The organism is Prolixibacter sp. NT017 (genome assembly GCF_009617875.1).
In the GTDB taxonomy this organism is placed as follows: domain Bacteria; phylum Bacteroidota; class Bacteroidia; order Bacteroidales; family Prolixibacteraceae; genus Prolixibacter.
In genome coordinates this window covers 3,402,623-3,517,965 of the sequence record NZ_BLAV01000001.1, presented here as the reverse complement: position 1 = coordinate 3,517,965, position 115,343 = coordinate 3,402,623, and the positions used below count along the sequence as shown (strand labels likewise).

110 protein-coding genes and 1 pseudogene (2 of these 111 running past the window's edge) are annotated in these 115,343 nt (G+C 44.8%); 73 read left to right on the top strand and 38 right to left on the bottom strand.

Features of this window, described 5'->3' with window-relative positions; genetic code table 11:
• The 37 genes and pseudogenes from GJU87_RS14680 to GJU87_RS14500 form a co-directional block, all read left to right on the top strand.
• On the top strand, positions 1-2,112 hold the 3' portion of the coding sequence (locus GJU87_RS14680) for a peptidase domain-containing ABC transporter (protein ID WP_153640182.1). The gene continues 78 nt to the left of window position 1, outside the view; only the last 2,112 of its 2,190 coding nucleotides appear in the window; the start codon falls outside the window, past its left edge; its stop codon occupies positions 2,110-2,112.
• A 61-nt stretch (positions 2,113-2,173) separates the two neighbouring features.
• Positions 2,174-3,460 carry an HlyD family secretion protein gene (locus GJU87_RS14675; RefSeq protein ID WP_194831543.1) on the top strand — a complete coding sequence of 429 codons (1,287 nt, stop codon included), beginning with the start codon at positions 2,174-2,176 and terminating at the stop codon, positions 3,458-3,460.
• Between the two features lie 226 nt (positions 3,461-3,686).
• A complete protein-coding gene (gene rpsL, locus GJU87_RS14670) occupies positions 3,687-4,061 on the top strand; it encodes a 30S ribosomal protein S12 (RefSeq protein ID WP_106540266.1) in 375 nt (124 codons plus the stop codon).
• Between the two features lie 142 nt (positions 4,062-4,203).
• Positions 4,204-4,680, top strand: a complete 477-nt coding sequence (gene rpsG / locus GJU87_RS14665; protein ID WP_106540265.1) for a 30S ribosomal protein S7 — start codon at positions 4,204-4,206, stop codon at positions 4,678-4,680.
• 59 nt (positions 4,681-4,739) lie between these two features.
• Complete coding sequence (gene fusA, locus GJU87_RS14660) at positions 4,740-6,845, top strand: elongation factor G (RefSeq protein ID WP_153640180.1); 2,106 nt, start codon at positions 4,740-4,742, stop codon at positions 6,843-6,845.
• A 26-nt stretch (positions 6,846-6,871) separates the two neighbouring features.
• A complete protein-coding gene (gene rpsJ / locus GJU87_RS14655) occupies positions 6,872-7,177 on the top strand; it encodes a 30S ribosomal protein S10 (RefSeq protein WP_025863432.1) in 306 nt (101 codons plus the stop codon).
• Positions 7,178-7,200: 23 nt separating this feature from the next.
• Positions 7,201-7,818, top strand: coding sequence for a 50S ribosomal protein L3 (gene rplC / locus GJU87_RS14650; protein WP_153640179.1), 618 nt, complete (start codon positions 7,201-7,203; stop codon positions 7,816-7,818).
• Positions 7,818-8,447: a 50S ribosomal protein L4 gene (rplD, locus tag GJU87_RS14645; protein ID WP_106540262.1), complete on the top strand. Its 630-nt coding sequence runs from the start codon at positions 7,818-7,820 to the stop codon at positions 8,445-8,447. The genes rplC and rplD overlap by 1 nt, the downstream gene beginning before the upstream one ends.
• 8 nt (positions 8,448-8,455) lie before the next feature.
• Positions 8,456-8,752, top strand: a complete 297-nt coding sequence (gene rplW, locus GJU87_RS14640) for a 50S ribosomal protein L23 (protein ID WP_373921479.1) — start codon at positions 8,456-8,458, stop codon at positions 8,750-8,752.
• Between the two features lie 8 nt (positions 8,753-8,760).
• Positions 8,761-9,585 carry a 50S ribosomal protein L2 gene (rplB, locus tag GJU87_RS14635; protein WP_153640178.1) on the top strand — a complete coding sequence of 275 codons (825 nt, stop codon included), beginning with the start codon at positions 8,761-8,763 and terminating at the stop codon, positions 9,583-9,585.
• Positions 9,586-9,594: 9 nt separating this feature from the next.
• A complete protein-coding gene (gene rpsS / locus GJU87_RS14630; protein ID WP_106540260.1) occupies positions 9,595-9,864 on the top strand; it encodes a 30S ribosomal protein S19 in 270 nt (89 codons plus the stop codon).
• A 44-nt stretch (positions 9,865-9,908) separates the two neighbouring features.
• Entirely contained in the window at positions 9,909-10,325 is a 417-nt protein-coding gene (rplV, locus tag GJU87_RS14625) for a 50S ribosomal protein L22 (protein WP_153640177.1), read from the top strand.
• A gap of 6 nt (positions 10,326-10,331) precedes the next feature.
• Positions 10,332-11,045 carry a 30S ribosomal protein S3 gene (rpsC, locus tag GJU87_RS14620; protein WP_153640176.1) on the top strand — a complete coding sequence of 238 codons (714 nt, stop codon included), beginning with the start codon at positions 10,332-10,334 and terminating at the stop codon, positions 11,043-11,045.
• Positions 11,046-11,079: 34 nt separating this feature from the next.
• Complete coding sequence (rplP, locus tag GJU87_RS14615) at positions 11,080-11,514, top strand: 50S ribosomal protein L16 (protein ID WP_106540257.1); 435 nt, start codon at positions 11,080-11,082, stop codon at positions 11,512-11,514.
• Positions 11,514-11,711 carry a 50S ribosomal protein L29 gene (gene rpmC, locus GJU87_RS14610; RefSeq protein WP_025863441.1) on the top strand — a complete coding sequence of 66 codons (198 nt, stop codon included), beginning with the start codon at positions 11,514-11,516 and terminating at the stop codon, positions 11,709-11,711. The genes rplP and rpmC overlap by 1 nt, the downstream gene beginning before the upstream one ends.
• Before the next feature lie 8 nt (positions 11,712-11,719).
• The gene (rpsQ, locus tag GJU87_RS14605) at positions 11,720-11,977 is read left to right on the top strand and encodes a 30S ribosomal protein S17 (RefSeq protein WP_027585463.1); all 258 of its coding nucleotides are present in this window, start codon (positions 11,720-11,722) and stop codon (positions 11,975-11,977) included.
• 2 nt (positions 11,978-11,979) lie between these two features.
• On the top strand, positions 11,980-12,345 hold the full coding sequence (gene rplN, locus GJU87_RS14600) for a 50S ribosomal protein L14 (protein WP_025863443.1): 366 nt from the start codon (positions 11,980-11,982) through the stop codon (positions 12,343-12,345).
• 14 nt (positions 12,346-12,359) lie between these two features.
• Positions 12,360-12,683: a 50S ribosomal protein L24 gene (gene rplX, locus GJU87_RS14595; protein ID WP_106540255.1), complete on the top strand. Its 324-nt coding sequence runs from the start codon at positions 12,360-12,362 to the stop codon at positions 12,681-12,683.
• Complete coding sequence (gene rplE / locus GJU87_RS14590; protein ID WP_153640175.1) at positions 12,683-13,240, top strand: 50S ribosomal protein L5; 558 nt, start codon at positions 12,683-12,685, stop codon at positions 13,238-13,240. Before rplX ends, rplE begins: the two co-directional genes overlap by 1 nt.
• 5 nt (positions 13,241-13,245) lie before the next feature.
• A complete protein-coding gene (gene rpsN / locus GJU87_RS14585) occupies positions 13,246-13,515 on the top strand; it encodes a 30S ribosomal protein S14 (protein ID WP_106540253.1) in 270 nt (89 codons plus the stop codon).
• Positions 13,516-13,535: 20 nt separating this feature from the next.
• On the top strand, positions 13,536-13,934 hold the full coding sequence (gene rpsH, locus GJU87_RS14580; RefSeq protein WP_106540252.1) for a 30S ribosomal protein S8: 399 nt from the start codon (positions 13,536-13,538) through the stop codon (positions 13,932-13,934).
• Positions 13,935-13,950: 16 nt separating this feature from the next.
• Positions 13,951-14,508, top strand: coding sequence for a 50S ribosomal protein L6 (rplF, locus tag GJU87_RS14575; protein WP_153640174.1), 558 nt, complete (start codon positions 13,951-13,953; stop codon positions 14,506-14,508).
• A gap of 15 nt (positions 14,509-14,523) precedes the next feature.
• Entirely contained in the window at positions 14,524-14,880 is a 357-nt protein-coding gene (gene rplR / locus GJU87_RS14570) for a 50S ribosomal protein L18 (RefSeq protein ID WP_153640173.1), read from the top strand.
• Positions 14,881-14,885: 5 nt separating this feature from the next.
• On the top strand, positions 14,886-15,401 hold the full coding sequence (gene rpsE / locus GJU87_RS14565; RefSeq protein WP_106540249.1) for a 30S ribosomal protein S5: 516 nt from the start codon (positions 14,886-14,888) through the stop codon (positions 15,399-15,401).
• Positions 15,402-15,418: 17 nt separating this feature from the next.
• Positions 15,419-15,598: a 50S ribosomal protein L30 gene (rpmD, locus tag GJU87_RS14560; protein ID WP_106540248.1), complete on the top strand. Its 180-nt coding sequence runs from the start codon at positions 15,419-15,421 to the stop codon at positions 15,596-15,598.
• A gap of 23 nt (positions 15,599-15,621) precedes the next feature.
• Positions 15,622-16,068 carry a 50S ribosomal protein L15 gene (gene rplO, locus GJU87_RS14555; protein WP_106540247.1) on the top strand — a complete coding sequence of 149 codons (447 nt, stop codon included), beginning with the start codon at positions 15,622-15,624 and terminating at the stop codon, positions 16,066-16,068.
• Between the two features lie 5 nt (positions 16,069-16,073).
• Entirely contained in the window at positions 16,074-17,417 is a 1,344-nt protein-coding gene (gene secY / locus GJU87_RS14550; RefSeq protein WP_106540246.1) for a preprotein translocase subunit SecY, read from the top strand.
• A gap of 11 nt (positions 17,418-17,428) precedes the next feature.
• A complete protein-coding gene (map, locus tag GJU87_RS14545; protein ID WP_153640172.1) occupies positions 17,429-18,232 on the top strand; it encodes a type I methionyl aminopeptidase in 804 nt (267 codons plus the stop codon).
• Complete coding sequence (infA, locus tag GJU87_RS14540; protein WP_027585466.1) at positions 18,211-18,432, top strand: translation initiation factor IF-1; 222 nt, start codon at positions 18,211-18,213, stop codon at positions 18,430-18,432. Before map ends, infA begins: the two co-directional genes overlap by 22 nt.
• 11 nt (positions 18,433-18,443) lie before the next feature.
• Positions 18,444-18,560 carry a type B 50S ribosomal protein L36 gene (gene ykgO, locus GJU87_RS14535; protein WP_081782363.1) on the top strand — a complete coding sequence of 39 codons (117 nt, stop codon included), beginning with the start codon at positions 18,444-18,446 and terminating at the stop codon, positions 18,558-18,560.
• 39 nt (positions 18,561-18,599) lie between these two features.
• Positions 18,600-18,977: a 30S ribosomal protein S13 gene (gene rpsM, locus GJU87_RS14530; RefSeq protein WP_106540244.1), complete on the top strand. Its 378-nt coding sequence runs from the start codon at positions 18,600-18,602 to the stop codon at positions 18,975-18,977.
• Between the two features lie 12 nt (positions 18,978-18,989).
• Positions 18,990-19,379, top strand: a complete 390-nt coding sequence (gene rpsK / locus GJU87_RS14525; RefSeq protein ID WP_106540243.1) for a 30S ribosomal protein S11 — start codon at positions 18,990-18,992, stop codon at positions 19,377-19,379.
• Positions 19,380-19,406: 27 nt separating this feature from the next.
• On the top strand, positions 19,407-20,015 hold the full coding sequence (gene rpsD, locus GJU87_RS14520; protein WP_153640171.1) for a 30S ribosomal protein S4: 609 nt from the start codon (positions 19,407-19,409) through the stop codon (positions 20,013-20,015).
• Between the two features lie 17 nt (positions 20,016-20,032).
• Complete coding sequence (locus tag GJU87_RS14515) at positions 20,033-21,025, top strand: DNA-directed RNA polymerase subunit alpha (RefSeq protein ID WP_153640170.1); 993 nt, start codon at positions 20,033-20,035, stop codon at positions 21,023-21,025.
• Positions 21,026-21,031: 6 nt separating this feature from the next.
• A pseudogene (rplQ, locus tag GJU87_RS21495) lies at positions 21,032-21,382 on the top strand (50S ribosomal protein L17); the annotation flags it as partial.
• Between the two features lie 472 nt (positions 21,383-21,854).
• A complete protein-coding gene (locus GJU87_RS14505; RefSeq protein WP_153640168.1) occupies positions 21,855-23,168 on the top strand; it encodes a citrate (Si)-synthase in 1,314 nt (437 codons plus the stop codon).
• Between the two features lie 73 nt (positions 23,169-23,241).
• Positions 23,242-25,167 (top strand): menaquinone biosynthesis decarboxylase, encoded by a 1,926-nt coding sequence (locus GJU87_RS14500; RefSeq protein WP_153640167.1) that lies wholly within the window; start codon positions 23,242-23,244, stop codon positions 25,165-25,167.
• Positions 25,168-25,182: 15 nt separating this feature from the next.
• On the opposite strand, the gene mnmA is transcribed toward GJU87_RS14500, so the two are convergent.
• Together mnmA and amrS are read right to left on the bottom strand one after the other, a co-directional pair.
• Entirely contained in the window at positions 25,183-26,364 is a 1,182-nt protein-coding gene (gene mnmA, locus GJU87_RS14495; protein WP_153640166.1) for a tRNA 2-thiouridine(34) synthase MnmA, read from the bottom strand.
• A gap of 80 nt (positions 26,365-26,444) precedes the next feature.
• The gene (gene amrS / locus GJU87_RS14490; protein ID WP_194831542.1) at positions 26,445-27,452 is read right to left on the bottom strand and encodes an AmmeMemoRadiSam system radical SAM enzyme; all 1,008 of its coding nucleotides are present in this window, start codon (positions 27,450-27,452) and stop codon (positions 26,445-26,447) included.
• A gap of 167 nt (positions 27,453-27,619) precedes the next feature.
• Here amrS and hydE point away from each other — a divergent pair, with 167 nt between their 5' ends.
• The 3 genes from hydE to GJU87_RS14475 all read left to right on the top strand — a co-directional run bounded on the left by hydE (position 27,620) and on the right by GJU87_RS14475 (position 30,689).
• Entirely contained in the window at positions 27,620-28,714 is a 1,095-nt protein-coding gene (gene hydE, locus GJU87_RS14485) for a [FeFe] hydrogenase H-cluster radical SAM maturase HydE (RefSeq protein ID WP_153640164.1), read from the top strand.
• Positions 28,715-28,999: 285 nt separating this feature from the next.
• Positions 29,000-29,869 (top strand): hypothetical protein, encoded by an 870-nt coding sequence (locus GJU87_RS14480; RefSeq protein WP_153640163.1) that lies wholly within the window; start codon positions 29,000-29,002, stop codon positions 29,867-29,869.
• 181 nt (positions 29,870-30,050) lie between these two features.
• Positions 30,051-30,689 (top strand): class I SAM-dependent methyltransferase, encoded by a 639-nt coding sequence (locus GJU87_RS14475; protein ID WP_153640162.1) that lies wholly within the window; start codon positions 30,051-30,053, stop codon positions 30,687-30,689.
• 60 nt (positions 30,690-30,749) lie between these two features.
• Here GJU87_RS14475 and GJU87_RS14470 read toward each other — a convergent pair whose 3' ends face one another.
• Positions 30,750-31,829: a 3-oxoacyl-ACP synthase III family protein gene (locus tag GJU87_RS14470; RefSeq protein ID WP_153640161.1), complete on the bottom strand. Its 1,080-nt coding sequence runs from the start codon at positions 31,827-31,829 to the stop codon at positions 30,750-30,752.
• 251 nt (positions 31,830-32,080) lie between these two features.
• Here GJU87_RS14470 and GJU87_RS14465 point away from each other — a divergent pair, with 251 nt between their 5' ends.
• From GJU87_RS14465 to GJU87_RS14445, 5 genes are all read left to right on the top strand, one after another.
• Positions 32,081-33,085, top strand: a complete 1,005-nt coding sequence (locus GJU87_RS14465; protein ID WP_153640160.1) for a ketopantoate reductase family protein — start codon at positions 32,081-32,083, stop codon at positions 33,083-33,085.
• Positions 33,086-33,226: 141 nt separating this feature from the next.
• Positions 33,227-34,468: an aminotransferase class I/II-fold pyridoxal phosphate-dependent enzyme gene (locus tag GJU87_RS14460; RefSeq protein WP_153640159.1), complete on the top strand. Its 1,242-nt coding sequence runs from the start codon at positions 33,227-33,229 to the stop codon at positions 34,466-34,468.
• A gap of 110 nt (positions 34,469-34,578) precedes the next feature.
• Entirely contained in the window at positions 34,579-34,926 is a 348-nt protein-coding gene (locus tag GJU87_RS14455; protein WP_153640158.1) for a hypothetical protein, read from the top strand.
• 99 nt (positions 34,927-35,025) lie between these two features.
• Positions 35,026-35,121 (top strand): LPXTG cell wall anchor domain-containing protein, encoded by a 96-nt coding sequence (locus tag GJU87_RS14450; RefSeq protein ID WP_153640157.1) that lies wholly within the window; start codon positions 35,026-35,028, stop codon positions 35,119-35,121.
• A 242-nt stretch (positions 35,122-35,363) separates the two neighbouring features.
• Complete coding sequence (locus GJU87_RS14445; protein WP_153640156.1) at positions 35,364-38,570, top strand: glycoside hydrolase family 2 TIM barrel-domain containing protein; 3,207 nt, start codon at positions 35,364-35,366, stop codon at positions 38,568-38,570.
• 234 nt (positions 38,571-38,804) lie between these two features.
• Here GJU87_RS14445 and GJU87_RS14440 read toward each other — a convergent pair whose 3' ends face one another.
• The 21 genes from GJU87_RS14440 to GJU87_RS14340 form a co-directional block, all read right to left on the bottom strand.
• Complete coding sequence (locus tag GJU87_RS14440) at positions 38,805-40,436, bottom strand: amidase (RefSeq protein ID WP_153640155.1); 1,632 nt, start codon at positions 40,434-40,436, stop codon at positions 38,805-38,807.
• 118 nt (positions 40,437-40,554) lie between these two features.
• Positions 40,555-41,262 (bottom strand): Crp/Fnr family transcriptional regulator, encoded by a 708-nt coding sequence (locus tag GJU87_RS14435; RefSeq protein ID WP_153640154.1) that lies wholly within the window; start codon positions 41,260-41,262, stop codon positions 40,555-40,557.
• Between the two features lie 609 nt (positions 41,263-41,871).
• Complete coding sequence (locus tag GJU87_RS14430) at positions 41,872-42,063, bottom strand: cold-shock protein (protein WP_106540221.1); 192 nt, start codon at positions 42,061-42,063, stop codon at positions 41,872-41,874.
• A gap of 252 nt (positions 42,064-42,315) precedes the next feature.
• A complete protein-coding gene (gene hydG / locus GJU87_RS14425; RefSeq protein WP_153640153.1) occupies positions 42,316-43,824 on the bottom strand; it encodes a [FeFe] hydrogenase H-cluster radical SAM maturase HydG in 1,509 nt (502 codons plus the stop codon).
• Between the two features lie 190 nt (positions 43,825-44,014).
• Positions 44,015-45,805 carry an NADH-dependent [FeFe] hydrogenase, group A6 gene (locus GJU87_RS14420; RefSeq protein WP_153640152.1) on the bottom strand — a complete coding sequence of 597 codons (1,791 nt, stop codon included), beginning with the start codon at positions 45,803-45,805 and terminating at the stop codon, positions 44,015-44,017.
• 25 nt (positions 45,806-45,830) lie between these two features.
• Positions 45,831-47,018, bottom strand: coding sequence for an NADH-ubiquinone oxidoreductase-F iron-sulfur binding region domain-containing protein (locus tag GJU87_RS14415; protein ID WP_153640151.1), 1,188 nt, complete (start codon positions 47,016-47,018; stop codon positions 45,831-45,833).
• A gap of 32 nt (positions 47,019-47,050) precedes the next feature.
• A complete protein-coding gene (locus GJU87_RS14410; protein WP_106540217.1) occupies positions 47,051-47,515 on the bottom strand; it encodes an NAD(P)H-dependent oxidoreductase subunit E in 465 nt (154 codons plus the stop codon).
• Between the two features lie 275 nt (positions 47,516-47,790).
• Complete coding sequence (gene nuoE / locus GJU87_RS14405) at positions 47,791-48,321, bottom strand: NADH-quinone oxidoreductase subunit NuoE (protein WP_153640150.1); 531 nt, start codon at positions 48,319-48,321, stop codon at positions 47,791-47,793.
• Between the two features lie 6 nt (positions 48,322-48,327).
• Complete coding sequence (locus tag GJU87_RS14400) at positions 48,328-50,127, bottom strand: NADH-dependent [FeFe] hydrogenase, group A6 (RefSeq protein ID WP_153640149.1); 1,800 nt, start codon at positions 50,125-50,127, stop codon at positions 48,328-48,330.
• A 27-nt stretch (positions 50,128-50,154) separates the two neighbouring features.
• On the bottom strand, positions 50,155-51,948 hold the full coding sequence (locus GJU87_RS14395) for an NADH-quinone oxidoreductase subunit NuoF (RefSeq protein WP_153640148.1): 1,794 nt from the start codon (positions 51,946-51,948) through the stop codon (positions 50,155-50,157).
• Between the two features lie 30 nt (positions 51,949-51,978).
• The gene (locus GJU87_RS14390; RefSeq protein WP_106540213.1) at positions 51,979-52,368 is read right to left on the bottom strand and encodes a ferredoxin; all 390 of its coding nucleotides are present in this window, start codon (positions 52,366-52,368) and stop codon (positions 51,979-51,981) included.
• Between the two features lie 7 nt (positions 52,369-52,375).
• Positions 52,376-52,927: an ATP-binding protein gene (locus GJU87_RS14385; protein WP_153640147.1), complete on the bottom strand. Its 552-nt coding sequence runs from the start codon at positions 52,925-52,927 to the stop codon at positions 52,376-52,378.
• A gap of 2 nt (positions 52,928-52,929) precedes the next feature.
• Entirely contained in the window at positions 52,930-53,655 is a 726-nt protein-coding gene (locus GJU87_RS14380; RefSeq protein ID WP_153640146.1) for a PHP domain-containing protein, read from the bottom strand.
• 3 nt (positions 53,656-53,658) lie between these two features.
• A complete protein-coding gene (locus GJU87_RS14375; RefSeq protein WP_153640145.1) occupies positions 53,659-53,994 on the bottom strand; it encodes a DRTGG domain-containing protein in 336 nt (111 codons plus the stop codon).
• 82 nt (positions 53,995-54,076) lie between these two features.
• A complete protein-coding gene (locus GJU87_RS14370; RefSeq protein WP_153640144.1) occupies positions 54,077-55,489 on the bottom strand; it encodes a [Fe-Fe] hydrogenase large subunit C-terminal domain-containing protein in 1,413 nt (470 codons plus the stop codon).
• A complete protein-coding gene (locus GJU87_RS14365) occupies positions 55,486-55,905 on the bottom strand; it encodes an ATP-binding protein (RefSeq protein ID WP_153640143.1) in 420 nt (139 codons plus the stop codon). The genes GJU87_RS14370 and GJU87_RS14365 overlap by 4 nt, the downstream gene beginning before the upstream one ends.
• Positions 55,905-56,249 carry a DRTGG domain-containing protein gene (locus GJU87_RS14360; RefSeq protein ID WP_153640142.1) on the bottom strand — a complete coding sequence of 115 codons (345 nt, stop codon included), beginning with the start codon at positions 56,247-56,249 and terminating at the stop codon, positions 55,905-55,907. The genes GJU87_RS14365 and GJU87_RS14360 overlap by 1 nt, the downstream gene beginning before the upstream one ends.
• A 205-nt stretch (positions 56,250-56,454) precedes the next feature.
• Complete coding sequence (locus tag GJU87_RS14355; protein ID WP_153640141.1) at positions 56,455-57,468, bottom strand: dihydroorotate dehydrogenase-like protein; 1,014 nt, start codon at positions 57,466-57,468, stop codon at positions 56,455-56,457.
• A gap of 218 nt (positions 57,469-57,686) precedes the next feature.
• Positions 57,687-59,966, bottom strand: coding sequence for a sodium-translocating pyrophosphatase (locus GJU87_RS14350; RefSeq protein WP_153640140.1), 2,280 nt, complete (start codon positions 59,964-59,966; stop codon positions 57,687-57,689).
• 178 nt (positions 59,967-60,144) lie between these two features.
• Positions 60,145-61,557, bottom strand: a complete 1,413-nt coding sequence (locus GJU87_RS14345) for an MATE family efflux transporter (RefSeq protein WP_153640139.1) — start codon at positions 61,555-61,557, stop codon at positions 60,145-60,147.
• A gap of 92 nt (positions 61,558-61,649) precedes the next feature.
• Positions 61,650-62,138, bottom strand: a complete 489-nt coding sequence (locus GJU87_RS14340) for an outer membrane protein (protein ID WP_153640138.1) — start codon at positions 62,136-62,138, stop codon at positions 61,650-61,652.
• Between the two features lie 122 nt (positions 62,139-62,260).
• On the opposite strand from GJU87_RS14340, the gene GJU87_RS14335 reads away from it, so the two are divergent.
• The 11 genes from GJU87_RS14335 to GJU87_RS14285 all read left to right on the top strand — a co-directional run bounded on the left by GJU87_RS14335 (position 62,261) and on the right by GJU87_RS14285 (position 74,455).
• Entirely contained in the window at positions 62,261-62,737 is a 477-nt protein-coding gene (locus tag GJU87_RS14335) for a low molecular weight protein-tyrosine-phosphatase (protein WP_153640137.1), read from the top strand.
• On the top strand, positions 62,727-63,593 hold the full coding sequence (locus tag GJU87_RS14330; RefSeq protein WP_153640136.1) for a fructosamine kinase family protein: 867 nt from the start codon (positions 62,727-62,729) through the stop codon (positions 63,591-63,593). Before GJU87_RS14335 ends, GJU87_RS14330 begins: the two co-directional genes overlap by 11 nt.
• Before the next feature lie 157 nt (positions 63,594-63,750).
• Positions 63,751-64,668 carry a DMT family transporter gene (locus GJU87_RS14325; protein WP_153640135.1) on the top strand — a complete coding sequence of 306 codons (918 nt, stop codon included), beginning with the start codon at positions 63,751-63,753 and terminating at the stop codon, positions 64,666-64,668.
• 119 nt (positions 64,669-64,787) lie between these two features.
• Positions 64,788-65,393, top strand: coding sequence for a TetR/AcrR family transcriptional regulator (locus tag GJU87_RS14320; protein ID WP_153640134.1), 606 nt, complete (start codon positions 64,788-64,790; stop codon positions 65,391-65,393).
• Positions 65,394-65,952: 559 nt separating this feature from the next.
• Entirely contained in the window at positions 65,953-67,218 is a 1,266-nt protein-coding gene (locus GJU87_RS14315; protein ID WP_153640133.1) for a TolC family protein, read from the top strand.
• Positions 67,219-67,225: 7 nt separating this feature from the next.
• Complete coding sequence (locus GJU87_RS14310) at positions 67,226-68,131, top strand: HlyD family secretion protein (RefSeq protein WP_153640132.1); 906 nt, start codon at positions 67,226-67,228, stop codon at positions 68,129-68,131.
• 163 nt (positions 68,132-68,294) lie between these two features.
• Positions 68,295-69,209 (top strand): ABC transporter ATP-binding protein, encoded by a 915-nt coding sequence (locus tag GJU87_RS14305; RefSeq protein WP_194831541.1) that lies wholly within the window; start codon positions 68,295-68,297, stop codon positions 69,207-69,209.
• 1 nt (position 69,210) lies between these two features.
• A complete protein-coding gene (locus GJU87_RS14300) occupies positions 69,211-69,948 on the top strand; it encodes an ABC transporter ATP-binding protein (RefSeq protein WP_153640130.1) in 738 nt (245 codons plus the stop codon).
• Between the two features lie 36 nt (positions 69,949-69,984).
• A complete protein-coding gene (locus GJU87_RS14295; protein ID WP_153640129.1) occupies positions 69,985-71,091 on the top strand; it encodes an ABC transporter permease in 1,107 nt (368 codons plus the stop codon).
• 26 nt (positions 71,092-71,117) lie between these two features.
• Positions 71,118-72,236 (top strand): ABC transporter permease, encoded by a 1,119-nt coding sequence (locus GJU87_RS14290; protein WP_153640128.1) that lies wholly within the window; start codon positions 71,118-71,120, stop codon positions 72,234-72,236.
• A gap of 248 nt (positions 72,237-72,484) precedes the next feature.
• Entirely contained in the window at positions 72,485-74,455 is a 1,971-nt protein-coding gene (locus GJU87_RS14285) for a DUF3078 domain-containing protein (protein WP_153640127.1), read from the top strand.
• Between the two features lie 112 nt (positions 74,456-74,567).
• Here the strand turns inward: GJU87_RS14285 and GJU87_RS14280 are convergent, their stop codons facing one another.
• From GJU87_RS14280 to GJU87_RS14270, 3 genes are all read right to left on the bottom strand, one after another.
• Positions 74,568-75,989, bottom strand: a complete 1,422-nt coding sequence (locus GJU87_RS14280; protein WP_228492003.1) for a sugar porter family MFS transporter — start codon at positions 75,987-75,989, stop codon at positions 74,568-74,570.
• Positions 75,990-76,021: 32 nt separating this feature from the next.
• Entirely contained in the window at positions 76,022-77,110 is a 1,089-nt protein-coding gene (locus tag GJU87_RS14275) for a DUF4434 domain-containing protein (protein WP_153640126.1), read from the bottom strand.
• A gap of 61 nt (positions 77,111-77,171) precedes the next feature.
• Positions 77,172-78,392: an AGE family epimerase/isomerase gene (locus GJU87_RS14270; protein WP_153640125.1), complete on the bottom strand. Its 1,221-nt coding sequence runs from the start codon at positions 78,390-78,392 to the stop codon at positions 77,172-77,174.
• 391 nt (positions 78,393-78,783) lie between these two features.
• Between GJU87_RS14270 and GJU87_RS14265 the strand changes: the two genes are divergently transcribed.
• From GJU87_RS14265 to GJU87_RS14205, 13 genes are all read left to right on the top strand, one after another.
• On the top strand, positions 78,784-79,992 hold the full coding sequence (locus tag GJU87_RS14265) for an ROK family transcriptional regulator (protein WP_153640124.1): 1,209 nt from the start codon (positions 78,784-78,786) through the stop codon (positions 79,990-79,992).
• A 560-nt stretch (positions 79,993-80,552) separates the two neighbouring features.
• Positions 80,553-83,711 (top strand): TonB-dependent receptor, encoded by a 3,159-nt coding sequence (locus tag GJU87_RS14260; protein WP_153640123.1) that lies wholly within the window; start codon positions 80,553-80,555, stop codon positions 83,709-83,711.
• A gap of 12 nt (positions 83,712-83,723) precedes the next feature.
• Positions 83,724-85,403: a RagB/SusD family nutrient uptake outer membrane protein gene (locus GJU87_RS14255; protein WP_153640122.1), complete on the top strand. Its 1,680-nt coding sequence runs from the start codon at positions 83,724-83,726 to the stop codon at positions 85,401-85,403.
• A gap of 239 nt (positions 85,404-85,642) precedes the next feature.
• A complete protein-coding gene (locus GJU87_RS14250) occupies positions 85,643-86,899 on the top strand; it encodes a DUF1080 domain-containing protein (protein WP_228492002.1) in 1,257 nt (418 codons plus the stop codon).
• 26 nt (positions 86,900-86,925) lie between these two features.
• Complete coding sequence (locus GJU87_RS14245; protein WP_153640120.1) at positions 86,926-88,446, top strand: Gfo/Idh/MocA family protein; 1,521 nt, start codon at positions 86,926-86,928, stop codon at positions 88,444-88,446.
• Between the two features lie 68 nt (positions 88,447-88,514).
• A complete protein-coding gene (locus tag GJU87_RS14240; RefSeq protein ID WP_153640119.1) occupies positions 88,515-89,372 on the top strand; it encodes a sugar phosphate isomerase/epimerase in 858 nt (285 codons plus the stop codon).
• Positions 89,373-89,518: 146 nt separating this feature from the next.
• Positions 89,519-90,784: a DUF4434 domain-containing protein gene (locus GJU87_RS14235; protein WP_228492001.1), complete on the top strand. Its 1,266-nt coding sequence runs from the start codon at positions 89,519-89,521 to the stop codon at positions 90,782-90,784.
• A 69-nt stretch (positions 90,785-90,853) separates the two neighbouring features.
• Complete coding sequence (locus GJU87_RS14230) at positions 90,854-91,915, top strand: DUF4434 domain-containing protein (RefSeq protein ID WP_228492000.1); 1,062 nt, start codon at positions 90,854-90,856, stop codon at positions 91,913-91,915.
• A gap of 10 nt (positions 91,916-91,925) precedes the next feature.
• Positions 91,926-92,906 carry a two-component regulator propeller domain-containing protein gene (locus GJU87_RS14225; RefSeq protein WP_153640117.1) on the top strand — a complete coding sequence of 327 codons (981 nt, stop codon included), beginning with the start codon at positions 91,926-91,928 and terminating at the stop codon, positions 92,904-92,906.
• Positions 92,907-93,076: 170 nt separating this feature from the next.
• Positions 93,077-95,044, top strand: coding sequence for an NPCBM/NEW2 domain-containing protein (locus GJU87_RS14220; RefSeq protein WP_153640116.1), 1,968 nt, complete (start codon positions 93,077-93,079; stop codon positions 95,042-95,044).
• A 14-nt stretch (positions 95,045-95,058) separates the two neighbouring features.
• Entirely contained in the window at positions 95,059-96,036 is a 978-nt protein-coding gene (locus tag GJU87_RS14215; protein ID WP_153640115.1) for a metallophosphoesterase family protein, read from the top strand.
• A gap of 81 nt (positions 96,037-96,117) precedes the next feature.
• Positions 96,118-97,179, top strand: coding sequence for a glycerophosphodiester phosphodiesterase family protein (locus GJU87_RS14210; RefSeq protein WP_153640114.1), 1,062 nt, complete (start codon positions 96,118-96,120; stop codon positions 97,177-97,179).
• A gap of 125 nt (positions 97,180-97,304) precedes the next feature.
• A complete protein-coding gene (locus GJU87_RS14205; protein ID WP_153640113.1) occupies positions 97,305-98,855 on the top strand; it encodes an ADP-ribosylglycohydrolase family protein in 1,551 nt (516 codons plus the stop codon).
• 273 nt (positions 98,856-99,128) lie between these two features.
• Here GJU87_RS14205 and GJU87_RS14200 read toward each other — a convergent pair whose 3' ends face one another.
• The gene (locus tag GJU87_RS14200) at positions 99,129-99,989 is read right to left on the bottom strand and encodes a UbiA-like polyprenyltransferase (RefSeq protein WP_153640112.1); all 861 of its coding nucleotides are present in this window, start codon (positions 99,987-99,989) and stop codon (positions 99,129-99,131) included.
• Between the two features lie 131 nt (positions 99,990-100,120).
• On the opposite strand from GJU87_RS14200, the gene GJU87_RS14195 reads away from it, so the two are divergent.
• Positions 100,121-100,495, top strand: coding sequence for an SRPBCC domain-containing protein (locus GJU87_RS14195; protein WP_153640111.1), 375 nt, complete (start codon positions 100,121-100,123; stop codon positions 100,493-100,495).
• Between the two features lie 15 nt (positions 100,496-100,510).
• Here the strand turns inward: GJU87_RS14195 and GJU87_RS14190 are convergent, their stop codons facing one another.
• From GJU87_RS14190 to pheT, 5 genes are all read right to left on the bottom strand, one after another.
• On the bottom strand, positions 100,511-101,011 hold the full coding sequence (locus tag GJU87_RS14190; protein WP_153640110.1) for a GNAT family N-acetyltransferase: 501 nt from the start codon (positions 101,009-101,011) through the stop codon (positions 100,511-100,513).
• Between the two features lie 42 nt (positions 101,012-101,053).
• Positions 101,054-101,557 carry an O-acetyl-ADP-ribose deacetylase gene (locus tag GJU87_RS14185; RefSeq protein WP_153640109.1) on the bottom strand — a complete coding sequence of 168 codons (504 nt, stop codon included), beginning with the start codon at positions 101,555-101,557 and terminating at the stop codon, positions 101,054-101,056.
• Positions 101,558-101,621: 64 nt separating this feature from the next.
• Positions 101,622-102,668: a phosphotriesterase gene (locus tag GJU87_RS14180; protein WP_153640108.1), complete on the bottom strand. Its 1,047-nt coding sequence runs from the start codon at positions 102,666-102,668 to the stop codon at positions 101,622-101,624.
• Between the two features lie 66 nt (positions 102,669-102,734).
• The gene (locus GJU87_RS14175) at positions 102,735-103,643 is read right to left on the bottom strand and encodes a DMT family transporter (RefSeq protein ID WP_153640107.1); all 909 of its coding nucleotides are present in this window, start codon (positions 103,641-103,643) and stop codon (positions 102,735-102,737) included.
• A gap of 70 nt (positions 103,644-103,713) precedes the next feature.
• Positions 103,714-106,170 (bottom strand): phenylalanine--tRNA ligase subunit beta, encoded by a 2,457-nt coding sequence (gene pheT, locus GJU87_RS14170; RefSeq protein ID WP_153640106.1) that lies wholly within the window; start codon positions 106,168-106,170, stop codon positions 103,714-103,716.
• 332 nt (positions 106,171-106,502) lie between these two features.
• Here pheT and GJU87_RS14165 point away from each other — a divergent pair, with 332 nt between their 5' ends.
• Positions 106,503-106,865 (top strand): hypothetical protein, encoded by a 363-nt coding sequence (locus GJU87_RS14165; RefSeq protein WP_153640105.1) that lies wholly within the window; start codon positions 106,503-106,505, stop codon positions 106,863-106,865.
• 106 nt (positions 106,866-106,971) lie between these two features.
• Here GJU87_RS14165 and GJU87_RS14160 read toward each other — a convergent pair whose 3' ends face one another.
• The 5 genes from GJU87_RS14160 to GJU87_RS14140 all read right to left on the bottom strand — a co-directional run bounded on the left by GJU87_RS14160 (position 106,972) and on the right by GJU87_RS14140 (position 111,731).
• On the bottom strand, positions 106,972-107,427 hold the full coding sequence (locus GJU87_RS14160) for an NUDIX domain-containing protein (RefSeq protein WP_153640104.1): 456 nt from the start codon (positions 107,425-107,427) through the stop codon (positions 106,972-106,974).
• Positions 107,424-108,341, bottom strand: coding sequence for a tRNA (adenosine(37)-N6)-dimethylallyltransferase MiaA (gene miaA / locus GJU87_RS14155; RefSeq protein ID WP_153640103.1), 918 nt, complete (start codon positions 108,339-108,341; stop codon positions 107,424-107,426). The genes GJU87_RS14160 and miaA overlap by 4 nt, the downstream gene beginning before the upstream one ends.
• Positions 108,342-108,415: 74 nt before the next feature.
• Positions 108,416-108,607 (bottom strand): hypothetical protein, encoded by a 192-nt coding sequence (locus GJU87_RS14150; RefSeq protein ID WP_106540182.1) that lies wholly within the window; start codon positions 108,605-108,607, stop codon positions 108,416-108,418.
• A 341-nt stretch (positions 108,608-108,948) separates the two neighbouring features.
• Positions 108,949-109,326 carry a CCC motif membrane protein gene (locus tag GJU87_RS14145; protein ID WP_153640102.1) on the bottom strand — a complete coding sequence of 126 codons (378 nt, stop codon included), beginning with the start codon at positions 109,324-109,326 and terminating at the stop codon, positions 108,949-108,951.
• Positions 109,327-109,469: 143 nt separating this feature from the next.
• Positions 109,470-111,731: an aconitate hydratase gene (locus tag GJU87_RS14140; RefSeq protein ID WP_153640101.1), complete on the bottom strand. Its 2,262-nt coding sequence runs from the start codon at positions 111,729-111,731 to the stop codon at positions 109,470-109,472.
• 117 nt (positions 111,732-111,848) lie between these two features.
• Between GJU87_RS14140 and GJU87_RS14135 the strand changes: the two genes are divergently transcribed.
• Both GJU87_RS14135 and GJU87_RS14130 read left to right on the top strand, forming a co-directional pair.
• Positions 111,849-113,120, top strand: coding sequence for an ABC transporter permease (locus tag GJU87_RS14135; protein ID WP_228491999.1), 1,272 nt, complete (start codon positions 111,849-111,851; stop codon positions 113,118-113,120).
• A gap of 137 nt (positions 113,121-113,257) precedes the next feature.
• Positions 113,258-115,343, top strand: partial view of a TonB-dependent receptor gene (locus tag GJU87_RS14130; RefSeq protein WP_153640100.1) — the 5' portion only. 44 nt of this gene lie beyond the right edge of the window; only the first 2,086 of its 2,130 coding nucleotides appear in the window; it begins with the start codon at positions 113,258-113,260; its stop codon lies beyond the right edge, outside the window.

Genomic DNA, 115,343 nt, shown 5'->3' with positions numbered 1-115,343 from the left:
TACGGGAAAAATTTTTCACTTCAAACCCTGAGGGACCGAAGTTACCTGACTCGCGAAGGCGTATCCATGCTGGGAATATCGGATGCGGCCGAATCGATTGGTATGCGTTCTATCGGGGCGCGAGTCTCCTTTGAGCAGTTGACGGAGCAGGTTCCGTTGCCTTGTATTGTTCATTGGAAGCAGGAGCATTTCGTCGTTGTATATAAAATCAAAAAAGGAAAGATTTACGTAGCCGATCCGGCGTATGGTTTGCTGAAATATTCGGTAAACGAATTTATGAAAGGATGGACCGGCTCGACAGATACAGAGAATGCCAAAGGGCTTTGTTTGCTCCTGGAACCGACTCCCGATTTTTATAATATCGAAGATGAGAAGACGGATAAATCTTCGTTCCGGTTCCTGTTTGCCTATCTGAAGCCGTATAAGAAATACCTGGTACAGCTGGCGCTGGGGTTATTCCTGGGAAGTGTCTTCCAGTTGATTTTCCCGTTCCTGACCCAATCGATGGTCGACGTGGGTATCAATAACCGGAACATGGGATTTGTTACCCTGGTTCTGGTTGCCCAGCTCGTATTGTTTATATCGCAAACTACCGTAGAATTTATCCGCAACTGGATATTATTGCACCTCACGACACGTATCAATATTTCACTGATATCGGACTTTCTGGTGAAGCTGATGCGGTTGCCTATCGGCTTTTTCGATACGAAAATGATAGGAGATATGATGCAGCGTATCGGCGATCATGTCAGGATAGAACAATTTCTGACCAACCAGTCGCTGAACGTGCTTTTCTCCATGTTCAACCTGGTGGTTTTCTCCATCGTGCTGGCCATTTATAGCTGGCAGATTCTCGCTATTTTCCTTATCGGAAGTATCCTATACGTAGTCTGGATTCTCTTTTTCATGAAAAAGCGCCGGGAGCTCGATTTTCGTCGTTTTTCGCAGTTGGCCGACAACCAGAGCAAGTTGATTGAGTTGATAACCGGAATGCAGGAAATCAAACTCAATAATAGCGAAAAGCAGAAGCGCTGGGAGTGGGAGCGCATTCAGGCCCGGTTGTTTCGGGTGAATGTACAGCGGTTATCGCTTACGCAGACGCAGACGATCGGTTCTGGCTTTGTCAACCAGTTGAAGAATATTCTGGTTTCGTTCTTTTCAGCAAAGTTGGTTATTGATGGTCAGATGACGCTTGGTGCGATGGTTGCTGTTTCGTATATCATCGGTCAGATGAATGCCCCGATTGAAGGATTGATGAACTTCTTCCAGACAGCGCAGGATGCGAAGATTTCGCTGGAGCGGTTGGGTGAAATTCACGAAAAGGAAGATGAGGAAAAAGCTGAAGACCCCAAGATTACGGTTTTCCCGGAAAACAAAGAGATAACCATCGATGGTGTTCACTTCCAGTACGAAGGGCCACATTCACCCATGGTGCTTAAGGATATTAGTTTGCATGTGCCAGCCGAAAAAACGACAGCAATCGTGGGGATGAGCGGAAGTGGAAAAACGACGCTTATCAAGTTAATGTTGGGTTTTTATCAGCCGGTAAAAGGCGACATTCATTTAGGCGATATTCAGCTGCGAAACTTTTCCAGCCGCTTGTGGCGCGACAAGTGCGGAGTGGTCATGCAGGACGGATTTATTTTTTCGGATACCATTATTAATAATATAGCCGTTGGCCAGGATATTATCGACAGGGAGCGAATGCTGCACGCTGTCAGGATGGCCAATATTCAGGACTACATCGAATCACTGCCTCTTGGTTACAATACTAAAATTGGACAGGAAGGTGTAGGATTGTCGCAGGGACAGAAGCAACGTATTTTGCTGGCCCGTGCCATTTACAAAGACCCCGATTTTATTTTCCTCGATGAGGCAACCAATGCGTTGGATGCCAACAACGAAAAAATCATCATGGAAAACATGGAGGAGTTCTATAAAGGAAGAACAGTGGTTGTCGTGGCTCACCGGTTAAGCACGGTGAAGAACGCCGATCAGATTGTCGTGCTTGAAAAAGGGGCGATTGTAGAGCGGGGAACGCACAATGAATTGATTGCTAAAAAAGGACAATATTTCCATCTGGTGAAAAACCAGTTGGAGTTGGGAGCCTGATTTTTCGGGATACCATATATAATAAGTAACCGCTACCGGTTTTATGGAAAAAAAGAGACACTTGGAAATCAGAAGCGAGGAAGTTCAGGATATTCTTGGACGGATGCCTGCGTGGATTACGCGAAACGGCACAACGCTGGTTTTTGTGGTGGTTGTGTTGCTTTTTGTAGGTAGCTGGTTCTTCAAATATCCCGATATTATTACCTCTCCCATTGTGGTTACCACCGAAAATCCGCCGGCTAATATAGTGGCTCGTGTCGATGGGAAAATCACGCAGTTGTACGTAAAAGATAAGGAGCATGTTGAAAAAGGGCAGCGGATTGCGTTGTTGGAAAATCCGGCCAATTTCGACGATGTGCTGGATTTGGAAAAGCACTTGCGTTGGTTGTCGCCATTCTTCATTGACTTCGATTTGAAGAAGCAAACCGTTTTCAAGGATAGTTATACGCTTGGTACCATTCAACCGAAGTATACGGCCTTTCTGAAGTTATACAATGATTACCTCCATTTCTCCGAGCGTAATTATTATCCCGAAAAAATTAATGCACTGCAGGACCAGGTAGGAGTTTACCGGATGTACTACGACCGGCAGTGGAGCCGCCGGAAAGTGGTTGCGGAAGATTTGGGACTGGCGGAACAGAAGTTTAAGCGCGATTCACTGCTATATAATAAAGGTGTGTTATCGCTGGCTGAATATCAAACCTCCAAGCAGACGTTGCTGAATAAGCAATACGATTTTGAAGGTGTCCGGACAACGCTGGCCGAAACCCAGATGAAAATTCTGGATTTGCAACAGTCGGTCATCGACATGCAGAACAAATACGACCAGGAGAAAAAAGGGTTACAGCTTTCGCTGGAAGAAGCCTACAATAACCTCCGGGGCGAAATTGGTGTATGGGAGTTGAATTACTTAATGAAAGCGCCCATTGATGGCAACGCCACCTTCACTAAGTTTTGGAGTGTGAACCAGAATGTGACGAAGGGCGAGAATGTGTTTACGATTGTTCCCGATAAACCCAGTCGCATTATTGGTAAAGTGAAATTGCAGATACAGGGATCGGGAAAAGTGAAGGTAGGACAGAAAGTCAACATTAAATTTGCCAATTATCCGTACATGGAATATGGTATGGTTGAAGGTCGTGTCGATAAAATCTCGGAAGTCCCGAATGATAACTACTATTCATGTGAGGTTAATTTGCCCAACGGCCTGGTGACTAACTATGGAACGAAGCTCGATTTTAATCACGAGATTTCCGGCACAGCCGAGATTATTACCGAAGATCGTCGTTTGATACAACGACTCTTCGATCCTATCAAATCCATCTTCCGCGAACGCGTGGCACGCTAGTGAAAAATCCTTCCAGAAACTCAAAAATCCTCAAAATCGAGGAGATAGCACTATTTTTTTTATTGATAATGAGGTTTTGTCTTGAAAATGTGTAATTTTGCAAACCGATTTTAGGCAGGATCTGCCGCTGTTGAGTAATAAACAGTGCTGATTCTCCGAAAAATAATGTACCTTTGCGAACCATTTTGTGTGCGTAAATATATTAATGTTCAAATTTTAAACTTTTATGCCTACTATTCAACAGTTAGTACGTAAAGGGAGAAAGCAGATTAACGAGAAGAGTAAGTCTCCCGCGCTGGACGCTTGTCCGCAACGTCGTGGCGTTTGTGTGCGTGTGTACACGACTACGCCGAAGAAGCCGAACTCAGCAATGCGTAAAGTTGCCAGGGTAAGGTTAACCAATGGTAAAGAAGTAAACGCTTACATTCCGGGTGAAGGACACAACCTGCAGGAGCACTCTATCGTGCTGGTGCGTGGTGGTCGTGTAAAAGACCTTCCTGGTGTACGTTACCACTTGATTCGTGGTGCGCTCGATACAGCCGGAGTAGAAGGTCGTACGCAGCGTCGTTCGAAATACGGTGCTAAACGTCCGAAGAAATAAGCGATTTATTGCAGTTAATGAAATTAGTACAATTTAGTTATTTGTGTAGTGGTTTAGTTGAGTAAGGGTCTGTGCATGCAGGCTATCAAACTGAAGACTGAACAACAGCTGATTCGAATAACACTTAACAAGAGTAACTAAAATGAGGAAGTCAAAACCAAAGAAGAGGATTCTGTTGCCAGATCCGAAATTCAATGACACACTGGTAACCCGGTTTGTAAATGACTTGATGCGTGATGGTAAGAAAACCACTGCATTCAAAATTTTCTACGATGCCCTGGCGATAGTAGATGAGCGGATGAAAGACAACGAACTTTCGTCTCTCGATATTTTCAAAAAAGCCCTTCAGAACATTACACCTCAGGTAGAGGTAAAAAGTAGGCGAGTAGGAGGGGCAACCTTCCAGGTGCCGATGGAAATCCGTGGCGAACGTAAGACCGCGATTTCAATCCGTAACCTGATTCTTTTCGCACGCAAACGCTCAGGTAAATCGATGGCAGAGAAATTATCTGCTGAAATCATGGCAGCATTTAACGAAGAAGGTGGAGCTTTCAAAAGGAAAGAAGATACCCACCGTATGGCAGAAGCGAACCGTGCATTTGCACACTTCCGTTTCTAATCGTATCGTGTTGTTAGGTTATTAGTAAAAGGATTCACGAATAGAGTATAATTATTCACATGGCAAGGGATTTAAAAAATACAAGAAATATAGGCATCATGGCCCACATTGATGCCGGCAAAACCACTGCCACCGAAAGGATTTTGTTCTATACCGGTCGTACCCACCGAATTGGTGAGGTTCACGACGGTGCAGCTACAATGGACTGGATGGAGCAGGAACAGGAGCGTGGTATTACCATTACTTCGGCTGCAACATTTACCGAGTGGAAGTATAACGATATTGTTCATCAGATTAACATTATCGATACTCCCGGACACGTTGACTTCACTGTAGAGGTTGAGCGTTCGCTGCGTGTACTCGATGGTGCTATTGCAACTTTCTGCGCCGTTGGCGGTGTAGAAGCCCAGTCGGAAACTGTATGGCGTCAGGCTGTAAAATATGGTGTTCCGCGTATGGGATTTGTTAACAAGATGGACCGTTCGGGAGCCGACTTCTTCAAGGTTGTTGGTGAGGTGAAAGAAAAACTGGGTGCAAATCCGGTTCCGCTTCAGATTCCGATTGGTTCCGAAGAAACATTCAAAGGTGTTGTTGACCTGATTTCGATGAAAGCCATTGTATGGCATGACGAAACCATGGGCGCGGCATACGATATTGAAGAAATTCCGGCTGACCTGGTTGACCAGGCAAACGAATATCGTGAGAAGCTGGTTGAAGCAGTCGCCGAACAGGACGAGGAGCTGATGGAGAAATTCTTCGAAGATCCGGACAGTATTTCTGTTGAGGAGATGAAGGGGGTTATCCGTAAAGCGACTATTGCTGGCGATATCGTTCCGATGCTTTGCGGTTCAGCTTTCAAAAATAAAGGTATTCAGACACTACTGAACGCTGTTTGTGCTTACCTGCCCAGTCCAATCGATGTTGGTGCAGTAAAAGGTTACAAGCCGGGTACTGAAGAAGTGATTATGCGTGAGCCGAAAGCTGATGAGCCGCTGACCGCACTTGCATTTAAAATCGCTACCGACCCGTACGTAGGTCGTCTTTGCTTTATCCGTGTATATTCAGGAACGCTGGATGCCGGTTCGTATGTAATGAACACCCGTACCGGTAAAAAAGAGCGTATTTCTCGTCTGTACCAGATGCACTCCAACAAGCAGCAACCGCGTGACGCTGTTGAGGCCGGAGATATTTGTGCAGCCGTTGGTTTCAAAGACATCCGCACCGGAGATACCCTGTGTGCTGTTGATAAACCTATTCAGCTTGAGTCTATCACCTTCCCGGAACCGGTTATTGGTGTGGCTGTTGAGCCGAAGACTCAGAAGGACTTGGACAAACTGTCTAACGGTTTGGCTAAGCTGGCTGAAGAAGACCCGACTTTCGTTGTACAAACTGACGAAGACAGCGGACAGACAGTTATTCGTGGTATGGGTGAGCTTCACCTGGAAATTATCGTCGATCGTCTGAAACGCGAATTCAAGGTTGAGTGTAACCAGGGAGCACCTCAGGTTGCCTACAAGGAAGCGATTACCGAAACTGTTGAGTTGCGTGAGACCTACAAGAAGCAGACTGGTGGTCGTGGTAAATTTGCGGACGTTATTGTTAAAGTTGGCCCGGTTGATGAAGGTCACTCAGGTCTGCAGTTCGAGAACGCAGTAAAAGGTGGAAACATTCCGAAGGAATTTATCCCGTCTGTTGAGAAGGGTTTCAAAGATGCTATGGTGAACGGTCCGTTGGCTGGTTTCCCGGTAGAGAATTTGAAAGTTACCTTGCTCGACGGTTCGTTCCACCCGGTTGACTCCGACCAGTTGTCGTTTGAGGTTGCCGGTCGCCAGGCATTCAAAAATGCTGCTTCGAAAGCGAAACCAGTATTGCTTGAGCCGATTATGAAGGTAGAGGTTGTTACACCGGACGAATATATGGGTGACATTGTTTCCGATATGAACCGTCGTCGTGGTCAAGTTGAGAGCATGGACTCTAAACTGGGTGCCCGCGTGGTGAAAGCATCTGTTCCGCTTTCAGAACAATTCGGATACGTTACTGTACTCCGTACTTTGTCTTCTGGTCGCGCAACTTCTTCGATGGAATTCTCGCATTACGCTGAGGTTCCGAAGAACATCGCACTTGAGGTTCTGGAAAATGTTAAAGGAAGAACTGATCTGTTATAATATAATTGCTGTAATACGTTCTTATCATGAGTCAAAAAATTCGGATAAAGCTGAAATCTTACGATCATAACTTGGTCGACAAATCAGCAGAAAAGATCGTAAAAACAGTGAAGACTACCGGTGCAGTAGTGAGCGGTCCTATACCGCTTCCTACTCATCGTCGCGTTTTTACTGTATTGCGGTCAACCTTCGTAAATAAAAAATCGAGGGAGCAGTTTGAATTGTCGTCGTACAAGCGATTGATCGACATTTACAGTTCAACTGCGAAAACAATCGATGCCCTGATGAAGCTCGAGCTTCCCAGCGGTGTTGAGGTTGAAATTAAAGTTTGATAAACTGCTTAAAGTAAGTAGAAATGCCAGGATTAATTGGAAAGAAAATCGGAATGACTTCCGTATTCAGTGTTGAGGGGAAAAACATCCCATGCACTGTGATTGAGGCTGGTCCCTGTGTTGTTACCCAGGTTAAAACCATCGATACTGATGGTTACGAAGCAATTCAGCTGGGTTTTCAGGACAAAAAGGAAAAGCACAGCACAAAAGCTGAACTTGGCCATTATAAAAAGGCCGGTACCAGTCCTAAACGCAAAGTAGTCGAATTCAATGGATTCGATGAAGAGCTCAAGCTTGGCGATACCGTAACTGTTGACATTATCCAGGAAGAAAGCTGGGTCGATATTCAGGGTATCTCAAAAGGTAAAGGTTTTCAAGGGGTAGTTAAGCGTCATGGTTTTGGCGGTGTTGGACAATCCACACATGGTCAGCATAACCGTCTGCGTGCACCGGGTTCTATCGGAGCTGCTTCTTATCCTGCTCGTGTATTTAAAGGTCTGCGTATGGCCGGACGCGATGGAGGTAAGACAGTAACAGTAGAGAACCTGAAAGTGCTGAAGGTTATCCCAGAGAAAAATCTCTTGATTGTTAAAGGTTCCGTACCCGGAGCCAAAGGTTCATACTTAATCATTGCACAGTAATGGAAATTGCAATCTTAAATACAGCAGGAAAAGAAACCGGAAGAAGCATAGAGTTGGTTGATTCTATCTATGCTGTTGAACCTAGCGATCACGCCATTTACCTTGATGTAAAACAGTACCTGGCCAATCAGCGTCAGGGTACCCACAAGTCGAAGGAACGTGGTGAGATTACCGGTTCGACCCGTAAGCTAAAGCGTCAGAAAGGTACAGGTACAGCCCGTGCGGGTAGTATCAAGTCGCCTATTTTCCGTGGCGGAGGTCGTGCATTTGGACCACAGCCGCGCAACTATGGTTTCAAGCTGAACAAAAAGCTGAAAGCATTGGCCCGTAAATCGGCTCTGACCTATAAAGCAAAAAGCAACGATATCGTGGTAATGGAAGACTTCAATTTCGAAGCGCCAAAAACCAAGGAGTTTGTTGCTATTCAGAACAATCTGGCGGTGGCTGATAAAAAGTCGCTGATTGTTTTATCTGAAGCAAATAAAAACATATATTTGTCATCCAGAAATTTACAGAACGCCGAAGTTGTAACTGCTTCTGAATTAAGCACATATAAAATTATGCATGCTAAAAAAGTGGTTTTAGTGGAGAGTTCTGTGAAGGCAATGGAGGAAATGTTTAAGATTTAACGCTAAAAATGATGGTTGATATTCTGATTCGCCCCATTGTAACCGAAAAAATGACTGACCAGGCGGAAACGTTTAACCGCTTCGGTTTTGTTGTTGATCGCAGGGCAAATAAACAGCAGATTAAAAAGGCTGTAGAAGATCTCTATGGCGTTAAGGTTGCCTCCGTAAATACCATGGTCTATCCGGGCAAAACCAAATCACGCTATACAAAAAGCGGTGTTCTGACTGGTAAGACCAACTCGTATAAAAAGGCAGTCGTTACTTTGGTAGAAGGTGACACTATTGATTTTTACAGCAATATCTAAATTAAGAGATGGCAGTTAGAAAATTAAAACCTGTAACACCGGGTCAAAGGCACAAAATCATTGGTGCCTTTGATACCGTTACGACAGACACACCTGAGAAATCATTGTTAAAGCCCATTAAAAAAACCGGTGGGCGTAATAACACCGGTAAGATGACAATGAGGTATATAGGTGGCGGGCATAAGCGGAAGTACCGTGTTATCGACTTTAAGCGCGATAAGGATGGTATTCCCGCTAAAGTGCATTCTGTACAGTACGATCCGAATCGTACCGCACGTATTGCTCTTTTAGTTTACGCTGATGGAGAAAAACGTTACATCCTCGCCCCGAACGGTCTTCGTGAAGGCCAAACCGTTATTTCGGGAGAAAGCGTTGCTCCGGAAGTTGGAAACTCCCTTCCGTTAGCCAATATACCTTTGGGTACCATCGTTCACAACATTGAGTTGCATCCCGGACAAGGCGGCGTCATGGCTCGTTCGGCTGGTTCGTATGCGCAGCTTACTTCTCGTGAAGGAAGGTACGTGATTGTCAAATTACCTTCAGGCGAATCCCGTATGGTTCTTACTGCTTGCCGTGCAACGGTAGGTACAGTTGGAAACACCGATCATGCGCTTGAAAGATCAGGTAAAGCCGGTCGAAGCCGCTGGCTTGGTCGTCGTCCGCGAGTTCGCGGAGTAGCTATGAACCCAGTCGATCACCCAATGGGTGGTGGAGAAGGACGCTCTTCGGGTGGACACCCAAGATCGCGTAAAGGCGTTCTGGCTAAGGGTTATAAAACCCGCGCTAAGAAGAAGGCTTCGAATAAGTACATTGTTGAACGTAGGAAAAAGTAATCATCGATTATGAGCCGTTCGCTTAAAAAAGGCCCTTTTATCGACTTTAAATTGGAAAAAAAGGTTCTCACCATGAATGAAGGTGGGAAGAAGTCGGTAATCAAAACGTGGGCCAGACATTCCATGATTTCACCTGATTTTGTAGGCCATACCATCGCTGTTCACAACGGAAACAAGTTTATCCCTGTTTATGTAACTGAGAACATGGTTGGTCACAAATTGGGAGAATTTGCACCTACACGTACCTTCCGGGGTCATGGTGGAAACAAAAAGAAATAAGCCATACCCACGGTAATGTTAAAAAGTAGTAAAAAGTACTAACGATGGGTTCAAGAAAAAGAAAGAGCGCTGAATTGCTCAAAGAAGCAAAAAAACAACAATATCAGGCCGTTCTGCGCAATTGTCCCACTTCGCCGCGTAAAATGCGTCTTGTCGCTGATATGATCCGCGGCATGGAGGTGAATCAAGCTCTGGACGTCCTGAAGTTCTCGTCAAAGGAAGCCTCTCGCGCAGTTGAAAAGCTTTTGCTTTCAGCTATTGCGAACTGGCAATCTAAAAACGAAGGCGTAAGGATTGAGGAAAGTAATCTTTACGTGTCAGAGGTGTTCGTTGATTCGGCACGTATTCTGAAGCGTCTGCGCCCGGCACCCCAGGGTCGTGCGCACCGTATTCGGAAACGTTCGAACCATGTAACTATCCGTCTGGACAGTAAGAATGTTGTTGAAGAAATTTCTAAATAATAATACATGGGACAAAAAGTAAATCCGATATCTAATAGGCTTGGAATCATCAAAGGATGGGATTCCAACTGGTTCGGAGGTGACAATTATGGTGATAAACTGGTCGAAGACCACAAGCTGCGGGAATATCTTTCTGCACGTTTGGCTAAAGCAAGCATCTCGAAGATCATCATCGAGCGTACGCTGAAGCTTATCACTATCACCATCCATACCTCAAGGCCCGGTATTATTATTGGTAAAGGTGGTCAGGAAGTTGACAAGTTGAAAGAGGAGTTGAAGAAGATCACCAAGAAAGAAGTTCAGATCAACATCTTCGAGATTAAACGTCCTGAACTCGACGCTCGCATCGTCGCTAATAATATCGCACGCCAGGTAGAAGGCAAGATTGCCTACCGCCGCGCCGTTAAAATGGCCATTGCTTCCGCTATGCGAATGGGAGCAGAGGGTATTAAAGTACAGGTTTCCGGTCGTTTGAACGGAGCTGAAATGGCTCGTTCAGAAATGTATAAAGATGGCCGTACTCCGTTGCACACCCTTCGTGCCGACATTGACTACGCCCTTGGAGAGGCCCTGACCAAAACCGGTTTAATCGGTGTAAAGGTCTGGATCTGCAAAGGAGAAATCTATGGTAAACGCGACCTGTCACCAAACGTAGGAACACAAAAAGGACCTGGACGTGGAGGCAAACAAGGTGGCGGTGCCAAGAAGCGTAGGAAATAATTTAGTCTGTTAACCATCGAGAAAGTTAGAAAAGATGTTACAGCCAAAAAAAGTAAAGTTCAGAAGAGTACAAAAGGGACGGATGAAGGGGAATGCCCAACGGGGCAATCAACTGGCATTCGGAACCTTTGGTATTAAATCCCTGGAAACAACATGGATTACCGGCCGCCAGATTGAGGCAGCCAGGGTAGCGGTAACCCGCCACATGCAACGTCAGGGACAGATTTGGATCCGAATATTTCCAGATAAACCGATTACCAAGAAGCCTGCAGAGGTACGTATGGGTAAAGGTAAAGGAGCTCCTGAAGCATTTGTCGCACCCGTTACTCCAGGAAGAATCCTGATTGAAGTTGACGGCGTTCCGTTCGAACTGGCGAAGGAGGCATTACGTTTGGCAGCGCAGAAGTTGCCCGTAACAACCAAATTTGTTGTTCGACGCGATTTTGTAGAATCTTCAATTAATGAGTAATGAAAACTTCTGAAATCAGAGAGTTAACCACAGCGGAAATCGTTGAGAAGATCGATAACGCGAATGAAGAGCTGGTTCGGATGAAAATGAATCATGCCGTGAGCCCGCTTGATAATCCGTTGAGAATTCGCCATACCCGCAGAGATATTGCTCGTTTGCAAACGGAACTGCGGAAACGTCAACTTGAAGAAAAATAATTAAGACAATGGAAACAAGAAATCTTCGGAAAGAGCGTATCGGCGTTGTCGTTAGCAATAAGATGGATAAAACCATTGTCGTTGCAGAAAAGCGTAAGGTTAAACATCCTATGTACGGGAAGTTTGTGAATAAAACCAGCAAATTTTATGCACACGACGAAGCTAATACCTGCAACATTGGCGATACCGTAAAAATTATGGAAACCCGTCCTCTGTCGAAAAACAAGGGATGGAGACTAGTTGAAATTTTAGAAAGAGCTAAGTAACCATGATACAGCAAGAAACACGTTGTACAGTTGCCGATAACAGCGGAGCAAAGGAAGCTTTGGTCATTCGCGTTTTAGGCGGTACCCGCAAGCGTTATGCCTCTTTGGGTGACAAAGTGGTGGTAACGGTTAAGAACGCTCTTCCTGGCAGCGACTTGAAAAAAGGGACTGTTTCGAAGGCTGTTGTTGTTCGTACGCGGAAAGAAGTGCGCCGTCAGGATGGTTCATACATTCGCTTCGACGACAATGCAGTTGTGTTGCTCAGTGCAACCGGCGAAATGCGCGGAACCCGTATTTTCGGTCCCGTCGCCCGTGAACTGCGTGACAGCCATATGAAAATTGTCTCTTTGGCACCTGAAGTACTTTAAAAAGATTCAGAACAATGCAGAAAAAGTTACATATCAAAAAAGGGGATAGCGTAGTGGTTATATCCGGCAACTCAAAAGGGCAGCAAGGAAAAGTGCTCGAGGTAATCCGGGAGAAAGACCGCGCCATCGTCGAGGGAGTCAATCTGGTGTCAAAGCACACCAAACCCAATGCAGAAAATCCACAGGGAGGCATCTTGAAACAAGAAGCTCCGGTGCACATTTCCAACTTAATGTTGGTTGATCCTGCAAGCGGTAAGCGGACTCGCATTGGCCGTCGCCTGAACGACAAAGGAAAATTAGTACGTTATTCGAAAAAATCAGGAGAGGAGATTAAGTAATGGATTACGTACCTACACTAAAGAACAAGTACCGAGAAGAAATCGTTCCTGCTTTGCAGAAAGAGTTCAGTTATAGCTCAGTTATGCAGGTTCCGAAACTCGAGAAAATCATTATCAACCAGGGAGTTGGTGCCGCTATCGCCGATAAGAAGCTTATCGAGATTGCAGTTGAAGAATTGACTGCAATTACAGGTCAGAAAGCTGTAACCACCAATTCACGGAAAGATATCTCGAACTTCAAATTGCGTAAAAAAATGCCGATTGGAGTTCGCGTAACACTTCGTCGTGAAAGAATGTACGAATTTCTCGATCGTTTGATTAGTGTTGCTCTGCCGCGTATTCGCGACTTCAAAGGAGTAAACGACAAATTCGACGGACGTGGAAACTATACACTGGGTGTTACCGAACAGATTATTTTCCCCGAAATCGTTCTCGATAAAGTGACGAAAATTAATGGGTATAATATTACGTTCGTAACCTCGGCTGACACCGATGAAGAGGGATATGCACTGCTTCGCGCATTTGGTATTCCGTTTAAAAACGCTAAAAAGAATTAAAGGATATGGCTAAGGAATCAATGAAAGCACGCGAAGTAAAACGTGCGAAACTCGTTGAAAGATATGCCGAAAAAAGGGCACGCCTGAAAGAAGAAGGTGATTATATTGCACTGAGCAAACTGCCGCGTAACTCATCACGCGTACGTATGCACAACCGTTGCAAACTCACTGGTCGTCCGAAAGGGTACATGCGTCAGTTCGGCATCTCCAGGATTCAGTTCCGTGAAATGGCTTCGGCCGGCCTGATTCCCGGAGTAAAAAAAGCAAGTTGGTAATCATTTAAATTATTGCAAAGATGACTGATCCGATTGCAGATTATCTGACTCGACTGAGAAATGCCCTTAAGGCAAAACATAAAGTAGTAGAGATTCCTGCATCAAACCTGAAAATCGAAATGACCAAAATCCTGAAGGAGAAAGGTTACATTTTGAATTACAAAATTGATGAAGAGAAAAACTACCAGGGAAGCATTAAAATCGCTCTCAAGTACCATCCGGTAGACGGTACACCAGCGATCAAAACGCTGAAACGTATCTCCAAACCCGGACTTCGCCGTTACTGTAACACCGATTCAATTCCGCGTGTACTGAACGGTCTGGGTGTAGCCATTCTTTCCACATCGAAAGGGGTTATCACCGATAAAGAAGCAACGGACCTGAAAGTAGGTGGAGAGATTTTGTGCTACGTTTATTAATAAAGGAGGAATTACAATGTCAAGGATAGGAAAACTGCCCATTGAAGTCCCTGCCGGAGTGACCGTAAACGTAAGCGACGAAAATATCGTTACCGTAAAAGGTCCCCAGGGAGAACTCTCCCAAAAGGTCGATCCCGAAATGGAGGTTTCTGTAGAAGGAAACACCATTGAGGTGAAGCGTCCTACTGAGCAGAAGCGTCATAAAGCGATGCACGGTCTGTACCGTTCGTTGATTAACAACATGGTTGAAGGCGTTTCAAAGGGTTATGAAATTAAATTGGAATTGGTTGGTGTTGGTTATCGTGCCGAGAACAAAGGACAGATTCTTGATCTGGTTCTGGGATATTCTCACCATACCTACATTCAGCTTCCTAACGAAGTGAAGGTAGAAGCCGTGACCGACAAGCGAAGCAATCCAATCGTAACACTTAAGAGTGCTGACAAACAGCTCATCGGCCAGGTTGCTGCTAAAATTCGTTCCTTCCGTATGCCTGAACCTTACAAAGGAAAAGGTATCAAGTTTGTTGGAGAGCAGCTGCGTCGTAAAGCTGGTAAATCGGCCAATGTTAAATAATTTGACTTTTGAGTTATGGCTCTTACAAAGCAAGAAAGAAGAGATAGAATTCGTAAAAGAATCAGGACTAAAATTTCTGGTTCTGCCGAGGCTCCTCGCATGAATATATATCGCAGCAATAAGCAGATTTACGTGCAGCTGATCGATGATGTAGCGGGTAATACCTTGGTTGCCGTATCTTCACTGAATAAAGAAATCGCCTCTGAAAAGGGTACGAAAATCGAGATTGCAGCAAAAGTTGGGAAACTGGCTGCTGAGAAAGCAGTAGCTGCAGGTATCAGTACCGTTAAATTCGATAGAGGGGGATATTTGTATCACGGACGTGTAAAAGCAGTTGCAGAAGCTGCTCGCGAAGGAGGTCTTAAATTCTAAGCATTATGGCAAAGAACATTAAAAAAGTAAAAACCAGCGATCTCGACCTTAAAGACCGGTTAGTAGCAATTAACCGTGTCACCAAAGTCACCAAAGGTGGTAGAACATTCAGCTTTTCAGCTATCGTCGTTGTTGGCAACGAAGACGGAATTGTAGGCTGGGGTCTTGGTAAAGCCAGTGAAGTAACCACCGCCATCGCGAAAGGTGTTGATGCAGCAAAGAAAAATCTCGTTAAGGTTCCGGTTATCAACGGAACCATTCCACACGAGCAAATCGCCAAGTATGGTGGTGCACGAATTTTCCTGAAACCGGCATCTTCGGGTACCGGGGTAAAAGCAGGGGGTGCTATGCGCGCCGTACTGGAGAGTGTTGGAGTACACGACATCCTGGCTAAGTCCAAAGGATCGTCTAACCCGCACAATCTGGTGAAAGCAACGTTCAATGCATTGCTCGAAATGCGCGATGCTTACACAGTTGCTGAACATCGTGGCGTAACCCTCGATAAAGTGTTTAACGGTTAAGAAAGACACCTAGAGAAATGGCAAAAATTCGAATTACACAGGTGAAAAGCGGAATCGGTGCTTCAAAGGTTCAGAAGAAAACCCTGGTGGCCCTGGGACTGAGAAAACTCAACCAGACCATCGAGCATGAGGCTACCCCGCAAATTCAGGGAATGGTTAACAAACTGAAACACCTTGTTAAGGTTGAAGAAGTTTAACGACAAAAAACTTTTTTTCAGATATGGAATTGCATAACATACAGCCTGCAAAAGGTTCCACCAAAAGCGAAAAGCGGATTGGCCGTGGTCAGGGCTCCGGTAAAGGAGGTACATCAACCCGTGGTCACAAAGGTGCCAAATCCCGTTCCGGTTACTCACGTAAAATCGGATTCCAGGGTGGACAGATGCCTTTGCAGCGCCTTGTGCCTAAGTTCGGTTTCAAAAATGTGAACCGGGTTGAATACAAAGCTATCAACCTGAGTGTTTTGCAGAAATTAGCCGACGATAAAGGCCTGGAAGCAATCGACGTTGACACGCTCATCGCCGCAGGATTTATCTCTAAAAACGATAAGGTGAAAATTCTCGGAAACGGTGAATTGAGTAAAAAACTCAACGTAAAAGCCCATGCTTTCTCAAAGAGCGCTAAAGAGGCAATCGAAAAATTAGAAGGAACTACTGAAATACTCTGAACCTAATGAAAAAGTTATTCGAGACCCTTAAGAACATCTACAAAATTGAGGATCTAAGATCCCGGTTGACTGTTACCTTTCTGTTTCTGTTGGTTTACCGACTCGGTTCATACGTCTCGTTGCCGGGGATTGACCCCGCGCAGCTCGGTGCACTGAAGGCGCAATCATCAGAAGGACTGTTAGGATTGTTGAACATGTTTTCCGGGGGGGCATTCTCCAATGCATCGGTATTCGCATTGGGAATTATGCCTTACATTAGTGCTTCAATTGTAGTGCAGCTTTTGGGTATCGCAGTTCCTTATTTTCAGAAGTTGCAGAAGGAAGGAGAATCCGGACGTAATAAAATTAATCAGATTACCCGCTATTTGACAGTGGGTATTCTGTTGTTTCAGGCTCCGGCTTACCTGACTAACCTGCACTACCAGCTTCCCGAGACAGCTTTCGCTATCAAAGGGGCTGCATTTACCGTTGCCTCGACGGTGATTCTGACGGCCGGTTCCATGTTTATCATGTGGCTGGGTGAACGAATTACCGATAAGGGAATTGGTAATGGTATTTCGCTGATTATCATGATTGGTATTATTGCCCGTCTGCCTTTCGCACTCTTCGCCGAGTTTGTTAGCCGGTTAGAAGAGCAGGGAGGAGGACTGGTGATGTTCCTGGTCGAGTTTGTATTGTTGTTCCTGGTATTTATGGTGACTATCCTGTTGGTACAGGGTACCCGGAAAGTACCGGTGCAGTATGCAAAGCGGATTGTAGGTAACCGTCAGTACGGCGGTGTTCGTCAGTACATTCCCCTGAAGGTGAATGCTGCTGGTGTAATGCCTATCATCTTTGCCCAGGCGATCATGTTCGTACCGATGAGTATTGCCGGATTTTCCGGTTCGGAATCAATGAGTGGCTTCGTGTCTGCATTCTCGAACTATACCGGATTCTGGTATAATTTTACCCAGTTCATGCTGGTAATCATATTCACCTATTTCTACACCGCTATTACCATTAATCCGGTCCAAATGGCTGAGGACATGAAAAAGAATGGCGGGTTTATTCCGGGAGTAAAACCGGGTAAACGAACGGCTGAATATTTGGATACCATCATGTCAAGAATTACACTGCCGGGTTCCATCTTTTTGGGACTGGTAACGATTCTGCCTGCATTTGCAATGATGATGGGAGTGAACTCTCAGTTTGCGCACTTCTATGGCGGTACATCACTGTTGATTCTTGTAGGAGTTATTCTGGATACCTTGCAGCAGATTGAAAGTCACCTGCTCATGCGTCACTACGATGGCCTGTTGAAAGGTGGTCGTATCAAGGGACGTACCGGTGGCGGTCCTTCTGTAATATAAGGCGGAGGGGAATGATTTACTTCAAAACCAATGAAGAAATCGACCTCATTCGTGAAAGCTGCTTACTTGTAAGTCGCACATTAGCTGAAATAGCACTATATATTCAACCCGGTATCACAACGAATGAGTTGGACCGGATAGCTGAAACGTTCATTCGAAATAATAACGGAAAGCCTGGTTTTCTGGGGTATCAGGGATATCCCAATACCCTTTGCACTTCTGTGAACAACACGGTAGTGCACGGTATTCCGTCCGGATATAAAATAAAGGACGGCGATATTGTTTCCATAGATTGTGGTGTACTCTTAAACGGCTGGTACGGTGATTCATGTTATACCTTTATGGTCGGAAATGTTCCGGAACGTGAAACAACCTTATGCCGGGCAACTTATCGTTCGCTCGAGGACGCCATAACCGCGGCAATTGAAGGAAACCGGCTCGGAGATATAGGACATGCTGTCCAGCGTCATGCCGAACTACATGACTTTACGATAGTGAAAGATTTGGTTGGGCATGGCATTGGGCGGAATCTTCACGAGGAACCAGCGGTTGCCAATTACGGCAAACAGGGGCGTGGAGTGAAGCTCAGGCGTGGGATAGTGTTGGCTATCGAACCGATGCTGAATTCGGGTAAGCCCGGAGTCGTAACCGAAGACGATGGTTGGACCGTTAAAACAGTAGATGGAGAATCGTCAGCTCACTATGAACATACCATTGTGGTACGGGATGGGAAAGCTGAAAAACTTTCAACTTTTAACTTTATAGAAGAAGCAATTAAAAAAAACAACTTTTTATGGCAAAACAGCCTTCTATAGAACAAGATGGAACCATTATCGAAGCATTGTCAAACGCGATGTTTAGGGTAGAATTACAAAATGGTCACGTAATCACAGCTCACATTTCGGGCAAGATGCGGATGCACTATATAAAGATTTTACCTGGTGACAAAGTAAAAGTTGAGATGTCTCCATACGACCTTACTAAGGGAAGGATCACTTTCAGATATAAAAATTAAAGCGCAGAAAAATGAAAGTAAGAGTATCTATCAAAAAACGTAGTGCCGATTGCAAAATCGTTCGGCGTAAAGGTCGTCTCTACGTTATTAACAAAAAAAACCCGAAGTTCAAGCAACGTCAGGGATAATGTATTAATTTTGTAAGGATTTTTTAATTCGTTAATAATATGGCTCGTATAGTTGGTGTAGATATACCGAACAATAAAAGAGGTGAAATTGCCCTGACCTATATCTTTGGTATCGGTCGCAGCCGTGCACAGCAGATTCTCGAGCAGGCTGGAGTTGACAAAGAGGTCAAGGTAAAGGACTGGGACGATAGCCAGTTCGCTGCTATTCGCAAAGTGATCAATGAAAAATACAAAGTTGAAGGTGAACTGCGCTCCGAATATCAGCTGAACATTAAACGACTGATGGATATCGGTTGCTATCGTGGCATTCGCCACCGTATTGGCCTTCCGGTACGTGGTCAGAGCACCAAAAACAACGCCAGAACCCGTAAAGGAAAAAGAAAAACGGTTGCTAACAAGAAGAAAGCTACTAAATAATTTTAAGTAGATATGGCAAAGAAGTCTGGAAGTTCGAAAAAAAGAGTAGTAAACGTAGAGGCTGTGGGACAGGCTCACGTACACTCTTCTTTCAATAACATCATTATTTCGATGACCAACAATAACGGAGAGGTTATTAGCTGGTCTTCGGCTGGAAAAAAAGGATTCCGCGGATCAAAGAAAAATACACCTTATGCAGCACAGACTGCATCGGAAGAGTGCGCAAAAACTGCTTATGATCTTGGATTACGGAAGGTAAAGGTATACGTTAAGGGACCGGGTAACGGACGCGAATCAGCTATTCGTGCTATCGCGAACGTAGGTATCCAGGTTACCGAGATTGTTGACGTTACTCCGCTGCCACACAATGGTTGCCGCCCTCCGAAACGTCGTCGTGTCTAATTTTTGAAGATTTAAAAGAAGAAAATAATGGCAAGATATACAGGACCACAAACTAAGATCGCACGAAAATTTGGCGAACCCATTTTCGGGCCCGATAAAGCATTTGAGCACAAGAATTACCCTCCGGGAATGCACGGAAACAACCGTCGCCGCCGGAAGGTGTCCGAATACGGAACCCAGCTTAAAGAAAAACAAAAAGTTAAGTATACTTACGGTGTCCTTGAGAAACAGTTCCGCAACCTTTTCAAGAAGGCGGCGTCACATAAAGGAGTTACCGGTACCGTATTACTTCAGCTTCTCGAGAGTCGTCTCGATAACGTAGTATTCCGTTTAGGAATTGCTCCCACTCGTGCAGCTGCGCGTCAGTTGGTAGGCCACAAACACATCGTGGTGAACAACAATGTGGTAAATATCCCGTCGTACAGTGTACGTCCGGGTGATGTTATCGGTGTTCGCGAAAAATCGAAATCGCTTGAAGTAGTTACCGATTCATTGTCTTCGCAACGTCATAACAAATATCCCTGGATTGAGTGGGATGGGGAAGCTAAGACTGGTAAGTTCCTGAATGTTCCCGAACGGGAAGAGATTCCTGAAAATATCAAGGAGCAGCTTATCGTAGAGTTGTATTCGAAATAAAAATTAATTTAAGGTTTATGGCAATTTTAGCTTTCCAGAAGCCCGATAAAGTGATAATGGTTGAATCCGATGACAAATTCGGCAAGTTCGAATTTCGTCCGCTGGAACCTGGTTATGGTATTACCATCGGTAACGCATTGCGGAGGATTCTGTTATCATCTTTGGAAGGATACGCTATTACCACAATCAAAATCGAAGGGGTAGAGCACGAATTTTCTACCATTCCCGGAGTCATCGAAGATGTTACTGAGATGATCCTGAACCTGAAGCAGATTCGGTTCAAAAAGGAAGTGGAAGACTTCGAAACGGAGAAGGTAACGGTTACCTTATTCGGCCAGGAGCAATTCAAGGCAGGTGATATCAACAACTTTATCACCGGTTTCCGCGTGCTGAATCCCGAGTTGGTTATTTGCAATATGGAGCCCGAAGTGAAGCTTCAGATTGAACTGACCATCGAAAAGGGACGCGGATATGTTCCGAGTGTTGAGAACAAACCCGTTGAAGAAGAATTCGGTGTGATTCCTATCGATTCCATCTTTACACCTATCAAGAATGTAAAATATTCGGTTGAGAACTACCGTGTAGAGCAGAAGACCGACTATGAGAAATTGGTTCTTGATATCAAAACCGATGGCTCAATTCATCCCAAAGATGCACTGAAGGAAGCTGCTAAAATTCTGATTTACCACTTCATGCTTTTCTCTGATGAGAAGATTACGCTTGACTCCGACGAGAAATTTGCAAATGAAGAATTTGATGAAGAAGTACTTCACATGCGTCAGCTCCTGAAGACCAAACTAGTCGACCTGGATCTGTCGGTACGTGCTCTCAACTGCTTGAAAGCTGCCGATGTGGATACCCTTGGCGACTTGGTTCAGTACAACAGGAATGATCTGCTCAAGTTCCGCAACTTTGGTAAAAAGTCGCTTACCGAACTTGATGATTTACTTGTTGGTATGAGTCTGAACTTTGGGATGGACATCGGTAAGTATAAATTAGACAAGGAATAATAAACAATGAGACATAATAAAGGATTCAATCATTTAGGCAGGACTAGCTCTCACCGGAAGGCGATGTTGTCTAACATGGCCAACTCCCTGATCCTGCACAAACGAATCAGTACTACTGTTGCTAAGGCTAAGTCGTTGCGCTCGTTCGTTGAGCCTATCATCACCAAGGCAAAAGACGATACTACGCACAACCGTCGTATGGCATTCCGTTCATTGCGCAGTAAAACAGCTGTTAATGAGTTGTTCCGCGAAGTTATTGTGAAAGTGGGTGAGCGTCCGGGAGGATATACCCGCATTCTGAAAACTGGTAACCGTTTAGGTGATAACGCAGAGATGTGTATCATCGAGCTGGTGGACTACAACGAAAACATGTTGGCTGCGAAGGAAGAAGCTCCTAAGAAAACTCGTTCGAGAAGGGGTGGTTCCAAAAAGAAAAGCAGTGAAAAACCTGTCGCAGAGAAACCTGCTGCCAAGGAAGAGACCAAAGCTGCACCGGAAGCTGATACCAAAGAAGAAGCTGTTAAGGCTGACGAGGTATCGGAAGAAAAGGCAGCTGAAGAGCCGAAAGCTGAAGATAAATCTGATGATCAGTCTGACGAAAACGAAGAAAAGGCTGAATAATCGATACAACATTCTACACTCAAAAAAGGGGAGGCATTTTTGCTTCCCCTTTTTTTGTTTTATGCGGGTAGATTTATGTTAGAATGCGCGCTAAATCTATCAACCTTTTAACGTTTTTTTTTGTTATGATATTGAATTGACAGGGTTTGAAATATGAGAATATTTAAATAAATTAATTAGATTTGAGAACAACTCAACACCTATTACTATGGACTATATCAAGGAAAAACTCCTGAAGAAGGGAGAGCAGGAGAGACAAATTGTAAAAAAGCTGGTAAAAGAGTACGGTGATCTGCAGCTCGACACCGTTTCGATGGGCCAGGTGCTGACGGGCATGAAAGGCGTTACAAGTTTGCTCACTGTTACTTCGAAGCTGGATCCGGAAAACGGCATTCGTTTCCGGGGCTATTCGATCCCCGAATTGCAGGAGAAGCTTCCCAAACTAAATCCGGAAGGAGAACCATTGCCCGAGGGCTTATTTTATTTGATGTTACTGGACGAGCTGCCAACAACTGAAGATGTTCAGTATTTAACAAACGAATGGACCAAACGTAACAAGGTTCCGGGGCACGTATTCGACGTAATCAATGCGCTGCCACCCACCAGTAAACCGATGACGCAGTTCAGTACAGGTATTCTGGCCATGGCCACAGAATCTCTGTTCCAGAAAGCCTACCGTGAAGGCGTCCCGAAAGATGAATACTGGGTGACGACCTATGAAGACGTTATGAACCTGATTGCGCAGCTGCCGACCATTGCAGCCTATATTTACCGTCGCAATTTCCACGGAGGAGACGTTATTCCGCCGGATCCGAAACTCGACTGGGCAGCTAATTTTGCACACATGATGGGATACGACAGCGAGGAAGTGTATCGACTGTTCCGCATGTATCTTTTCCTCCACGCCGATCACGAAGGAGGAAATGTATCAGCTCACACAACTCACCTCGTGTCTTCTGCACTGAGTAACCCATTTTACGCATATGCAGCCGGTATGACCGGATTGGCAGGTCCGTTGCACGGTTATGCCAACCAGGAAGTAATTCGCTGGATTAAGGGTATGCTCGATGAAATTGGCCCGTGCGGATGTGCTGATGAAGAGAAAGAAAAAATTGCGAATTATGTGAAAAACTACATCTCGGAAGGTAAAGTAATCCCAGGATTTGGACATGCTGTCCTTCGGGTTACCGATCCCCGTTATGTAGCACAGAAGAAGTTCGCTGAGAAATATGTGAAAGATGACCACATGGTCGATGTGGTGAACTGCCTGTACGAAGTAGTGCCTCCGGTATTGCAGTCATTGGGTAAAGTGAAAAATCCATGGCCGAACGTAGATGCCTATTCCGGTTCGCTTCTGCAGCATTACGGTATCGATGAATATTTCTTCTACACTGTGATGTTTGGTGTCAGCCGTGCCTTAGGTGTACTGGCACAACTCATTTGGGACCGCATGTACGGATTGCCCATTGAGCGCCCGAAATCGCAGCCGTTGAAGTGGTTCAGAGAGCAGGCGGGTATCTGATAATATTGATTGTTTATACGAAAAGATGGGGGATTGGTAAAATCCCCCTATTTTTATACCAAAATTTTTGAGAATGGCATTTCAGGGAATTCGCGAGTATATCGAGCTTTTAGAGCAAAAAGGAGAGTTGATCAGAATTGGTGAATATGTAGATCCGGTATTGGAAATACCCGAGATTGTGGACCGCGTGTCTAAGTCTCCCGGAGGCGGAAAGTCACTGCTGTTTGAAAACACAGGAACTGATTTTCCGGTTCTGATCAACGCTTTTGGTTCGAACGAGCGAATGGCCCTGGCATTGGGAGCCGATAACCTAAATGCTATTGGTGACGAAATCGAAGACCTCTTTAAGAAGCTGGTGAGCCCTAAAGCCGGCTTGATGGAGAAATTACGAATGCTCCCCATGCTGGGACAGATTTCTTCATGGATGCCCAAATCCGTATCCGGAAAAGGGAAATGCCAGGAAGTGATAATGAAAGAGCCGGACATGGGCAAGTTGCCTATACTGACTTGTTGGCCGGCTGATGGCGGTCCCTTTGTTACTTTGCCGTGTGTCGTGACCCGCGATCCGGAAACCGGTGTTCGGAATGTGGGAATGTACCGCATGCAGGTCTTTGGTCCCGAACTGACCGGTATGCATTGGCACAAGCACAAAACTGGGGCGCGTCATTTCAACGAATACAAGAAACGCAGCGAACGCATGCCCATTTCAGTTGTTTTGGGCGGCGATCCGGCTTATACCTATGCTGCCACGGCTCCGCTGCCCGATAACATCGATGAGTACCTGTTAGCGGGCTTTTTGAGGAAGAAAAGAGTGGAGCTGGTAAAATGCATTACCAACGATCTCGAAGTTCCTTCTAACGCCGATTTTGTCATCGAGGGGTATGTCGATCCAGAAGAAGATTTTATCTGGGAAGGTCCCTTTGGCGATCATACCGGTTTTTATTCTTTGGCCGACTGGTACCCCCGTTTCCACGTAACGTGTATTACTCACCGAAAGGATGCTGTTTATCCGGCTACGATTGTGGGAATTCCGCCGCAGGAAGATGCTTACATTGGTCGGGCAACCGAACGAATTTTTCTGAGCCCGATGAAGCTTACCATGATTCCGGAAATGGAAGACATGGAATTACCTCCGGCCGGAGTTGCGCATAACCTAACTATCTCGAAAATTGATAAGACATTTGCCGGTCAGGCAGCCAAAGTAATGAATGCCATGTGGGGCGCCGGTCAGATGATGTTCAACAAAGTGATGATTGTAGCCGATGGGCAAACCGATATTCATAACTACCCGGAAATCGCCAGATTAGTTTCGCAGGTCGTCGATCCGGCGTATGATATTTATTTCACGCAGGGGCCGATGGATGTGCTAGATCATTCCTCTTCCAAATTTGCTTATGGCTCCAAAATGGGCCTCGATGCCACCCATAAATACGAAGAGGAGCTGTACACCGAACAGACCAATTACCAGGTCCCGAAGAGTTCCGAAATTTCTGTGGAAAACATAAAAAAGGAGATTCCGGAAACACACGATATCAATGCCAACTTGCTTGATGTAGGCATTTCGTTTGTTGTTGTGTCGGTGAAGAAAAATGAACCGGGTTTGGTCAAATCGCTCGGCAAAAAGCTGGCTGCACATGCTGCCTTTAAAGGCGTTAAATTCATTGCCATTGTTGATGAAGAGCTCGACATTCATGACATGAATTCTGTGGGATGGTATGTTACCGGAAATATTGATCCCAAGCGCGACTCACAGATTTTTGAAGCCGAAAACGAAGGCGAAGTTTCTCACCTGGTACTTGACGGAACCCGGAAATCCGGCTCATTGGATAACTTCAAGCGCGACTGGCCCAATCCGGTGGTCTCTTCCATGGAAACCATCCGGAAAGTGGATGAGATGTGGCCCAAGTTAGGCTTGGGTGAACTCATCGAGTCGCCATCATTGCGTTACATTCCCATTCAGAAAGGAGAGGGAGCTATCGCGGAAGAAAAACAAGACTGATTTTTGGAATTGAGCTCAGTAGATTACCCCTGAACCAATCTGCTCGTCACCGGTGTACCAGGCCACAAACTGACCGGCGGTGATACCGCGTTGTTCCTCTTCGAATACGACGTAGAGACCTTCCTCCCGCATGTACATTCGTCCTTTTTCGAGCGGCTGGCGATAACGTATCCGGAAGAGGAAATCTTTTTCATCTCCGACCGGAATTTCCAAATCGGGCCTGATCCAGTGGATATCTTCTTTGGGAACGAATAATCCGGGGCGGTACAAGCCAGGATGCGATTTTCCTTCGCCTACGTATATGATATTCCGATTAATGTCGGTCGCCAAGACGAATAGTGGTTCAGCATAGCCGCCAATATTCAGGCCTTTTCGTTGCCCGATGGTATAAAACTGGGCACCGTTATGCTCGCCGATTACTTTTCCGTTCCAGGGTTTGTAGGGAAAAGCATAGCACAGCTTTTTAAAATTGTCCGGCGTTTTCTCCACATCCTTTTTCCGGGCCATAAAATCGGCCGGGATTTCAATCACGTTGCCTTTTTTCGGTTCCAGCTTTTGCTGAAGGAAAACGGGTAAGTCCACTTTTCCCACAAAACAAATTCCCTGCGAATCTTTGCGCTCAGCCGTTATCAATCCCTGTTCACGGGCAATTTCGCGCACTTCGGGTTTCATCAAATGTCCTATCGGGAACATCGATTTGGCTAGCTGCTCCTGGTTAAGCTGGCACAGGAAATAACTCTGGTCTTTGTTGGGATCGGAGCCAGCGAGCAAACGATAATATGTTTTACCATCTTTCTCCACGTCAGCTTTGCGGCAGTAATGTCCGGTAGCTACATAGTCGGCACCAAGTTCCAGCGCTTTCTCCATGAACATGTCGAACTTAATCTCGCGGTTGCAAAGCACGTCCGGGTTGGGTGTGTGGCCTTTCCCGTACTCTTCGAACATATAATCAACCACCCGTTTCCGGTAGAAATCCGACAAATCGACCACATGGAAAGGGATATCCAGCTTTTTGGCAATCATTTCTGCAAAGGTGATATCATCTTCCCAGGTACAACTCGATGTAAGGGTTCCGGTACGTTCTTTCCAGTTAATCATGAACACACCAATCACTTCGTACCCCTGCTGTTTGAGGAGGTATGCGGCAACGCTCGAATCGACGCCGCCCGATAATCCGACTACAACTTTTTCCTTCATGCGTAATAAAAATCAGCGCAAAGGTATTCTTTTTAAAAGAATTGAACAACGAATGAAAATGGACTGAGTGAGCGCTGACCTTAAATGTTATCGATGATGTGGTGATGGCAGTTGGTACAATTTCCCTTTTTGTCCAGCCCGGAAATCTCGGTGTAATATCCGGAACGGTCGATGACCCGCTGGTGACATTTACTGCAAAAGGTAGAGCTGCGACGGGTATCTGCCAGATTTCCAAGGTAGACGTAATTCAAATGTCGAACCGCGATCTCGAACAAATCGAGCAACGTATTGACCGGAGTGGCAGCGAGGTTCTGTTTAAATGCCGGGAAATAACGGGAGAGGTGCAGAGGTGTATCTTTGCCGGTTTCGTCGGCTATCCAGCGAACCATTTCTTCAAATTCTTCGTAATCGTCATTCATGCCGGGAATCACCAGGTTGGTCAACTCCAGGTGGCTCTCGGATTGCGCAATGATGCGGATACTGTTTTTGACCGGCTCCAGTTTGGCATGTGTCATTTTGTGGTAGAAATTCTCCGAGAACGCTTTCAGGTCAACATTGAACGCATCGATATAGGGTAAGAGTCTCAGAAGCGGAGCCTTGTTAATGTAACCATTGGTCACCATCACAGTTTTCAGCCGGGTATTCAGTGCCCCTTTGGCGATTTCATACATGTACTCATAGGCAATTCCGGGCTCACTATATGTAAAAGCAACCCCCAAATTATTTTCGTCATTCAACGCAATTTGCACCAATTCTTCGGTAGAGAACAATTTAAAGTTGTCAAACTCGTCGGGCGATACCTGAGAAATACGGTAATTTTGGCAAAACGAGCATTTCAGGTTACAACCGATGGTACCGATTGATAAAATTTTGCTTCCGGGATAAAAGTGATAAAGAGGTTTCTTCTCGATGGGATCGGAACCGTATGCGGCTACCTTTTCAAAAATTTCGGTATACAAGTCTCCGCCCACGTTCTTCCGCACCCGGCAGGCCCCGCGCTTTCCTTCGTTGATAACGCAGTAGTGAGGACACAATTTACACCGGACAATATTCTGCCCGACCCTATCGTAGTACAATGCATTCTTCATGGGGGATGGTTTTTGCATTTGTCACGCCCTATCAACAATTCAGACTCTCAGGTAGTTCAATGAGGCGCACTGTGGTGTGCAGAACGTATGATTTCTTCTCATGAACTTGCCGGAAGAAAATCATGTCCTGATATCAAAGAATATGGTATTTTTACCGCACCGCAACCATGAATGATATTAACAACATATTAGCACAGTCCGAATTTTCCCGTGAGGATATTGTCTGTCTGCTTTCGCTAGAAGGAGAGGAGAAGACCTTGCTTTTTCGAAAAGCGGCTGAAGTGAAAGCCGTGAATACCGGATCAGAAGTGTATTTCCGCGGCTTGGTCGAGTTCTCGAATGTGTGTGGCAAGAACTGCTACTATTGTGGTATTCGCAAGGACAACGATGAGGTAAAACGCTACAATTTGTCGGATGAGGAGATTCTGGCAGCAGCCCGTTTTGCGTGGGAAAATCAATATGGCTCGCTGGTATTGCAATCGGGGGAACTGGCATCACCGGCTTTCGCCGACCGGGTGGAAAACCTGTTGCGGGAAATCAAAAAACTAAGCAACGGTGAGTTGGGTATTACCATATCGTTAGGCGAACAGTCTCCTGAAGTGTATCGTCGCTGGTTTGAAGCCGGTGCACACCGCTACCTGTTGCGAATCGAATCATCAACACCCGAACTGTACCGGAAAATACATCCCAACGACGAGTTGCACGATTTCGACACTCGCTTAGCTTGCCTGCGTTCGTTGAAGGAAACAGGCTATCAAACCGGAACCGGCGTAATGATTGGGCTCCCTTTCCAAACGCTCGAAAACCTGGCAGACGACCTGTTTTTCTTCAAAACTTTTGATATCGACATGGTGGGGATGGGTCCATACCTCGAGCATGCCGAAACCCCCTTGTATTCCTACAGGGAAACACTCATGCCATTGCAGCAACGGTTCGATTTATCGCTGAAGATGGTTGCCGTTTTGCGCTTACTGATGCCCGACATTAACATTGCGGCGGCAACAGCATTGCAGGCCATCGACCCGCTGGGGCGCGAAAAAGCGGTGAAAGTTGGGGCTAACATTATCATGCCAAACATCACGCCCGGGTTGTATCGAAACGATTATGCCCTTTACCAAAACAAACCCTGCGTTGACGAAGAGCCCGAACAATGTAAGGGCTGTCTTGATGCCCGCATCGCATTGGCGGAAGGAGAAATCGGCTATGGCAAATGGGGTGACTCCAAACATTTCCAAAAGCGGGTAAAAGCTTCCTCCCGTTAATATCCAGCATTTTTATTCAAGTGTGGCAAACTGTGGAAGGGCAACAAATTTGTGGAATTCGATTCCACAAAGTGTGGAATTTGTCCCACAGCCCTTGTAGAATATGGTAGACCCGGATTTTTTTCTGGTAAAATTCTCTGTTCTCTTTTCCTTCTGATTTTTAGCGGTTTGTGACTTGTTGTCTGTATTGGAATTCCTGTCAAAGAATTTTGGCACAGTATTCCCTTAATAGTTAGCAGGTGATTTGAAATTAATTATTGGACGAAAACGAAAGAGAAAAGAGAAATGAGAAAGTTAGCTATTATTTTGCTCGTGTTGCCTTTTTTTACGGCATGTAATCAGAAGGAGCTAAAGAAGTTGAAGGAAGAGAATGCACAATTGACCCAAATAGCACAGAAACGTGACTCTACCATCAACGATTTTGTTGAGTCATTTCAGTCTATTGCAGCCAACCTCGATTCCATCAAAGTTAAAGAAAAGTTGATTTCGGTACAGGCTGCAGGGGAGCAGACGGCTGATTCAAAGACTCAGGTAATGAACGATTTGAGTTTGGTGAAAAATCTGCTGGACAAAAACAAGGCAGAGCTGGCCGACCTGAACAAGAAACTGAAAAACAGTTGGTACCGCAACTCGAAACTGAAAAAATTGACCGCAAGTCTGCAAAAGCAGATTCAGGAAAAAGAGGAGTCGATTGCTAATTTGACTGCTCAGGTTACTGAACTGAACGGAAAAGTTGACAATCTGAACGGACAGGTAGCACAGTTGAACGACACTGTTAGCACACTGTCGTCTCAGAATTCGATGCAAGAGAAATTATTGAACGAAAAGACAGATAGACTTCATACCGCTTATTACGTAATCGGTACGACAAAGGAGCTGAGGGATCAGCATGTCATTTCAGCCACAGGAGGCTTACTGGGAATCGGAAGGACAAACAAGTTAAACGACCAAATCGATCCGTCGAAATTTACGGCAATCGATATCACCAAGACGACTACGATTCCGGTGAGTGGGAGAAAAATCAACATGGTAACAGCACATCCTGCTGATTCGTACAAAATCGAGCAGAAAGACAACGAAGTTGAAGCCATCACGATTACAAACCCTGAAGAGTTCTGGAAAGCTTCCAAGTATTTGGTCGTGGCTGAAAGATAATTATTAGGTTTTAAGATTGGTTCTCAAAAGAGCGTCCCGCCCGGGACGCTCTTTTAATTTGTATACACTTTCCATAACTTGTACAAACAGTCACAATGCCCTCAGATATTGCTAGGCTGAAAACTCATTGCAATGACTAACACGGACATAGCTGTTTTATACACTAGCCAACGTAGGGGTGATGGAAAGAGAAAATAAAGAAACTTACTGGAGCCGGTTTACCGAAGGTTTTGAAGAGATGCAAAGTTACGTGGTTGGTGACGAGGTTCTTCTTTTGGCCCACGAAGAATTATTGAGAGAGGCTAATCTCGGAAAAGTGTTGGAACTGGGATGCGGAACCGGGTTGTACTCGGAAACGCTGCAAAAAAACGCAGAGTATGTTGTTGCGACCGATTTGTCGGATGAGATGCTCGCTTTTGCAAAGAAAAAAAGAGGTAATCTGGAGAATGTTGAGTTCCGGAAAGCGGATGCCCTTAATCTTGAATTTGAAGACGGACTATTCGACACGGTTTTCATGGCGAATCTGATTCATGTTGTAGGAAGTGCGGGACGGGCTATTCAGGAGAGTAAGCGGGTGCTGAAAGACGGTGGACTATTAATTATTAACTCTTTTGCTATCGATGACATGAGTTTTTTTAACAAGCTGGCCATGGGAATCCGTTACCTAAAAACATTTGGTAAACCTTCTGCGGAAGCAACAAAGGAAAAAACAACCCGAAAAAGTGTAGAACAGTTGCTTATCGACAATGGTTTTGAAATCCAGAAAAGTCTGTTCCTGGGAACAAAATCCAAAGCGATGTATATCAGCGGTAGAAAGTAACTCAATTTACCGTTGGCTTGAGATTCGGGAAGAAACCCCAAAGACCGAAAACCGTAATAACTACGGCATTTTGTAGATCATCGAATTTATATTCATTCCCGCTCCAACAGAAGCAAACACCAATATATTTCCACTCGTCACCTTCTGGTTCGGTAACTTATTGTTGAGCAGTAAGTTCAGTAATGTGGGAACAGTTGCCACCGAACTATTTCCTAGTTCAGCAATGGTCATTGGCATAATGTCTTTGGGAATATCTTTTTTATGAAAGAGCTTAAACAACCGCGCCAGTATGGCATCATCCATTTTGGCATTGGCCTGGTGAATTAGCACCTTATCTACTTGTTCCAACTCAATTTTTGCTTTTTCCAGGCTTTCTTTCACAACCGAAGGAACGGTATTCAGCGCGTATTCATATAATTTACGTCCGTGCATTTTTAGGAACAATTGGTCTCCTTCGTAATCCGGGTTGTTTGATTTGCCCATCCAAAGCAGAAAAGCATGATTTAGTGTATCGGAACGGGAACTATGGACCAGAATTCCAACAGGCTCATCACTCTCAATCGCTTCCAAAATGGTCGCACCAGCACCGTCGGAATAAATCATACTGTCCCTGTCGTGGGGATCGGATACTCTGGAGAGAGTTTCTGCCCCGATTATCAAAGCTCTTTTTGCGTCTCCCGATCTCAGGAAATAATCAGCCTGTATCATACCCATAAGCCATCCGGGACAGCCAAAAGGCACATCAAATGATATGGTTCCCGGGTTTTCAATACCTAATTTGTTTTTAACCCGGGCTGCGAGACTGGGAACCAAATCCGACTTTCGGTTATTACTTAGTACATCTCCGAAATTATGCGCGACAATAATATAGTCAAGACTTTCTTTGTCAATGCCCGAATTTACGATAGCATCTTTCGCAGCAAAATAAGCAATATCAGAAGTTTGCAGGTCGTCTGTAACATACCTTCTCTCTTTGATTTCTGTGATTTTCTCGAATTTTTTAATTATCTCTTCGTTCGGGGTATTGATTTTATTTCCCTCAGAATCGTAAAAATCATTATTCAGAAAATCTTCATTTACGACTCTTTTTTCAGGTATGTAACATCCTGACCCTTTAATAATAGAATATCGCTTTTTCATTGGCTGGTAATATCTAATGCTATGTCAACAAAACTAATCAGTGGAAGTAAAGCTACAATATATCTTAGGAAATATTTTCATATTAATCACTTATTAAAAGAACAATTGCAATCTCCGGTCAAATGGTGACAGCCTTAGTAACGCCTGTTAAAATTTTCAAAAAGGAAATCTCACACCTTATGCAACCGTGTTTTCGAGTTGATTTTAACTAATTTGCAGAAAGCAAACTCCTCGTTAAAATTGAAACGAACATGAAAATAGCGATATATGGAGCCGGTTCGTTGGGAACCGTCATAGGGGCTTATTTGACAAAGGCCGGTCTGAATGTGGATTTGATCAATCGGAACCGGGCGCATGTGGAAGGTATGAAGACCAACGGCGCTCACATCACCGGTACAATCGACATGACGGTTCCGGTAAAAGCTTTGCTACCGGAAGAAATGTCGGGAAAATACGACGTCATCTTCCTGCTGACCAAACAGCAGGAGAACAAAAAAGTTGTGCAACAAATCGCCCGCTATCTCAGCGACGATGGCATTATTTGTACTGCGCAGAATGGTTTCCCCGAACTATCCGTGGCCGAGGTAATTGGTAAAGGAAAGACCTTTGGTTGTACCATTGCCTGGGGTGCCACTTTACTGGGAAATGGAGTGAGCGAATTAACTTCTATCCCCGATAGTCTCACGTTTAGTATTGGCGCTTTGTCCCATCAAAACGAGAAGAAATTGCATCAAATAAAAGAGATACTGGAAGTGATGGGGACGGTGGATATCGAACGCAATTTTGTTGGAGCACGATGGTCGAAGTTGGCAATAAACAGTGCATTTAGTGGTGTGTCGACTGTTCTGGGCTGCACGATTGGAGAGGCTGCCGGAAACAAAGCGTCGAGGAAATGTATACAGGCAGTTATGAAGGAATGCTTTGCCGTGGCGGATGCGGCAGGCATTCAAATGGAGCCTATCCAGGGGCGAGATTTGAGAAAGTTGCTGGATTATACCAACCGGCTGAAACAACTGTTTTCTTTCATGATTATTCCTATCGCGATGAGAAAACATGCCAGGCTGAAGGCCAGTATGCTTCAGGACCTTGAAAAAGGTAAGCCGACAGAGGTTGATGCCATTAACGGAGTGGTCTCTCAATATGGGAGAGAGTACCATGTCGCCACCCCCTACAATGATAAGGTGGTGGAAATCATTCATGGTATCGAAGCCGGAAATTACAATCTTTCGTTTGACAATGTTCGTTTGTTTGAATAGGAAAGACAGGCAAAGAGGTTTATCTTATTCGATTTTTGTAGTCCTTACCGGAGAAAATTGCTCCCAAAATCCAACAAAAACTCCCTTCAACCGTTAGGTGAATAGTTTGGAAAAGCAATTGATAAACGAATAAACAGACCTATGAAGGGATTAAATACGCGGTTGATTCATGGCGACGAAAAGGATTCGTACCATAGTGATGTAAGAAGTTTGAAAACGCCTGTTTTTCAAACGGCAGCTTATGATTTTGAAGATTCAGCATCGGTGGAACAGGCTTTCCGGGGCGCGAGTGATTCCTTCGTTTATTCGCGAATTTCAAATCCAACGGTACGGGAGCTGGAAGTTCGGCTGAAGTCGCTGGCCAATGCCCAAAGCAGCCTGAGCGTGAGCTCGGGCATGGCAGCCATCTCGTCAACCATTCTTTCCATCTGCGACACTGGCGACAACATTGTGGCGAGCAAATACCTGTTTGGCAATACCTATTCTTTTTTTGCAAAGACACTCAAGTCATTGGGCATTTACGTCAAATTTGTCGACCCGGAGAATCCTGATGAAGTGGAACTAAGCATCGACGCGCAAACGCGTGCCATTTTCCTGGAAGTCATCACCAATCCGCAACTGATTGTTTTCGATTTTGAGCGGATTTCCGAAATCGCCAAAGAGAAGAAGGTGTTGCTCATTGTGGATAACAGTTTGTTATCGCCCTACCTCTTTCAAAGTCATCAATACGGCATCGACATTGAGGTGTTGTCGACCACCAAGTTCATTTCCGGTGGCGCTACATCGATAGGTGGTGCAGTTTTTACTTACCTGTCGGATAAGTGGCAATACATCCCGAAGCTGCAGGAAAATTCCCAGTTGTATGGGAACGCAGCTTTCGAGAAGAAACTGCGGAAAGAGCTATTCAGTAACCTGGGATGTTGTTTATCGCCGCAAAATGCCTGGCTGCAGATGCTGGGGCTGGAAACACTGACATTGCGCGTCGATAGGATTTGTGAAAATGCCCACAACCTGGCTTCATGGCTTTCGGAGCAGGAGAAGGTTAAACGCGTGGAATATTCGTCGCTGAAGACTTCACCCTATCATCAATTGTCGGAGAGATATTTCAACTCGAAGGTGGGTTGCCTGATCGCCATTGAGCTGAAAAGTAAAAAGCAGTGCTTCGATTTCATGGATGCCCTTAAGGTAATTCGGCGAGGCACCAACTTCTGCGACAACAAATCGATGATAATCCATCCTTCCTCCACCATTTACTGTGATTTGTCAGACGAGACAAAAGAGTCATTTAAAATCCCGGATACCCTGATTCGACTTGGCGTTGGCCTGGAAGATATTGAAGACTTGAAAGCGGATATCCGGCAGGCGTTGGAAAGATTGGCGTAATTTGACTAATTTGCATCTACCATGAAGATTGGTACAACGGTTTCAGGGAGGAAGATATCTTGATGGTATAGGTATCCCCCTGAAGTATCCCGAATGTTAAACTAACCACCATGAGAACAATTGTCTTCATTCTCTTTATTTTGAGCGTTTTCACCACTTCTGCATTTTCTCAGGAGAAGCTATTGTTGAACCTCGAGACCACCGGCATTGACGTATCTACTTACACCGATTTTGGAAAGTACTATCAGGAGAGTCGACAACAACCGGTTACGGTCCTGACACTGCCAGAGCTGAATCAGTCGTCGAAAGAAAACATCAGAGGAAGCAGAAGTAATCTAAATCCACTGGATATCCTTGAGAATAACTGCTCGTATGACGTACTTGCCTTGTGTGAAACCTGCGCTAACAGATGCGATGCCTGTGGCGAAGCCGGATACGACTATTCTTTATACGCTTAAAGGAAAGAAAATGAAATAGTTTGGTGAGGTGTTTCGCTAGATTGCTATTCTGAACAATCCCTTTATAAAGCTGTTGGCAAACAAAAAAGAAGTTGTTTCATGGATTCAGAAATGATTGCTGCACTGGCCATTCTGGTGGGAGGATTCCTGATATTTCTCGATAGAAGAAGAAAGAAGCGTCAATCAGACGACTAGTTAGTCGGTTAATTTTTGTTACTGCCTCATTTACGAATATGGCCTATCTTCTTAAGGCCGTTGAAAGTGTCAGACATTACATTAGAATATTATGTTACGCTTTTTTATTCTTGTTAAGAGAGGGACAGTTGTATCCTTTTTATCGTTAATTCAAGTTAAAAAACAACTGGTAGGTACTGGTTGGATATTTGCGTCAAACTTCTTATTTTACTCCCTTGAATTTGATCTGTTAATCCAAACTTATGATGAGAAAAAAGTCATTGATTGCATTTGTGTTAGCGATTTTGTCGTTGACAGCTTTCGGGCAAAAGTATCCGAAAGACTGGGAAAATCCACGGATGATTGAGCGGAACAAACTGGAAGCGCACGCCACGCTTTACCCATTCCAGGATATTCAAACAGCCCTGACGATGGATCGGGAGAAAAGTCCCTGGTACCAATCGCTGAACGGAACCTGGAAGTTTGATTTTGTTCCCAAATCGGAAGATGCCACTACCGACTTTGCTCAAAAAGGATTTGACGTTTCGGGCTGGGACAACATTTCGGTGCCATCGAACTGGGAGATGAAGGGATATGGTACCCCGATTTATACCAACGTCACCTATCCGTTCCCGGCAAAGCCACCTTACATTTTACGCGACGATCCGGTAGGCTCTTACATTCGCGACTTTAACCTTCCGGATAACTGGAAAAACCGGGAAGTCATTCTGCATTTTGGCGGCGTTTCGTCGGCCATGTATGTGTGGGTGAACGGACAGAAAGTTGGGTATAGCCAGGGAAGCAGGCTCCCGGCTGAATTCGATATTACAGATTATCTCCTACCCGGAAAAAACCGGCTGGCTGTTCAGGTGTATCGCTGGAGTGACGGAAGCTACCTGGAAGATCAGGACCACTGGCGGATGAGCGGTATTCACCGGGAAGTATACCTCGTAGCGCAACCGAAAGTGGACATTTACGATTTGGCTGTTCGCACCGATTTGGATGCGGTGTACAAAGATGCGGAACTGCAAATCCGTCCGCGTGTCAAGGTGACGGAAGATACGAATACGAAGGGCTGGACGTTCAATGCTCACTTATACGACGAGCTGGGAAAAGAGGTGAAAACGGATACCATGAGTATGCCAGTCAATCACATTATCCACGAGAGGCTGCCGCAGCGCGATAACGTACCATTTGCATTGTTGAAAGCACATATTTCCAATCCTGTGAAATGGTCGGCCGAAAATCCGTATCTCTACACATTGGTGGTTACCGTAAAGGATGCCGGTGGAAATGTGGTGGATGCAACTAGTACCCATGTTGGTTTCCGGAAAATAGAGTGGAACCACGGCGTATTCAAAGTTAATGGACGCCCGGTGAAGCTGTATGGCGTGAACCGCCACGATCACAGCGAGGTGAATGGAAAAGCGGTTACCCGGAAAGAGATGCTGGACGATGTTCTTCTAATGAAACGTTTTAACCTGAATGCCGTTCGTACATCGCACTATCCAAACGATCCGTATTTCTACGATATGTGTGACAAGTACGGCATTTATGTGCTCGATGAAACTGACCTGGAAACACACGGTTTGACTGGTTATTTTACGAATAATACGGACTGGACGTATGCATTTGTCGATCGTGCAGTCAGGATGGTCGAGCGCGACAAGAATCACCCGGCTATCATCGGTTGGTCCCTCGGAAACGAGTCGGGAGTGGGACCGAACCATGCTGCTATGGCCGGCTGGATTCGTAGCTACGACCCGACCCGGTTAATTCACTACGAAGGGGCACAGGGCGATCCGACAAGTCCGGATTATATCCCGATTACCAGCAAAGAATATTGGAAAAAGCCCTATGATGCCAATCCAACAGATCGGCAGTGGGTAGATGTCATCAGTCGGATGTATCCGTCGCCGACTTTGCTGGAAGGACTGGCGAAGAGTCCGTGGATTCACCGCCCGATTGTCATGTGTGAATATGCGCACTCTATGGGTAACTCCACCGGTGATTTGAAAAAATACTGGGATGTCATTCGCGCTCATCCCAACCTGATGGGTGGCTTCATTTGGGATTGGATTGATCAGGGTATCCTGGAAAAAGATAAAAACGGAAAACCGTATTGGGCGTATGGCGGCGATTTCGGCGACAAGCCCAACGATGGCAATTTCTGTATCAACGGAATTGTCGCACCCGACCGCACGGCGAAACCGGCTTTGTGGGAATGCAAGCACGTATTCCAGCCCATCAGTGTTAGTCCTGTTGATTTGAATAATTTCGATTTCACGGTAGTGAACCGGCAGAATTTTACCGGACTGGAACCTTATGCGCTCAAGTGGTCGTTGCTGCAAAATGGTGTTGAGGTACAGCATGGTACGATTCCAACGCCGGCATGTGCTCCGGGTGAGAATGCTCGCTTCCACGTTCCGGTTGATCAAGCTAAGCTGAAAAGGGACGCAGAGTATGTGCTCAATATTGGTTGGGACTTGGCTGAGAAAACTTTATGGGCTGATACTGGATTCGAGATCGCCTGGAACGAGTTTATCCTTCCGGGACATGAAGTGAAACCGGCTGCTGTAGCTTCCGGCAAGGTAACGGCCACCGAAAGTGATAACGATGTCACCTTATCGGGAAAACATTTCACGGTAGTGATTAATAAGGAGAAAGGCGAAGTGTCGTCGTGCAAGGTGAATGGCAAAGAGCAGTTTGTCAGTCCTTTGAGACCCAACTTCTGGCGAGTACCAACAGATAATGATCTGGCGGGTGGCAACCACATCTTCCGCGATATGAAGGTTTGGAAAGACGCAGTTGCCAATATGACTTTCCAATCAGCTAAAATCGACGATAATCAATCGGGCGTTGTTTGTACTTACACATTACCTGTTGACGCATCGACACTGAAAGTGCATTATTCTGCCGAAAGCGATGGAACATTGCAGGTATCAGCCGAGATTATCAAAGGAGATAATGCTCCGGATTTGCCACGCTTCGGTTTTACGATGGAAGTTCCGGCGACATTGACTGAAACGGCTTATTACGGAAAAGGTCCGTGGGAGAATTACTGGGACAGGAAATCGGGCGCCAAGCTGGCATTGTATCAAACGCCGACTAGCGATTTGCAGTACAAATACGTTCGTCCTCAGGAGAACGGTAACCGGAGCGATGCTCGCTGGTTTGCCCTTGCCGGGAAAAACGGTGGTTTGATGGTTCAAGGCGAGCCGAAAGTTGATTTTAGTGTATGGCCTTACACTGCTGCCGACCTGGAGCAGGCCAAACACATTGATGAGGTACCAGTCCGTGATTTCTACACGGTACATATCGACTACAAACAACTAGGCGTTGGCGGTGACGATACCTGGAGCGCACAGGCAATCGCTCATAAACCTTATCGCCTGTCGGCGAAAAGCTACCAGTATAGCTTTACCATTCGTCCGGTAAAATCGATTGCTCAGGCTGAGAAGCTCTATTAGTAAATCAAGTTTAATAAAAACAGAAAACTCCCGAGCCGTTATGGTCGGGAGTTTTTTTTATGGATAATCGGCAAGCGTGCGCTGGCCCGGATGATTCTGCCATTTTTCAGTAGATCCGTTACCGATGATTTGGTGTCGTTGAAATTTTCAACAGGTTCCCGCCGCGCCGATTGGCGTCGTTGAAATTTTCAATAAGCTCTCTCCACAAAGCGGAAAACTATCGCATTTCGATATTCATCCCCGAAACCCCATCTGGTTTAACAACGACGGAATAAACTTTGGAGCCTGCCTTAATTTAGTAGCCTGCTCGAAAGAATAAGCCAGTTTGATCAGTTCCGGTTCTGACCACGCAGTTCCGATAAAGGATAAACCGATGGGCAGTTCGTGTACAAATCCGGCCGGAACAGTAATGCTCGGATACCCCGAAACGGCAGCCAGATCTGAGCTTCCACCACCAAAATGGTCACCATTCACCCGGTCGATGGTCCATGACGGGCCATTCGTCGGAGCAATCAGCGCATTCAGGTTATGCTCTTTGATGTTGCTGTCGATATATTTTGCCGGAAGCGTTTTGGTCAGTTTGAGCGCGTTCATGTATTCTTCTTCCGAAGGAGTTTTCTCTTCCGCCGTGATAAAGATACTCTGGTCAAACCACTGCAGCTCTTTTCTGCTATTTTGCTTATTGAATTCAATCAGCTCTTTCAGATTTTTCCTCGGAGCTTCCGGATGTTCAGCCAGGTATTTGTTCAGGTCGTTTTTGAACTCATACACCAGAACCGTCCATTCGGCTTTCGACCACTGGTCGTGATCTTTCATCGGCTCCAGTTCAACCAGCTCTGCTCCTTGTTGCTTCATGGCGTCCATGGCCTGTTTCATGAGTGCATCCACATCGTCGCTAAAACCGCAGTAATCTTTTACGATGCCGATTCTGGCACCGTTTAAGCCATTCTTATCGAGAAACTGGGTGTAATCGGTTCCTTTCCATTTGGAAGCATTCATCGTGGCTCTGTCGTTAGCATCGTCACCAACCAACGGTCCCAGCAGAGTCGCGGCGTCGGTAACAGTGCGGGCCATCGGGCCGGCCGTGTCCTGACTGTGCGAGATTGGAATGATACCATGACGTGACCAGAGGCCGACAGTGGGCTTGATACCCACCACGCCGTTTATCCCGGAAGGACAAACAATGGAACCATCGGTTTCGGTTCCAATGGCGATGGCACTAAAGTTAGCCGAAACCCCTGCACCGGAACCGGAACTGGAACCACAGGGAGAACGATCAGTCACGTAAGGGTTACAAGTTTGTCCGCCGCGTCCACTCCATCCACTTGATGAGTGATTTGAACGGAAGTTGGCCCATTCACTGAGGTTGGTTTTTCCCAACAATACGGCACCGGCTTCACGAAGCTTCGAAACAATGAACGCGTCGTTTTGGGTACGATTGCCTTCCAAGGCCAGCGAACCGGCCGTTGTTTGCATTTTGTCACCGGTATCAATGTTGTCTTTAATCAGAATAGGGATACCATGTAACGGGCCTCTCAGTTTTCCAGCTTTCCGTTCTTCATCCATTTTCCGGGCAATGGCAACAGCATCCGGATTCAATTCAATAACGGTGCGAAGTGTCGGGCCACTTTGGTCGACTTCTTTGATTCGTTTCAGATATTTGTTCGTCAATTGTTCGGCTGTGAGCTCTCCGCTTTTCATCTTTTGCCGGAGTTGCGCTACCGTTACTTCATTCAGGTCAAACTGAGTGTAATCGGAGGTCGATGATGCAGCCTGGTTGTTTTTTTCATCGCAGGCAGCCAATGGAGAAAGTGTGAACGCTGCCCCGCCAATGGCGGCTGTTTTGAAAAAGCTTCTTCTTTTCATTTGTGCAAATTAGTGTGGTTGAGACTTATACGAAATGTCACTCAGGTCTGTCATATTGAAATTCCTGCATAAGATACATTAAACTAGAATGATTACAAAGACGCGGGGATGGAGGCGACTATCCTAATCGGCTGATTTGTTCCAGTTTTTCCGGCTCGTTTATAATAATCTCTCTTCGGCGAAGACTGATGATGCCGTCACGGACAAAACTGTTCAATTGTTTGGAAACGCTCTCTCTACTGGTACCGATGAGGTAGGAAATTTCATTTCGGTTTAGTGGCAGGCGGAAGCGATTGGAGCGGAATATGGCTTTTGAGAAATAGAGCAAAGTGTCGGCCAATTTTCCGTAGATTTTTTTCTGTCCCTGACTGATGAAGCGATGGTAATTGGTTAGGCTGTCCCGGCTCACCGTCGAGAGTATTTCGAAAGCAAATTTTCCGTTGTCGAGGATAAATTGTTTGAAAATAGCTACGTCTATAAAGCAAACGGCCACATCCGTTAAAGCTGCATAAGAATAATGATTCACACGGTCGCCAAATAGAGATGGTAATCCAAGATAAGCATGATTTTGTATAATCTGGACAATGCATTCCGGTTGATCGCCGCTTTTTATGTATTCTTTCACCAAGCCAGATTGCAGGTAAATGATATGCGAGGTAAGTGAGCCTTCCGAAAGGATTTCTTCGCCTTTTCGGAAAATGCCTTCACTACAATTTTCTCCCAAAAGCTGTAGTTCATTGTGCTCCAGGGTCATGGCGGCACATGATTTTTCACAACAAAGTGTACAGTTGCGCAGCATCCGGGTAGAAAAGGCAGGCTTTCTCATAAGCTGTGAAATATTTCACAAAGTTACGGGAGAACTCTCACAAAGTCAATGCTGTATCATTAAACGTAAGGTCATAAATTTATAATAAGAACAAAGTTTATGAACAAATTGCTAACCATATTATTTGGATTGGGGACTTTGGCCTTCGTTTATTATGTAGCAATGGTCCTGATTGGATGTATTTCGTCAATGTGTGGAGCAGGGTATGATTATTTCTGTGGCACATATTGCAGGCTTGCGTTATTGGTGGGAATTATAGCTGCATCGATGTTCGTTTTTCAGGTTTTCAGAACCTTACATCATAAAGAGGCGAAGTGAAGGTTCAGATTGAAACGGGTCCGGCTTGCCCGTTAAGTAAACGGGTAGGTCAGACTTATGACCAATTCAATAAAAACTGATATAGTTGTGATTGTAAGATAAATCCCAGACTATTCCACTCTCAGGAGGAGGTTGAAAGCATAAATTCAAAATAGGTTTGTAGTTTTGCCGTAACAGCAAAGTTAGTCTGAAACAGAGCAGCCCCTTTTGGTGAAAGAGGAGCTGTTTTTTTACAAAAGAAAGCCCCGCTTTTTGAGCAGGGGCATTGAAGTTGTTCTGAAATGAAATAAACTATAGTAGTTTAACATTTACTGCATTCAAACCTTTTTTACCTTCTTTCAGTTCGAAAGTAACTTCATCGTTTTCTTGTATTTCGTCGATCAATCCGGTTACATGGACAAAATACTCATTGTCTGATTCTGCGTCTTTAATAAAACCAAAGCCTTTGGTTCTGTTAAAGAACTTAACTGTTCCTTTGTTCATAATTTTTAGTTGATAATGTACTTGTAACAAATTTACATTAATCAATGATAAAATCTTGACTTTATGTTGAGTAAAGTAAAATTTTGTCTGCGATATGAGCTTTGAAACCAGTGTCTTGAGATTGTAAGGATAACAAAAAGCAGATGGCAAAATAAGCTGAACAGTCCGTGTTTTACCCTTTACATGAAAAAAGAAAACCGCCGAAACATAGTCCGGCGGCTTGTATGAGGTTGAAATGTTAATTCCAAAATGTCAGAGATACAAATCTCTTTTTCCCAACAGAATATCTTTGTATTCTGCCCTGAACTTCTCCATCAGGTGTGGGCGACTGCTAAAATAGGGTTCTGCTTCAATTTCAGCAATCTCTTTTAAAATCAGTTCTTCACCTATGGCTTTGGTTTTCGGCGAAGCATAATCATTCAGGTATTCCCGGAAGGTTAATACCGCATTCAATTTGCAGAACTTTCCTTCCACGCAGTGACTGAGCATCCCCATAATGGTTTCACCGGTTCTTCCACAACGGTAACCTGCCGTGCAGAACGAAGAAATATATCCCATTTCCGCTACCTCGCATATCACATCGTCCAGGTCGCGTGGGTCACCAATGGTGAATTGCTTCTTATCCAAATCCTCTTCTGTTTTCTGGTCGGAATAAGCACCGATTCCAATGCGGGTGGAAGCATCGGTCTGGGTACAGCCCAGGTTGATAACCTCTTTCTTCAGTTCGGGTTGTTCGCGGGCGGTAACGATTAAACCGGCAGTCGGAACCGATAACCTCAAAACAGCTACCAGTTTCTTGAAATCTTCATCCGAAACCTGATGTGGCAGGTTATTGCTCAACGAAGAACCAGATGCCGGTGTAATTCTCGGGAACGAAATGGTATGCGGTCCTACACCGAAACGGTTTTCCAAATCGATGGTGTGGTAAAGCAATCCCATTACTTCAAAACGCCAGTCGTAGAGACCAAATAATGCGCCAATAGCCACATCATCGAGGCCTGCATCCATCGCCCGGTGAAGCGCATAAAGTCGCCAGCGGTAATCGCCTTTCAGCGTATTCGCCGGATGTACTTTGCTGTATGTTTCGTGGTGATACGTTTCCTGGAAAACCTGGTAAGTACCGATTCCCGCGTCCTTCAATCTTTTCAGCTTGGCTGAGCTCATCGGAGCGGCATTGATATTTACCCGGCGGATATTGGCTTCCCGGCCCGAAACCGGGGCATCGCGGTAAACGGAATAAACCGTATTAATGGTATCGACCATGTAGTCGACATCCGAACGCGGATGTTCACCGAAGACCAGGATTAATCGTTTGTGACCTTCGTCGATGACTGATTCCGTTTCTTTGCGTATTTCGTCCTGGGTAAGAATGCGCCTTTTTTCATCGCAGTTTTCTTCACGGAAACCACAATATTCGCAATTGTTAACACAAAGGTTGGAACAATAGAGCGGTGCAAAAAATACGATGCGATTATCGTAAACTTTTTTCTTTACCAGGAGCGCTGCTTCATTGATTTCGTCCCATAACTCGGGCGATTCAACATTGAGGAGGGCGGCAGTTTCCTCCGGGGCAAGTGTTTTTATCGAGAGTGATTTCTGCAAAATCTGCCGAATGTATTCCGGATCAGGATTTTTGCCATTCGCGATTTGTGTATGAATTTTTTCCTCATCAATAAAATCTTTCCCGTCAATCAGGTACTTATCAATTTCGTCCCTGACAATAACTTCTTTCTTCCACTCTGCCGCTGTCTGATACTGCATGATTGGTTGGTTTTATAAGACAAAGGTATATATTTCCCCGGTGAGAACAGCATGACCGGAATCACGAAAAGCGGTCTCATTATAAGATTTTTGACAGGTTTTCGACTCATCCGGAAATAGTTGTTTACAAAAGTAAAAACCCCGGTCGGACGACAACCAGGGGTTTAGATGTTAAATCAATGACACGAGATTAGAAGCGCTCCCGCGGTGTGTAAGTTGTATGAAGCAGATGATGAGATACTTCACCAAGTGGTTCGCCAAGGAAATCCTTATAGATTTTTTGTACTTCCGGATTTTCGTGCGATTTCCTGATCGGTTTGCCTGAGTCTTCTGCATAAATGGCTTTGGCGCGTTTTTCCCTGATCTCAGAGTTGGTTGGTATGGGCTGGCCACCGCCGCCGAGGCAACCGCCCGGACAGGCCATCACTTCCAGGAAGTGGAAATTGGCTTTCCCTGCTTTTACAGCATCCATCACCGTTTTTGCATTGATGAGACCATGAGCAATAGCACAACGCAGTTCAACACCATCGAGGAATTTCCATTCTTTCAACGGTTTCTCAATTTTAAGGCTTGCTTCCCTGACTCCTTCCATTCCTCTTACGGGAGTGACGTTCAGGTTCTCAAATGGCACGGGGCGTCCGGTAACCAGTTCGTATGCAGTACGAATGGCTGCTTCCATAACACCACCGGTTACACCGAAGATGGCACCGGCACCAGTTGATTCTCCCATTAAGCGGTCGAACTCCATGTCGTCCAACTGCATGAAATCGATGCCAGCCTGTTTAATCATGATGGAAAGTTCACGGGTAGTGAGAACGTAGTCCACATCGCGGTAGCCGCTGTCGTGCATTTCCGAACGGGCAGCTTCGAATTTCTTGGCTGTACACGGCATGATGGAAACTGAAACGATTTTGTCAGGATCGAGATTGCGTGCTTTGGCATAATAGGTTTTTGCCAATGCTCCGAACATCTGTTGAGGCGACTTACAGGTTGAGAGGTTGGGCAAATACTCGGGATACATGTGCTCGATGTACTTGATCCATCCCGGAGAACACGAAGTAGCCATCGGAAGTTTCACTTCCTTATCATTATCCACAAGCGCTTTCTTCAGTCGGGTAAGCAGCTCGGTACCTTCTTCCATGATGGTTAGGTCGGCGGTAAAATCGGTATCCAGTACCGAGTCAAAGCCCAAACGTTTGAGGGCCGCGACCATTTTGCCAGTAACACGACTACCCGGTTCGAATCCCAGGTCTTCACCCAATCCGACACGAACAGCCGGGGCAGTTTGAACAACCACATGCTTTTTAGGATCAGAAATGGCATCCCAAACTTCTTCCACGTAGTTCTTTTCAACCAAGGCACCGGTAGGACAACGGTTCACACATTGTCCGCAGTTGGTACAAACCACATCGTTCATTGGTTTTTCGAAGAACGTAGAGATTTTCATATGATCGCCTTTGTAAGCAACGGTCAATGCATTTACGCCCTGAAGTTCGGCACAGGTCCGCACGCAGCGCTGACAGCGGATACACTTACTATCATCTTTGATGATACTGGGCGAGATCATGTCGATGGTGTAGTTCTTCCACGGCAGGAGTTCGATGAAATCCTGCGTCATGATCTTGTATTCTGATGCCAGTGATTGCAGCTCGCATTTGCCATTTTTGTAACACTTGGTACAATCGGCGTTGTGTTCCGAAAGCAGGAGCTCGATGATGTGTTTCCTGGAATTCCTTACTTTCAGACTATTGGTCAGAATATCCATCCCATCTTCACAAGGGGTGGCACAGGCTGCTGACAGACGTTTCTGACCGGCCACTTCTACCACGCAAACACGGCAGTTACCTGCCACACATAAGTCTTTATGGTAGCACAAGGTAGGAATAGTGACATTCGCTTTCCGTGCAGCCTCCAAAATGGTGGTTCCGGGTTTTACTGTTACCGGGAAACCATTGATATTTATTTGAACTTTTTGAGTCATGATGTACAGTTTGATTGGTTCACGATTAGTAGATCATCTCTTCCCGGAAGTTCTCGACAATAGATGCAAACGAGTTAGCGACTGACTGCCCTAAGCCACATTTGGCTGTCAACTGCATGGTTTCAGTCAGCTTCAGCAATTTGTCGAGGTATTGTGCCGGACGCTCTCCGCGTTTCACCGCCTTAATTCCGATAAGGAGTTGCTGACAACCTACACGGCATGGCGTGCACTGTCCGCACGATTCTTCGCGGAAAAATTCAAGGTAATTATCCAGCACATTAAACATGGATCGCGAACTATTGTAGATCATCATCGATCCTCCGGTCGGGAGGGAAATTCCCGTCAGTTTTCCCTGGTAACCGATAGCGGTTTCCTGGAATTTTTTTCGGGGTACCAAAAATCCGGAAGCTCCACCGACCTGAACGGCTTTGGTATCGCCATCACCGAATTCATTGACGAAATCCTGAAGGCTCATCCCTAACTCCAGCTCGTAGATGCCTGGTTTGGGAGTATCACCCGAAACAGAGAAGAGTTTAGTTCCGCGAGAGAACTGAACGCCCAAATCGTAGAACTTCTTGGCGCCGTATTTAAAGATGGTAAAGGTGTGAGCCAGCGTCTCAACATTGTTGATAACGGTCGGCTTGTCCATATACCCTTTGATGGTCGGATAGGGAGGCTTATTTCGTGGTTCGCCGCGGTGTCCTTCGAGTGATTCGAACAAGGCGGTTTCTTCGCCACAAATGTAGGCTCCGCTTCCCATGAACACCTCAATCGAGAAATCGAGTTTGATTTTCTTGCAATAGTATTCAAATTCGGAAATGGTTTTTTCCAGTGCTTCTTTGAGTGAATGATATTCACCGCGAAGGTATATGATGCCTTTTTTACTACCGATGATGTGCGCGCAAACAGCCATTGCCGTGAGTACTTTGTAGGGAACCCTGGAGAGAATTTCCCGGTCTTTAAAAGTTCCCGGTTCCCCTTCATCGGCGTTACAGATGACATATTTTTCAGCTGATTTGGCTTCAGCTGTAATTTTCCACTTTAAGCCGGTTGGGAAGCCCGCACCGCCACGTCCTTTTAGCTCTGAGCTAATTAGCTCATTGATAATATCCTGAGGTGTGCGCTTAATGGTTTTGGTGAGAATTTCTTCCCAGTCATTTTCATTCCGGAAAATGAAATCGGCTCGTTTCAACAGATGATATGATTCAGCCATTTGGATTGATTTTTTGGTTTGGTTTGAAAAAGTTACTTCTTCATGTAATCCGACAGAATCTCACGGACTTTTTCCGGAGTCAGGTCGGTATACACTTCCTCGTTGATCAGCATGGCCGGGGCTTTGTGACAAAGTCCAAGGCAGTTGGTTTCAACCAGGGAGAATCGGCCGTCAGGTGTGGTTTCGCCTGTCGATATTTTGAGCATATCCTGAATGGCCAGAAGCACCTGGTTTTTCCCTTTCATCGAGCAGGAAATGGTTTTGCAAATCCTGATGATGAAACGGCCCATTTTCCGGTGTTCGAGGAAAGAATAAAAAGTGGCTGTTCCATAGACTTCCGCTGCCGGCAGGTCAAGTTCCCGCGCGATCTCAATCATGGAATGTTCCGAAAGGTAACGTTCCTGTTCTACAACTCCTTGAAGTACAGGTAGCAGACTTTCGCGCTTGCGGCCGTGTTTCACCGCCAGCTCTTTAATTAAGGATTGGATTGGATCCATAGTTTGATGATTTATAGTGAAGAAAAAATGATGTCTGCGTTATGGGCTCTCTCTCCTGAATCATCTACGTTCTTTTCGAATTTATATAGAATTCGGATGAAATACTATATGTGTAAAAGTCATATTTTAAAATATGGTATGAAATAAGAGTTAAAACAATATGTAGTATCCTTAAAATAGTGAAAAGTTAAAGAAATATATAGCAAAAATCATAAAAAAAAACGGGTCTATTTAGACCCGTTCTGTCTGATATACAGACCTTAATATATGTGTATTTACTCTTTTGTCGGATGTGTCAGGCAACCGGCTTTATATTCCGAAATGATTTTCCGTACATCTGCCTGAGCTACACGTCCGTACACCTTTTCACCAACCATTAGTACCGGAGCAAGTCCACAGGCACCAACGCAGCGCAAACTGGAGAGAGAAAACAGCCCGTCCGGAGTGGTCTCTCCCTCGTCAATGCTAAGCTGCCGTTTGATTTCGTTCAGGATATTTTCAGCACCCCTTACGTAACAAGCGGTACCCATACAAAGCGAAATCGGGTATTTGCCTTTCGGTTTCATGGTAAAGAACGAGTAGAACGTTACAACACCATACACCTTGGCCACTGAAATGTCCAGCTCTTTGGCGATCAGCTCCTGGATTTCTGCAGGCAGGTAACCAAACTGGCTTTGCACGGCGTGAAGGATGTTGATGAGTTCGCCTTCCTGGTAATTGAACCGGCGACATATCTTTTTGACCAGTGCAATGGCATTCTCCGACAATTGCACTTTATGGGTTTTCAAATCTCTGGTTATTTCCATGACAAATTAATTTTTATCGTCAGTTTCAGATACATTACCGTCCTGTTCAAATACGGTGGAACGGTCGAAATATTTGGTGTGCAACAGATGATGTGCTTTTTCACTCATCGGTTCACCGAGATATTCTTCGTACAACTGGTAGATGAACGGATTTTCATGGGATTTGCGAATCGGTTTATTCCGGTCTTCCTGATAAATGGCCTGCTGGCGTTTTTTCAGGATATCGGATTTTCCATGATGGAATGGTTGTCCTCCACCACCGATACAACCACCGGGACACGACATGATTTCGATAGCATGGAACTGACTTCTTCCGGCAGCGATTTCTTCGAGTAGTTTACGGGCATTCCCCAAACCATGCGCAATACCGATATGCAAAGGCAATCCACCAAAATCGATGGTGGCATGACGTAGACCTTCCATACCGCGCAATTCCTCAAATTCTACTTTCGGAAGGGGTTTTTTGGTATAAAGCTCATATGCCGTACGAACAGCTGCTTCGATTACACCACCGGTTGTTCCGAAAATGACGGAAGCTCCGGTTGACATACCCATTGGCTGATCGAATTCTTCATCCGGAAGCGTGTGGAAGTCGATGTTGGCCAGCTTAATCAAATGTGAAAGTTCGCGGGTTGTGAGTACAAAATCCACATCTGAATTTCCGTCGACGGCGAATTCATCGCGGCCACGCTCATACTTTTTAGCCACGCACGGCATGATGGAAACCACTACCAGCTTCTTCCGGTCGACATTCAGTTTCTCAGCAAAGTAATTCTTTGCAACGGCACCGAACATCTGTTGAGGAGACTTGGCCGACGACGGTACGTCGAGTAGTGACGGGAAGTTGTGCTCGATAAATTTCACCCATGCCGGACAACAAGAAGTCAGGATAGGAAGCTTCACAGTCGAATCGCCGTTGAGGTGACGAGTCAGCCGATCGAGCAATTCAGTTCCTTCCTCCATGATGGTGAGGTCGGCGGCAAAATCGGTATCGAATACATAGTCGAAGCCCAAACGACGCAGCGCTGCGGCCATTTTTCCGGTTACAAGCGTACCGGCTTCTAGTCCGAATTCTTCTCCCAGCGCAGCACGAACAGCGGGTGCAGTTTGAACTACGACGGTTTTATCGGGATTGGACAAAGCCCGGATAACAGCTCCGGTTTGGTCACGCTCGGTCAGTGCTCCTACAGGACAAACAGCAACACACTGTCCGCAATAGGTACAAGCTGAATCCTGCAAGTCCTGTTCAAAAGCCGGTGAAACAACAGAGTTGAAACCGCGGTTGACTGCTGAAAGAACGCCAACGGTTTGCACTTCGTTACACATGGTTTCGCAGCGGCGGCACATGATGCATTTGTCCATGTCGCGGATGATGGCCGGCGATTGGTCTTCGCGGTGAACCGATTTCTCTCCCGAGAAGTGCAGTTCGCGGATACCCATTTTGATGGCGAGGCTCTGCAAATCGCAGTTACCCGATTTGGCACAAGTCAGACATTCGGCGGGGTGATCACTCAGGATCAGTTCGACAATGGTCCGGCGGGTATTCATCACGCGAATGGAGGACGATTTGACAATCATTCCATCGGTTGCCTCGGTTACACACGAAGGTGCGAGGTTTTTTCTGCCCTGTATTTCGACGAGACATACACGACAGCCACCGGGTTTATTTTCAATTTCCAGGTTGTCCAGTTTCATGTGGCAGAGCGTGGGAATTTCGACGCCCACTCTGGCTGCTGCCTCTAAAACAGTTGTTCCTTTAGGAACTTCAACGGTTTTATTATCGATGGTTAATGTTACCATTTTCATTTTTTAGATGATTTACGGATTGGTCAATCAGGCCACTGAGATGGCTTCGAATTTACATTTCTCCATACAGGCACCGCACTTGATGCATTTCTCCGGATCGATTTCATGCGCTTGCTTGCGCTCACCTTCAATTGCAGCAACCGGACAAATGCGCGAGCAGAGTGTACAGCCGGTACATTTGTTTGGATCGATGACATATTGCATCATTGCCTTACATTGACCGGCAGGGCATCGTTTGTCTTCCACGTGGGCCAGATATTCGTCCCAAAAGTTGTCCATGGTTGACAAAATCGGGTTGGGGGAGGTTTGTCCCAGTCCGCAAAGTGACGCGTCTTTTACCACGTTGCTGAGGAGTTTCAACCGGTTCAGATCTTCCTTCGTTCCATTTCCCTTGGATATTTTGTCCAGAATTTCCCACAACCGTTTGTTTCCGATTCGGCACGGATTACATTTTCCGCACGATTCGTCAAGCGTAAATTCGAGGTAGAATTTGGCGATGGAAACCATACAATCATCTTCGTCCATCACAATCATACCACCGGAACCCATCATAGAGCCTGCTTCAGTCAGACTTTCGTAGTCGATAGGCGTATCGAGGAAGTTTTTGGTCAGGCAGCCGCCCGAAGGACCCCCGGTTTGTACTGCCTTGAACTCTTTCCCACCTTTGATACCACCACCAATGTCGTAAATCACTTCACGAAGGGTTGTTCCCATCGGGACCTCAATCAACCCAACATTGTTGATTTTTCCTGCTAAGGCAAAAACCTTGGTTCCTTTGGATTTTTCGGTACCGATGCCGCTAAACCATTTGGAACCTTTGTTGATAATGGGAGGGATATTGGCGTATGTTTCTACGTTGTTCACATTGGTCGGTTTGCCGAGATATCCTTTTTCAGCCGGAAACGGTGGTTTGAAAGTCGGTTCGCCTCGTTTTCCTTCCATGGAGTGAATGAGAGCCGTTTCCTCCCCACACACGAAAGCGCCTGCCCCGTAGCGAAGTTCAATCTCGAAGTTGAAACCGGTATTCAGGATATTCTCACCAAGAAGGCCGTAATTGCGTGCCTGTTCCAGGGCAATCTTTAGGCGTTTTATGGCCAGCGGATATTCTGCACGAATGTACACCAAGCCTTTGTCGGCACCTATGCAATAACCACAAATGGCCATTGCTTCGATAACCGAGTGCGGATCGCCTTCGAGGATAGAGCGGTCCATGAAAGCTCCCGGGTCACCTTCGTCGGCGTTACAAACCACGTATTTCTGGTCTGCTTCACTTTTGCGGGTCAATTCCCATTTCGTCCCGGTAGGGAAACCTGCACCACCGCGTCCGCGCAAGCCAGCTTTTTTGATCTCCTTGATTACCTGTTCCGGAGTCATTTCGCCAAGGCATTTAGCCATGGCGGCGTAGCCTTCGCGGGCAACGTACTCGTCGATGTTTTCCGGGTTGATGAAGCCGCAGTTCCGAAGGGCGATTCGAACCTGTTTTTTATAGAAATCCATGTGCTTGGAATCGGATACCTTTTTCCCGGTTTCGGGAGCGGTGTAAAGCAGATGCTCTACTTTCCGTCCTTTGATGATGTGCTCCTCGATAATTTCCCGGGCATCGGCAGCCTGTACCTGAACATAGAAAGTATTGTCGGGAAGTATTTTCACCACCGGGCCTTTTTCACAAAATCCGAAACAACCGGTGGAAACGACCTGGATTTCTTTTTCGAGGCCTTTATCCGCGAGAAGCGAGACCAACTCATCGTAAAGGGTGGCACCTTCGGATGAGCGGCAGCCTGTTCCGCCACATACCAGGATGTTCATTCTGTAATCTGTCATAACAAGGTTTTTGGAAAAGCGATTAAACGTTTAAATTGACTGATGATTGACTGGAATAATACCGTCGATTAATTCCTGATTCACGACATACTTGTCGATAATTTCCCGGGCACGTTCTTCTTTCACTTCGCCAAACACAATGGGTTCTTTCCCCGGAAGGGTAACTTCCACAGTGGGTTCGGCATAGCAATAGCCCATACATCCGGTTTGCGTAACGACAGCATCTACTCCACGTTGATCGAGTTGCTCAATCAGCACACGCATGGTTTCGCGGGCTCCCGAAGCGATTCCGCAGGTCGCCATGGCCACCTTGATGCGCACCAGGTCATCTGATTTGTCGCTGTTTTCGCGAAGTTTCATCCGGGTTTGCACCTCTTCACGTAACTTACGCAGCTCTTCTAACGATTTGATTTTGCTCATAATTGATCTATTGGTTATGATCCTGAATCGTTCTCAGGTTTTCTCTAATATGATTGATTAAGAATTCTCTTACTTCACTATTGGTTATCGGAACGTCTTCCAGTATCTGTTTTACTTCGTCTGTATCGATGTTGAAATCTCCACGGTCGGTGAGATAATTGAATTTGAATCGAATGCTTGGATAGGAGGCAAACAGTTGGACCAGTGTCTCAGCGATGTTGCCCATCGGTTGCCGATCGATATGGTTGTTAACTAAAACAGCTTCCACGCGGCAACCATTTCCAACCGATGAGCTAAGCACCAGCTTCCCGCCGGTTTGTTCCGCATTCTGTTTGAGTAGCGGAAGTCCAAGCCCGACTTTTCTGGTTGTGCGCGATGTGTAGAATGGATCAAGTGCTTTTTCCATTTCCTGCGATGTCATTCCTTTCCCGTTGTCACAGATAAGAATCCGGAATTCGTTTTTCTGTGCAAAATCCTCAATAGTAATTTCGATTCGCGTCGATTCGGCGCGGATGGAATTCTGGACGATATCGAGAATATGTAACGAAAGCTCTTTCATCGCTACTGGTTTAACTTGCTTCGCAAATAAGCCCTGACGGCCTCAAATGAATTCTCTTCCAACTCAAATGTTGTAGTTGCCCTTCCAATGTCTTTCGGGTAATGTGCATCCGATGAGCGGAGGAAATATTTTCCGCACAATTCGGGATGCTGTCCGCAAATTTCTGTTTCCGGCATCCGGTAGGAGAGTTCCAGTGCATCATATTCCAGGTTTTCGGGAATGAATCCCAAACGGTCGAGAATGCCGCTGTAAGGTCGATCGATGTGCGCCGGGATGAAAATTCCATTCAGCTTGTGCACCAGCGTTTCAATCTCTTTGATGCCAGCACGAAGAGCAGAAATCAGCAAACGATCTTCCGTGTAAACGATTTGTTCGTCTTTATCGACTACCACCTGGTCGCCAAAAATGACCACATCATTTTCCTCTTCCGGTAAACGGGCATCGAGGAATTCCTGAAAAATCCGGGTTGCCTCTTCATCGCCGAAAAGGCAAAGACAATGCACTTCTTCGCGGGTATTGACTTCCGCTCCGGTTAACACTGTTATTCCCGTTTCCTGCCCCAACTTTTTTATCAATCCGGCTTGCCGCGTCGAGTTGTGGTCGGCTACCGCGATGATGTCAATCTTCCGTTCTTTTGCTTCACGAATAATCCGGGCCGGACTCATGTCCAGACTTCCGCAAGGCGAAAGAAGAGAATGAATATGTAGATCAGCCCGGTATGATTTCATGGCTCAGGAATTTAACAGTTGGTAAAGTTTTCCGGCAGTTTCGAAAGTGCCAAGTTTGGTTCCCAGTACCGGAATATTTTCTTCGTTGGCTTTCTCCAGCATATCCTCTTCCGGTTTGTTTCCGTTAACCAGAATAACGACGGACAAATCCTTCAACGATGCAATGGCCATCACATTCAGGTGCGTTTGCAACGTGATCCATGCCATTCCTTCGGTTGCATTTCCCATCACATCGCTCAGTAAGTCGGATACATAGCCTCCGGTTACGTCACTGTTTAACCCTTTTTCGCCGCCAAAGACTTTTAGTTCGAGGGCTTGTTGTACATCTTTTACTGTCATTCTATCCAGGTTATTTTTGGTTTGATTCTTTCTCTCTGCAGCTTCTTGCCGCATCAGCTCATATCTTACTCTGCAATAAAAACTAGTACAAGTCGGCATCTTCTCCTTCATTCATTAATCCAAATCCGTTATCATTCTTTGCACCTCGTTTCGAGCAATCCACATCGAAACGGTTTTCTCCCCATCTCTTTTCCAGATTACGGAAAGCTTTTTCAGCCGATATTTTTCCTTCCTTCTGCCACAGCTGCTGTATATAAATGCAATCGGTCATCCGGGCTTCGTGCCGTACCATATCTTCAGCCAGAGCCAAACAGGACGGAGCACCACAAGCACCGCAATCAATTCCCGGTAGGTGACACATGATGGAACGGGCTTTCTCCATTTTCGCGAAAGCTTTCTCCATGTCGGTGTCCAGGTGAACCATCGGGCGTGGCTGAACCGAAGCGATACGCAGTTTCTCTGCTAGTTCTTCCATGCCTGCGGATGATTTGGCTTCCGGAAATTTCTCGGCCCGTTTGTGCTGGCGATCGGCTGTCAGGAAGCGGTTACTGGTCATCATGATACCGCCGGCGCAGCCTTCTTCGCAGGCCCGCAGCTCCAGAAAGTCGATATCCTGAAGATCTCCGTCTTCCAATCGTTCCAAAATCCGGATAACATTGTGCATTCCGTCAACGGAGAGTGACTTGCCATCGAACGCTGCTTTTTCTCCTTCCGGAAGACTCCAGAGGATTCCTTCGCGGGAAATTTCATTGCGGCAATCGCAGGAATGAAAGTTTCCGGTGACTCCGGTTGCTTTTGCCATTACCTGGTTGTAAATCTCGCTCATGTTGATAATGCCATCAACAATCGATTTTTTCTCGCCGACGGGACTTTTCACTGCTGCAATTTTGGCGGCACACGGCGTGATATAGAAAATGCCGGCATCCGATGGATCGATTCCTTCTTCGGCTAACCGTTGTCTGACATACCAGGCCGCCAGATCATGCGGCGCGTTCCGCAAAACCAAATGTTCAGTCAGTGCCGGATATTTTACCTGGATCAGGCGAACGGTTGCCGGACAGAATGAGGAAATAATGGGACTTTCGCTGTCGTATTCATTCTGTGCAAAGTCTTTAATGGAATCGATGAGTACCGAGATGGGCTGTTCCACTTCGCACGTGTGGGTGAAACCAATTTGCTTCAGTACACTATATATTTGTTCTTCTGAAATATTTTCAGGGAACTGACTCACGAAAACGGCCGGAAAAAGTGCGACCCGGTATTTGTAATCGAATATGCGTGAAAGATCGTCTTGCTCCACATAAAAAGCTTGGTAAGGACACGCCCGGTGGCACTCGCCGCAATCGACACACCGGCCCGGAATGATGGTGGCCTTCCCGTTCCGAATCCGGATGGCTTCGGTAGGACACACCTGCAGGCAATGCGTGCACGCCCGGCATTTATCCGCGTCGATTTTGATAGCGTGGTGTAGTTCCAATTGGTTCGATTGATTCATGGTTTGGCAAAATAATTAGTAATGTGTACCGTGGTTCCTTCACCGACCTTGCTCTCTATATTCAGTTCATCTGCATTTTTCTTAATGTTGGGTAATCCCATTCCGGCACCAAATCCCATGGCGCGCACTTCTTCTGATGCTGTCGAAAAACCTTCCTGCATTGCCTGGGAGATATCTCCAATTCCCGGTCCTTTGTCCCGCAGTTCGATTTCCACCTTATCGTGATGTAAATCGACACTGATGATGCCCTGTTGCGCATGAGCGACGATATTTACTTCCGCTTCATACAGGGCGACAACAATGCGCCGGATAATCATCGGAGGAACTCCCAGTTTCTTCAGTACCTTTTTCACCTCGCTGGATGCAACGCCTGCTTTGGCAAAATTGCCTCCTTCTACCTGAAAATTCAGTTTCATCAGTACACCGGTTTTAAACCTGCATTAAATAATAAACCTGAGGTCCGAAAGAGTGAATACCCGGTTGTAATGAGTACGATATCGTTCTCCCTGGCCAGTTTTATCATCTCCATGGTGATTTTCTTATTCCTGACAAACAGAATAAATTCAATATCGGCCATCTCGGCTGTTCGTATGGTTTGAGGATTGGCGAGGCCGGTCATCAACAGCAAGTTCTCGATGTTTATGGTCAGAACATCACTCATCAGGTCAGAACTGAAGCCATATTTGACGGTTCTTCTGAGTTTTTCCTCTCCACAGATGACTCTGCCGTTAACTATCTCAACTATACGGGCAAGCTCCATAGTCGGTTATTAAGGTTTGGTTTTCCTGATGGTAAAAATAGGAAAGAGGAAATGGCTAATACATGACTTTCATAAACTTTTACACGCTGATACACTGATTTTAATCAGTTCTAAACAAGGAGGGGAGAAAAGTAAAAACGAATCTAAAAGGAAGGCAAAATTGGAGAATAAAAAACCCGGCGTTTGCCGGGTTGAAATTGGGGAATTAAATCATTGGATATTTTTTGATTATCTCTGTTGAGTTCATCAGGATGTCGACGTACTGGGCCCGCTTGTATGCGTAAGGATCCTGCAGATTTTTCATGGCGAGCTTTCCGCGGAATTCGTCAACCGATTTATACCCTTTTTCGTCCATCCATTGTTCGAGCATATCGAGCATTTTGGTAATGGCTCCGGCTTTGTTCCGGAATATTGTGCTGACAACCTGTACGGAGGTCGCACCAGCCAGCAGCATCTTAATCAGATCTTTTCCGTCGGAAATACCACGGCTGGCGCAAATGTCACTTTTAATATGTCCGTAAAGCAGACCGGCAAAACGCAAAGTAATCTGGTAGTCTTTTTCATGTGTCAGATCGAACGGGTAATAGAACTCTTCGGTCTCAATATCAATTTCAGGTTGGAAGAAGCGGTTGAAAAGAACTACGGCATCGGTTTTTGCTTTGTCGAGCTGCTGCACAAAGTTCAGTGGATTGCTGTAGAAGGATGAAATTTTCACACTGACCGGAATTTTCACCGCTTTTTTCACTTTTTTCAGAATGTCCAGCTGATGTTCTTCAATACTCGCCCCGGCTTTATCCAACTCAACCGGCACACTGTAAAAATTCAGTTCCAAACCAGCGATTCCGGTTTCTTCCAGTTGTTTGGCATATTCTACCCAGGTAGAATCATAGATGGCATTCAAGCTGGCAAAAACAGGAACATCCACATTGTCGACCGTTTTCTTCAACTGGTACAGATGTTCTTTGGCCCCGGCATGTTTAATGTTCGGGAAAATATCGATCATCTCGGCATGTCTTTCATCGTATTCCCCGAGCATGTCGTCCAGCTGAGCTTCTTCGAGATGAATCTGCTCCTCGAAAAGGGAGCGGTAAACAATGGCGCCGACTCCGGCCCGTTCAATTTTTTTCACGGTTTCGAGCTTGTCAACAATACTGCTGGCTCCAAGAATGATGGGGTTTTTCAGCTGCACCCCCATGTACGTTGTTTTGAGATCCGCCATGTTCTATTTAATTTAGTTTTATTTATATGTAACATATTATATTATCAAATCGTTCACTGCGGGTGGGTTAGGGCAAATGTTTTTAGGTATTTTTAATAATTCTAAATGATTTGATAGGATTTCTTTCTCCTTAGAAAGTTATAGAATAATTGGTTTTTAACAAAAAAAGGAGGTGACCAATTCGGTCGCCTCCTTGTAAATATTCAGTGTGAGTTGGATTACAAAATATGATAAGCCACGGTAACACCTGCCATAACGATGGAGGCCATCGTCATTAGCTTAATCAGGATATTTAATGACGGGCCGGATGTATCTTTAAACGGATCACCCACCGTATCGCCTACAACACCAGCCTTATGAGCTTCACTGCCTTTTCCGCCGTATTCACCTTTTTCGATGAATTTTTTGGCATTGTCCCAGGCACCACCAGCATTATTGAGCATCACTGCCAGAGTGAAACCAGTGGTCAGACCGCCGACTAATAGTCCTACAACGCCTGCTACACCCAAAAGAATACCTACGGCAACAGGGACGATAATCGCCAGTAATGAGGGAAGAATCATCTCGCGTTGTGCGCCCTTGGTCGAAATCTCAACACAACGGGCATAGTCCGGTTTCTGTTTCCTTTCCATGATACCGGGAATTTCGCGGAACTGACGGCGAACTTCATCCACCATGGCTCCGGCAGATCGTCCGACAGCTTTCATGGTCATCGCGCTGAAAACAAAGGCCATCATGGCACCAATAAAAATACCACCCAGCAGAAGCGGGTTGAAAAGTGTCAGATTGTAAGCATCGGCAAAGTCCTGAATATTGGCCGTTGCAATTTCCACAGCCCTTTGTCCGGCTGTTACCATTGGCATATGATCATTATAGAACAACACGTTGCCAACTTCTCTGACGCCGTCACCTGCCAGTTTTCCCAGCCATAAGCGAATTTCTTCCATATATGCAGCTAACAGTGCCATAGCAGTAAGTGCAGCAGAGCCAATCGCAAAACCTTTTCCGGTAGCAGCCGTGGTATTTCCCAACATATCGAGTGCGTCGGTGCGTTGACGTACTTCCGGCGGCAATTCTGCCATTTCAGCGTTTCCTCCAGCATTATCGGCAATCGGCCCAAATGCGTCGGTTGCCAGTGTAATTCCCAATGTGGAAAGCATACCAACAGCGGCAAAGCCGATACCATAAACACCATCGGCAAAGCTGTGGAAACCTCCACCGAATCCGTAGGCTGCAATAATGCCAATAACAATGGTGATAACCGGAATCCAGGTTGAGTACATACCTACAGCCATTCCTTCGATGATGGTGGTGGCTGGCCCTTGTAACCCTTGTTTGGCAATGCCTTTGGTTGGTTTATATTCATCGGAAGTAAAGTATTCAGTTCCCTGTCCGATGATAACACCGGCAAGAAGTCCGGAAACAACTGCTCCGAAAATTCCCCAGCTAATCCAGTCAAAGTATACCATAAATCCAAGAACAACCAGTATGAAGAACGAACTTCCACCAGTTCCCAGTAGTAAGGCATTTAGTAGGTTTTTCTGTGTAGCTGATTCTTTGGTTCTTACCAGGAAAATACCGGCGACCGAAAGTAGAATACCGATAGCAGCAACGAGCATTGGTGCAATCACTGCTTTGGTCTGATCTTCTCCGGTGAGACCGGGAAGAGCGGCTCCAAGCGCAGCTGTTGCCAGAATTGAGCCGCAATACGATTCGTACAGGTCGGCTCCCATACCTGCTACATCACCTACATTGTCGCCTACGTTGTCGGCAATAGTGGCCGGATTTCTCGGATCATCTTCCGGAATACCAGCTTCGACTTTACCTACGAGGTCGGCACCTACATCGGCAGCTTTTGTATAAATACCCCCTCCCACACGGGCAAAGAGTGCCTGTGTAGAAGCTCCCATACCGAAGGTCAGCATGGTAGCGGTAATTTCGATTAATTTTTCATGTTCTGTAGTTCCGGCATGAACAAAAGTGAGCCCAATCCATGAAAGTCCTTCATGCATGTTTGTCGCGGTATACACCAGTTTGTTCAGGATCATGTACCAGATGGAAATGTCGAGCAAACCGAATCCGACGACAACAAGTCCCATAACGGCTCCACTTCGGAAGGCAATCTTCAAGCCTTTATTCAACGATGCAGAAGCTCCGTGAGCCGTACGGGCAGAAGCATAGGTTGCTGTTCGCATGCCCAGGAAGCCTGCTAATCCGGAGAAAAAACCTCCGGTGAGGAAAGCCACGGGAACAAACGGGTTTTGAACCCCCAGATAAGCAAGTATACCAAGCAGGATAACGAGTACCACGAAAACCTGTCCCACCACTTTGTATTGTCGGGTGAGATAAGCCAGGGCGCCTTCGCGTACGTGCTGGGCAATTTCTATCATTGTCGGGGTCCCTTCCGAATTGGTCATCATATTCTTAAAGAATATCCACGCAAACAAAAGGGCAAATAGTGAGGCGGCCGGAATCAGCCAGAAAACGGAATGAATCATAACAGACGCTTTAGTGATTATTGGTTTGATCAGGGCAAAATTTCCCTGCTTTGATTTTTTGGTTATTTGAAACGAGATGGCAGGTTAGGCCAACAAATTCTTTCCAGTTTCGGAAATGAAAATAGATATTTAAAAGGAATAAGGATGTTTTATAATTATGTTGTAGAGCATCTTCTTTTTATCCGTTTGCGGTAACGGAGCTTTTTTCCTGTTTTACAGCAGGTTTGGGAACCGGCTGCCCGGATGAAAAATTCTGGTGATGAAAAACGGTTTTGCCGCGCCATCTTCCCGATAGGTAATAGATATAAGATCCGATGGCTCCCACAACCCAGGCAATCGGAATCGCCCACCAGATTCCACTGACACCAAGTGGTCCCCGGGAAAGAAACCAGGAAAGGGGAAGCCGGATAATCCATAATGTGACAACGGTGATGTACATGGGAATAAGTGTATCACCGGCGCCGCGTAGCATACCAATCACCGAGAACATGGCAGCAAAAGCGAGATAAAATGAACTGACGATGACCAGGTATTTTTCGCCGATATGAATAACAGCCGAATCATCGGTAAACATCCGCATCAGGAATTCTCCAAAGAAGACAATTAACAGGGAGATGATGATGCTGTAAATTACAGAAATGGCAAGTGTGGAGCGAAAACCATTTCGGGCGCGTTGTTCTTTGTTGGCTCCGAGGTTTTGGCCGACAAAAGAGGAGAGGGCCGAAGCAAAATTCATAGCCGGCATTTTGGCCAGCGAGTCGATGCGCAGGGCAACTGTATAGGCAGCAACGGCGTTGGTCCCAAATCCATTCACAATTCCCATGATGGCCATGGCTCCAACGGCTACAAACGACTGTTGAAATCCGGTAGGCAAGCCAATCTTCACACAGCTCTTAAATATCGATCTGTCGAACTGAAGGTGTGTCAGCGTAATTTTGACCAGGGCATGTGTCCGGTTCAAATAGATAATTGCCGTGACAAATGCTCCGGCCTGTGAAATAACGGTAGCCAGGGCAACACTACCGACTCCCAATTTAAAGACCACGACAAACAGCAAATCCAACGCGATATTAGCCAGCGTGGCGATGATCATGAAATATAAAGGTGTTTTCGAGTCACCTAAACCACGCAGAATGGATGCTATGCCATTGAAACCAAAAAAAGCAAACAGGCCGATTAAGTAGGTGTGAAGATACGTTTGGGCTTGTGGAAGAATTTCTTCGGGTAACTGTAATAGTCTGAAAATTGATTCAGAAAATACGATGCCCAGTGCGGCAAGAATAATCGCTGCACCGATAAAAAAGATGAAAATGGTGTCGATGGTGCGTCGAACCTCATCTGTTTTTTTTGCCCCGAAAAACTGGGAGATGACAATAGAAGCGCCAGAACCGACACCAATAACCAGCGCAATGAGCGTAAAAATGACGGGAAACGACGCACCAACGGCAGCCAGGGCTTCCTTGCCCAGGTAGTTTCCTACAATTACGCTGTCGATAATGTTGTACAGATTCTGGAAAACATTACCGGCAAGCATGGGCAGGGCAAACCTGACGATTAATCTCGTCTCATTTCCTGTCGTCAAATCTCTCATCGAGGCATAAAAAAAACAATTTCCCCAATTTGTCAATAAACCAGGGAAATCTGTTGTATCGGTGTTTTATCTTTTTAAAATCAAAGATGGGATTAAAAACAGTACCGAACGGAAAGGGCCAGATCGAAGTTGAGGTTGTCTGCCTGCGGATTGATGAATCCGATCTGCGGACGGGTGTCGATGGCCACCTGTAGCGGAATCTCAAAATTGTATTCAATTCCGGCTGTTCCCGCTATGGTCAGAAAAAGGCCGCTATCGCCGTAGTCGGTATAATTATTCCGGTAACTCCAGGAACCGATTCCGGCACCTGCTCCGGCATACCAATTGAAACCTCCGTCGATGTGCCAGACCCATTGGTGAACACCGGTAATGGCCCAGCTATTCCAGCTGTTTCCAGAGCGAACACCCAAATCAGCTTCCAGGCGAGTCATTGGAGTAAGCGTATACTGGTAACTGATTTCTGTTCCGAAGTTGGCGTTGTCTCCCAGTCGTAAACCCAATGCATGTTGGTGATTAATCTGTGCATCGACAAAGCCGAATGTACCGGCGATAAACAAAATTGATAAGAAAATCTTTCTCATGGTCATGAATTTTTCGGAGTCAAAATTAAGTCATTTTTGGAAACAAGAAACAGAGAAGACAATTCATCTGGGTTGCGAGGCCTGAAAAAACTTGCGATATTCGGGTTTGAAATTTAACACGTATGAAGAAGCAGATCCTATTTGTTTGTTTGGGAAATATTTGCCGTTCTCCCAGCGCTGAGGCAGTGATGAACGCATACATTGACAGAAAAAATCTGGAAAATGAGATTGAGTGCGATTCGGCGGGCATTATTGGTTACCACGAAGGCGAACCGGCCGATCAGCGGATGCAATCGCATGCCATTAAGCGCGGATATAACCTGACCAGTATTTCTCGCCCGGTCAATCCAGACGTCGATTTCGACCGTTTTGATATGGTGATTGGGATGGATGATCAGAATATTCGCGATTTACAGTCGCTGGCACGGAATGAATCCGATAGGAAGAAAATATACAAAATGACTGACTTCCTCGAGGAGTTTGGCTACACATCGGTTCCCGATCCGTATTATGGCGGAGAAGAAGGTTTTGAATTGGTTTTGGATCTGCTTGAAGATGCCTGTAATGGTTTATTAAAGCATATTCAGAATGGGAAGTGAAGCGGAAATAATTGCCAGAATTGAAGATTGGGCCGGAGAAAAAATCACCGGAACAGAATCCGTCGGTGGTGGTTGCATTGCCAATGCCCGTCGTGTGAAAACGGAATCGGGACGTTCGTTTTTCCTAAAGTCGGGATTTGATAACTCCATGTTCCGGAATGAGGCCAACGGCCTGAAAGAGTTGGCGAAGGCAGAATCTGTTCGTGTGCCGGAAGTGTTGTTGCAAGGCGATGACTTTTTGTTGCTGGAATTTATCCCGCAAGGCAGAAGAGAGAGAAATTTCTTTGAAGATTTCGGCCGGAAGTTTGCACAAATGCACCGCTATCATGCTGAGCACTTTGGTTTTTATGAAGACAATTACATCGGGGCAACCCCGCAGATGAATATCCCGAAAGGGGAAGAAGCTGATGAGTGGACCGCTTTTTACCTGAACAAGCGCTTACTTTTTCAGCTCAGCCTGGCCGAGCGTAACGGATATGCCGACGAAAAACTTCGTTCCGGTTTCCGCAAGCTGGAAGAGAAAATAGAAGATATCCTTTCGGGAAGTGAAGAACCACCGGCACTATTGCACGGCGATTTGTGGAGCGGCAACTACATGAGCGATGAAAACGGTGAGCCGGTTATCATCGATCCGGCGGTGTATTACGGTCACCGCGAAGCCGACTTGGCGATGACCAAATTGTTTGGTGGGTTTTCATCTGAGTTTTACTCGGCTTACCGCGAAGAAAATCCGTTGCCCGATGGTTATGAATACCGCGAAAATATTTACCTGCTCTATCACGTGATAAATCACCTTAACCTATTTGGAAACAGCTACTACGGACAGGCCGTTCGCTTGTTGTACAGCTATTTCTGACAGATTGAGTTTTAGCTTACTCAATATTCTGAAAAGAAGGAACGGATTTCTTGTATGTGAAAACTGTGTGAAGTATTCCAATGGTTATGGTTGTTTCTTTGCCGATATAAATTTAAGGCATAGTTTTGCATCTCTCTAAATAACAGAAACCCGATTCATGCGCACCAAGCTCAATAGCACTATTTTCCTGGCCATTTTAGCTTGCCTGTTATGGGCATCGGCTTTTGTCGGAATTAAAATTGGCTTACCATATACAACTCCTTTGCAGTTTGCCGGAATCCGATTTTTCATCTCCGGCCTGATTATTCTGCCGTTTTGCTCCCAACGAAAGGATTATCTCCGTATTATTCTGAAGAACTGGAAAGTGGTTTTCGTTATCACACTACTGCAGACGTTTGTACATTACTCACTTTTTTATACCGGAATATCAATGGTCCCGGGAGCGTTGGGTGCTATTGTGGTTGGTTCCGGACCTGTGTTTGTCGCTATTGTGGCTCATTTTAGTATGCCCGATGACAAAATGAGTTTGAAGAAAGTGGGTGTCATTCTGCTGGGATTGGCTGGGGTTGTTTTAGTTAGCCTTGAACGGGGTAGCCTTTCAGGAGAAGGAAAACTGATACTGGTTGGCATTGCGTTATTGATACTGACCAATATTAATTCCGGATTTACCAATATTATTGTAGCAAAAGATAAAGACAAAGTGCCGCCGCTGATTCTTAGTTCGGCGAGTATGATTATGGGCGGTGTGATGCTGTTCTCGTTTTCCATCCCGGTTGAAGGGCTTCATTTTTCAGCTAAGCCTTTTGAATATTATGGGGCATTAGCCTGGCTCAGTTTTCTTTCGGCTGCAGCTTTCTCCATCTGGTTTACGCTTTTAAAACGTCCGGGGGTAAAAGTTTCAGACCTGAACATGTGGAAATTCATCATCCCGGTTTTTGGAGCCATTTTCGCTTGGATTTTACTGCCTGATGAGCATCCCGATGTTCTTTCCATTACCGGAATGATCATTACCGGCAGTTCTCTTTTCCTCCTCAATTATTTGAATCGAAAAAAAAATCAGTCAATAAAAGTTTGATTTCGCGATGATTGACTAAATAGTTTGACCGTGTGGTTAAATTTATTGGCCAAAAAGTTTGGCAGGTTATTGAAATGATCTACTTTTGACCATGTGGTTAAACCAAACAGTAAAACAAAATGACGAGTGAAACAACAGAGAAAAAAATATTAGATGCAGCCCGTAAAGTCTTTATCAGGAAGGGAATGGACGGTGCCAGAATGCAGGAAATAGCCGATGAAGCAGGAATTAATAAGTCGTTGCTTCACTACTACTTTCGCTCGAAGCAAAAATTATTTGAAGCCATTTTTCAGGATGCATTTGGCCTGTTAATTCCTGAGTTAATGAAAATATTTAAGGAAGAGGGCCCTTTGCAGAACAAGATCGACCGCGTTGTCGACCGTTATATTACCGTTATTGGAGATAACCCTTTTTTGCCCCAGTTTTTAATTGGCGAAATCAATCGGGATCCGGACAAATTTGTCAAAATACTTCAATCCAGTGGAATTGATCCCGAATTCCTACAGAGGAAAATTGACGAAGAAGTTGAAGCCGGTAATATTAATCCGATTCGAGCGGCCGATTTGATACCGAATATGATTGGAATGGTTGTCATTCCTTTTGCAGTACGTCCATTGTTCCAAACGATTTTTTTCAAGGGAAATAACGAGGAGTACGATGTGTACCTGAATGAGAGGCGGAGGACCATCAGTGCTTTTATTAAAAAGGCATTGGTGAAGAAGTAGAACGGTTGGCGGAACCGCTTCGGAGATGGCCGTTGTCGATAGGTCCCGTTTTCCAAAGATAAGACGACTGGCAAGCGATGGCAGCGTTGTTTTACACAAACTGAAATATAGTTCGTCCCTGCAGAAAGACAGAAATTACGAGCCACATGAAAAACAGAAATTCAATCACAAAAGACAAAGGCAGAACTCATTTGATTTGCCTGCTGTTCGGTCACGATTTTGATCCCATCAGAGCTTGTTCAAATGAAGATGAATATTGCCATCGGTGTGGAAAGAAATGCCATGAGCATGACCGCTGGTTCGAGTGGCGATGGTGGATGAAGTGGAAGCTGTTACCACTGAGAAGATGGATTTGGCAATTGAATGGTACAAGAGACAATTATACATTTTGATGTGCCTGTAGAAATAAGGAAACCGGCCATTTCCTTCAATATATGAGCAGGCAATTCACAGTAACCATAACATATCCTGTTCGCATGAATGGGGTGCAGAATGAGAGCCCGGCAGAGTTCGGGGTGAAATAGGTGAGTATTGACAAAAATGAACAAACGATTATCACATGAAACGATTATTAATCTTACTCATTTTACCGGTTCAGATGGCGTTTGGCCAGGCAGGGCAGGTAACTCTTGAGGAATGTTACAAGCAGGCCCAGGAGAATTATCCGAAGTTGAGTGACCTGGACCGGGAGCAGCAGATGAATGATCTGAAGACAAAGAATCTGGATGCAAACTGGTTGCCGACAGTAAATTTGAATGGTCAGGCTACCTATCAAAGCGATGTGACCAGCGTGCCGGTATCCCTTCCGGGAATAAATATTCCGACTCCTTCAAAGGACCAGTATAAGGTTTATATCGATTTGCATCAGAATATTTATGACGGAGGATTGACGAAAGCGCAAAAAGAGGTGGATGCAGCCAATTTAGCTGCCGACCAGCAAAAGTTGGAAGTGGAGATGTATTCGCTGAACGACCGGGTAAATCAGCTTTACTTCGGAATTATCCTGATGCAAAAAAGCCACAAGGTTTTGGAGCTGAAAAAGGAGAACATCTCCGAGCGATTGCGGGTGCTTGAGTCGGGACTGAAAAATGGGATGGTTCAGGCCAGGAATGTGGAAACGCTGCGTGCCGAGAAAATTCTCACCGACCAGCAAATCGAGGAAGTGGATGCGAAACGGATGGCTGCCGTTAAATCGTTGGCTGTGTTGACCGGACTATTGATTGATGGAAATACACAGTTCCAGGCACCGGTAATTGCACAGAAGAATGAAGAGTGGCAACGCCCGGAACTGAAGCTCTACAACCGGATGGAGAATACGATTGATAAAAGTGCGGAACTGATTTCCAGAACACGGAATCCGAAAGTGTTTGGATTTGGCCAGGTTGGCTATGGAAAGCCTGGTTTGAATATGCTGAAGTCCGAGTTTAGTTCTTATTATCTGGTTGGAGTTGGTGTTAAATGGAACATCTTCGACTGGAAACAAAGTCGCCGGAAACGCGAAGTGCTGGATATTCAGAAACAGATGGTCAACTCTTCCAGGGAAACCTTCAAACAAAACGTCAATATGGCGTTGATTCAGTCTTCTGAGAATATTCAGAAACTGGAATCACTTATCAATACCGACCAAAAATTGGTCAGCATCCGTGATAAGGTAGCGGCGCAATCGGCTTCACAGCTCGAAAACGGAGTGATAACTTCAGCTGATTACGTGACCGATTTGAATGCCGAAATCCAGGCGCGAATCAATTTAGAATCAAGGAAAGTTCAATATTTACAAGCAGTTGCCAATTACAATACATTAACAGGAAATCTCTCAAATAACTGATAACGTCATGAAACGCATAACGAAACTAAAATATCTTTTTGCCTTCGCAGCGGGCGTTCTGCTGATGAGCTGTAACCGGAACGATAAACTCTCGGATGCTTATGGCAACTTTGAAGTCGACGATGTAATTGTCTCATCCCAGGTGACTGGAAATTTGCTTCAGTTCAATCTGAGCGAAGGTGATCAGCTGAAAGCCGGAGAGCAAGTTGGTTTGGTGGATACTACCCAACTTTATCTAAAAAAGGAACAACTCGAAGCACAAAAAGCATCCATCCGTTCGAAAATGGCCAGTGTGCAAACTCAAATTGCAGTCGTTAAGCAGCAGAAAGCAAACGCTGAAGTTGACAAACACCGTATCACCAAAATGCTGGCCGATAGTGCAGCGACGCAAAAACAGATGGATGACATTACGGGGCAGATTGATGTATTTAACAGGCAAATTGCCAACATCCGTACTCAGGAAGTTTCACTAAAAAAAGAGATTGATGTGGTGAATGCACAGGTGGCACAAATCGAAGACCAGTTGGGAAAATGCCACATCACCGCACCCATTTCAGGTACTGTACTGGAGAAATACAAAGAGATGGGAGAGTTGGTAACGCCGGGGCAATCGCTCTTTAAAATTGCCGATTTGTCCTACCTGAATCTCAAGATTTATATCAGCGGCGCTCAGTTGGCACACGTAAAACTGGGTGAGAAGGTGACGGCACTTATCGATAACTCGAAGACAACCGATACCAAATTGACCGGTACCATTACCTGGATTTCATCGCAGGCCGAGTTTACACCGAAAATCATTCAGACCAAAGAAGAACGGGTGAAGTTGGTTTACGCCGTGAAAGTGAAAGTTCCGAACGACGGCAGTATGAAGATTGGTATGCCGGGAGAAGTTCGCTTCAATCATAAAAACTGAAATTAACGAGTAAAACCGGAAATCTCCACGAGCCTGCGGGTCTTTATTATATTCTCAAAAATAGCCATGAAGAGGGGAAGTTGGAAACATCCGACTTCCCCCTGTAAAGGCAACATTTACTGAGGAGATATCCGGAAGTTACGAATCTTAAATGACTGAAGAGATGATGATATCAGTCGAAAATATCGAAAAAAATTACGGTGAGGTAAAGGCGTTGCGTGGTGTATCACTTGACGTGAAGGAAGGAGAGCTGTTTGGCCTGATCGGTCCCGACGGTGCCGGAAAGACTTCGCTGATAAGAATACTGGTTACTTTGCTGAAGCCCGATGCCGGAAGTGCAACCGTGAATCAACTTGATGTGGTGGACGATTTCAGGAAACTGAGGAAGCAACTTGGTTATATGCCGGGACGTTTTTCGCTTTATCCCGACCTGTCCGTTGAGGAAAACATGAACTTTTTTGCCACGGTTTTCGGGACAACCATCGAAGAGAATTATGACTTGGTGAAGGACATCTACCAACAAATCGAACCTTTCAAGGAACGGTTGGCCGGAAGATTGTCAGGCGGAATGAAGCAAAAACTGGCTCTTTCCTGTGCATTGATTCACGCCCCGAAAGTGCTGATACTCGACGAGCCAACCACCGGAGTGGATGCGGTTTCCCGGAAGGAGTTTTGGGAAATGCTGAAGCGGTTGCAGAAAATGGGCATTACCATTCTGGTTTCGACACCTTACATGGATGAAGCCAATCTTTGTGACCGGGTTGCCCTGATTCAGGACGGAAATATTCTGACCATCGATACACCGGAGAAAGTGACACAAAGTTTTGCTCACAAGTTGTGGGCCATTCGCTCCGATAACATGTACCTGTGCATCCGTCATCTGCGTGAGCATCCGGAAGCAGAATCCGTTTTCGGATTTGGAGAATACCTGCACGTTACCTGGAAGAATCAGGAAATGAAGGCGGAGGAGATGAAGAATTATCTGGCCGGATTGGGGCACAGCAACGTGGAAGTGAAAGAAACGGAACCCGGCATCGAGGATGTATTTATGGACCTGATGCAAAAACATGATAGCTGATATGGAAAAAGAAAATACAGTCATCCGGGTACGCGATTTGGTCAAGAAATTTGGCCAGTTTGTGGCCGACGATCACTTAAGTTTCGATGTCTACAAAGGCGAAATATTCGGTTTTCTTGGAGCCAATGGAGCCGGAAAAACCACCGCCATCCGGATGTTGTGCGGACTGCTGGAACCTACATCGGGAGAGTTGACGGTTGCCGGCCTGGATGGATTTAAACAGCGGGAGGCGATCAAACGCCGTATCGGTTACATGTCGCAGAAGTTTTCGCTGTACGAAGATTTAACGGTGCATGAAAACATCCGGTTGTTTGCGGGCATTTACGGCATTCCTACCCGTGTCCGGAGAGAAAAAACGGAAGAGCTGCTGGAAAAGCTGGAGCTTACTTCGACGCGAAAAAAGCTGGTTCGCGATTTGCCGCTGGGATGGAAGCAGAAGCTGGCTTTTTCGTTGGCTATTATTCACGACCCGTCCATCGTTTTTCTCGACGAGCCGTCGGGAGGTGTCGATCCGGTAACCCGCCGCCGTTTTTGGGATTTGATTTACGAAGCGGCCCACGAGGGAATTACCGTATTCGTAACAACCCACTATATGGACGAGGCAGAATATTGCGACCGGGTAGCTATTATGTCGGCCGGTAAAATTGTCGCACTCGATACGCCGGAAGCACTGAAAAAAGAATGGGATGCCACCAGCATGGACGGCGTATTCCTGAAACTGGCCCGCTCAAATGAGTAGTCGGTCATTCACGAATTTCGATAGATAGAAAAAGAGATGAAACAATTACTTGGTTTTATACGAAAAGAGTTTCGCCACATCTTTCGTGATCCGCGAACGATGATCATCCTGTTCGGTATCCCGATTGTGCAGCTCCTGTTATTTGGTTACGTCATTACCACCGAAATCAAGGATGCACACATTGCCATTCTGGATAAATCGAACGATGAAGTGACCCGGGAAATCACGCATAAATTGCTGTCTTCAGGATACTTCAAACTCGATGCCATGCTGGACAACGACGGGCAGATTGATAATATTTTCCGTAAGGGAAATATTAAAGAAGTGGTGGTGTTTCAACAGGATTTCGGCAAAAAACTGGAAAGAGACGGAAAGGCCGATGTGCAGGTAATTGCCGATGCATCGGACCCCAATACCGCCCAATTACTTTCGAATTATACCAATGCCATTGTCCAGGATTACCTGCAGAAGAAATTTATCAACTACCATATTCCGTACGAGATAAAGCCTCAGGTGCGGATGCTCTTCAACGAAAGTTTGAAAGGAGCATTTATGTACGTTCCCGGAACGATGGCATTGATTCTGATCATCATCTCTGCGATGATGACGTCGATTACCATTGTGCGGGAAAAGGAGATGGGAACGATGGAGATATTATTGGTCTCGCCGCTGAAATCACATCACATCATCATTGGAAAAGTTACGCCGTACCTGATTCTTTCAGTCATTAACGCTATAACGATTGTGGTGTTGGGAAACCTGGTCTTCGGTGTTCCCGTCAGGGGCAGCCTGATATTGTTAATGTCTGTGGTTATCCTATATATCATGCTGGCACTCTCACTGGGAATTTTAATATCGACCATTGCGGCCAGCCAGTTTTCAGCCATGTTCGTTTCCATTATGGCACTAATGTTACCCACCATGTTGCTGTCGGGTTTTATTTACCCAATCGATAATATGCCCGTGGTGCTGCAGGTGTTGTCGAATATTATGCCGGCCCGTTGGTTTATTGAAGCGGTAAAGGCTGTGATGCTGAAAGGAGTTGGAGCCGGTTACATCTGGAAACAACTGCTGATAATGACCGGAATGACAACTGTTTTCCTGGTCATCAGTATGAAGAAGTTCAAATTGCGTTTGGAGTAGAAGAACGAATTTAAACAGAACGAGAAATGAAAATATTACGATATCTTCTTCAAAAAGAATTCATCCAGATTATTCGGAACAAATCGATGTGGCCCGTCATTTTTGTGATGCCCATTGTGCAGATGCTTATTCTGGTGAATGCAGCCACATTGGAACTGAAAAAGTCGGATGTTTTGGTGATCGATCAGGATATGAGTGACGCATCGCGGCAGCTGGTGAATAAGCTTGAGGGAAATCCGTTTTTCAAGGTAACCCGGGTAAACGATGCTGATTTCGACGCAGATGACCAATTATTAAAAGGCAAGGCTAATGTTGTGCTTGATATTCCCCAGCATTTTGAGCGTGACTTGAGACGGGATAACAAAGTATCGCTGCAGTTGCGCGTCGATGCCATTAATAGTATGTCCGCCGAGTTGACCTGGTCGTACATGAATTCATTAATAAGGGATTACAACAACAATCTCCGGGCGAGCTGGATGGGAGTTTCCAAATTCGATCCGCCGCAAAAAATCGATGTCTCGTCGCGGTACTGGTACAATCCGACGCTTATTTATGCGTTCTATATGGCGCCAGGGGTATTAGTGATTCTGGTTACGCTAATCGGGATGTTTCTGTCGGCGGTTAACCTGGTTCGGGAAAAAGAGATTGGCACTATGGAGCAGCTCAATGTGACTCCCATTAAAAAGTACCAGTTTATTGCAGCCAAAATGATTCCTTTCCTGGTGATTGCACTGGTAGTGTTGTCATTTGGACTGCTCATAGCCAAGCTGGTATTTAACCTGCCTTTTCATGGAAATATCCTGGTATTATACGGATTTACAACAGTTTTCCTGCTGGGTACCATGGGGCTTGGGCTGTTCATCTCGGTTGTTTCCGATACGCAGCAGCAGGTTTTCTTCCTGAGTTATTTTTTCCTGCTGATTTTTATCCTGATGAGCGGCTTGTTCACTCCGGTGGAAAGTATGCCGAAGTGGGCCCAGTTGCTCGACCATCTGAATCCGCTGTATTACATGATGAAAGTGATTCGGAATGTGGTGCTGAAAGGCTCAGGATTTTTCGACTTGAAGTACGAGTTTTTTTCCATGCTGGGATATGGCGTCGTTATGTTCTCGCTGGCCGTGATGCGGTACCGGAAAACGGCATAAAATAGAATACCTTCATATGTTTCGAACGCCTTCCGGCGGATGAGTTGTCATTCCGATAGCTTATTCCCGGGAGGTTTTTTATATATAATATTTCGAAATGATAATTGAGATGAATATTTTCTTTGGTTTCCGGAATAAAATGGCACGAAAATGGATATACATAAAGTTGGAAGGAATGATTTTAAATCTTTTTATAAATCTGTCCTGAATCGTTATTTTTGTGTCAAACCAAACCAGGGGAAGTAATTATGTCAAAAATATTTCCGGTCTTATTGCTGGCATTCGTTACGATGTTGGCCGGTCCTGTATGGGCCAAAACAGAAGGTTCTGCTTCTGTGAAAAAGGATCAACGTCGTGATCAGCCGGAAAATCCGATGGATACGTTAAAGTGGAGTGTGAATTATTTGAACCGGATCATGTACTCGGGAGGGGAGTGGTATCTAACCGATCGTACATACCAGAAAGCCATCAAAGGCGTATTAAACTACGCCGAAAATCAGTCCGTCGATACGTCGGTGGTGGAGATGAAAAAGCTGCTGGCTGATTACGGTGTGGTGTACATTTACGATCGGCGACCTCAGGATATTCCTCACCCGGGAAAAGTGCCCGGGTATGTTACTTCGGCTCAGCTGGACGAGCAGATGAAATCGTTGCAAAAGCAATGGGCCGATAGTCTGGAGAGCAGCATGATTGAAGTTCCGGAATCGTTGCTGGAAAATGTCGAGAAAGAGGTACGGCTCATTCCTGCGATGGATCCACAACGATTGCTGAGCGACTCGCTGAAGCAAATGCCGGCAGCTTTTAGGCGCTGTCTTACCAGGCATTTTACCAATCTCGGAGTAACCGATTCAATTTCGCCGGCGGCCTTCGATTCTATTCGGAGCAGTGTGGTCGAATCGTGCCGGTTGCGTTACAACGATTCGGTTTTAACCAGCTACCGCGATTCGGTGATTGCAAAGTATCGTTCAGAATATATACAGCAGTTTATCGATTCGGCAGCTCAGGCTTACCGGAAGAAAGTGGAGCAAAGCAACTACGATAAATTATCATACTACAATGACGGAGCAGTGGCTGCTACGAATGATTCACTTCGAATGGCATTGCGTTTTCTAACACAGTATGCCGCTGCCGATTCGGTGAAATTGAGCTTTACCAATCTGGCAGGAGAGCAAAAGTCGATGTGGACCGCCAACCACCCGATGCCGCCCATTCGGTTTTACCTGAAAAATGTTCAAAACGACTCACTGGGCGTTATCATGAAAAACCGGGGGAAGGGGAAAGTGGACGTCATTATTGACGATGGAGTCCAGATTCAGCGCTTTACGACCACCGACCGTCGGGAAATAACCATCAAGCGGGAACAGCCCGATGACAATTTGTTGACAATGCCTACCATCACTCCAAAATTATCACCCTGGGAAATGGGGGGAGACGGTTCGCTGGGATTCACACAAACAACGTTAAAAAACTGGGCCAAGGGAGGCGAGAGTTCACTGTCCGCCCTGGCTGTGGCCAAATACCATGTCAATTATTCGAAGAAGAAAATGAAATGGGAGAACAACTTTGAGCTTCGTTATGGGATGAACCGGACGGATACCAAAGGACTACAGAAGAACGACGATAAAATCGAATACCAATCCCGTTTGGGATATTCTGCCTTTAACCGGTGGTATTATTCGGCAGATTTTGACTTTAAGACCCAGATGACCAAGGGGTATTCCGATCCCGATCATCAAAAGCCTATTTCCGCATTTATGGCTCCGGGATATGTGACTTTTTCTATTGGTTTGGATTACAAGCCGAACGCTGATTTCTCGTTGTTTATTTCTCCACTTACTTCCAAAACCACGTATGTTCGTGATACAACGGAGATTGATCCAACAAACTATGGATTGAAACCCGGAGAAAAGAAATTATGGGAACCCGGTTTCATTGTAAAAACAACTTTCAAGAAGGACATCGTCGAAAACATTCATTACGAAACAGCTGGTCAGATGTTTGTCAACTACCGGTATCCGTTTACCAAATTCGATTTCGACTGGGAACAAACGCTGGTCATGAAGGTAACTCAATCTATCAACACCCGAATCATGACGCACCTGATTTATGATGATGATACCAAATTTCCGGTTTACGATGCTACTGGTAACGAAATCGGTAAGAAAGCTAAATGGCAGTTCCAGGAACTCTTCACGATTGGATTTACTTACCAATTCTAACTTGACGTTTGGTTTTAGTGGTTACCTCTTTCAAAAAATTCCATAAGAACTTTTGGATTAACAAAAATTCTCATGGAATTGGTTTTATAATCTACATTTGTGGGTGAATGATTCAATGTGTCATCCACATTTGTTCAATTTCTTCCAGCGATTTACCCGTTGTTTCGGGGACTAGTTTCCAGGTAATCCATAAATAGGGCAGGCACATTAAAGCAAAAAGCAAAAACAAGCCTGTTGCTGACAGAGAGGTCATAAGCCATGGAGTCAATTGGCCTATCAGGTAGGTTCCTACCCAAAGGGAGAAGCCTGCAAAAGACATAGCGGCACCTCGAACTTTTGTTGGGTACATTTCTGACAGCAATACCCAGATAACTACACAAATGGATATCGCGCATCCGAAAATATAGGCCAGGATCAATACGAGTAAGGTAACCGGAGGGATCACCATGCTGGTTTTGTTGATTTGGAAATACAAGGCGATCAAAATAAGTGAGACTAACATGACTGAGACCCCATAATATATCAGTTTTTTCCGACCAATTTTGTCAATCAACCAAATAGCAATGACCGTAGAAATAACATTTATCAGGCCAACAAAGACCTGGTAAAAAAGGGAATCACCTTCCGAAAGTCCAGTTTGTTCAAAGATGCTTGGGCCGTAGTATAATACTGCATTGACCCCCATGAATTGTCCTAAGATGGCCAATGATATTCCTATTATCATAGCGGTGCGGTACCCATGCTGAAACAAGAGTCTCCAGTTCGATTGCACTTCAAGCTGTACCATTCGTTTTATTTCCTTTAGTTGGGCTATTGCGGTCTCTTCACCTTGAATTCGGCTTAGAATTCGCAGTGATTGTGTGTTTTTGTGTTTGACAATTAACCAACGCGGGCTCTCCGGAATAAAAAACAAGGTAATGAAGAAAAGCAGTGCAGGTATGGCTTCAGCTCCAAGCATGGATCTCCATACTTCTTCTTCGAAAACCAGGTTTATCCAGCCAGATTGAATATTTGCCGAAACCTGCCAGTTCTCTGCCTGTATCTTGAGTGCATAATTCACCATATAGGCACCCAAAAAACCGACGGTAATGGCTAATTGATAGAGTGAAACAAGTCGGCCACGGTAACGAGGTACAGATATTTCGGAAATATAAAGGGGAGAAATAACTGAAGCAACACCAATACCGATTCCTCCTATGATGCGATAGAACACCAGCCACTGTTCATTTGGAGAAAGCATACAGCCAATGGCGGACGCAGAGAATAGAACAGCTGATGCAAAAAGTACCGGCCGACGACCAAAAAGATCGCTTAGCCGACCGGCTACCAATACGCCACCAATTGAGCCAAGCAATGCGGATCCAACGAACCATCCTGACTGAATGTCATTCATGTTGAATTGGGTGGATACGCCCTTAATCGTACCTGAAATGACTGCCGTATCGTATCCAAACAGAAATCCTCCCAAGGCTGCGACAATCGATAAGAACAGTACGTAGCCCATATTCTCACTATTCGTATGATTTTTTTTCACGATGAAGTGTTTAAGTCGTTATTTTAGTCAGTTCAGATATTGAAATATTCCCTATATCGATTGTATAGGTGCCCGGCTTGAAGATAAGCAGACTGTGGACTCATAAAATGAGAAAATTCGAAAGTAATCCCCTTGTCATAACCAGCCCTTCTTGCGGCCTCCAGTTTCAACCTGAGTTTGTCAAATTTAATGGGTAAAAAGCGAATGGGCATATCCCGGTCAAAGGTTTCTGCATTGGTCCAGCACTCCATGTGATATTTTCGTGCCAATTCCTTGTTTACTTCGAAGAAAGCATCTAGTTCATCATAGTCGATATGTCCGTCCTGAAAGGCACAGGCATCGACCACATCATGAATTCCATCGAATATTTCGTCCCATTCCTCTTTGTGTTCCTGAACGGAAACCGCATTATTTTTGGTGAGGCTATCCGATGCTGCCTCTACTGCTTTCTTCCCGTCGATCCACGGAGAGATAAAAGTCGGCAGGCCATTCGATACATCCTTGCACTGTTTTCCCATTGTGTGAAAAGCTCCGATAGCCCCTTTCGTTTTGCGACTTATTTCTCCGCTGATATACCATCCCTGGAAGCTTTTAAATCTTCTCCCATAGTTTTTCCAGACTTCATCGATTACATATTTGTTGTCCTCGACCTCATATTTCATATCGCCTGTGTCCCAGTATCTCCCTGAGTCGTAAAGTCCGAAGTAAAATTTCATGCCATACTTGTCGGCAAGTCGCAGAAAAAGTTCCAGCGTATCGACAGAGGGTTTGTAGCATCCTTTTTTTAAAAGGTAGGCAGATGGATAAGTAATAAACTTTCGGTAACCGGATCGAATCATTATGACTGTATCGATGCCAATGGCTTTCATGTGCTGAAAATCGGCGTCCCACTCTTTTTCTCCCCAGTTTTGATGAGGTATGTCGTGTGATATTTCATCCAAAAAGGTTCCGGTAATTCTTAATCCATTTTCTTTCGGAACGATGTAATCTTCTGATAGAGAATAAGGTTTTAGTCCTGTATTTTCAGATTGGCCAAGAAGTTGCGTCCCCGTTATGGCCAAAGCGCTTGTGGCACCCAGTTTTTTCAGGAAATTACGGCGTGAGTCCTCTTTGTTATTCATAACATCGATTGTTGGGTTATATACTTTGGTGTCTTTATGTTATTAAAAGCAAATAGAGTCGTTAAAGCTTGTTTCGGGAATTTGATAGAGTTGCCGAATCTTTCTGTAATGGTGATGGCGAGGATAAGGTTTTCCATATTTCATACATAGCTCTGGGAACATGAAAGCTTCCTTTCCATTTTCCTCCTTTTAATGTAAGTAATGTTTCCCCTCTTCTGTCGAGATATCCAAACCATTCATTGTGTTCCGGATCTTTAAAGTGCTTCCATGAATATTGGTGTATTTCTTCAAACCAATTCTTGCAACTTTGATTACCTGTTAGCTTGTAACATTTGGCCATGGCAATCAGCGTTTCCAAATGGACCCACCAAAGTTTTTGATCCCATTCCAGTTGCTGGGGCGGGTAACCTTTGTAGTCCAGAAAGTAAAATATCCCACCGTATTTTTTGTCCCAGCCGAATTCCGTATTGCGTAACAATATTCTCTCGGCTTGTTCAATCAGAGATTGATCGTTGTATCGGATAGCCAGATCCATCAGAAACCACATCGATTCGTTGACATGTCCGGGACTGATTAGGCGCCCTTCAAAACTGTCAACAAATTTACCTTCCGGAGAAACGTTTTCCAGGATTAGACCGGTATCCTCCTGGTAAAAGTTGGTCATGATGTTGTTTATCAATTCCGGAACTATTTTGGCCGTGGTCTGACTGCCCAGAACATCTTCCAGGGAGAGGGACAGGTTGCACAGTATCATTGGTAAGGCAAAGTTGATGAGTGGGCGTGTCCCGGGAACTGATTTATCATATATGCCTTTGGGATGCTCCTGGCGTTCCAGTATTTGATAGTATGTTGATACAGCTATTTGTTTAAATTCTTCGGTACCGGTGGCTTTGTAAAGTTCGCCAAAGGCCATCGCCGCAAAGCAGTCTGAGAATATGTTGTAAGCCTGTATCAGGGGAGTTCCTTCTCGTGTCAGGGAAAAGTACCAGTTACCTTCTTTATCTCTTCCATATTTCTTCAGAAAATCGGCTCCGTTCAATGCAATGTCGAGCCATGCCTTTTTCTTTTCTACATTGTTATATAACATGGCAAACATCCATACCTGGCGTCCCTGCAACCATACAAATTTATCTGTGTCAAATACATTTCCTTCTCTTGTGAGGCAGGTAAAGTATCCACCAAATGTTTTATCGACAGAGTGTTCTGTCCAAAAAGGCATAACGTTATCCAGTAATTCTGTTTGATATAACGCTGCATATCGGTTCAGTTCTGAATTAATCATTGGTTTTCGTTTTTATTTTTTTGCGGCGTTACAGTATAAACTGTCTTTGAGAATCTGAAAGGGGTGTCTGACTTCGCTTTTATATAGCAGAATTGTGGGCGCCCAGTCAGTTCATATTCCGCAATTTTACATTTCATCTTGTTATTAAACAAATAAAAATAAAATATTTAAATAATAGATGCCAAATTAATAAAATAATTTAAATAAAATGATTTATAAAATGAATAAATTCGCTTTGAGGGTATTGTCTTAGTATTATTTTGTCTTAATGCAGGTGATTGTTCTGTTTGGGATATGGAATTATGTCAATACTAGAGGTTTTTTTGTAAATTTGTTTTAGTTATAAGTTGTTTCATTGTCTTAGGAAGTCCTGAGGTTACCTAATATTAATATGCAGCATAAGTTTTTTGAATCGGAGATTGAAAGCAAAGTTGACTTGACACGGAAGAATATTATTCGTTTTTATGTAGTCAATGGTTCAAGTACAATAGCGGAGCTGGCTAAGGAGTTGGATTTGAGTGTTCCTACGACAACGAAATTGATTGGTGAATTAATTGATGATGGATTTGTTCAGGATTTCGGCAAACAGGAAACGGGTGGTGGACGACGTCCTAATTTGTATGGTTTGAATCCGGATTCTGGCTATTTCGTTGGAGTTGATGTTAAACGCTTTCGTGTTAATATTGCTCTGGTTAATTTTAAAGGTGAAACCGTCAAATTTGAAGAAGGTATTCCTTATCGCCTGGAAAACACTCCGGAAGCATTAAATCAGCTTTGTGATATCATTAGTAATTTTATTGAAGATCAGGAAAAGCTGATGACCAAGATTCACTGTGTGGGGGTGAACATTACCGGTCGGGTAAATACTACATCAGGATACAGCTACAGTTATTTTTATTTCGAAGAAAAGCCATTGAGTGAATTGATTGAAGAGCGCATTGGTGTAAGAACATTTATAGATAATGATTCGCGTTCAATGGCTTACGGAGAATATGTGAGTGGGGTTGCAAAGGGTGAGAAGAGTATGATCTTTGTAAATATCAGCTGGGGTATTGGTATTGGTATCGTGATGGATGGGAAGCTATATTATGGTAAGTCTGGATTTTCTGGAGAATTTGGGCATACGTATGTGTTTGATAATGAGATTATATGTCATTGCGGTAAGAAGGGATGCTTAGAAACGGAAGCCTCTGGTTTGGCCATTCACCGAATTTTTCTGGAGCGGGTGAGAAATGGAAGTAATACCATATTACATAGTAAGATAGAGAGTGATGATGCTTTGTTGTTGGAGGATATCATCAATGCTACGCTGGAGGAAGATGTGTTGTCTATTGAGATTATCGAGGAGATTGGGAATAAGCTCGGACGGTCTATCTCCGGGTTGATTAATTTGTTTAATCCGGAATTGTTGGTTGTTGGGGGAACTGTTTCACGAGCAGGAGATTATATTCTATTGCCGATAAAAAGTGCCATAAAAAAATATTCATTAAACCTGGTCAACAATGACACGGAAATAAAACTTTCCAAATTGGGAGAAAAAGCAGGAGCGGTTGGTGCCGGCTTGTTAGCGCGTGAGCGCGTCCTCGGATTTTCTTCCTGAGTGGATCCTTTCCTGACCGACATGTGTGTGTGGTTGTCGGCTTTTTCAATTTTATTTTGAATGCTAGAGGCTTACGCCTCTTTTTTTTTGCCCCAGTGTTGCGGAGATTTTTTTTGCGACACAGGAGTGACATGAAAAAACGTGGGGCATCATCTTGTTTTGCTTTGTCTATTTGGGAAGGATATTTTCTGGCTAATTACGGATGGTGGTATGTTTTTTAATATTAGTATTTAATTCTCTTTTTAAAATAAAAATTATTAATAAATATTTGCAATTATTAAATATTGAAGTAAATTTACCTCTATAAAATAAAATATTTTTAAATAGCTTGTAGTATTACAAGGATTTGCCTTAAGGTTGCTAATTATATGAAGAGACGTGAATGTTCTGTTGGCGGTGATGAGATGTCCAACTGAAGAAAGGGGCAACAGCTTCACTGATTTTTAGTCATATAATGCGGCAGAGCCTTGATTATATCTTTTCCGGGGTAGATATAATCTCTGATTTTAAGTGCCGGGTGGGTACTAACTAATTCAAACATCTAATTTAAACTAAACATTATGAAACAATTGCTAAAAGGAATAGCACTTATTCTTTTGCTCTTTAATGGCTTGTTGTATCCTCAGGAAGCTCTTTCACAGGTGAGTGTCAGTGGAAGTGTGATGGACAGCAAAGGGGCTCCGCTGGTTGGAGTGAACGTCATTATCGTGGGAACTACCAGCGGAACAATAACCGATTTCGACGGTAAATATTCCATTGAAGTTCCTTCCGGAAATTCCATACTGAAGTTTTCTTTTATTGGTTATGTAAATCAGGAAATTCAGGTTGGTAACAAAGCGGTCATCAATGTTACTTTAAAGGAAGATACGCAGGGTATTGATGAGGTTGTCATTGTGGGTTACGGTTCCATGAAAAAAAGTGACCTGACAGGGGCAGTATCCAGTATCAAGGGGAAGGAGTTGGTCGATATTCCTGTGCGCTCAGCGACAGAGGCACTCCAGGGAAAGATTGCTGGAGTCACCATCACTTCTACTGGAGGTAGTCCCGGAACGGCACCAACCGTACGAATCAGAGGAATCGGTACCGTTAATGGTAATGATCCTTTATATGTCGTAGATGGTTTTCCTCAATCAGATATCGGTTGGCTTAATCAGAATGATATTGCTTCAATGGAAGTTTTGAAAGATGCTTCAGCGGAAGCAATATATGGTTCGAGGGGTGCAAACGGCGTGGTTATTATCACTACGAAAAAGGGAACCATGAGCGATGGACATAACATGACTGTCAGTCTCGATGCTTACTATGGTGTTCAGAATGTGACAAAGAAATTTGACATGATGAATGCGGAAGAGTTCATTGATTACCGAAACCTTGCTTATACCAATGGAACCGGACAACCGTGGGTTACACCGCAGGAAAAACAGTCCATGCTGAGTTTTCTTCAGGATAATTTTGGGAATAGTAATGGGACGAACTGGCAGGATGAAATATTCCAGTCCGCACCAATTCAGAATTATAATGTATCCATTTCCAATGGAACCGCCAAAACATCCTACTATACCTCCCTTGGTTACATGTCTCAGGACGGTATTGTAAAAGAATCGGATTTTGAAAGGATATCATGGCGGACCACTGTAGACAATCAGTTGACATCCTGGGCAAAGCTTTCCGGGAATTTTTCGGTGGTGTATCAATCCCGGCGAAATGTTGTTGAGAATACCATTTATGATGGAACAATATTTTGTGCCCTTACTGCAGATCCGGTAACTCCAATCTACAGAACGAACTTAAAAAATATCCCGGATTTTTTGAGTAATTTGATTCTGGTTGACAAAATAGATGCAAGTAACCCTTACTCTTATTACAGTCCGGTATTCTTCAACAACCGGGCTAATCCAGTGGCTCAATTAGCCGTGAATAAGGATAACGTATGGAAGGATGTAACCTTCAGAGGGGGGCTTAATCTTGATTTGAATCTTACCAGTTGGTTAAAATATCGCGGAACTGCAAATACATCTATTTACAGGGCAACTCCTGAATATTTTACACCTTCCTATTATATCGGGGCTTATCAAAATAATGTTGACGGATATGTTGGCAATGCATCCTATTCGACTAATTATACCGTCATCGATAACCTGATTACTTTTGATAAAACCTATGAGTGGAAGGGGAAACAACATACCACCTTCATGTTGGGTAATTCGGTTGAGATGACCAAAAGCAGCAACTTCAGTGCTAGTAAAACAGGAATCGTTACAAATACAGAATCCCAGAAAGTCATAGATGCTGCCACTAAAACCGCATCCGCCTCGGGAACCAAATCAGACGCATACATGGTTTCTTACTTTGGCCGCCTGTTCCATTCGTGGCGAGACAAGTATATGCTGACTGCCACCGTACGATATGATGGGTCTTCGAATTTTGATGCCGGCCATAAGTGGGGAGTCTTTCCTTCTGTTTCCGGAGCTTGGTCCTTTGGCGAGGAAGGGTTTATCCAGGATGCAATCGGGAAAACCTTGTCACGTGGTAAAATTAGGGTTAGTTGGGGACAGATAGGCAACCAGGCTATTGATGGAGGTGCATATCGTTCTACTTATAGCCTGAATAGTGGATACTACCTTTTCGGTGGTGGATTTCAGCTGGCTGGCGGAAAAGGCTACATGGGAAATCCCGATGTCAAGTGGGAAACGACAGAACAGACAGATATTGGACTTGAATTGGGCTTTTTTGATAATAAGTTGACGTTGTCCACGGATTATTTTTATAAAAAGACCAGTGACATGCTCCTGCAGGTTCCACTTCCCCAGTATCTTGGTTATACAAATGATCCCTGGGCGAATGCTGGAAGTATTGAAAATAAGGGAATCGAGCTAACATTGAACTATACAGGGAAATTGGGTGCTCTGCAGTATAACATAGGAGGAAACGTTTTCTCATACGCTAATAAAGTAATATCGCTGGGAGGTGGTCAGCCCTTGTATGGTGTAGGCTATGATGATAAAACAATCACCAAAACCGAGGTAGGTAAACCTGTTGGATATTTCTATGGACTCAAAACAGATGGAATATTCCAGTCTCAACAGGAGATAGAAAATAATACCAATGCAAACGGAGAACAAGTCGTTCAGGACAAAGCCCGTCCCGGGGATTTGAGATATGTGGATGTGAATTTGGACGGACAGATTACGGATGCTGACCGTACTGATATTGGTAGCCCGTTCCCTGATTTTACCTATGGCTTTGATTTTGGACTGGAATATAAAGGGTTCGATATTTCTGCAACATTTTATGGGGTACGCGGGAACCAGATTATGAACATGAAGAAGATTGACCTATATTCCGGAACCGCTTATTATAATGCTCCTAAGGACCTGATGACTACAGCATGGTCAGAGACCAATCCTTCCAATAGTCAATTCAGAATTACGACCGATAACTCGACAAACGTTCAGGTGTCTGACTGGTTGGCTGAAGATGGTTCGTATTTTCAATTGAAAACGTTGCAAATAGGTTATTCGATACCTCCCGAGCTGCTGAAGAAGGCATTTATGAAAGAAGCACGAATTTGGGTAGGAGGATATAATTTGTTTACGATTACAGATTATAGCGGAATGTCGCCAGAAATAGGAGACGCCAGTCCGTTGTTTAACGGAGTAGATATTGCTTTCTATCCACAGGCTCGTCAATATTTGATGGGAATAAATATTAAATTTTAAAATTCTGGAATCATGAAAAAGTTACAATATATACTGGCAATTATTCCAATTGTTGCCCTTCTTTCCTGCTCTGATAGCTTTCTTGATTCAAAGCAATATGCATCAATTGATGAGCAAGGTTATTATAACACACCCGGTGCTGCGCTTAAGGCGGTTACCAACTGTTATGCCAATATGATTCCATGGGGAGACTGGGACTACTATCTCAACAGGATTGAAGTTGGCACAAATGCCACAGATGACGCTGATGCAGGCGGATCGGATGCAAATGACCGTGCAGATACAAAGGATTTGGCTACTGGCCGTCCATTGACATCGAATGGTGAATTGCTCAATACATGGACCAGACGCTATACGGGTATTTCCAGGTGCAATTCAGCCATCGAAGGGATTAACGCAGCGGAAACACTAGTCGCAGCTGATGGTAATGTTGTTTCAGAAGAGACAAAGTCACGCTATATCTCTGAATTGAAATTCCTACGGGCTTGGTTCTATTTTGATTTGGCTTCAACATTCGGTTCTGTTCCATTAATAACAGAAACACCGGTTCCTACCGATTTACCTGCCAAATCTCCACTCGAGGATATCAGGGCTCAAATACTAAAAGATATCGATGAATGTATCGCTGATCCGAATATGCCCACCAATGTTAGCAGCGATGAATATGGAAGAGTATCAAAATATGTTGCTCATGCTTTTAAGGCCAGAGTTTGTTTATTTTTTGCTGGTTTGGAGGAGCATGGCAAAATGTCTGGTGATGCCAATACAGATTATACGTCTGCATTAAGTGCTGCCAAAATAGTTTATGACAGTCAGGTATTCAGTTTAGTTCCCGATTACCAGAATCTGTTCCGTGGTGATTATTTCTTCGGTTCTCACGCATCGGAGTTGACCAAGGAGTGTATTTTCACGGTATTAAGAGAGTATGTTCCTGGCTATTTGGATATCGGTTATTGTACGGCCGTTATGTATGCAGGACGCGGTGAAGTTGGTGGATGGGGCGGTAACTGTCCGACCGTTGATTTTGCGGAATCGTTTGATCAACGAGATCCCCGAAAGTTGTTTACGGTTATTAGCTCAGGTGATATCTTTCCCAATGTGGATGGTAAGTTGATAACACACAACTATACGGGATATGATAATATTCATCATCAACAGAGTCGAAAAGCCTTTGTGCCTGATCGTTTCAGGGATGGTTATTCACTTGGAGATATAAGAACAGACTGGGCTCCGTATTATATCCGGTATGCCGATGTGATTCTGATGTACGCTGAGGCGCTACTTAAGACGGGAGGTGACAACCAGAAAGTTGCCAGCTTGATTAATGAAGTCCGTTACCGTGCTTTTGTTTCAACTTCCAAGAAAGATGAAGAAGCTACTTACAGGACATTTGAAGAGACACTGATTCCGGTTGATGACGCTTACTTTCAGGCCAATCTGGCAGTGGATGCCGGAGATGATCTGTTGAAGGCGATCAAAAATGAGAGACGGTGGGAACTGGGTATGGAAGGCTACCGACTTCTGGATTTGCTGCGCTGGGGAGACTATGTATCGGTGATGAATGCCTATTATAGCGAACAACCTTACGCGAACAAAGGTAAACTGGTGTCCGATAATAGCTGGCCATTCCCGATTCCGCAGACGGAAATTGATAAGTCCAATGGCGTCCTGGTGCAAAACGGTAATTATTAGTTTGTGATGATTTTCATACGATAATAATCAATTTATGAGGCTGTCTCAGGATAATCTGCATTTTTACTTGTTGCTGGTAAATTAAGGTGTGAATTTCCTGAGAATGAACCCACAGACATTTGTGGGATCGCTCAGAGCTAGTTACTCAGATTCAGTGAAACTATACTTTCTGACGAAAATAGATAACTGGCAGATTAGTTTTTGAGGCAGCCTCTTTGAACTTATATGTAATGCTGAAAATGAGTAAGATATATGTGTTGGTTTTACTTTTTGGAGTCTTGTTGTCAGGTTGTAGTAAAAACGAGAACACACTAACAAGGGCTGAAAAGAATGCTGGCTGGGAATTGCTTTTTGACGGGAAAACACTACAGGGGTGGAGAGATTATAACGGAACTCGGCTAACCGGTCCGTGGGAAGTTGAAGATGGCACTATTAAAGCGGAAGGTCATGGTAGTGATGCCAGTGGATACATTGTTACAGATAAACAGTATGAAAATTTTATCCTTACATGGGATTGGAAAATATCGAAGGGTGGTAACAGTGGAATGTTGTATCATGTGGTTGAGGGGGCACAATTTCCTGTGCCATATGTAACAGGCCCAGAGTATCAGCTGGTTGATGATGTGAATTTTCCGGAACCTTTAGAAGAATGGCAGAAATGCGGTGCAGATTATGCCATGTATCTACCGGACAAAAGCAAACTGAACGTGAAGCCTGCCGGACAATGGAACAATTCTAAAATTGTATTCGATAATGGCCATGTGGAATATTGGATGAATGGTGTAAAAACACTTGAGTTTGAAGCCTGGTCGGATGAATGGTTTGCGAAAAAAAATAATGGGAAATGGAAGAATGATCCGGAATATGGACTGTCACCTTCGGGAGTAATCTGTCTTCAGGATCATGGATACCCGGCATGGTTTCGCAATATAAAAATTAAGAAACTACCCTCCCGAAAGGAAACCGTGAGTCTTTTTAACGGTCACGACCTGAAAAACTGGATTATCTATGGAACAGAAAAGTGGTATGTTCAGAATAATCTCCTGGTTTGCGAGAGTGGTCCCGATAAAGGTTATGGATACCTGGCAACAAAGCAATATTTCAGAGACTTTGACTTGTCTGTCGATTTCAAACAGATATCTAACGGGAATAGCGGCGTTTTTTTCCGGTCAACGATTAATGGGACAAAAGTTTCCGGATGGCAGGTCGAGGTGGCTCCCAAAGGAGATGATACCGGAGGTGTCTATGAATCATATGGGCGTGGATGGCTCCACCAAATTCCTGATGAAGAGGAGAATATTCTCAAGCCCGGCGACTGGAATACGATGCGAATCAGAGTGGTTGGTCCGGAGGTTAAAACATGGCTCAATGAGCATGAAATGACCCATTTGTCCGATTCTCTGATTGAGAGGGGAAATGGACGCATTGCTCTCCAGATACATGACGGTGGGGGAATTAAGGTACTTTGGAAGAATCTGATTTTAAAAAGACTGTAACCAACATAACCATTATACCTAAAACTATGGAAAAAGATAAGAGTAAATTTTCGAGAAGAAATTTTATTGGAACCGTGGGGGCTGCAGCCTCGGGGCTGGCCATAGTTCCCAGTAGCGTACTGGGGAAAAAGCTGGGACACACGGCACCTAGCGATAAACTGAATATTGCCGGTATTGGAGTGGGAGGAATGGGACGCAATAATTTGAGGAATATGAACACCGAAAATATTGTGGCCCTGTGTGATGTCGATTGGAATTATGCCGACAAAACATTTAAAGACTATCCGAATGCCAGAAAATTTAAAGACTGGCGGGTTATGTTGGATGAGATAGGCAAATCAATTGATGCGGTAATGGTGGCTACTCCGGATCATTCCCATGCCGGGGTAACGGCCCATGCCATAACTCTGGGAAAACATTGCTATACACAAAAACCCCTTACACACTCAGTTTATGAATCAAGGCTTTTGACCCGACTGTCCAAGAAGTATAAAGTTGCGACTCAAATGGGGAATCAGGGGAATTCGTTCGACTGGTGCCGTCAAATAGCAGAATGGATTCAATCCGGTATTATAGGTGACGTATATGAAGTCCATTGTTGGACAGATAGACCTATCTGGCCTCAGGGATTAGCCAAACCTAAGGGCGGAGTGAAAGTGCCGAAAGAATTGGATTGGAATTTATTTGTCGGACCAGCTGAGTTTCGTTCGTATGATCCTGCTTATACTCCATGGAACTGGAGAGGCTTCTGGGATTTTGGAACGGGAGCTCTCGGCGATATGGCTTGTCATATCATGGATCCTTTGTATTGGGCGCTGGATCTGAAATATCCAACGAAAGTGATGGCGAGTTCTACCCTTGCAAACCTTTATTCGCCTCCACAGGCCCAGAAAGTTACCTATACATTTCCGGAAAGACCGCCGAAAGGCGAAGTCAACATGCCCGAGGTGAAAGTTCACTGGTACGATGGAGGTTTACTGCCGGATCGTCCCGAAGAGCTGGAAGATGGTGAGATGATGGGAGATTCCAACGGCGGGTTGATTTTCGTCGGAACCAGGGGGAAAATAATGACAGGTTGTTATGGAATGAATCCTACGTTGTTGCCAAAATCAGCTATGGCCCATTTTAAACAACCCGAGCCAACCATTCCTCGAATAAAAGGAGGGAATGGAAATATCTGGGGGACCAATGCACATGAGCAAGATTGGATAAGAGCATGCAAAGAACCGGCTGACAGCCGAAAAGAAGCTTCCTCTAATTTCGGGTTTTCCGGACCGTTCAATGAAATGGTGGTCATGGGAGTGCTGGCTGTAAGGTTATCCGGTTTGCATCGGGAATTAACCTGGGATGGAGAGAAGATGGAGTTCACCAACATATCACCGAATGACAAAATCAAGGTCGTAACTGTTGATGAATATGCTGTGGTTGATGGAGATCCGCATTTTGACAGACGGTTTGCTGAATTTAACGCAAAAGAAATGGCGAGCGAGTGGATCAGACACAGCTATAGGGATGGATGGTCCTTACCCGAAATGCCTGTAGATTGATATCATAACAGGAGGCTAAGAAAGCATTTGGCTCCTGAACTATATTTTGTCCTGACTAAATAACTGGAATGATGAAAAATACCTTTAGGTACCTTTGTGTTACTCTTGTAATTATGAGCTTCTCGGTTCGCGCTTTTCCTCAAGCAGACAAAGCTGAAAAGGCTGGCTGGCATTTGGGAATCCAGGCTTACACGTTTCATAAATTCAGCCTGCAGGAGGCCATCGATAAAGCATATCAACTGGGACTGAAATATATTGAGGTATATTACGGTCAGTTATTGGGGGAAGATATTCCCGGAACAATGGATTTTCATATGGATAAGGCTACACAGGAAAAAGTGTTGGCCTATGCGAAATCCAAAGGTGTCAAAATTGTTGCCAGCGGGGTCATTATTTGTCATAGTGAAGCCGAGTGGAGTCAGCTTTTTGAATTTGCATCGTCTATGGGAATCGAAACGATTACCTGCGAACCCGATTATAAATACCTGAAATATGTTGATCAACTAGCCAACCAATATAGAATTGATGTGGCTATTCATAATCACCCAAAGCCTTCTCTCTACTGGAATCCTGAGTTATTTCTGAATGCAGTAAAAGGGCTTAGCAATCGTATTGGTGCATGCGCCGATGTCGGTCATTGGGAACGTATGGGAATTGACCCGGCTAAAGCCCTGAAAATGTGTGAAGGTCGTGTGAAAACGTTGCATTTCAAGGATGTGAAAGAGAAAGAAGCTGGTGAGGCTGAACAGCATGATGTGATTTGGGGAACCGGTGTCTGTGATGTTGACGGAATGCTGAAGGAATTAAAACGTCAGAATTTCAAAGGATTATTTTCAATTGAATATGAATATAACTGGGACAATTCCGTTCCGGACATCAGTCAATGCATCGATTATTTTCATCAGGAGGTTGACAGACTGTTTTAATTCATATTTATACAGAGGTGAAACTAATGAGATACAGATTTTTAATCCATATAGCACTTATATCTTTCTGTTTCTCGTTCCTTAATCGGGCCGCCGGGCAAGGAATTGGTCTGACGCTTATTCCGCCATCAGTAATAACCAATAAAGTGGATCTGGATATAAGGGCAGGGATATACAACTCCGGAGGACAGGAGAAACAGGTTGAGGTGCTGGTTTATTTCAACAATGAAACTAAGGAAGCTCTCTTATTCCGAAAAAAGATTACTGTTGACGCTAATTCCACCCGATGTGTAAAATTTATCATGCCGACAGCAGATAAGGTCGGTGACAACAGGATTATTCTCGTTGTACGGGGGAAAGACTACCGGCAGTTGGTCGAAAAACCGATAAGGATTATTGAGTCGAAAATTCGTTCGACTCAAACGATTGACGGCGCCTGGACCGGACTTTACCACTGGAGCGAAACCGAAGGGAAAATGTGGAATCCCGCATTGCAAAAAATGACTGATGATCAATGGAAAGAGCTGGTGCAGTTGATGCACAAAATCGGCATGGATATCATTGTCATTCAGGAGGCATTCCGAAATGAAGCATATGTCGACAAACACCGCATTGAACAGGAGGGATACCACGGGAAAGCTTTTTATCCTTCAAAATTATATTCAGGACGAATGTCCATTACGGCACACGATCCGATTGAGGCCATTCTTTCTGAGGCTGATAAACTTGGGATGAATGTTCTGGTAGGGGTGGGCATGTATGCCTGGTTCGATTTTACACAGGCTTCTTTGGAGTGGCACAAAAGGGTTGCAAGTGAATTATGGGAGCGATACGGACATCACAGGTCATTTTACGGGTGGTACGTTTCGGAGGAAAATTCGGGGGGGCTCGATGCTTATGCAACAAATGATCAGGACCGGATACGGCGACAAAATGATATGGTCAATTTCTTTAAAGGATTCAAAGCGTTCAGCACAGCTTTGGCACCTGATAAACCGATCATGCTTGCCACCAGCAGTTTCGATGTGCCTAAAGCTGAAAAAGTTTATCCCGAGTTATTAAAGAATCTGGACATTCTATGTCCGTTTGGCTTTGGCAGGATGCCGAAAAGTGATCTTTCCGGAGTTCAGGCTGCACAAAAATTGCAAAAGTGGTGTGACGATGCCCATGCGCATCTCTGGTTCGATTTGGAAGCGTTTCTTTTTCACAAGGAAGGTTATTTGTATCCTCGTCCTATCAACGAGATTGTTCACGATCTGACTCTTTTTGACAATTTCGAAAAGATACTTTGCTACCAATATCCAGGAGTTTTCAGTAATCCCGTTATGTCGATACGTTTGGGAGAAGAAGCGACCGTTAAGTTATATATAGATTATCAGAATTATATAAAGAATAAACAAACTTCCCGGTAGCATCTTGCCCGGAACAATGTTGTCGGAATGGATTTAAAATGAATTGGTAATAAAACATAGTAGGAAATCATGGATAGACGGAAATTTTTACAGATATCGGGCGTCGCGTCGACCGCCTTGTTGCTGCGAAATCAGTTGGTCGCTTCCACATTATCCGGAATGGGTTCGAATTCAGCAATTAAACCCATTTCAGGCTCCTGGTTTGAGTTTACGCATGGATATGCTCCGGAGGGTAAATACTGGAATCCGATTTTGCCTCAATTCACGACAGAACAATGGAAAGCTAAGGTGAAAGAGCATAGCGAACTAGGCATGGAATACCTTGTTCTAATGGCTGTCGCGAATGACGGAAAAACGTTTTATCCGTCAAAACTTCAGCCTCGTTATGACTATGCATGCCCAGATCCTTTGGAAGCTGTTTTATCAGCTGCCGATGAATGTGGGATCAAGTTTTTTGTAAGTAACGATTTTTGGGCAGACTGGCGCGAGGGGAACAAAATGATGACGAGTGAAGAGGTGGCTCGCTTGCGCGAGAAGGGAATGGAAGAAGTCGCTGAAAAATACGCCCATCACAAGAGTTTTTACGGGTGGTACTATCCTAACGAATCAGGTCTGTGGAACACCATTGATGACACGACAATACAATATGTTAATCGATGCAATAAAAAGGCCAAGGAACTGACTCCTAACTCTGTAAATTTAATAGCGCCTTACGGCACGAAATCTGTCAGAGCTGATGATAATTACGTCCGAAAACTGGAGCAACTGGATATCGACATCATAGCTTATCAGGACGAAATCGGGGTAAAGAAGACAAAAGTCGGAACGGCAGGAAAGTACTATGAAGCATTGAGCAAGGTTCACACGAAAGCCGGACGGTCGAAACTTTGGGCCGATATGGAAATTTTCGAGTTTGAAGGAGACGTGTATGATAGTGCCCTTGTTCCGGCTGATTTCGAACGGATACTGAAGCAGATGGAAGATATTTCTCCATTCGTTGACAAAATTCTTGTTTACCAATACATGGGTATCATGAATAAGCCGGAATCAATTGCAACAGTCGGCCATCCGAATTCGGGAAAACTGTATACTGATTACCGGAACTGGCTGGAATCTCGGAAACAACTTTAAATCGGAAAACATGAAGAAGCTAATCATACTAATCAACCTGTTTTTTTCTTTCTTCTTGTACACGGGATGCACTGAAGAATGGACAAATTATCGGATTGAGGATTCGTTTTCTCCTAAAAATGATATTCGGGCCATCTGTTTTGATCAGAATGGAAATCTGTGGGCTGGTACGTGGGCTGGTGTTTTTGAGTATGTTGATGGAAAGTGGGAAACGAGAGGGCCTGAAAGTTACGTAGAAACACTGTTTATCGCGGATGATAATACCAAATGGGCAGGCCTCTGGGGTGGTGGTGTTTATAAAAGCAAAGATGGAATTGAATGGGAAAAGGTCAAAGATGCATCTCCCACAAATTCGGTGAATACCATTTCGTCAGATAGCAAAGGAAGCATATGGGTTGGTGACTGGGGCGGAGGCGCTGTCAATCTGAACGGGCAGGGCGAAATTGATGTGAATGAAAAAAACGGTGGTGTAGCAAATCTCGATGGAAAGCACTGGATTGTTTATAATGACCGTGAAGTGAATCTAGGGGACAACTCTGTCGTTGCGATAACATGCGATTCTCAAAACCGCATGTGGTTTGGGACATATCACGGTCTTTCAAGATATGACAAAGGTACCTGGATACTATTCAATAAGGAAAACAGTCTATTGCCAGATGACGACGTGTATTCCGTGACAGCCGATTCCCAAGGGAATATATGGATTGGAACCTGCAATGGTCTTGCTCAGTTTGACGGGACAAACTGGACGATTTACAAAAAAGAAAACAGCGGACTGGTGGAGAATCTGATTCTGGCAATTGCTGAAGATTCGTATGGCAAAATCTGGGTGGGGACCAATAAAGGAGTATCCGTATTCGACGGAACAAAATGGAAAACCTATACTACGGCCAACAGTAACCTGATAGATAATCGGGTGCAATGTATTCGTGTATTAGAAAATAAAGTCTACATCGGGACAGGGAAGGGAATTTCAGTGGTCAGAGAATAATGAAATATAGACAACAGCACTAGTTTTAATGGATCCTTTATAGGTTCGGATTCAACCTTTCGCATAGGGTGGGCCTCCGGGGTATCCCGGAGGCTTTTTGACTGATTGTTGATGAGTATATTGTGAAGACAAACTAACCTATTTGATGAACTAACTTTTTCACTACGACTATGAAGAAAATAATATTCGGATTCCTGATCTCTCTTTTGCCCTTTTGTGTTCAGTCAAAAACGATATGGCTGGACGAGTTGAATGTGAGTAGGATGTATCAGGACTGGGGAACACCAATGGTGAATCGTTCAATTCTGGGCACTCAGTTGTCTGTAGCAGGCATAAAATATAAACGGGGAATCGGAACACATTCAATAAGTCGGTTTATCGTCCGGCTGGACGGCAAGGCAAAATTTCTTTCCGGGCAGGTAGGTGCCGACGACCGGAATGACTTTGCAGGAAAGATGGAGTTTCAGATCCTGGCAGACCAGCAAATCATATGGCGAAGTGGTCTGATGCAAAAGGGAATGCCGGCGAAGTCTTTTAACATTACTCTGAAGAATATTAAAAAACTGGCTTTTTTGGTGACAGAAGGCGGTGATGGCATAATGTATGATCATGCCGATTGGCTTAATGTACGTTTTGAAACCAAAGGAGAGGTCGTTCCTGAAGCAGTGATGCCTGAGCCGATAAAAACAGAAAAGTATATTCTAACTCCAAAACCTTCGCCAAAGCCCAAAATTAATAATGCAAAAGTTTTTGGGGTAAGGCCCGGTAATCCTTTTTTACTGACAATTGCAGCCACCGGAAATCGCCCGATGTCTTTCTCAGTACAAAATATGCCGGAAGGGCTGGAACTGGATACCCGAACCGGGATTATCAGCGGGATGCTGACAAAATCAGGTACTTATAGTATGATATTGCAAGCCAAAAATGAACTGGGAACTGATGCGAGAGTGGTCAGGGTTCAGGCGGGCGACGAAATTGCATTAACTCCTCCCATGGGATGGAATAGCTGGAATTGCTGGGGATTGAAGGTTGATGAGCAGAAAGTGGTGGATGCTGCCAGCTTTATGAAGGAAAAACTGATGAACCATGGGTGGAGTTACATTAATATAGACGATGGCTGGGAAGCCAATAAACGTTCGGCAAACGGAGAGCTTATGGGAAACGAAAAATTCTCCGACTTTAAGCGCTTGTGCGACTCTATCCACGAAATGGGACTTAAGTTTGGTATTTATTCTTCACCCGGGCCAAGAACTTGTGGCGGTCACTTGGGAAGCTATGGTTATGAGGAGAAGGACGCGAAGACCTGGGCTGACTGGGGAGTAGATTATTTGAAATACGATTACTGCTATTACTCCGAAATTGCCCCGGTTCCAACCGAAGAACTAATTAAGGAACCCTATGTCGTGATGCGCGATGCGCTTGATAGAGTACCGAGGGATATTGTTTATTGTGTAGGTTTTGGTGCTCCGAATGTCTGGAATTGGGCTCGTGAAGCCGGGGGAAATCAGTGGCGTACCACGCGCGATATTACCGATGAATGGAATATTGTCAGAAGTATTGGGTTCTTTCAGGACGTGTGTGCTCCTGTTACCCGTCCTGGAAAATACAATGATCCTGACATGCTTGTCGTCGGGAAACTGGGTATGGGTTGGGGAGCCAACGTGCATGAATCATATCTCACTCCCGATGAACAATATTCGCACATTAGTTTGTGGTGTATTTTATCCTCCCCCCTGTTAATCGGTTGTGATATGAGCGATATGGACGATTTTACAATTAACCTGTTGACCAACGATGAGGTAATTGGTGTTGATCAGGATCCAGCAGTGATGCCGGTCCATAAAATAATGGTAGATAATGGCCAGATTTGGTACAAATATCTTGAAGACGGATCGATTGCTGTGGGCTTCTTTCACGTCGATCCTTATTTCATTTTATGGAATAAAGAAGAAGGCGAAGCCATCCAACAGAAAAAGTATGATATGAGCCTCGATTTCGCTTTCCTCAATCTATCAGGTAAAGTAGTTGTCCGTGATTTGTGGCGGCAAAGGGAGCTGGGAACTTTTGAAAATAGCTTTTCAACCGAAGTACCATATCATGGAGTGACCTTTGTGAAGCTAACACCGGCAACCAACTAAAAAAGAACATTACAATGAAAATGAGAGTTTCTTTAATACTGGCCATTGTCCTTTCAACATTAGACGTGTTTTCTGCTAAACCTGTCCTGTCGTTTAAAAACGGAACATTTAAGATTATTCAATTTACCGATTTGCACTGGATTAAAGGTGGGGAATATGCTGCATATAACGATAGCACAGTTCAACTAATGCGTAAGTTGATTCAGGAAGAACAGCCTGATTTGGTTATTATTACAGGTGATGTGGTTGTTTCAAAAGGAGCAGAAGAGGGATGGAAAGAAGTAATTCGCCCAATGACTGACCTAAAAGTGCCGTTTGCCATTGTGTTTGGCAATCACGATACGGAATCGGATATGCCCAAAAATGAGGTACTTCAACTTTTGCAGAAGGACCCTTATAATCTCAGCAGGAATAGCGACAAATCACTGTCGGGAGAAGGTAATTGTTTTTGGGAAGTGAAATCTGTTGATACGCGAAAAACAGAGTGTGTGTTATATCTTTTTGATTCCCACGCCTACTCGTCGATGCCCCAGGTGGAGGGATACGATTGGATCAAAAATGATCAGATTCAGTGGTATCGTCGCACAAGTAAACGCTTCAGCTCTGAGGAGGGAAAGAGGATTCCTGCACTGGCATTTTTCCACATACCGTTTCCGGAATATGAACTTGTTAGAAATCAGGAAAATGTACTTGAAAATCATTCTGAAACGGTTTGTTCACCTTCTTTAAACAGCGGGCTTTTTGCTTCGTTTGTCGAAATGGGAGATGTAATGGGTGTTTTTGTCGGGCACGATCATAACAACGATTTTGCCGGGGAATTGGATGGAATCTGTTTGGCGTATGGCCGTAAAACCGGCTATGCTTCTGCATATCACGAAATCCTGAAGCGGGGAGCACGTGTAATTGTCCTTCATGAAAATGAAAGAGCGTTTGACAGTTATATCAGAACATCCGGAGGAAAGGAATTTGATTATTCATTTCCTTCGAAATAAGATTTTGCTGTTTGATAATGAGTGTCTTAACTTGAGAGTGCTTTAGCCTAAAATGTTAAAGCATTCTTTTAAGAATTTAATATGAAAAACCTATTTCAGATATTGAGCGGGCTGGCGTTAACTATTATCTTCTCTTTACAGGTAAGTGCCGGTAACAGGCAAACGACTCTGCCGGTTTTAACCAACTACAGGATTCCATTGAATCAAAAGGGAGCTTTTATTGGCAGATTTGTAATATCGGGCAATTTTGCGAAAGGCAACATTGTATTGCAAAAAGATACTGCAGGTTTGTTTCGTATCGATCGGGAAGGGAAGGTTTATTTAAAGAGTTTAACCCGGTTAACTGCTGCAATACCTGGCTTCTGTTATGGAATAACTGTTGGATTCGGTGAAAAATCCGTTGAATATAATCTGGTTAAAGATGAATTTATCCATACTCCGGTCGTCGCTCACCGGGGGGCATGGAAAAATCAACCGGGAAGTGAGAATTCCATAGGCTCTTTAAAAAGTGCGATTGCTCTCGGGTGTGCAGCTTCTGAGTTTGATGTTTGGTGGTCGGCCGATCATGTTCCAGTAATTTGTCACGATCCTTCAATTAGAGGAAAGGTAGTAGAAAAAACCACGGCAAAGGAGCTGCATGCCATTGATCTCGAAAACGATGAAGGTGTTCCTAGTCTGGAGCAATACCTGAAAACAACAGTTCTGCAAAACAAAACTCGCCTGGTGTTGGAAATCAAATCGTCACAAATCAGTCAGCAACGAACTCTGGAATTGACTGATGCCGTGGTTCGCATGGTACATGACCTGAAAGCTCAGGCCTGGGTGGATTATATTAGTTTCAATTATGGTGCATTACTGCGTATCCGGGAATTGGATCCGACAACTCATATTGCTTATTTGAAGGATGATAAATCCATAGAAACTCTTGCATCTGATAAAATATCAGGTCTAGATTATCCTTTTTATTCTTTTCAACGTGATTCATCATTGATCGGTAAAGCACACAAAGTTGGCCTCACTGTAAATGTTTGGACTGTAAACGATGCAAAAGAATTGGTTCATTATTTAAACGAAGGTGTTGACTTTATAACCACCAACGAACCAGAGCAGTTAATTCAACTGGTAGTCGAGAAAAATAAATGATGTAAAGAAAGATAAAGAAGAAAAATAATGACTATCGGAGGACTAATACAAATACCGATAGGGGTGAGCATGACTCAATCTTCGATTACTTACTTGCGCGAAGTGGAGTTGTAAAATCAATTACTATGAGGATATATATTTTTTTAATCGCCACATTTTTAATTATTGACCTTGTTATCTCCTGTTCAGCAACAAAACAGAATGAGACGAGTGTTTCTATTCCTGAAGAAATAACCATTACCAAATCTGTTCTTGCCGATAAAATAAAGGGTGGATGGGCCGGACAAACCATCGGGTGTACCTATGGCGGCCCTGTTGAGTTTATTTACAACGGAACCCTGATTCAGGATTATATTCCGATCAAATGGCCCGATGGTGCGATTAAAAAATATTATGATACTTTCCCCGGATTATACGATGATGTATATATGGATCTAACGTTTGTTGCTGTTTTCGACCGGTTGGGGATTGATGCTCCAATCGATTCTATAGCAAAGGCTTTTGCAACTTCAGAGTATCCGTTGTGGCATGCTAACCAACAGGCTCGTTACAACATTCTTCACGGAATAAAGCCAACAGAGTCCGGAAATTGGCTCAATAATCCGCATGCCGATGATATAGACTATCAGATTGAAGCAGATTATGCGGGTTTAATGTCACCCGGAATGCCCAATACCGCAAGCCGGTTTTCTGACAAAATTGGCCATATGATTTGCTACGGTGATGGCTGGTACGGAGGTGTTTTTGTTGGAGCAATGTATTCGCTGGCTTTTGTTTTAGACGATATTGAAGCCATTGTTACAGAAGCCTTGAAAACAATTCCGGAGAAAAGCACCTTTCACCAGTGCATCGCCGACGTAATCAAGTGGCACTCCCAGTATCCTGATGACTGGAAGCAAACCTGGTTTGAATGTCAGAAGAAGTGGAGCGAGGATTATGGTTGTCCGGACGGTGTGTTTAATCCTTTGGACATCGATGCGAAGATTAACAGTGCATACGTAGTAATTGGATTACTTTACGGCCGGGGAGATTATACAAAAACACTCAATATTGCAACACGATGCGGACAGGATGCGGACTGTAATCCGGCTACTGCCGGAGGAATTCTGGGAACTATGTTAGGATACAGTCATATTCCCGAATACTGGAAGAAAAATCTGTATGAAGTGGAAGACCGTAATTTTGCTTATACCAATCTTTCGTTACACGATGTGTATAACTTAGGATTGAAACAGGCATTACAGGTAGTTCTGAAAAACGGAGGAGAGATAAACGATTCCCTAGTAACAATTGCCTGTCAAAAACCGGTTCCGGTACAGTTGGAAAAATCATTTGAAGGACATTTCCCGGTTGACAGAAAACCCCTGAATATTTTGTTGACAAAAGAGGAAGTCGCTAAAGTTACTTTTAACGGGATTGGGGCAGTGATACGTGGTTATATACGATGTTCGGACGAAGATTATGTGGCAAAAATTGCTGTGTCTGTTGACGGAAATGAAGCCGAAATCATTCTCTTGCCAGTAGCATCGTCGCCTGCCCGGAGAGTAGATGTATTTTGGAAATACCAATTGCCTAAGACAAACCATATCATTGCTTTCAAATGGTTAAATCCCCAAAAGGAAGCAACTGTAAATTTGGGAGATGCTCTTATTTATTCTGACAAGTTGATTCAATAGAATATTCTATATCGACCGTATTGTTTTGCTTGGATATCAGTGTTGTTGGAGAGCGCAGTCAAATGTGAATAAACAGTCTTCAATAAGATGGGTGTGTGAATATTTTACTCAGTTATGTCATGTGAGCTTTGAACTCAAAAATTCTGCTAAACCTAAGTAGCGAATAAAGACTTCTTACACAGCTATTGTTATTTTCTCCACAGAGCTTCTCTATTGATAGATACAGGATTGGGAATTAGTACAACTTGCTACATCTGTCCTTGCATAAAATTGTTAGATATATAGAGACGTAATCACAAAAACGGCGAAAATCACACTGGCGACGCCGTTGGTGGTACCAAATGCCAGACCTACTTTGCTTAGGTCGTCATGCTTTACGATGCTTTGCTGGTAAGTAAGTAATGCAACAAAAATGGCAGCACCGGTCCAGTACAGCCAGTTGGCATGTAAATCGATGCCGGCCCATACAACCATAATGGCGGCCAGCACATGCACGAGTGCTGAAAAACGCAGTGCTTTCTTCACGCCCAGTAAAACCGGAACACTGTTCAATCCTTTATTTCGGTCGAACTCCACATCCTGCGATGCATAAATAATGTCGAATCCGCTAACCCAGAAAAAGACAATGAACGAAAACAGGATAGGAACCAGCGCAAACTTCCCGGTTACCGCCAGATACGCTCCGATCGGCGCCAAAGCCAGTCCGGCGCTCAACACAAAATGGCAAAGCGGAGTGACGCGCTTCATGTAGCTGTAGCCCATCACGACAATCAAAGCGATTGGCGAAAGGAAAAAGACCAGCTGATTAATGAACCACGTTGTGGCGATGAACAGAATCGCGTTGATGGCCACAAAAACAGCAGCATTGCGAGCGGTAACAATACCGGCAGGAATCTCACGCTGGGCTGTGCGAGGATTTTCCGCATCAATTTCACGGTCGAGATACCGGTTGAAGCCCATGGCGGTGTTCCGGGCAAAAACCATGCAAAGCAGAACCGCAATCAATTCTTCCCAGCGAAAAACAGATGCTGTTTGGGTAATAGCCAGTGTGAAACCGACAAGTGCAAATGGTAAGGCAAAAATAGTATGTTCGAATTTAACCAGGTTGGCGTAATCTCGTACTTTCGTTATCATAATATCGTTACTCTCTTATTAATCGATGGACAAAAATAGAAAGTTTGCTTTATATTGAGCCTGATAAATGACGCACACCGGATATTCTCCGTATTTTTGGACCGAATAATCCCGATAAAAAAGAAATTTCGATGAAAGAGTTCAAGAAATATTTTAAGCTGAAAGCATCGCCAGCAGATGTGTATAATGCGTTGGTCAACCCGGTTATGCTAGAAATCTGGACAGGTGAACCGGCGGTGATGAGTACCGAGCCGGGCTCGCAGTTCAGCATTTGGGATGGAGCTATATCGGGCGAGAATGTAGAGTTCGAACAGGATAAAAAAATTGTTCAGAAGTGGTATTTCGGTGAGGATGAAGATTCGGTCGTCACCATTAAACTGCATCCCGACAAGCATGGAACCAGCATGGAGATTCATCAGACCAACATTCCCGACGAAGCTTTCGATAACATGAAAAGTGGTTGGGAAGAAGACTATTACGGTAGCCTGGCCGAACTGTTTACCTAATCCGGTTTTCCGGAATTAATCCAGCGGAAGGCGCATTTTGTAGTCATCCATGATGAAGCCGTTGCCAATATCTGCGACGGTAGGCCCAAGATTGAGAAACCCCATTCTTTCGTAGGCAGCAATGCTGTTCGAGTTGAATTTATTCACCGTAAGGGAAATACCTTTCAACCCTCTCTCGACCGCATATTGGCGGATGAATTCCAGCGCCTCTTTTCCGTATCCTCTCCCACGCTGCGAACTGTGCACGTAATATTTGCTCAGGAACAGTTCCTTGTCCCTGATTTGTATTCCGACGTATCCTACCGCTTTTTCTTGGGCGTATATCAGGAAATAGATGTAGCCTTCGTTGTCAATCTGGTTGGTAATTGCCGGAACCGACTGGTATTTCCCAATCATGTAGTCGACTTGTTCCTGCCCGATGATTGGCACGTAATGCTCGTTCCAGATTTCTTCGGCCAGCCGGGCGACTAATTCGATGGAGTGGGGATTGGTGACCGGTTTCATGGTAATTTTCATGGTGACGAAAATAGCAAAAAGAGAAAAAATTGTTCGGACTGATCAACGTAAAGCTTCCTGGTAAAGGGAATAGTTCTCATCGTCGAAGCAGCAGAAAATGATTTCCTCAGGTAATGGCGAATTTTCTACAAACTGTTTCACTTCTGTCACTGCTATGCGCGCAGCCTCTTCTTTTGGGAAATGATATACGCCTGTACTGATGTTGGGAAAGGCAATTGATTTCAGTTTATGACTGACTGCAATTTCCAGACTGCGCCGGTAGCACGAGGCCAGCAATTCACGTTCTTTGTAATTGCCTCCCGACCAAACCGGGCCCACTGTGTGAATCACATATTTTGCAGGCAAATGGTAACCTTTCGTGATTTTTGCATCGCCGGTCGCACATCCGTTCAGGGTACGGCATTCGTCCAGCAGTTCTGGTCCGGCCGCCCGGTGAATGGCACCGTCGACGCCACCGCCGCCCAATAGTGAATTATTGGCAGCATTCACAATTACATCAACCTTCAGTTGTGTGATATCTCCTTTGGTAACCCGAATATCCGTCATAACTGTTCCCTTTTTTATTCAATAACGAAGTTACAAAAATAGGAACAGGAAGTGCCCGGAAATGCTAATCCGAAGTTTTGTCAGTCTGTTTCTGTAATTTCCTTACGCGAATGGTGAATGCGTTTTCAGGATTGGTCACCAGGATTTGGTTAATTTCATCCATAGTATAACCTCCTCTGTCGAGCAATATCATCAACGTATCGAAAATGGTGGAGTATTCCCTAAAATCGCCTCCATTGGATTCTCCCGGAGAGTACCAACCTGCATCCTGAGAAATCAGAACCCGATCAAGTCGTCTGGCAGCCTTAAAGTATTTGAGGAGATCCAGCATCCGGCTGACCATTTTGTATTCAGGAGTAAGATTGTCAAAACCAATCCAGGTTCCCATGTCGGCAGCGGTGAGGATTTTGTCCATTTTCGGCTCTATCATGGCGTGTGTCCAGATAAAAGCTGACGGCGCAACTCCGTATTCATCCAGAATTTTCAACTGCGAAAAGGCCGGTCCGGCCAGTCCCGTATGCGACATGATGGTCAGTCCGGTTGCCAGGTGCGTGATGCAGGCCGCTTTCACAATTTTCACATCCATCTCTGTCATCGGATCATTCACGCCAATCTTAATAAATCCGGGTTTTATACCGGTGTCCCCAATCCCGTTTTTTGCTTCATCAATCCAGCGTGCGGCAATTTCTTCGGCACTTAAATCGAAAGCTTCCTGAGGTAAGTATTTGTAATTTCCGGCGGCGTACCAACCGGTGTTGGTAATGAAATTCATGCCGGTTTTTTCCGACAACTCTTTTAGCAATTCGGGGTCACGGCCCAGAAACTGGGGCGTTCCGTCGACAAACGTATTTACATTGTATTGTTTTAGTGCTTCCAGGTAGGGAAGAACCCGTTTTACCACATCTTCACGATTGTACCGGTCTGGGCTGATGCTGTCGGCACCGATAAAATCGACCAGAATATGTTCATGCGAAAGCGTGACACCCATTTGCGAAGCCGGGATTTCGCCGGTCACGGTCATTATTTTGGATTTGTCGTGTTGACAGGAAAATAAGGATGCGGCCATGAGCACGAGCATGACCCGGTTTAGTCTGGCAAAGCTAAGATTCATAAGTTCGTTTTGTTTAGGTTGGCAAAAAATAAAAAAAATTAGCCACCTAAACTCAACGAATGGTCATCAATCTTTTATTCGTTTTCTCTTGACGACTAGTACCGCGCCGGTAAGCACAAGAATGGCAGCCAGATAACCCTGTGGGGAAATATTTTCCGGTGGAATCCAGGAAACATGTTGTTCCGATAGGATGGCCATGGTAATGAAGGTGATGATGGGATTCATCGCGACGATGATGCTGATTTTATTCGCTTCGATGTATTTGAAGGCAGCTCCCAGCGTTCCGTATGCAATTAGTGTGTTGGCAGCAAGGAAAATCAGGAGAATCCACCAACCCGGTGTAAGGGTTGCCAGGTGACGAAAGTTTGCAGCCGGCATGAAAAGAAGGGCCGGTAAGCCGTAAATAAACATGTTCATTGCCTGGGCATGGTGGGTTTGCACCAGTTTTTTCTGAAACACAGCGTAAATGCTCCAGGCAAAAGCTCCTGATACAATCCAAAGTACGCCCGTGTTGAAATCGGCTTCTCTGCCCAGCATAGTGATTAATTGCTGGCGGTAGAAGAGTAGAAATCCTACTGAGGCCACGATAAAACCAATGATTTGCCTTTTGGAAAGTTTCTCTTTGTAGACGATGATGCCGGCTAACGCCAGCAAAACCGGTCCAAGCTGGATAATGACCTGTGCATTCCCCGGCGAAGTGTAACTAACACCCTGCATAAACCCCAGGTAATTCCATCCAAGGGCCAGCGCTGCTACCACCAGAATAAATGGTGGTTTGATAAGAATGCGCAACATTCCCCGTTTCCGGAAGAGAAAGAAGGAGAACAAAGCCAGGAAAGCGATGGTGAAACGAAACCATACAATGGTGTACGAGTCGACCATGGTTGAGGCCACTTTCAGGGCAATGGCCAGAAATCCCCATAAAAAGGCTGTGGTCATAGCCAGCAAAACCCCTTTGGTTGTATTGGGCGTCATTAGCGTTGTGAATCAAGAAAGGGCCAACCCGAACATTCGAATTGGCCCCGAATTATTTTATTAATGATGTTTATCGCAACTGAGCATTCAGTTCGCGTTCGAACGCGCTCAGCAACTTCTTCATCACTTTGTCAATCTGCTTATCTTTCAGTGTTTTCTCCTCGTCGCGCAGGAAGAAACTTACCGCGTATGATTTCTTGCCTTCCGGAATGTTTTTCCCTTCATACACGTCGAAAATGCTGACGTTGCGCAAGAGTTTCCGTTCCGTTTTGTAGGCAATTTCTTTTACACTACTGAATTTTACATCGTTATTGAGTAAAAGAGCCAGGTCGCGGCGCACTTCCGGATATTTGGGAAGCGGCGTATAAGAAACACCGTTCTTGTCCAAAAGTTTCAATATGGCGGTCCAGTTCAGGTCGCCGTAAAAAACGTCAGCGTCCACGTCCGTAGTCTTTTTCACCTTCGAACTAACATAGCCGATTTGGGCAATCAATTGGTTATTGAATTTGTATTCCAAACCGGAAGAGAAAATATCGGAATCGACCGTATCCACCTGGGCTTGCATCACATCCAGTCCCAGTCGCGTTAACATATTTTCCACGAAAGCTTTCAGGGTAAAGAATGTGGTCGGACGACTCTGTGTAGTCCAGTTCTCCGGTTCGTCTTCGCCGGTAATCCACAACCCGATATGCTCTTCCTCGGCGAAATTCTTCACCGGATTGTCGGTCGATTTGTTGCCTTTGAACTTGTATACATTACCGAATTCATACAGTTTCAAATCCGGATTCCGGTAGTTGGTATTCCGGGCAACCGCCTCCATACCGCCAAAAATCAATGTTTGGCGCATACCGTTCAAATCGGAACTCAGCGGATTGTATAACTCAACAGTATTTTCAGCCTTGAAACTCTCCAACCCTTCATAGTACCCGGCTTTGGTCAGCGAGTTAGACATGATCTCGTTGAATCCGTTAGCCGTCAACATTTCCGAAAGCAAATTCTGGAGTTTCATCTTATCTGGAAACTCTGCATTTTGGATGGTTGATTTTACGGCACTTTCGGGCTCTACATTATTGTAACCGTACACCCGCAAAATTTCCTCAATCACATCGGCTTCCCGGCGTACATCTACGCGGTAGGGTGGAACCAGCAAATCGAGGTTATCCGGAGTGTCTGCTTCAATTTTTATTTCGAGAGCAGTAAGAATACTTTTCACGGTTTCGGCCGGAATATCTTTCCCGATAAGGCGGTTGATATGTTGATATGAAACCGTAACCGGGAAATAGTCCATAACGGAAGAATCGGCTACTACATCGACAATGTCGGATGAGATGTTTCCGCCGGCCAATTCCTTGATCAACAATGCTGCCCTTTTCAGTGCGTAAATCACGTTGTTCGGGTCGACGCCACGTTCAAAGCGGAACGAAGCATCGGTATTCAATCCGTGACGCCGGGCCGTTTTCCGGATATAAACCGGGTTGAAATAAGCACTTTCCAGGAAGATGGCCGTGGTCGATTCTTTTACACCTGATTTGATTCCGCCGAAAACACCACCAATACACATTCCTTCCGATTCGTTGCAAATCATCAGGTCATTGGCATCGAGCTCGCGCTCTTCTTCGTCGAGGGTGACGAATTTCGTTCCGGCGGGAAGCGTTTTCACGATCACCTTGTTACCGGCAATTTCCGCAGCATCGAAAGCGTGAAGTGGCTGACCGGTTTCAAACAACACGTAGTTGGTAATATCGACAATGTTATTGATCGGACTTAGTCCAATCAAACGCAGCCGGTTTTGAAGCCATTCGGGTGATTCCTTTACGGTAATACCGGAAATGGTTACTCCGGAATAACGCGGGCAGGCTTCTTTATTTTCAATGGTTACCGGAATATCCAGATCATGATTGTCCACCGAAAAATGATCTACCGAAGGAACGTGATAATCGATATTCCCGTTTTGTTTCAAATAAGCAGCCAGGTCGCGGGCCACACCGATGTGTGAAGCACCATCGATACGGTTTGGAGTCAGATCAATCTCAATGACATAATCACTTTTTACATTGAAATAGTCACTGGCGGGCATACCAACTTTTGCTTCGGAAGGTAATACCATAATACCGGCGTGGTCGGTTCCGAGGCCAATTTCGTCTTCGGCGCAAATCATCCCTTCCGAAACTTCGCCCCGTATTTTCGCTTTCTTGATCAGAAATTCTTTATCTCCGTCATAAAGTGTAGTTCCAACAGTTGCTACGACTACTTTTTGTCCCTGCGCCACATTGGGAGCACCACAAACAATGGGACTTTCTATTCCGTTGCCCAAATCGACCGTAGTCAAACTCAGGTGATCGGAATTGGGATGGGGAACGCAGGTTTTCACTTCACCAATGACGATCCCTTTCAAACCTCCTTTTACGGTTTCTACCTCATCTACGCTGCCTACCTCGAGGCCAAGTTGGGTCAGGGTTTCAGCCACTTCCCCGGGAGTTAAATCCAGGTCAATATAATCCTTTAACCAGGTGTATGATAGCTTCATTTTTCGATGTTTAATTCAGCTTATTTTCAGAATCAACAAATGTAGAGAATTTCACCCCAAAGCCCAAACCCTTTGTTCGCGAAGAGATTTGGCAATTTTTCGGAAGAAAAATAGTTATATAGTATGAAGGATATATGTTGAAGAACAGATGATTGAAAGCAAAAACGGGATTTAAGAATTTTTTTTTTCATAAATTTCTCAAAGTTGTTTTTTAGATGTCCTGAATTACTATTTTTCGACCATATAAATGAAGTGAATGCTGCCGGAGACAGTTTGGCAGTCAAGATTAGAAAAAACGAACGAAATTATTTCAGACCTAAATTGATTTGCAGATGGATAGAATAACTAAACCCCGGGTTGTAAAGGATTACGATAAACTTCCCACCGATACTCAGACACAGATAAAAATCCAGTATCCCTTTGGATTTGCAGACAATCTGGTAACCTACACCAATTCGAAGGGTGAGATTGTTTCGGCTTTGCCTTTTGAAGCGGAAGAATATTACTACCTGGTCCGAATGACTCGTGATGAGGCGTACGAAATTATCGAAAATGATGACGACTATGATGATGACGGAACGCTGCGCGATGATTTCGTGATGGAAGGTCTGGAAGAAACGGACGATGACGTTGACGAAATTGAAGACGTGGCAGACGAAGAGAGTGGAGAAGAAGAGGATGAAGACGATTATTGATTCATCCCGGAAGTCTGCTGATAATTAGTTCCGATTATTATACAACCGGATTTAGGAAAATAATGAGTTGAGCGGAAGCACATATCGATGTTTTCGCTTTTTTATGTTAATAGGAATCGTCCATTTGCTGCAACATGTCACCTACTTTTTTGTCAACCGGAAAACTGAGCTGTTGCCCGATATTTTCGATGGGACACCACCGGAAATGCATATCGCCGTTTTTATTCAGGTTAGAATAATCTCGTTCCGCGGAAACCGGAAAATCGGTGAAGAGTTCGTTGGCAAAGTCAGCCCGGTAATAGATGCTCATCAGTTGAGTTTCCTCGAAGAACTTTGCTTGTTGGAAAAAGTCGGTGGTATAAAAGTGTTGAATGTTTTTAATCTCCTGCTGCATTTCTTCCCTGAATTCCCGCCGCAGACATTCGATGGTTCCTTCGCCGTATTCGAGTCCACCACCGGGAAATTTGGTCATTGGTTGTCCTAACTGGAATTCGTCGGTCAGCAGCACATTTCGTCCTTTTAAAATCAATCCATAAACCCGTATGGTGAAGTCCCCTTTCATGCTTTCTCGCTTTGCGAAAGTTGTTCGTCAATATATTGCAGTACCTGCTCCTTCTCATCAGGATGAAACCAGCGAATGTTTTTATCACGCCGAAACCAGGTAAGTTGTTTCCTTGCATATTTTCGGGAGTTGGCCTGGATTCGTTCGATGGCATGTTCCAGCGTGAAGTCTCCGTCGAAATGGGCAAAGAGTTCCTTGTAGCCAACAGTATTCAATGGGTTCAGGTGGCGCTTGTCGTAAACGCTTCGGGCTTCTTCAACCAAACCTTCTTCAATCATCAGCTCCACGCGCTGATTAATTCGGTCGTACAATTCGGTGCGGTCGCGGTTCAACCCTATTTTGATGATATCGAAATGTCGTTTTTTGGCTTCTTCTCTCCGTAAGGAAGAATAAGGTTTTCCGGTCATATAATATATCTCCAGTGCATGGAGGATGCGTTTGGGATTTTTCAGATCCACCTGCTCATAATAGTCCGGGTCGAGCTTTTTCAATTCTGTGCGTAAAGGTTCCAGTCCTTCTTTATCGAACCGGTCGAGAAGTTTTTGACGCAGTTCCTTATCGACCGTCGGTAGGTCATCGATTCCCTTGCACACCGCGTCGATGTACAGCATGGAGCCGCCGATCATCAAAACCGTTTGATGGTTTTGGAACAACTTGTCCAGCACATTCAGCACATCGTATTCGAATTTGCCCGCGTTATATTCATCTTCTACCGAAAGGTTTTGAATCATGTGATGGGGAACCTGCTGCAGGTATTTTTCTTCCGGAACAGCAGTTCCAATTCGGATTTCTTTGTAAAGCTGGCGAGAGTCGCAGGAGATGATTTCGGTGTGAAGGTGCTTGGCAATTTCAATGCTGAGATCTGTTTTTCCTACACCAGTAGGACCAAGCAAAACAATAAGGGTATTTTTCATGAATGGGTTGCACGGGTTTTGTGCAAAGGTAGTAAGGGGGGCCGGAAATAAAAAAGGGGCCAAAGCCCCTTCAGTTATAAGATCTCGTCGATGTCTCCGTAGATTTGATTCAGATCCTCCAATTCACCGAAATCAGAGTACTCGTCCAAGTTATCCCATTCCGTTTCCATAAGTAAATCGTTTTCTCTGGTTTTGACGTCAAGGAACTGAGACGGGGCTACGCTTTTCTTAAAGGTAACCTCCGGTGCATTAAGGTTCTTTTCCATGATAATCGTATTTAGTTCAATAAATTAAGATCTAATCGGAAAATGTTTTCTGTTTTTATTTTTTAAGCACAATCCTTTTCAAAACATCAGACAGCTTTCATTTTCTGATGCCGCCTCCGACAAGGCTGATTATTTTTTATAGTATGACCTGATGGCTAGTAACCCAACTGTCAAATTTGCGATCTGTTTTTTAAGTCCTTGAAAAAGAAAAACTAAAACTCGTTTAAAACTTTCTTTTAAGAACTATTTTCATAAACAGCATTTCAAAGTAAAAGATGAAATTCTAAAATCGGTTAGAAATTGTATTAAAAAATGTTAAAAAATGTAGAATCAAACTATTTTTATAATTGGATACTTCCATGTGTAATTTGATCCCACGGGATGAATGCTCCAAGCAATCCGAGGATGATTCCGATAAGAATAATTTTTAAAACGGCGATGACGATTCCAATGATGGCACAGGTCTTTCCGCTACGGATATTAGAAAAAGAGGATAGAGTGTAAAGCCTTGGCGTTTCGTTGTATAGGCGCTCTGCGTTGCGGGCCATTACCAGGCTGACAACGCCGGCAACGATACCTACAAGACTGTTGAAAAATGAAATAATCAGGGCGATAATTCCGAGAATTAATACGACCGATGCATTAGGAATTTCATGTTGAAAGGAGTGTGGAGCTCCTGTTTGATTGGTCTGCTCATTTTGCGTGTTTTCTGATTCCATACCTTTGTTTTTCTGAATGTTAGTTGGTGTAAATATAAGGAATGAGATTGATAATATACAAATTTTAGAATAATAGGATGGAAAGTTTAAATTGTATAAAAAAAGCCGGTTGCTACCGGCTTTTTTTATCATTTATGGAAAGCTTATTGATTTTCTTTAATGAAATTGAGACATGAACCGGCTTTGAACCATTCAATCTGTGCTTCATTGTAAGTATGATTGGCAACAATTTCGTCGGTTGTGCCATCAGCATGATGGAGGACAACGATCAGTGAACTTCCCGGAGCAAATTCGGTCAGTTTCAATACATCGATGGTATCGTCTTCCTGTACTTTGTCGTAATCGGCAGGATTGTCGAATGTCAATGCCAGCATACCCTGTTTTTTCAGGTTTGTTTCGTGGATACGGGCAAATGAACGAACGAGCACAACCCGTACGCCGAGATGACGTGGTTCCATAGCGGCATGCTCGCGCGAAGAACCTTCACCGTAGTTTTCGTCGCCAACGATAACCGAGCCGATTCCTTTGGCTTTGTAATCACGTGCGGTGGCCGGCACTTCACCGATTTCACCGGTCAACTGGTTTTTCACGGCATTCGTACGATCATTAAAGTAGTTGACGCCACCAATCAACATGTTGTTGGAAATGTTGTCGAGGTGTCCACGGAAACGAAGCCATGGTCCGGCCATCGAAATATGGTCAGTGGTACATTTTCCTTTTGCCTTAATCAGCAGTTTCATGCCGGTCAGGTTTTTGCCATCCCAGGGCTCGAACGGAGTCAACAGCTGGAGACGTTCTGAATCCGGTTTCACGACGACGTCTACATTTTTGTTTTCAGACGAAGGCGGAATGAACCCCGGGTCTTTTACGTCAAAACCTTTGGCTGGCAAATCATCACCAGTCGGTTCGTCCAGTTTAACTTTCTCTCCTTTCGCATTTTCCAGGTAGTCGGTTGCCGGATTAAAATCGAGCGTGCCGGCAATCGAGAATGCAGTAACGATTTCGGGTGAAGCCACAAAACCGTGAGTTTTCGGGTTACCATCGTTACGCTTGGAGAAGTTCCGGTTGAACGAAGTCATGATGGAGTTCTCATCCAGGTTTTCGGCGTTGTGACGTGCCCATTGTCCGATACAGGGGCCGCAAGCATTGGCCAGAACCACACCACCAATTTTCTCGAATGTATCAAGGTAACCGTCGCGGTCAACCGTGTAGCGAACCTGCTCAGAACCCGGAGTAACGGTGAACTCTGCTTTTACTTTCAAATCTTTGTCGAGAGCCTGTTTAGCTACTGAAGCAGCCCGGCTGATATCTTCGTAAGAGGAGTTGGTACAAGAACCAATCAACCCAACCTCCATTTTCAACGGCCATCCGTTTTCTTTGGCTACTTTACCGAATTGCGAAACGGGAGTCGCCAAATCCGGAGTGAACGGACCGTTGATATGTGGTTCCAGTTCCGAAAGGTTAATTTCGATAATCTGGTCATAGTATGCTTCCGGATTGTCTGCTACTTCCGGATCGGGGCGAAGGTGTTCTTCGATTTTGGAAGCCATCTCTGCGACGTCGGTACGTCCGGTTGCTTGCAGGTATTTTTTCATCGACTCATCGAAGGGGAAAGTGGAAGTTGTCGCTCCGATTTCAGCACCCATATTACAGATGGTACCTTTTCCGGTTCCGGAAATCGATTCAGCTCCCGGGCCAAAATATTCAACAATGGCTCCGGTTCCTCCTTTTACACTCAGGATTCCGGCCACTTTCAGAATAACATCTTTCGGCGAGGTCCATCCGCTGAGTTTCCCGGTCAGCTTCACACCAATCAATTTTGGGAATTTCAGTTCCCAGGGCAGTCCGGCCATCACATCTACGGCATCAGCTCCACCTACACCAATGGCAACCATTCCCATACCGCCGGCATTCGGGGTGTGAGAGTCGGTTCCAATCATCATTCCCCCCGGGAAAGCGTAATTTTCCAGTACCACCTGGTGAATAATTCCTGCTCCCGGTTTCCAAAAACCGATTCCATATTTTTTCGAGGCCGATGCCAGAAAATCGTATACTTCTTTGTTGTTCTGTTCAGCTTTGGTGAGGTCCTCTTTTGCTCCTTCCTTTGCCAGAATCAGGTGGTCACAGTGAACGGTCGAAGGGACAGAAACCTGATCTTTTCCGGCTTGCATAAACTGGAGAACGGCCATCTGTGCAGTGGCATCCTGCATAGCGACGCGGTCGGGTGAAAAGTTGACGTATGAATCACCACGTTTAAACGGTTCACTAGGAAGATCACCGGAAAGGTGAGAGTAAAGAATTTTTTCACTAAGGGTCATGGGACGCCCAAGAAGTTTACGGGCTTGCGCGATTCTTTCAGGATAACGTTCGTACACCTGACGAATCATTTCAACATCGTATGCCATTTTTTAATCGATTTATTTAGATATGTCGCAAAATAACATTTATTAATCATAAATGAATACAATTTCTAAAGGTTTGTAAAGGGTGAATTGTTTCAAAATCTTTCAAATATTTCTACCTTGGAGAGGCAAACCAAATTGCTCATGCTGCTCAATCCACTTACCACCGAAAATGTCTTTATGGCTATCCAATCCATCCGGGGAAACTGGGTGCGGTCAGTCTTGACAATTCTGATCATTGCGGTTGGAATTACAGCGTTGGTGGGCATCCTCACGGCGATTGATTCCATCAAAAACTCTATCACCGCAGAATTTACGCGGCTTGGCGCCAACACCTTCACTATTCAGAGTCGCGGCATGCGTGTACAGGTGGGCGGAAACCGGTATCGCAGTAAGAATTACAGTTACATCAGTTATTTCCAGGCGCAGGAATTCAAAAAACAGTTCGATTTTCCGGCTGATGTGTCCATTTCTGTTTTTGCCACAGGAACCGCAACGATTCGGTACGAATCGCAAAAAAGCAATCCCAATGTGAGAGTGATTGGTGTAGATGGCAATTATCTGCAAACTGCCGGTTATGATATTAGTAAGGGGCGAAATTTTGCTTCGCAGGAAATTCATTCGGGGAGCAATGTAGCCTTGTTGGGAAATGGCCTGGCCCGTAAACTCTTTCCGGGGATTGTCAATCCTACTGGCCGGATTATTTCTATTGGGACGGCGCGTTACCGCGTGGTGGGTGTTCTTGCTGAAAAGGGAAGCGGTTTTGGAGCTTCGGGTGACCGGTTAGTGTTGTTGCCCTATTCCAATGTACGCCAGGTTTTCTCGCGTCTGCAGATGAATTTTCAAATCGAGGTAATGCCTAAATCACCGCAATTGCTCGATATTGCGGTGGGTGAAGCCGAAGGAGTTTTCCGCGTCGTTCGTGGCCTCAGCGTGACTGACGAATCCGATTTCAATATTGTGAAAAGCGATAACCTGGTAAATATTCTGTTGGAGAATATCAAATATATTACGTTGGCCGCCACGATTATTGGTTTCATCACACTGCTGGGAGCAGCGGTTGGTTTGATGAACATTATGCTGGTCACCGTTTCGGAACGAACCCGCGAGATTGGTGTCCGGAAAGCGATGGGGGCCAACTCCCGAACCATCCGCCAACAGTTCCTGATCGAATCCATTGTGATTGGGCAATTGGGAGGATTGCTGGGAATTGTCCTGGGAATTCTGGCCGGTAATGGTGTTTCAGCTTTGGTGGGAAGTTCGTTTATCGTTCCGTGGCTTTGGATTTTTTCCGGGGTAGCCTTGTGTTTGTTTGTTAGTTTGGTTTCCGGACTGATGCCCGCCATGCAGGCCGCTAAACTCGATCCCATTGAATCACTTCGCTACGAATAAGATTTATTCCCAAATGTCTTCTACAATTCATCCAGCCTGACAACCATTCATCGGCATTATTTGACAGTTCGTCCGGTTCATTTTTCCTTTCTTTTTGACTCACCGCAACTTTGGGGTACACAATATCCAAAATTGCAATGAAAAAAATTCAGCTCATATTCCTGTTTGCCTTGCTTTCGGTTACGACCTTCGGTCAGATTTCCATTCATGGGAAATTGGTCGATACACAAAATCAGCCATTGCCGGGTGCCAATATCTATTTCGAAAATACTTATGAAGGAACAACCTCCGATAGCGACGGAGTCTTTCAGTTGACTTCTGAATTGACGGGGGCTCAGCGGTTGAAAGTGACCTTCCTGGGATACATTCCTTACACGGTTGCCATTCCGGCGAAAGCCGACACAGCTCTGGTGATTAAACTGCAACCTGAAAATAACAAGGTCGATGAGGTGGTTATTACCGCGGGTACATTTGGCACGGCCGATGACGAACAGACGGTTACCCTGAAAGCCATTGATATTTTAACTACGCCCACTTCGGAAGGAGATGTATACGGCGCTTTGCGAACCTTGCCTGGAACACAGCAAGTAGCTGAAGACGGACGACTTTTCGTACGTGGAGGCGAAGCTTACGAAACCAAAACGTTCATCGATGGTATGGAAATGCAGCAACCGTACAGTAGCTCCACACCCGATTTGCCTTCACGCGGACGGTTTTCGCCCGAGCTGTTTAAAGGAACACTGTTCAGTACCGGAGGTTATTCGGCTGAATATGGACAGGCTCTTTCGTCTGCGCTCATTTTGCGCACCATCGATTTGCCTGAGGAATCTTTCACGTCCATCGGCTTGTTGAACGTTGGCTTTCAGGGAGGTTACACAAAGCGCTTCGAACGGGCATCCATCAGTGCTTCAGGAGAATATTACAACCTCGGCCTCAATAACAAAATTAATCCGCCCCGTAAAGCTTTCGCTGAAGACCCGGTTCAGATGAATGGCCTGATACATGCACAGGTAAAGTCGGGAAAGCAGGGAATGTGGAAGACTCTTTACTCATTTAATCATCATAAGCTGATTGCTCCGTACGCCACGTCGTCGACGAATTGGGAGAATGTGGCATTAAATTCTTCCAACCAATATGTGAATTCCACCTACCGGAATATGTTGTCGGATACCTGGATGGTTTATGGTGGAATATCGGGCGATTATTATGACGATCACATCAAAATGGAGGAGGGGAGTTACCACATTTTGGACCGTTACTCTCAGGGACGCGCCGGTTTGAAATACCTGCCCTCGGAAAAGGTGAAAATCAACATGGGGCTGGATGCCAACTGGCACGACAATGAACGTTCCAACGAGAATGTGGCCGGACAGAAAGCCGGCTTCACACAACGAACACTCGCCACTTATGCCGAAGGAGAGTTTCAGTTGGGCGACAACTGGGCAGTTCGTTTGGGCGTACGACCGGAATATTTCGATCTCCTGCAAAAGGTAAAAGTAGCTCCAAGGCTTTCGCTGGCCCGGAAAACCGGAGAACACAGTCAGCTTTCGCTGGCTTACGGAACCTTTTACCAAAATGCGCCCGATGAATTTTTGGCATTCAACCACCAACTGAAAGCCGAAGAAGCAAAGCATTTCATTCTGAATTATCAATATTCTTACGATAAACGGGATTTCCGGATTGAGACCTATTACAAGGATTATCAGAACCTGGTGAAATTCAACCAGGCTTCCACCGAATATGCTCCTTCTTATTATACGTCATCGGGAACTGGTTATTCAAAAGGAGTCGACCTTTTCTTCCGTGATCGAAGAAGCATTCCACTGCTCGATTACTGGATTGCTTATTCGTACCTCGATACCAAACGCGACTACCGTGATTTTCCCGAAAAGGCAACTCCCGGATTTGTGGCTAAGAATACGTTGTCAATCGTAGGAAAATACTGGATTGCCGGCTGGAATACTCAGTTTGGATTCAGCTTAACCGCTGCCAGCGGAAGGCCTTATGACGACCCGAATACGCCGGAATTCATGGACCGAAAAGCCCCGGCTTATTCCAATTTTAGTCTGAATGCCGCGCATCTGGCTTACCTGTTTGGTAACTACACCATTTTTTATTGCTCTGTCGGGAATGTGTTGGGACGCGACAAGCCCTACACCTATCGTTATTCCGATAAGCCGAATCGTTCTGGTGTATATGAGCGGATTCCCGTACAGGCCGAAA

What these genes read in the sequence shown, in the direction of transcription:
- GJU87_RS14290 (WP_153640128.1), top strand. Translation starts at nt 71,118, where the DNA reads ATGAAAATATTACGATATCTTCTTCAAAAAGAATTCATCCAGATTATT.
- GJU87_RS14415 (WP_153640151.1), bottom strand. Translation starts at nt 47,018, where the DNA reads ATGGCTGAATCATATCATCTGTTGAAACGAGCCGATTTCATTTTCCGG.
- GJU87_RS14145 (WP_153640102.1), bottom strand. Translation starts at nt 109,326, where the DNA reads ATGGAATCAGAAAACACGCAAAATGAGCAGACCAATCAAACAGGAGCT.
- infA (WP_027585466.1), top strand. Translation starts at nt 18,211, where the DNA reads ATGGCAAAACAGCCTTCTATAGAACAAGATGGAACCATTATCGAAGCA.
- GJU87_RS14365 (WP_153640143.1), bottom strand. Translation starts at nt 55,905, where the DNA reads ATGAAACTGAATTTTCAGGTAGAAGGAGGCAATTTTGCCAAAGCAGGC.
- GJU87_RS14200 (WP_153640112.1), bottom strand. Translation starts at nt 99,989, where the DNA reads ATGATAACGAAAGTACGAGATTACGCCAACCTGGTTAAATTCGAACAT.
- GJU87_RS14185 (WP_153640109.1), bottom strand. Translation starts at nt 101,557, where the DNA reads ATGACGGATATTCGGGTTACCAAAGGAGATATCACACAACTGAAGGTT.
- rpsQ (WP_027585463.1), top strand. Translation starts at nt 11,720, where the DNA reads ATGGAAACAAGAAATCTTCGGAAAGAGCGTATCGGCGTTGTCGTTAGC.
- ykgO (WP_081782363.1), top strand. Translation starts at nt 18,444, where the DNA reads ATGAAAGTAAGAGTATCTATCAAAAAACGTAGTGCCGATTGCAAAATC.
- GJU87_RS14180 (WP_153640108.1), bottom strand. Translation starts at nt 102,668, where the DNA reads ATGAATCTTAGCTTTGCCAGACTAAACCGGGTCATGCTCGTGCTCATG.
- GJU87_RS14140 (WP_153640101.1), bottom strand. Translation starts at nt 111,731, where the DNA reads ATGGCATACGATGTTGAAATGATTCGTCAGGTGTACGAACGTTATCCT.
- hydG (WP_153640153.1), bottom strand. Translation starts at nt 43,824, where the DNA reads ATGCAGTATCAGACAGCGGCAGAGTGGAAGAAAGAAGTTATTGTCAGG.
- GJU87_RS14380 (WP_153640146.1), bottom strand. Translation starts at nt 53,655, where the DNA reads ATGAAATCATACCGGGCTGATCTACATATTCATTCTCTTCTTTCGCCT.
- GJU87_RS14350 (WP_153640140.1), bottom strand. Translation starts at nt 59,966, where the DNA reads ATGATTCATTCCGTTTTCTGGCTGATTCCGGCCGCCTCACTATTTGCC.
- GJU87_RS14410 (WP_106540217.1), bottom strand. Translation starts at nt 47,515, where the DNA reads ATGGATCCAATCCAATCCTTAATTAAAGAGCTGGCGGTGAAACACGGC.
- GJU87_RS14375 (WP_153640145.1), bottom strand. Translation starts at nt 53,994, where the DNA reads ATGACAGTAAAAGATGTACAACAAGCCCTCGAACTAAAAGTCTTTGGC.
- GJU87_RS14435 (WP_153640154.1), bottom strand. Translation starts at nt 41,262, where the DNA reads ATGAGAAAGCCTGCCTTTTCTACCCGGATGCTGCGCAACTGTACACTT.
- miaA (WP_153640103.1), bottom strand. Translation starts at nt 108,341, where the DNA reads ATGAAAAATACCCTTATTGTTTTGCTTGGTCCTACTGGTGTAGGAAAA.
- GJU87_RS14440 (WP_153640155.1), bottom strand. Translation starts at nt 40,436, where the DNA reads ATGAAAAGAAGAAGCTTTTTCAAAACAGCCGCCATTGGCGGGGCAGCG.
- rpsG (WP_106540265.1), top strand. Translation starts at nt 4,204, where the DNA reads ATGAGGAAGTCAAAACCAAAGAAGAGGATTCTGTTGCCAGATCCGAAA.
- GJU87_RS14240 (WP_153640119.1), top strand. Translation starts at nt 88,515, where the DNA reads ATGATGAAAAATACCTTTAGGTACCTTTGTGTTACTCTTGTAATTATG.
- GJU87_RS14385 (WP_153640147.1), bottom strand. Translation starts at nt 52,927, where the DNA reads ATGAAAGAGCTTTCGTTACATATTCTCGATATCGTCCAGAATTCCATC.
- rplF (WP_153640174.1), top strand. Translation starts at nt 13,951, where the DNA reads ATGTCAAGGATAGGAAAACTGCCCATTGAAGTCCCTGCCGGAGTGACC.
- rplB (WP_153640178.1), top strand. Translation starts at nt 8,761, where the DNA reads ATGGCAGTTAGAAAATTAAAACCTGTAACACCGGGTCAAAGGCACAAA.
- GJU87_RS14325 (WP_153640135.1), top strand. Translation starts at nt 63,751, where the DNA reads ATGCGCACCAAGCTCAATAGCACTATTTTCCTGGCCATTTTAGCTTGC.
- GJU87_RS14215 (WP_153640115.1), top strand. Translation starts at nt 95,059, where the DNA reads ATGAAAATGAGAGTTTCTTTAATACTGGCCATTGTCCTTTCAACATTA.
- GJU87_RS14420 (WP_153640152.1), bottom strand. Translation starts at nt 45,805, where the DNA reads ATGACTCAAAAAGTTCAAATAAATATCAATGGTTTCCCGGTAACAGTA.
- GJU87_RS14150 (WP_106540182.1), bottom strand. Translation starts at nt 108,607, where the DNA reads ATGGAAAAGAACCTTAATGCACCGGAGGTTACCTTTAAGAAAAGCGTA.
- GJU87_RS14395 (WP_153640148.1), bottom strand. Translation starts at nt 51,948, where the DNA reads ATGACAGATTACAGAATGAACATCCTGGTATGTGGCGGAACAGGCTGC.
- GJU87_RS14205 (WP_153640113.1), top strand. Translation starts at nt 97,305, where the DNA reads ATGAGGATATATATTTTTTTAATCGCCACATTTTTAATTATTGACCTT.
- GJU87_RS14275 (WP_153640126.1), bottom strand. Translation starts at nt 77,110, where the DNA reads ATGAATAACAAAGAGGACTCACGCCGTAATTTCCTGAAAAAACTGGGT.
- GJU87_RS14335 (WP_153640137.1), top strand. Translation starts at nt 62,261, where the DNA reads ATGAAGAAGCAGATCCTATTTGTTTGTTTGGGAAATATTTGCCGTTCT.
- rplR (WP_153640173.1), top strand. Translation starts at nt 14,524, where the DNA reads ATGGCTCTTACAAAGCAAGAAAGAAGAGATAGAATTCGTAAAAGAATC.
- GJU87_RS14455 (WP_153640158.1), top strand. Translation starts at nt 34,579, where the DNA reads ATGAGAACAATTGTCTTCATTCTCTTTATTTTGAGCGTTTTCACCACT.
- GJU87_RS14515 (WP_153640170.1), top strand. Translation starts at nt 20,033, where the DNA reads ATGGCAATTTTAGCTTTCCAGAAGCCCGATAAAGTGATAATGGTTGAA.
- rpmD (WP_106540248.1), top strand. Translation starts at nt 15,419, where the DNA reads ATGGCAAAAATTCGAATTACACAGGTGAAAAGCGGAATCGGTGCTTCA.
- GJU87_RS14475 (WP_153640162.1), top strand. Translation starts at nt 30,051, where the DNA reads ATGGAAAGAGAAAATAAAGAAACTTACTGGAGCCGGTTTACCGAAGGT.
- GJU87_RS14355 (WP_153640141.1), bottom strand. Translation starts at nt 57,468, where the DNA reads ATGGCGGATCTCAAAACAACGTACATGGGGGTGCAGCTGAAAAACCCC.
- rpsC (WP_153640176.1), top strand. Translation starts at nt 10,332, where the DNA reads ATGGGACAAAAAGTAAATCCGATATCTAATAGGCTTGGAATCATCAAA.
- map (WP_153640172.1), top strand. Translation starts at nt 17,429, where the DNA reads ATGATTTACTTCAAAACCAATGAAGAAATCGACCTCATTCGTGAAAGC.
- rpsL (WP_106540266.1), top strand. Translation starts at nt 3,687, where the DNA reads ATGCCTACTATTCAACAGTTAGTACGTAAAGGGAGAAAGCAGATTAAC.
- hydE (WP_153640164.1), top strand. Translation starts at nt 27,620, where the DNA reads ATGAATGATATTAACAACATATTAGCACAGTCCGAATTTTCCCGTGAG.
- rpsD (WP_153640171.1), top strand. Translation starts at nt 19,407, where the DNA reads ATGGCAAGATATACAGGACCACAAACTAAGATCGCACGAAAATTTGGC.
- rpsN (WP_106540253.1), top strand. Translation starts at nt 13,246, where the DNA reads ATGGCTAAGGAATCAATGAAAGCACGCGAAGTAAAACGTGCGAAACTC.
- GJU87_RS14400 (WP_153640149.1), bottom strand. Translation starts at nt 50,127, where the DNA reads ATGAAAATGGTAACATTAACCATCGATAATAAAACCGTTGAAGTTCCT.
- rplN (WP_025863443.1), top strand. Translation starts at nt 11,980, where the DNA reads ATGATACAGCAAGAAACACGTTGTACAGTTGCCGATAACAGCGGAGCA.
- GJU87_RS14340 (WP_153640138.1), bottom strand. Translation starts at nt 62,138, where the DNA reads ATGAGAAAGATTTTCTTATCAATTTTGTTTATCGCCGGTACATTCGGC.
- GJU87_RS14505 (WP_153640168.1), top strand. Translation starts at nt 21,855, where the DNA reads ATGGACTATATCAAGGAAAAACTCCTGAAGAAGGGAGAGCAGGAGAGA.
- rpsM (WP_106540244.1), top strand. Translation starts at nt 18,600, where the DNA reads ATGGCTCGTATAGTTGGTGTAGATATACCGAACAATAAAAGAGGTGAA.
- rplD (WP_106540262.1), top strand. Translation starts at nt 7,818, where the DNA reads ATGGAAATTGCAATCTTAAATACAGCAGGAAAAGAAACCGGAAGAAGC.
- GJU87_RS14270 (WP_153640125.1), bottom strand. Translation starts at nt 78,392, where the DNA reads ATGATTAATTCAGAACTGAACCGATATGCAGCGTTATATCAAACAGAA.
- rpsH (WP_106540252.1), top strand. Translation starts at nt 13,536, where the DNA reads ATGACTGATCCGATTGCAGATTATCTGACTCGACTGAGAAATGCCCTT.
- GJU87_RS14265 (WP_153640124.1), top strand. Translation starts at nt 78,784, where the DNA reads ATGCAGCATAAGTTTTTTGAATCGGAGATTGAAAGCAAAGTTGACTTG.
- rplX (WP_106540255.1), top strand. Translation starts at nt 12,360, where the DNA reads ATGCAGAAAAAGTTACATATCAAAAAAGGGGATAGCGTAGTGGTTATA.
- GJU87_RS14260 (WP_153640123.1), top strand. Translation starts at nt 80,553, where the DNA reads ATGAAACAATTGCTAAAAGGAATAGCACTTATTCTTTTGCTCTTTAAT.
- GJU87_RS14305 (WP_194831541.1), top strand. Translation starts at nt 68,295, where the DNA reads ATGATGATATCAGTCGAAAATATCGAAAAAAATTACGGTGAGGTAAAG.
- GJU87_RS14480 (WP_153640163.1), top strand. Translation starts at nt 29,000, where the DNA reads ATGAGAAAGTTAGCTATTATTTTGCTCGTGTTGCCTTTTTTTACGGCA.
- GJU87_RS14245 (WP_153640120.1), top strand. Translation starts at nt 86,926, where the DNA reads ATGGAAAAAGATAAGAGTAAATTTTCGAGAAGAAATTTTATTGGAACC.
- rpsE (WP_106540249.1), top strand. Translation starts at nt 14,886, where the DNA reads ATGGCAAAGAACATTAAAAAAGTAAAAACCAGCGATCTCGACCTTAAA.
- GJU87_RS14430 (WP_106540221.1), bottom strand. Translation starts at nt 42,063, where the DNA reads ATGAACAAAGGAACAGTTAAGTTCTTTAACAGAACCAAAGGCTTTGGT.
- GJU87_RS14390 (WP_106540213.1), bottom strand. Translation starts at nt 52,368, where the DNA reads ATGAGCAAAATCAAATCGTTAGAAGAGCTGCGTAAGTTACGTGAAGAG.
- rpsS (WP_106540260.1), top strand. Translation starts at nt 9,595, where the DNA reads ATGAGCCGTTCGCTTAAAAAAGGCCCTTTTATCGACTTTAAATTGGAA.
- rplW (WP_373921479.1), top strand. Translation starts at nt 8,456, where the DNA reads ATGATGGTTGATATTCTGATTCGCCCCATTGTAACCGAAAAAATGACT.
- GJU87_RS14345 (WP_153640139.1), bottom strand. Translation starts at nt 61,557, where the DNA reads ATGAGAGATTTGACGACAGGAAATGAGACGAGATTAATCGTCAGGTTT.
- GJU87_RS14220 (WP_153640116.1), top strand. Translation starts at nt 93,077, where the DNA reads ATGAAGAAAATAATATTCGGATTCCTGATCTCTCTTTTGCCCTTTTGT.
- GJU87_RS14470 (WP_153640161.1), bottom strand. Translation starts at nt 31,829, where the DNA reads ATGAAAAAGCGATATTCTATTATTAAAGGGTCAGGATGTTACATACCT.
- GJU87_RS14175 (WP_153640107.1), bottom strand. Translation starts at nt 103,643, where the DNA reads ATGACGCCCAATACAACCAAAGGGGTTTTGCTGGCTATGACCACAGCC.
- rplP (WP_106540257.1), top strand. Translation starts at nt 11,080, where the DNA reads ATGTTACAGCCAAAAAAAGTAAAGTTCAGAAGAGTACAAAAGGGACGG.
- rplO (WP_106540247.1), top strand. Translation starts at nt 15,622, where the DNA reads ATGGAATTGCATAACATACAGCCTGCAAAAGGTTCCACCAAAAGCGAA.
- GJU87_RS14330 (WP_153640136.1), top strand. Translation starts at nt 62,727, where the DNA reads ATGGGAAGTGAAGCGGAAATAATTGCCAGAATTGAAGATTGGGCCGGA.
- rpsJ (WP_025863432.1), top strand. Translation starts at nt 6,872, where the DNA reads ATGAGTCAAAAAATTCGGATAAAGCTGAAATCTTACGATCATAACTTG.
- GJU87_RS14360 (WP_153640142.1), bottom strand. Translation starts at nt 56,249, where the DNA reads ATGGAGCTTGCCCGTATAGTTGAGATAGTTAACGGCAGAGTCATCTGT.
- secY (WP_106540246.1), top strand. Translation starts at nt 16,074, where the DNA reads ATGAAAAAGTTATTCGAGACCCTTAAGAACATCTACAAAATTGAGGAT.
- rpmC (WP_025863441.1), top strand. Translation starts at nt 11,514, where the DNA reads ATGAAAACTTCTGAAATCAGAGAGTTAACCACAGCGGAAATCGTTGAG.
- GJU87_RS14225 (WP_153640117.1), top strand. Translation starts at nt 91,926, where the DNA reads ATGAAGAAGCTAATCATACTAATCAACCTGTTTTTTTCTTTCTTCTTG.
- GJU87_RS14210 (WP_153640114.1), top strand. Translation starts at nt 96,118, where the DNA reads ATGAAAAACCTATTTCAGATATTGAGCGGGCTGGCGTTAACTATTATC.
- GJU87_RS14320 (WP_153640134.1), top strand. Translation starts at nt 64,788, where the DNA reads ATGACGAGTGAAACAACAGAGAAAAAAATATTAGATGCAGCCCGTAAA.
- GJU87_RS14465 (WP_153640160.1), top strand. Translation starts at nt 32,081, where the DNA reads ATGAAAATAGCGATATATGGAGCCGGTTCGTTGGGAACCGTCATAGGG.
- rplC (WP_153640179.1), top strand. Translation starts at nt 7,201, where the DNA reads ATGCCAGGATTAATTGGAAAGAAAATCGGAATGACTTCCGTATTCAGT.
- amrS (WP_194831542.1), bottom strand. Translation starts at nt 27,452, where the DNA reads ATGAAGAATGCATTGTACTACGATAGGGTCGGGCAGAATATTGTCCGG.
- GJU87_RS14190 (WP_153640110.1), bottom strand. Translation starts at nt 101,011, where the DNA reads ATGAAAATTACCATGAAACCGGTCACCAATCCCCACTCCATCGAATTA.
- GJU87_RS14255 (WP_153640122.1), top strand. Translation starts at nt 83,724, where the DNA reads ATGAAAAAGTTACAATATATACTGGCAATTATTCCAATTGTTGCCCTT.
- GJU87_RS14310 (WP_153640132.1), top strand. Translation starts at nt 67,226, where the DNA reads ATGAAACGCATAACGAAACTAAAATATCTTTTTGCCTTCGCAGCGGGC.
- GJU87_RS14315 (WP_153640133.1), top strand. Translation starts at nt 65,953, where the DNA reads ATGAAACGATTATTAATCTTACTCATTTTACCGGTTCAGATGGCGTTT.
- GJU87_RS14195 (WP_153640111.1), top strand. Translation starts at nt 100,121, where the DNA reads ATGAAAGAGTTCAAGAAATATTTTAAGCTGAAAGCATCGCCAGCAGAT.
- GJU87_RS14230 (WP_228492000.1), top strand. Translation starts at nt 90,854, where the DNA reads ATGGATAGACGGAAATTTTTACAGATATCGGGCGTCGCGTCGACCGCC.
- GJU87_RS14445 (WP_153640156.1), top strand. Translation starts at nt 35,364, where the DNA reads ATGATGAGAAAAAAGTCATTGATTGCATTTGTGTTAGCGATTTTGTCG.
- GJU87_RS14295 (WP_153640129.1), top strand. Translation starts at nt 69,985, where the DNA reads ATGAAACAATTACTTGGTTTTATACGAAAAGAGTTTCGCCACATCTTT.
- GJU87_RS14285 (WP_153640127.1), top strand. Translation starts at nt 72,485, where the DNA reads ATGTCAAAAATATTTCCGGTCTTATTGCTGGCATTCGTTACGATGTTG.
- GJU87_RS14450 (WP_153640157.1), top strand. Translation starts at nt 35,026, where the DNA reads ATGGATTCAGAAATGATTGCTGCACTGGCCATTCTGGTGGGAGGATTC.
- GJU87_RS14165 (WP_153640105.1), top strand. Translation starts at nt 106,503, where the DNA reads ATGGATAGAATAACTAAACCCCGGGTTGTAAAGGATTACGATAAACTT.
- GJU87_RS14500 (WP_153640167.1), top strand. Translation starts at nt 23,242, where the DNA reads ATGGCATTTCAGGGAATTCGCGAGTATATCGAGCTTTTAGAGCAAAAA.
- mnmA (WP_153640166.1), bottom strand. Translation starts at nt 26,364, where the DNA reads ATGAAGGAAAAAGTTGTAGTCGGATTATCGGGCGGCGTCGATTCGAGC.
- GJU87_RS14460 (WP_153640159.1), top strand. Translation starts at nt 33,227, where the DNA reads ATGAAGGGATTAAATACGCGGTTGATTCATGGCGACGAAAAGGATTCG.
- rpsK (WP_106540243.1), top strand. Translation starts at nt 18,990, where the DNA reads ATGGCAAAGAAGTCTGGAAGTTCGAAAAAAAGAGTAGTAAACGTAGAG.
- GJU87_RS14160 (WP_153640104.1), bottom strand. Translation starts at nt 107,427, where the DNA reads ATGAAAGGGGACTTCACCATACGGGTTTATGGATTGATTTTAAAAGGA.
- GJU87_RS14250 (WP_228492002.1), top strand. Translation starts at nt 85,643, where the DNA reads ATGAGTAAGATATATGTGTTGGTTTTACTTTTTGGAGTCTTGTTGTCA.
- GJU87_RS14370 (WP_153640144.1), bottom strand. Translation starts at nt 55,489, where the DNA reads ATGAATCAATCGAACCAATTGGAACTACACCACGCTATCAAAATCGAC.
- GJU87_RS14300 (WP_153640130.1), top strand. Translation starts at nt 69,211, where the DNA reads ATGGAAAAAGAAAATACAGTCATCCGGGTACGCGATTTGGTCAAGAAA.
- rplE (WP_153640175.1), top strand. Translation starts at nt 12,683, where the DNA reads ATGGATTACGTACCTACACTAAAGAACAAGTACCGAGAAGAAATCGTT.
- rplV (WP_153640177.1), top strand. Translation starts at nt 9,909, where the DNA reads ATGGGTTCAAGAAAAAGAAAGAGCGCTGAATTGCTCAAAGAAGCAAAA.
- fusA (WP_153640180.1), top strand. Translation starts at nt 4,740, where the DNA reads ATGGCAAGGGATTTAAAAAATACAAGAAATATAGGCATCATGGCCCAC.
- nuoE (WP_153640150.1), bottom strand. Translation starts at nt 48,321, where the DNA reads ATGGAAATAACCAGAGATTTGAAAACCCATAAAGTGCAATTGTCGGAG.
- pheT (WP_153640106.1), bottom strand. Translation starts at nt 106,170, where the DNA reads ATGAAGCTATCATACACCTGGTTAAAGGATTATATTGACCTGGATTTA.